This is a genomic window from Zobellella aerophila, assembly GCF_039539325.1.
Taxonomy (GTDB): domain Bacteria; phylum Pseudomonadota; class Gammaproteobacteria; order Enterobacterales; family Aeromonadaceae; genus Oceanimonas; species Oceanimonas aerophila.
The window spans coordinates 1-104,544 of sequence record NZ_BAABCX010000009.1 but is presented as its reverse complement, the minus strand read 5'-3'; the positions used below and the strand labels follow the sequence as shown (position 1 = coordinate 104,544).

Below are 104,544 nucleotides of genomic sequence, written 5' to 3'. Positions count from 1 at the left end.
ACCGGCCTGTCACGCCGGGGGTCGCGGGTTCGAGTCCCGTCCGCTCCGCCATCAAACAAAAAGCCCTGACCTGACGGTCAGGGCTTTTTTGTTTACGGCTGCGCCGGACCTCTTGGAAGAAATCGGCGCTGGCTCCTCGACCTTCAAAGGCAATCCTTTGCCACCCGGCCATTATTCCCCGTTAATGAAACTGCTGGGCTTGATCCGCCCAGCCGCTGCCAATGGCGTTGAAGGGGAGCTCCAGGCCCAGCTCCGGCACCTGCCTGGCGACCCAGGCGGGAAAGGTGTTGCTGTTTGGTCCCGGGAAGAGGCGGTACCTGTCTTTCCAGGGATATTTATCGACGACCCGCTCGATCTTGCTGATCAGCATGCCGACGCCTTCGCCACGTTTATCCAGCAATATTCTCGGCTTGGCGCCGTACCAGTAACGATCCGGATGGTCCTGAGTGATCCGTAGGGCCGGCAGACCCCGCTGAGCCCGCCATCCGACGACCTCATATACAGTGTACTGGGAGGCGTTGGCCGGTTTGACGGCAATCCAGGTATGAATGGCAAACCAGCCGCGCCAACCCCAGGCATCGGCGCCATAAACCTGGATGACTGCCTCCGGCGTGTTAGCCGGATCCGGCGCCATGCCTGCCGGGTCGCGGCTGGCATGGCGCCAGCCATCGTCGGAACAACCGTTCAGCAGGACCAGGGTCGTTAATAGGTGGAGTATTATTCGGTGTTTTGCCATGTGGTTGCTTCCCTTGGTAACCGCCCAGGTGAAGTTCTGGATCAGACCGGAGTTTCCGGCGATGCTTTTCCCTGCCGGTGTAGAACAGTTAAGCACAGACAGCCGCCGCTGTCCCCGTACCGGCCCACGAGCAGCCCCGAGACGAGGGGCCGGGAATACCGGTGCGGTTGCCTAATGGGCGGTGAAAAGCCTGCCAGCTGCTGCCATGACGATGACGGATCCCGTACAATATCCGTTTTTTACGGGAGCGATACATGCACAGCAAAGTAGTCAGGCTCATCGCCTGGAACCTGGTGGCGATAGCGATATTGGCAAGCTGGTTCTGGCTGCCGAACCATGGCTTCTGGTTCGATATTGACAGCCGCGTTTTCTACTATTTCAACAACAAGCTGGGCGAGAGCCAGGCCTGGGTCAATGTGATTGGTATCGCCAATAACAGGGCCTTTGATCTGGTCGCCATAGCCGCCATGGGACTGCTTTATTACAGCTATTATCGCAAGGCGACACCGGAACAGAAGCGGCGGTTGCTGCTGCTTGGTCTGCTGATGCTGCTGACGGCGGTGGGCCTGAACCAGCTGGGGCGGGCCATTCCCGTCGACAGGCCCAGCCCGACCCTGACCTTTGAAGGCGTTTATCGCCTCACCGAACTGGCGGGGTTCAAGACCAAGGATTCCTCCGGCGATAGCTTCCCCGGTGATCATGGCCTGATGCTGATGATCTTCACCGCTTTTGTCTGGCGTTATCTGTCCTGGAAGGCGGGCTTGTGGGGCGGCCTGTTCGTGCTGGTTTTCTCCGCTCCCAGGGTGATGGGGGGAGCCCACTGGTTGACCGACATTTATGTCGGCGCCTTCTCTGTTGCCGCCTTCGGTTTAAGCTGGTTGCTGCTGACCGGGGTTATGGACAGCTTGCTTGGCTGGCTGGATCAATACCTGCCTAAACGCAGGCGAGTATAATGGGCATGAATGACAGTATGATGAAGCCAGGATTGACACGTCAGCTCGCCTTCCTGCTGGAAGTCGATAAATTAAAAAATGTTATCCGTCGGAATTTTAACGCCGATGACAGCCGCAGGGAAAACACCGCCGAGCACAGTTGGCAGATAGTGCTGTTTGCTCAGATAGCCTTCGAGCATGCGGATCATCGGGAACAGCTGGATTTGCTGCATATCATCCGGATGCTGAGTATCCATGATCTGGTCGAGATCTACGCCGGTGATACCTTCCTGTTCGACGAGCAGGCCAACCAGGGTAAATATGAGCGGGAGCTGGCCGCCGCCAAAAAGATCTTCGGCCTGTTGCCGGCAGAGCAGGCGGCTGAATACCTGGATTACTGGCTGGAGTATGAAACGGCAGAAACGGCCAATGCGGTCTTCGCCAACGCGGTAGACAGGATATTGCCCTTTATCCTCAACTCCCATACCCAGGGTAAAAGCTGGACCGAGGCGGGTGTTACCAAGACCCAGGTGCAGGACAAGCTGGCGATCATCGAGCAGGCCTCCCAGCCATTGTGGCAGCTGTTTAATCACTTGCTGGACAGATCGCTGGAAAAGGGCCTGCTGATCGACCTTTAGGGCACAGCCCGTTATTGTTCATCCATTGTGCGGCACAGCCTGATCGTTTTGTTCCAGGAACAGGGCCGGAAGCTGGCGGATAAGCCAGCTCTTGGCCTTGCCCATGGAGTCCCGGCGCCAGGCCAGCACCACGTTCGTGGTTTCCCGGCAGCTGGGTGACACTTCCTTCAGCTCGCCGGTTTCCAGCATGTCTCCCAGCCACCCCAAGGGGATGGAAGAGATCCCCAGGCCCGCTTTCATCGCACTGATCTTGTCCTGCATGGTACTGACCGTCAGTCGCGACTGCTTGTCGAACAGCCGGAAGGTCAGCGGTGGCTTGAAACGGGCGGTATCGGCCACGGCGATAGCCCGGTAGCGCGACAATACTTCCTCGGTCAGTGGGCCGTTTTCCTGATGGATCGGATGATCGGGATGGGCCACATAGACAAAGGTTTCACGATATAGGAACTGGGTCTTGATCCCGGGGCTGGTCACCGTATCTTTCCGCAACGGCGTAATGGCCAGGTCGGCACGACCGGTTTCCAGTGCTTCCCAGGTGCCAGCCAGCACCTCATGGGCCAGCCGGATGTCGGTGTCGGTCTGTTTCGACAGGGCATCCAGCACGGGAAATATCCGGCTGCTCGGCATGATGCCGTCTATGGCCAGGGTGAGTTGGGTCTCCCAGCCGCGCTCCAGTGCCCTGGCGTCAGCCACCAGCTGGCTGGCGGCATGTAGCAACTGCCGGCCGCGTTCCAGCATCAGGCGGCCGACGGGGGTGAACTGGGTCTTGTGGCCGGAGCGGTCGAACAACGCCAGATCCAGTTCATCTTCCAGTTTCTGTATGGTGTAGCTGAGGGCGGAAGGCACCTTGCCCAGTTCATCGGCGGCGGCGGCAAAGCTGCCCCTGCGTTCTATGGCATCCAGCACGCGCAGCGCTTCCAGGGTCAGTGATTTATCTCGGGACATATTCAAAAGAGTTGAAGTATCAGGGTGTGATAGCTAGACGATAGCGCAGCACATCGCAAAAAATAAGCGGTTCGCTTAAAACCATCGGTGTTTTTCCTTGTTCAGGGCGGTACCGGGGGCCAGGCGCCCGGCCTGTGGGCAAGCGGCAAGTACGAAGCCCACATTGCTTCCCCGCCGTTATTGTTTAACAATTCTCTCTTCGTTCGGCAGCTGGCGCAGCATATGTTTACTCTTTACCATTCCAATCGGCTGGATGTTCTCAAAGAGCTGATGGTGTCTTTGATTCGGATGGAGCCGCTGGCACACCCCTTCGACGCCGAAGTGATACTGGTGCAAAACCCGGGCATGGCCCAGTGGCTCAAGTTGGAGCTGGCGAGCACCTTCGGCATCGCCGCCAATATCGAATTTCCGCTACCGGCCAGTTTTATCTGGAAGATGTTTGTCCAGACCCTGGAAGGGGTACCGGAACAGAGCGCCTTCAATAAAGAGGCCATGGTCTGGAAGCTGATGAGCCTGTTGCCTGGCCAGCTGAAGGAGGAGGCTTTCCTGCCGTTGCGCCATTACCTTGCCGACGATCAGTTTGGTCGCCGGCTTTACCAGCTGTGCGGCAATATCGCCGATATCTTCGATCAGTATTTGGTCTACCGGCCCGAATGGATACAGGACTGGGAGCAGGGGGGTGGCCTGCGGGCCGAGGCCCACCCCTGGCAGCCGGTGCTGTGGCGCGCCTTGGTATCGCGTACCCGGGAGCTGGATCAGTCGCTTTGCCACAGGGCCAACCTGTTCCAGTCTTTTATCGATACCCTGGCCGCTGGCGAGCTCCGGCATTCGCTACCCAAACGGCTGTTTATCTTCGGTATTTCCGCCTTGCCGCCGAAATACCTGGAAGCCCTCAACGCCCTCGGCCGGCATACGGATGTACACCTGCTGCTGACCAACCCCTGCCGTTATTACTGGGGCGATATCCAGGATAACAGGCGGCAGGTTCGGCGGCAGCTGCTGCAGCGGGTGGCGGAACAGCGGCGCCGTCCTTGGGGAGAGCCGGTGGCGGACATCGGCCTGTTGCCGGCGGGGGCCGAGCTGGAACACTGGTTTGACGAGGACGGAGAGCCCAGCCAGGGGAACCCCCTGCTGGCTTCCATGGGCAAGCAGGGCCGGGATCATCTGTGGCTGCTGGCGGAGCTGGGCCCCAATGAAATAGACGCCTTCGTCGAGCCCCTCGGCGATACTCTGCTGCACCGGTTGCAACAGGATATCCTGGAGTTGCGCAACAGCGCCGAGCCGGTGCTGGATAAAGAGCGGCTGGCGAGCAGCCATCATAAGACGATCATTATCCCGGAAGATGACTCGCTGGTGATCCACAGCTGCCATAGCCCGATCCGCGAGCTGGAAGTATTGCACGACGAGCTGCTCAAGGCTTTTGAAGCCGATCCCGGGCTTGCGCCCAAGGATGTGGTAGTGATGGTGCCGGACATCAATGCCTACAGTCCCTATATCCAGGCGGTATTCGGCGCCGCCAGCGGCGAACGTTTTATCCCGTTTTCCCTGTCGGACCGCTCGGCCCAGCAGGAAAGCCCGGTGCTGCTCAGTTTCCTGGCCGTGCTGCGGCTAGCCCACGCCCGCTGTACCCTGTCGGAGTTGCTGGAAATACTGGAAGTCCCTGCGGTACTGGCCCGTTTCGAACTGAGTCCGGAGCAGTTTGAACGGCTCAAGGCTTGGGCGGAGGAGAGCGGCATCCGCTGGGGCCTGAATGACGCGGATGCCGAGCGCTTCGAGCTCAGTCAGATGCCGCAGAATACCTGGCTGTTCGGCCTCAGGCGCATGCTGCTGGGTTATGCCATGGCCGAGGACCGGCTGTTTGGCGAGGTACTGCCCTATACCGAGATCGAGGGCATGGACGCCGAGCTGCTGGGCAAGCTGGCGGCCTTTGTCGACGTGCTGTCCGAGTTTATCCAGCAGGCGCGTCAGGACCATACCATAGTGGCTTGGCAGGCGCTGCTCGGCGCCTTGCTGGAGCGGCTCTACCTGCCCGATGAGCAGGCGGAGCCCCTGCTGGCGCTGATTTATCAGCAGATAGAAAGGCTCAGGGTGCAAGCTGATCAGGCCGGCTTCGGGGGGGAGCTCAGTCAGGCGGTGGTCGCCGACCATTTCTCGCAAGCCCTCAATAACCAGCGCTCGGGTCAGCGCTTCCTGGCCGGGCAGGTCAACTTCTGCACCCTGATGCCAATGCGTTCGATTCCGTTCGCCATGGTGTGCCTGCTGGGCATGAACGACGGTGTCTATCCCCGCAGCCTGGCGCCCATGGGGTTCGACCTGATGGCGGAGGACAACCGCAAGGGGGATAGATCCCGCCGGGACGATGACAGATACCTGTTCCTCGAGGCGCTGCTGTCGGCGCAGCAACGGCTGTATATCTCCTATGTGGGCATGAGCCAGCAGGACAACAGCCCCAAGGTGCCGTCCGTGCTGTTGACCGAGCTGCTTGACTACATCGGCCAGGGTTTCGTGCCCGAGGGCCACCAGCAGGAAGACGGGGATACCAGCTACCGGAGTACGCTGGCCCGCCTGACCCGGGCACACCCGCTCACCCCCTACAGCCATCGCTATTTCGGTGCCGAACCGCCCGGCTCCTATGCCCGGGAGTGGCTGCCGGCCCTGCAGGAAGCCGTGGCACCCGTCGCCGAAGCGGTCGTACTGGATTTGCCCGAGGAGTGGCAGGCGGAGCAGGAGCTGGAACTGGCCGAGCTGCAGCGTTTTTTCCGGCTGCCTTGCAGCTATTTTTTCCAGCGCCGGCTGAAGGTCTGGTTCGAGCTGGATTCTCTCAAACCTGCCATAGACGAGCCGTTCAGCCTGGATAATCTGGACGGCTACCGGCTGCGGGATGTGCTGCTCGATGCCTGCCTGCGGCAGTTGCCGGTGAAAGAGCAGGCGGCGCGTCTGCTGGCTTCCGGCAGCCTGCCCAGCGGTGTCTTCGGTGAACTGGTGCTGGAGGAAAATCAGAGCAGTATCAATCAGCTGGCGGCCCGGCTCGAGCCCTGGCTGGCCCGGGCCGATGAGGATGTGGAGGTCCGCCTGGGCTTTGATCGGCGGCTGTTGACCGGTTGGCTCAAGGGGCGTTATCAGGGGAGGCTGATCCGCTACCGGCCGGGCAGCCTCAATGCCGGCTTCCTGCTGCGCCAATGGCTGGAACACCTGTGCCTGTGCGCGGTTGAGCCCGCCGAGAGCTGGCTGTTCGGCCTGGACGACGGCAGGAAGTTTCTGCCCCTGGAGCCGGACCATGCCAGGCTGCTGCTGGCCGATCTGCTGGCGCTGATGGAGGAGGGCATGCGCGCCCCCTTGCCCTTCTTCCCCAAGACGGCCCTGGCTTGGGCCGAGTTCGCCCTCGATGAACAGGGCAGGTTGCAAGACGATATGCGGGACAAGGCGATGAGCCAGGCCCGCAAGGTCTTCGAAGGCGATTATCTGTTTTCGGGGGAAGCGGAAAACGCCTATATCGCCCGCAGCTTCCCCGAATTCGAGCTTACCCGGGAAGACTGGCAATTACTGGCCCGGCGGATTTTCGGGCCCCTGCTGAGCCATATGGAGATGCTTGATCATGAGTAAGCTGCTGGAGCCCATGCGTTTTCCCCTGTCCGGTAACCGGCTGATCGAGGCCTCGGCCGGCACAGGCAAGACCTATACCATCGCCAGCCTGTATCTGCGGCTGCTGCTCGGCCATGGCCCGGACAACTGCGGTTACAGCCGGGCCCTGGGGGTGGATGAAATCCTGGTGGTGACCTTCACCCAGGCAGCCACCGAAGAGCTGCGCGATCGCATCCGCTTGCGTATCCATCAGGCCCGGCTGGCCTTTATCCGTGGCGAAGACCAGGATCCCCTGCTGCAGCAACTGCTGGATGAGGTGGCGGATCACCGGCTGGCCGCCCGGCTGCTACTGGCCGCGGAGCGGCAGATGGATGAGGCGGCGGTGTTTACCATCCACGGTTTTTGTCAGCGCATGCTGAAGCAGAATGCGTTTGAATCCGGCACCCTGTTCGAGGCCGAGTTTGTTACCGACGAGCAGCGGCTGCGTTTCGAGGCGGCGGCCGACTTCTGGCGCGCCCATTTCTATCGGCTGGAGCCCTCCCTGGCACGCATGGTGCGGGCCAGCTTCAAGGACCCCCAGGCCTTGCTGGCGGCGGTACAGCCCTATCTGCCCAACGGCGAGCTGAAGATCAAGACCGGGCCCGAGCAGAGCCTGAGCGAGCGCCACCAGAACATTATCGATGCCATAGAGCAGCTCAAGCAGGCCTGGCGGCGGCAGGCGGAGGAGGTGGCCGGCCAGCTTGAAGGCCATGTCAAAGGCTACACGGGTAAGAACTTTGCCGGCTGGCTCAACAAGATAGGCGGGTGGGCTCAGGCCCCGACCCGGGATTACGAGGTGCCCGGGGAGCTGGCGCGCTTTGGCCTCGGCGTGCTGCTGGACAAGCTGAGCAAGAACGGTCGCCCACCCACCCTGCCGTTGTTCGGCCAGATCGAGGATTTTATGGCGATGCACCGGGATATCCGCGATCTGGTGCTGGCCCATGCCATCCGGGTTTTGCGCACGCGTATCAAGCGGGCCAAGGGTATCAGCGGCCAGCTGACCTTTGACGATCTGCTGGCCAACCTGGACGAGGCCTTGGCTGCGGACGCCGGCCCGGTGCTTGCCGAGCGTATCCGCCAGCAGTTCCCGGTGGCGATGATCGACGAATTTCAGGATACGGACCCGCTGCAGTACCGCATCTTCCGGCGCCTGTACGGCGATGAGCCAAGGCTCGGGCTGTTTATGATCGGCGACCCGAAACAGGCGATCTACGGTTTCCGTGGCGCCGATATCTTCACCTATATCCAGGCCAGGCGCGAAGTGGAGGACCACTACACCCTGGGCACCAACTGGCGCTCGACCGCCGAGATGGTGGCGGCCACCAATGCCCTGTTTGCCCGGGCCGACGCCGAGGTGGGTGCCTTTATCTATCGGGAGGATATCAGCTTCGAGCCGGTCAGGGCGGCCCGCAGCAAGCCGGGGCTGCTGTTCAGGGGGCAACGCCAGCCAGCGCTGGGCTTCTGGCTCTATCGGGAAGCCGACCAGCAGGTGGTGAATGCCGGGCGCTATCAGCAACAGCAGGCGCTGTGGACGGCCCAGGAGATCCATGCCTTGCTGGAGGCGGGCGAACGGGGCGAGGCGCTGCTTGAACAGCGGCCGGTCAGTGCCGGGGACATCGCCATCCTGGTGCGTACCGGCCGGGAGGCCGCCCTGGTGCGCCGGGCCCTGCGTGAGCGGGGGATCCGCTCCGTCTACCTGTCGGGCCGGGATTCGGTGTTTGCTACCCGGGAAGCCTGTGAGCTGCTGTTGCTGCTGCATGCCTGCCTGCAGCCGGGCAACGATCGCCGGCTGAGGGCGGCGCTGGCCACCGGCATAGTGGGTCTGACCCTGGTCGAGCTGGACCAGCTCAATCAGGATGAAGACGCCTGGGAACGGCTGGTGCAGGAGTTCACCGACTACCGGCGCCGGTGGCAGCGACAGGGGGTGCTACCCATGCTGCGTACCCTGCTGTTCAGGCGGGATATTCCGCCCCGGCTGCTGGCCTTCAACGAGGGTGAGCGGCGGCTGACCGATGTGCTGCATTTGGGCGAGCTGTTGCAGCAGGCGGCCCAGCAGCTGGACGGTGAGCACGCCCTAGTGCGCTGGCTGGGCGAGCAGATAGACAGCCCCAATGGCGAGGCCGCCGAACAGCAGCTGCGGCTGGAGTCGGAGCAGGATCTGGTGCGGGTAGTCACCATTCACAAGTCCAAGGGACTGGAATATCCCCTGGTGTATCTGCCCTTTATCTGCCAGTTCAAACCCGCCGGCGCCCCGCTTTATCATCAGGACGGCCGGACCATACTGGATCTGCTGGATGAGCAGGCCGGCAGGGAAAAGGCCGATCGGGAACGGCTGGCGGAAGATCTGCGGCTGCTTTATGTGGGCCTGACCCGGGCAGTGTACGGCACCCGTATCGGAGTCGCGCCAATCAAGCGCGGCAACGGCAAGAAGGCGCCGACCGATCTGCATCACAGCGGCCTGGGCTACCTGCTGCAACTGGGACGTGAAGGGGGGGGAGAGGCGCTTGACCAGGCCCTGTCCGCGCTGAGCTGCGAGCATACCGCCCTGCTGCAGCCGCTGGAGCCCGTTGCGGCCAGTTACCAGCCGGCAGCCGAGGCGGGCGCTGCGCCGACGGCCCTGGAGTTTGACGGCCGGATAGACAGGGACTGGTGGCTGACTTCCTACTCGGCCCTGTCCCGTCACCAGGGCGGAGCCGGCAGCCGGCTCGAATACTTGCAACTGGATCTGGAAGTGGCCGGAGAGCGTAGCGAAGGGCCGTCCGCTGGCTTTGATATCTTCCGGTTTCCCCGCGGCGCCCGGGCCGGTACCTTCCTGCACTCGGTATTTGAGCGCCTGGATTTCCCCGAGGCGGTCGGCGATGGCCTACACCAGCTGCTGGCCGAGAGCCTGGGTGGCAACGGTTACGAAACCCACTGGCTGCCGGCGCTGGAACAGCTGGTTGCCGATGTGCTGGATACCGAGCTGGCAACCGGCCTGCAGTTGCGGCGGCTGGGCCAGGGGCAGAAAAAGGTGGAGTTGGAGTTCTTCCTGCCCCTGGCCGGGCTGGACGCACCGCAGCTGAACCGGCTGTTGCAGGCGCACGATCCCCTGGCGATGGTCGCCGGCCCCCTCGGTTTCGAGCGGGTCAAAGGGATGCTCAAGGGCTTTATCGATCTGGTGTTCGAGCATCAGGGCCGCTACTACCTGCTGGATTACAAGTCCAACCATCTGGGGGACAGCCCGGCGGACTATGGCCAACAGGCCCTGCAGCAGGCGATGATCGAGCACAGGTACGATCTGCAGTACCTGATCTATACCCTGGCCCTGCACCGTTTGCTGCGGCTGCGGATCGCCGATTATGACTACGAGCGCTACTTCGGCGGCGTTTTCTACCTGTTCTTGCGAGGAATGAAAGTGGGCGCCAATACCGGCATTTTCCATACCCGTCCCGAGGCTGCCTTGATCAACGGGCTGGATGCCTTGTTTGCCGGGGAGCCGAGCCATGCGTAAACGACTCGCGGAGCTGGTCACCGACCGGGAACTCAGGCCGATAGACGCCCAGTTTGCCCTGTTTATCGGCAGCTATGATGCCAATCCGGCGGTGGTGCTGGCGGCGGCCCTGGTCAGCCGGGCGCTGGGGCACGGCCACGTGTGCCTGCCACTGGACAGGCTGGCGCAGATGACCCGGGACGCCCCCGGCCTGACGGCCTGGCTGGGTGAGCTGCCCTCCTTGACCGGCAGCCTTGTATCGAGCCCCGTGGTCGGGCCCGGGGCGCCCCTGCGGCTGGAGCTCGGCCGCCTTTACCTGGCCCGTTACTGGCAGTATGAACAGACGGTGGCCGGCTGGCTGCTGCAACCGAATTCGGCGCCACGGCCCGAGGTCGGCGAGCCGCTGAATTCGCTCTTTGCCCGCGACTATCGGGGGCTGTTTCAGCGGCTGGCTCAAGTGCGGGGGCCCGGCTTTGACGGCCGGAGCTGGCTTGCCGATCAGCTGGACATCGTCAGGTCCGCGTCGCTGGACTGGCCTGCTATCCTGACGTTGTTACTGGCGGCGGACAACGACCAGGTCCTGCACGAGCTGGATCGGCTGGTGCCCGAGTCGGCCTGTCTGAACTGGCAGAAACAGGCGGTGGCCACGGCGCTGGCGGGACGCTTCGCGGTGATCTCCGGCGGTCCGGGCACCGGCAAGACCACCACAGTGACTCGCTTGTTGGGGCTGCTGGTCAGCACGGCCGACAGGCCGCCGTTGATCCGGCTGGTGGCGCCCACCGGCAAGGCCGCGGCCCGGCTGAGCGAGAGCATAGGCGCGGCCCGCCACAGCCTGGATCTGCCCCCGGAGGTGATCGCGGCGATACCTGATCAGGCGGGTACCCTGCATCGTTTGCTGGGGGTGATCCCGGGCCGTCGCCGGTTCCGTCATCATAGGGACAACCCCCTGCATCTGGATGTGCTGGTGGTGGACGAGGCATCCATGGTCGACCTGCCGTTGATGGCGTGCCTGCTGGATGCCCTGCCGCCCCATGCCCGGCTGATCCTGCTGGGTGATCGGGATCAGCTGGCCTCGGTGGAGGCGGGGGCCGTGCTGGGGGACATCTGTGCCTTCGCCGAACAGGGCATCAGCCCGAAGCACGGCTGGTGGCTGCAGCGGGTAACCGGGCAGGATCTGTCGGCCTGGATGACTGCCGAGGGCAGTCCGTTGCGGGACCAGCTGTGCCTGCTGCGCAAGAGCTACCGCTTCGATGCCGGATCCGGCATCGGCCGGCTGGCGGCGGCGGTCAACGGCGGGCAGGTGGCGGTCCTGCGCCAGACACTGGCGATGGATTTTCAGGATATTGCCCAGCACGGGCTGGCGGGTGAGGGTTACGGTCAGCTGCTGCACTTGTGTCTGCAGGGTTATCGGCCCTATCTTGAGGCCATCAGGGCGGGCCGGCCGCCGGTCGAAGTGCTGAAACTGTTTGGCCGGTTTCAGCTGCTGGTGGCCCTGCGTGAAGGGCCGTTGGGCGTGGCGGGATTGAATGAAGCCATAGTTGCCGGGCTGGTCAAACAGGGGCTTATCGGCCGCCAGGAGTGGTTTGCCGGCCGGCCGGTGATGGTGATGGAAAACGATCATGCCCAGGGACTGTATAACGGCGACATCGGCATAGTGCTGGCGGATGCGGCCGGCGAGTTGAGGGTTTGGTTTCAGCTGCCCGACGGTGCGCTCAAGGGTTTTCGGCCCAGCCGGCTGCCGGCCCATGAAACCGTGTATGCGATGACCATCCATAAGTCTCAGGGCTCGGAATTCGCCCATACGGTGCTGGTCCTGCCTACCGAACTGAACCCTATCCTGACCCGGGAGCTGGTCTATACCGGCATCACCCGAGCCAAGTCCCGGCTCGACCTGTTTGTCGAGCCGGGCATACTTGAGCGGGCGATTGTCAGGCGGATCGAGCGGGCCAGTGGCTTGCAGGCGAGGCTGGCCCTTCCACGGTAACGACATGGCGGTGTGTCCCTGCCCTGACGTGGCAGGGTATCGGCGTCATTGATGGACAATAGCCTGACACACCCTAATCGAGGCCGACAAATTCCAGGCCAATGCCATTTGCTTCTATCCGCACCACTTTCATGGTGAGCGATGGCAGGGTTTGGTCCCAGTCTGAGTCCAGGATCACGGCTTCAAGCCGCATGCCGACCGAGAAATCTGAGGTGGTGACGGCTTCTACAAAGACGCCTCCTTCGGACATGTCCTTGATATTGCCCTTGATCGGCCCGAAGTGTTCGTTACTCAGGCGTATTTTGCAGGTTGTTTTACGGCGCGGGTGTCTGCGGCGATCTTCCATTGCCCTTCCCCCCTATGTGTTAGGGTTTATGCTGTTTCGTTGGGCCTAGTCATAGGGCCGCAACGGCTCCCTGAGGATTCAAGTATAGGCTGGGCGGCGGGCGTTGGAAGACAATATCTGTAAAGGTGCAAAAATGTATTGTTTCGGGGGTAATAGCGGTCCGATTAAGCATTTGGTCTGCAGAGTCTGCTTCCCCACGAATCCGGGAGGTGGAAGGTCAGTATCTGACTGCTTAAAACCAGCCCAAGCCCTTGAGCAGGGTGGCACCCAGGCTGGCGGTGAGCAGGGAACCCAGGGTGGTGACCGCAATGATATTGGCGGCCAGCACGGCGTTGCCGCCCATGGCGCGCACCATCACATAGCTGGCGGCGGCTGTGGGGGAGGCGTTGATCAGAAATAGCATGACCAGCTCGGCGCCCCGGAAGCCGATGATAAAACCGCCGGTGGTGATCAGCGCCGGTATCGCCAGCAGCCGCAGCAGGGCGACCGGCATCAGCAGGCCGGTTTCTTCGCTGCCCCGTTTCAGGCTGAGGGTGGCGCCGGTGCATAACAGCGCCACCGGCAATGTCATCTGGGCCAGGTATTGAGCCGTCTTCATCAGCACATCGGGTAGCGGGGTGCCGGTGGCGGCGAAGGGCAGGGCGGCAAGGATGCCGATAATCAGCGGGTTCTTGACGATACCAGAGAGGATCTTGCCCAACTGCAGGCCCTGGTCCCGGCTCAGGCTGCGGTTCAGGGTGACCACCGCCAGGATATTGAAGAGGATGGTCAGGCAGGCCACATACATGGCGATGGCTGCCACCCCCTGGGTGCCGTAGGCATTATTTACATAGGCCAGGCCGACTATCCCCATATTGGCCCGAAAGGCACCCTGTACCAGTATGCCCCGCAGCGGTTTTTGCGGCGTCAGGCGGGTGGCCAGGATTTCCAGCAGCAGGTAGACGGCCAGCGTCGCCAGTACCCCGTACAAAATCAACGATGGGCTGGCCATCTGGCTGAAGTCGGTATTGACGATACTGGTAAACAGCAGCATGGGCAGGGCGATGTTAAACACCAGCTTGCTGGCGCCGTCGATGAAAGCGTCGCTCATCATCTGGGTGCGGCGGAGGCCTATCCCCAGCAGCAGCAATAGACAGATAGGGCCGGTAATGGTGATGGAAAAGGCCAAGCTGGCCAGCAGGTTATTCATCGGATACAGGTGGTCAGGCAAGGAAACCCCAAGCATGCCTTGCGGTTGTCATTTGAGCAACAGTTCCGGCCGGCAGTTCATTAAATGACGAGGCAGTGAACAATAAAAAGGGCGCATTATTTGCGCCCTTTTTATTGTTCACTGATGATCGCCCGCCCGCTCCGGCTGATAGCCGACGGCGGTAATGGTCACGGCCAGGGTCTTGCCCTGGGGGCCGGGCCACTCGATGCTCTGGCCTACCGCGAGTCCCAACAGGGCGCTGCCGATGGGCGCGAGCACCGAAATCTTGTCTTTGGCGCCGTCCATATCCCGGGGGTAGCAGAGGGTCTTGGTAAAGATGTCCTTGTTGTGCGCCATGGTAAAGCTGATGGTCGAGTTCATGGTGACTATGTCCGCAGGCATGTCGGCCGGTTCCACCACGGTGGCGCGATCCAGCTCGTCTTCCAGCCGATGTATTGCTTCCGAATCCGGCTGGTGTTCAAGCAGGGCCTCGAGTCGGGCCAGATCCAGGGTTGAAATGGTAATAGGGGGCAGCTGAGCCATATAAACCTCCATAAAAAAGCAGGCAACGCCAAAAGCGCTGCCTGAACTCAACACCTAAGATATACCCCAAGCTCGATATTTAAACCAGTCCCCTCATTGATTATTTACCTGACATCGCCCACTTTTCCCCAGCGCTGTTTTCTGTTCCTGACTTGCTTTAAATCAACATGTCTCTGTTTCCGCTGAGGCGGACTTGGCGGCACGTTTTTAGCGTATTTAAGAACAGCAAAGGACAGAGCATTGAAAAAATTTTCCCTCTTGGTTGCAGCGGCATTATTGTCCCCCGTGGCACAGGCCCATCAGGCCGGTGATATTCTGGTACGGGCCGGTAGCGCTACCCTCACCCCCGATACCAGCTCTGCCAGTGTCCTGGGAAGCGGGAAACTGGAAGCGGATACCAATACTCAATTGGGTTGACTCTGTCTTATATGGTGACGGATAACTGGGGGCTGTAATTACTTGCCGCGACACCCTTTACGCATTCCGTGAGCACCGCGGGTTTGGGTGAGGTTGCCAAAATCCAGCATTTGCCGCCGACCCTGATGAGGCAATATTATTTTGGTAACGCCCAGAGCCAGCTGCGTCCTTATATTGGTGCCGGCATAAACTATACGACTTTCTTTGATGAAGAAGGCCGTGGCGCGCTGAGCAACACCGATGTAGAACTTGATGATTCCTGGGGCTGGTGGCTCAAATAGGAATTGATATGGCGATTAACGACAATTTATTGGCCAACGCCTCTGCCTGGTATATCGATATCGAGACCGAGGTTAATACCGCGGTTGGCAGCATTGATACCAGTATCGATCCGGTCGTGTTTATGGTTGGGCTGGGCTACAGGTTTTAACGGTTTTGCAAGGTGGATTAAGGGGATAAAGCTCGGCAGTGTTTGGGCAGACCGGGTCTGCCCTTTTTTTAAGCGACGACCGCCGGTTGTTCAACCTGGGCCCTGACCTTATCGACAATATAGGCGCCGATGGGGATGGCCGAGGTAGCCGCGGGTGACGGGGCGTTGCATACATTGATGGTGCGCTTGGTGTTGACGAACAGGAAGTCATCGACCAGCTTGCCGTCTTTCGACACCGCCTGGGCACGAATACCCGCCGGGTAAGGCGTCATATCGTCCACATTCAGGCTGGGACAATATTTGCGCACCAGTTCCAGGTAGCCTGCCTTATTGATGGAGTTTTTCATTTCCACCAGGCCCGGCTTGAGGTTCTTCATCAGCACCTTGAGGATGCCCGGATAGGTCAGCATTTCCAGGGTATCTTTCAGGGAGATGTCACACTTGTCGTAACCTTCCCGCTTGAAGGCCAGCACGGCGTTGGGGCCGACGGTTACCGTGCCGTCTATCATGCGGGTCAGGTGCACGCCCAGAAACGGCATATTGGGATCCGGGATCGGGTAGATAAGGTGATTGACTATCTGGTTGTGCTCGGGCTTGAGCAGATAGTATTCGCCTCTGAAGGGGCAGATCTTGAAGTCGGGTTTCAGTCCCAGCATGCGGACTACCCGATCGGCCATCAGCCCGGAACAGGACACCAGATATTTGCCCTGCACATCGCCCTGGGTGGTCTGTACCACCACCTGACTGGCTTCTTCCTTCAAGCCGGTGACTTCGGTGCTGTAACGGATCTCGCCGCCCAGGCGCTCAAACTCCTTGCCCATGGCGGCGGTGACCTGCTTGTAGTTCACTATACCGCTGGAAGGTACGAAGATACCGCCGACGCCGGTGATATTGGGCTCCCGCTCCTTGAGCTCCTCGGCATTGAGCCAGTAGCGCTCCAGGCCGTTGGCCTCGCTCCTGTCCCACAGCGCCTTCATGCGCTCCATTTCCAGCTCATTGGTCGCGACCAGCAGCTTGCCGCATTCATCGAAGGGAATCTCATGCTCGCGGCAGAAGGCCTTGGTGGCGATATTGCCTTCCAGGCAGAATTTGGCCTTGAGGCTGCCGGGGGTGTAGTAGACCCCCGCGTGGATCACGCCGCTGTTGTGGCCGGTCTGGTGATGGGCCGGGCCGGACTCCTTTTCCAGCAACAGCATCTTGCTGTCGGGATAGGTTTTTTTCAGTTGCCAGGCGGTCGACATACCGACGATGCCGCCACCGATAATGATGAAATCAAACACTGCTCTGTTCACCTTTGGTTAAAGGGGCAAAAGCCGGGGTCTGGCCCCGGCGTCTGTTGTGCTCATTGTTATCCTGGAACGCCTGCGTGACGGGTCACGAGGGCATTATACCTGCTGCGGGTTTTTCAGGGTCTTGGCATGGGTAAAGTAACCGCGCTGACGCATCAGCTCCCGGCGCAAGCCTTCGTGGGCCACGAACTTGTCCCGGCCGTGCAGCCAGAAATGGTTGTTGATCACCAGGAAGGAGCCCATGGGCACGGGGACTGATACTTTTTTGGCGCTGGTTTCCAGGGCCTCGGAAAGATCCGCCAGCCAGACACCCTCGTCATAATCCTTGGGCTGCACGAACTGGTCGATGTACGACATGATGGGCTGGCCGCCGCGATCGGTATCGAACACCGCGTGATACACGTCCTTGGTGGTGTTTTTGCTCGGCGGCGCGGCCCAGCGCATCACCCGGCGGGCCATGGGGTCGGCGTAGAACTGTTCCAGGTGTTCCCAGTCGTCCAGGTGCAGCAGCAGGGAATTGCCGCCTTCCATGTTCTTTTCGTCGATCTTCAGCATCAATACATAGTCGGTGTCCTGCTCGACGAAGGTACCGTCGTTATGCAGTTCCATCACCCGATGTGCCTGGCGCAGATAGCTGTCGGAAGTGTCCTGGTTCTGGACCACGAAGCGGGCGTAGTACTGGCCGCTCATGGCATCGAAGTTGGAACGACCGAACAGATGGGCCACGGCGGTGGTGAATTTGACCATGTCTTCGGCCTGTTCAACCTGGTTCAACCCTTCGGGCGTGATCAGCAGGCCGCCGGTGTTGCGGTCGACCAGGGTATTGATCAGCAGGGGCTGCAGTGCCTGGCCACAGAGATCGTTGAGGATCTGGCCGACGCGGAAGCGCAGGAAGGACTTGTATTCCAGGGCCTGGACCGGCCATTCGGCGCACGCCGCCAGAAAATCGCTGACAACTTTCTCATCGAAGCGCAGCTCCAGCAGGCGCTTCGATTGGGCAGAGGGAGCCAGGCTGAACCCTTGGTATTTGTGGTTGGTGAAATCGGCGGTGGCGACGTTGGACATGGGACACTCCTGTATCTGTAAGTATGACAACACAATGTCGTCGTATATATAAAATGTCGACATTTTTTGTTATTGTCAATGAATGATCTCCGTTTTATGATCTCATCAGCAATTTCGATATAATCTCTTCATTGTCTATTTCAGGAAGACGGCATGAGCAATCTTGAATCCCCGCGGGAAAATCTGGCGAAGGCCGCCTATCAGGGGCTGAAGCAGGACATTATCCAGAGTCATTTCGAACCGGGTGAGAAGCTGCTGATGAGCACCCTTAAAACCCGCTATGGCCTGGGGGTCAGTCCCTTGCGGGAAGCCCTGTCGCAACTGGTGGTGGAGCGGCTGGTGACCGCCGAAAGCCAGCGGGGCTTCAGGGTCAGCCCCATGTCGCTGGCGGAACTAAAGGATATCTATGATGCCCGGGCCCAGCTGGAAGGCCTGATCGTGGAGCTGGCACTGGCGCGCGGCGACGACATGTGGGAGGCGGGGGTGGTGGCGGCGCATCACGCCCTGGCCAAGGTGACCCAGCTGGACTCGGTTGAAGATCAGCTGACTCATTGGGATGTGCGCCACCAGGCCTTTCACCGGGCGGTGGCCGCCGGCTGCTGTTCTCCCCAGCTGCTGGTGGTGCGCCAGACCCTGATGGATCAGGCGGCCCGTTACCGTTATTTATGGTTACGGCAGACGGTCTTCAGTGAACAGGCGCTGGCGGTCAAGCAGCAGGAGCACCAGGCTCTGTTCGACGCCATCCTGGCCCGCGACCCGCAAGCCGGCGCCATGATGCGCGACCACCTGCTCAGCCCGGTGGCGCTGATCACCGGGATCCTGACCGAAAAGGGCGTGCGCTAGCCCTAATGCCGTTCAGTTAAGGGGAGTCCTCATCTACCAAGCCGACCGTTGGCGTCCTGGCCGGAAAGTGCTCCTGCCGTTCCGGCATTCCCGCCATCCATGGCGGTCAGTGACGCCGCCGAGTCCCCAGGGACGGGATTTCGGCGAGTCGGCGGGTGGAGGAGGACTCCCCTTTTCGTCTTAAGTGAACGGCATTGTGCGTTAGCCCAGTCCTTTACTGCGGGTGCCCCGCCCGCAGCCAATCCCCAACTTCACATACCTGGGCGCAGGCTCCGGCTCCTGGCTCCCAGCCATTAATTCCGGCCAAGCTGACCCTTTTGTTCTTATATGCTATCTACTTTTAAAAAATCAGTTCTTATCACTTTATTAAAAGAAGTCCTTGCCTCCAGAAGTTTAGCCGTGCAAATATACAGCCATTCGGACGTCTAAACGTCCTTCTGGCCGGAGAGAACACGGGGATAAAAATAATGGCTTTGCCGCCCAGAAAATCCAGGAGGTGATCACCCTGGCGCTGGGCGACGAAGTGGCGGCTCTGGAAACCGCCGGCATGGGTATCATCCAGATCGACGAGCCGGCCTACCGCGAGCTGATGCCGCTGCGCGACAGCAAGCAGGCGGCCTACCTGGGCTGGGCGGAAAAAGCGTTCCGGTTAAGTGCTGCCATAGTGAGCGATGCTACCCAGATCCACACCCGTATGTGTTATTCTGAGTTCAACGAAATCATCGAATCCATCGCCCGCCTGGGTGCGGGTGTGATCACCATAGAAACTTCCCGCTCCGATATGGAACTGCTGGATATGTTCCGGGATTTCGCCTATCTCAACGAGATAGGCCCGGGCGTGTATGATATTCACTCGCCTCGTATTCCCACGGTGGCGGAAATGGTTACACTGATCGAAAAGGCCGTTGAACGTCCGCCGAAAGAGCGTATCTGGGTCAACCCCGACTGTGGTCTCAAGACCCGCAACTGGGAAGAAACCCGTGAAGCCCTGGCCAACATGGTGTCCGCCACGCAGGTATTGCGCAGGGCCTATGCCGAGTCCAGGGTGTAAGGAATAGATTTTTATTTAAGTTGTAGGAGACAGACATGGGATTTCATAGCGCGCGTCATGTAGAAGCGCTGAACCAATCCTTGGCCGATTTAAACGGCGATATCAATGTATCTTTTGAATTCTTCCCGCCTAACAGCGAGCAGATGGAACAGACCTTGTGGCACTCGGTTGAGCGGCTCAAGGAACTGGCCCCCAAGTTTGTCTCCGTCACCTATGGTGCCAATTCCGGCACCCGGGATCGGACCCACAAGGTGATCAAGGATATCCAGGACAAGACCGGCCTGATTGCCGCGCCGCACCTGACCTGTATCGATGCCAGCCGCGATGAATTGCGCGGCATCGCCCGTGATTACTGGAACAACGGCATTCGCCAGATCGTCGCCCTGCGCGGCGACCTGCCCCAGGGCCTGGAGAAGCCGGATATGTATGCCGCCGATCTGGTGTCCCTGCTGAAGGAAGAGGCGGATTTCGATATTTCGGTGGCCGCCTACCCCGAGGTACATCCGGAAGCGAAGAGTGCCCAGGCCGACCTGCTCAACCTGAAGCGCAAGGTGGATGCCGGTGCCAACCGGGCCATTACCCAGTTCTTCTTCGATGTGGAGTCCTACCTGCGTTTTCGTGACCGCTGCGTCACCATCGGCATCGATGTGGAGATAGTGCCGGGTATACTGCCTGTGTCCAACTACCAGACGCTGCTGAAGTTTGCCGGTTTCTCCAACGTCAAGATCCCGGGCTGGATGCACCAGCGTTATCAGGGGCTGGAGAATGACCAGCATACCCGCAACCTGGTGGGCGCCAGTATCGCCATCGATCAGGTACGGGTGCTGAGCCGGGAAGGGGTGAAGGATTTCCACTTCTACACCCTCAACCGCTCCGAGCTGACTTATGCAATCTGCCATACCCTGGGCGTGCGGCCGCCGGTCGTCGCCAAATAATCCTCGGCGCCTCGCATGCGCAGACAAAAGCCCCCGCAAGCCTTGGCTTGCGGGGGCTTTTCATTTGAGGCGTGGAGCGCGTATGGCCGGGGCTTCCCGTCGGATGGAAGCCCCGCCCCAAACGAGGTCAGCCGATGCCGTCGCGGATGTTGCCGAAGTAGGCCTCGGTGCCGACCTGGCCGCCCTTGAGCGCGACCTCGAGGCCGTCGAAGGCGGGGTTGTCGCTGTGGGCCGTGCACAGCGGCGATCCCGGGGATTCGGCGAGCGGCAGGCGCGTGGTCAGGGCGTAGACGCCGAGCTGCTGCAGCGCGTGGCTCGAGGTATCGCCGCCGGCGATCACGACGCGACGCAGCGACTCGAGCTCGGTGAGCCGTTTCAGGATCTCGCCCAGCGAGGCGCCGATGCGGTGGCGGAAGGCCTAGCTGCGCTCCTCGGGGGCCACCAGGTTCGACTCCGGGCCGCGCGCGGTGTAGAAGACGACGCTCTTGCCCTGGTGCAGCACCTCGCAGCCCCGCTCGACGGCGGCCTGCTTGGCACGGTCGCTCTGCTGCGGATCGGCAATGTCGCGGGCATCCAGCGCGATGGCGACGAAGCCGTTGCGTTCCGCCCAGGCGATCTGACCGGCGGTGATTTCGGAACAGCTGCCGGACACCACGGCGATACGCTCGGCCGCGCCCGGGCTCGCGTACTCGGCTGTGCCCGGGATCATGCCGCTCTCGGTCCAGGCCTGGATCAGCGCGTATTCGATGCCCGAGGAGCCGACCATGAACTGGCCGCCCGGCCGGCGGGTGCGCCAGAGCTGGTGGCCGACCTGCCGCTGTACCTCCGGGTCCGGCACGTCGTACAGCAGCACCTCGGCGTTGCCGTCGAGCAGCCGGTCGATCTGGGCGTCGACGTCGTCGCGGCACAGTGTGACCATATCGGCCAGCGCGATTGTCTTGCCGGTCTGTTTGCCCAGGTGCAGGCAGAGGTCGCTTTCGTCCATCGGCGTCACCGGATGACGACTCATCACCGGATGGCGGTCGATGCGGTGTACCGCCCCCCCGGCCGACGCGGCACTGGCCGAGATGAACCGACTGGCGGGCCAGCCCCGTCCGCTCACCGCGGCCTGCTGGCTGGACAACCGCCTTTATCTGCGCCTGGCCGGCGCCGCCAGCGCGGTAGACAGCACCGCCCGTCAATGGCCGGGAGAAATCCTGGAGGAGGGCGATGCCTTCTGGCGGGATCTGCGCGAACAGCGGCTCGCCTTCTTTGCCGGGGACGCGCCCCTGTGGCGCTTTTCGGTCGGCTCCACCGCCAGCCATGCGTTGCCCCGCTCCCCCTGGCTGCTCGACTGGGGTGGCAGTCAGCGCTGGCTGCGCGGCACCTTTGACAAGGCCGAGCTTGAGGCGTTGGCCGAGGCGGCGGGCGGCCAGGTGGCGCTGTTCCGCGGCGGCGACCGCCATGGTGAAGTGTTGCATACCCAGCCGGCGCCACTCCGCCAGCTCCAGCGGCGGATCAAGGCCGCCCTGGACCCGGACGGTATCTTCAACCCGGGCCGGCTCTACGGCTGGTTGTAAAGGACGATATCATGCGTACAGACATCCATGTGAAATACCTGGATCACCCCGAGATCCAGGAAGCCGAAGCCATACTGCGCAGTTGTGTGCATTGCGGTTTCTGCACCGCCACCTGTCCGACCTATCAGGAGCTGGGCGATGAGCGGGACGGCCCGCGCGGGCGTATCTATCTCATCAAGCAGATGCTGGAAAGCGGCGAGGTCAGCGAGAAATCCCAGACCCACCTGGATCGCTGCCTGACGTGCCGCAGCTGCGAAACCACCTGCCCCTCGGGGGTCAGATACGGCCGCCTGGCCGACATCGGCCGCGGCATCATGGAGCAGCAGTTGCCCCGGCCCGGCGGCCAGCGCCTGCTGCGCTGGGTGCTGCGTAAGGTGTTGCCCTATCCGTCCCGGTTCGGCCCCCTGCTGGCGCTGGGCCGGCTCGGCAAGCCCCTGTTGCCGGCGGCCTTGGCGGCCAAGGTCCCCCCAGCCCAGCAGGCCGGCACCTGGCCCGCCACCCGCCACCCCCGGTTCATGCTGGCGCTGGGCGGCTGTGCCCAGTCGACGGCCACCCCCAACACCAATGCGGCGGCGGCCCGGGTGCTCGACCGGCTCGGCATTCGCCTGCAGCAGGCGCCCGATGCGGGATGTTGCGGCGCGGTCAGCTACCACCTGTCGGCCCATGAGGAAGGGCTCGGCTTTATGCGCCGCAATATCGACGCCTGGTGGCCGCTCATCGAAGCCGGGGCCGAAGCCATCGTCATCAGCGCTTCCGGCTGTGGTGCCATGGTCAAGGAATACGGCGACAAGCTCAGGGAAGACCCTGCCTATGCGGACAAGGCGCGCCGGGTGAGTGAACTGGCCCGGGACCTGAGCGAGGTGCTGGCGGACGAGGACCTGAGCCGGCTGGGCCTGGCCGGCCAGGGCCGCAAGACGGCGGTACACTGCCCCTGTACCCTGCAGCACGCGCTCGGGCTGGGCGGCCAGGTGGAGGCCATACTGCGCAAGGCCGGGGTGGAGTTGACTCCGGTCAAGGACGGGCATCTCTGCTGCGGCTCGGCGGGCACCTATTCGGTGCTGCAGCCTACACTCAGCCAGCAGCTGCTGACCAACAAGCTGGCGGCGCTTACCGCAGGCGACCCCGAGCAGATCGTCACCGCCAACGTCGGCTGCCAGTTGCACCTGGCCAGCAAGGCCCAGGTGCCGGTCAAGCACTGGATAGAGCTGCTCGATCCCCGGGACTGAGCCGCAACGCAAGGTGATGCTCCCTGGCCGCCAGGGCCGACGGTGTTGCCAACAACCCTGAACAGGAGCCTGCCGGCTCCTGTTTGCGGTTGACTTTGCAATCCCCTTCATTCCACTATGGCGGACCGTCGTGTCGCCGCCCGTTCGGCTGGTGTTTTGTTCTACCCTGCCACGATTGGCTCTTCCTGTTCCCCGGCATCCTGGCCGGGCTGTCGCTGCTGCTGCCGGTGTGGTGGCTGGCCAGGCGCCATGGCTGGGAAGACCCGCAAAAAGGCGAGCGCCCGCCCCCTGAAGGAGAGCTTTGACCGGGCCCTGTCGGCACTGTTTGCCCCGGTGCTGATCCTCGGTGGCCTGCGTTCCGGCCTGTTTACCCCGACCGAAGCGGCGGTGGTGGCGGTGACCTACGGCCTGCTGGTGGGAATCGTCGTTTACCGCCAGCTGAGTCTCAGGGATGTATGGCATCTGCTGGGTGAGGCGGGGATGATTTCGGGGGTGGTGATGATCATTATCTCCCTGGCTGGCATCTTCGCCTGGGCCGGCACCACCCTCGGTACCTTCACCCATCTGGCCAACGGCTGGGTGCTGATGATGTTGATCATGGTGCTGGTGCTGCTGGCGGGCATGTTGCTGGATGCCATTTCCATTTATCTGATCATCACCCCCATACTGATCCCCTTGATGCAGCATTTCGGCTGGAACCCGATCTGGTTCGGTATCCTGCTGGCGATGGACATCGCCATCGGCCAGTTCACCCCGCCGGTGGCCATCAACCTGATGGCCACCACCCAGATTGCCGGCATCCGGCTGGAAAAAACCTGCGGTTGGGCATTGTTCTTTATGCTGACCATGCTCTCGGCGCTGGTGATGCTGTTCCCCGGCATCGCCCTGTGGCTGCCGGAGCGGCTGGGCTTTGTGGTCGGTGCCTGGTAAGGCGTGCGCGCGCAACATACAGACGAAAGCCCCCGCATCGCGGGGGCTTTTTTTATTTTCCGTCGTTTCGGAACCTCAGCAACCGCAGGGCATTGAGGGTGACCAGGGCGGTGGCGCCGGTATCGGCCAGCACCGCCAGCCACAGGCCGGTGATGCCGGTCAGGCTGGTGACCAGGAAGATGGCCTTGAGTCCCAGCGCCAGGGTGACGTTCTGGCGGATATTGGCATGGGTCGCACGGGATAGACGCACGGCGTCCGCTAAGCCGGTGAGCCGGCTGTGGGTGAGCGCGGCGTCGGCGGTGTCCAGCGCCACATCCGTGCCCTGGCCCATGGCGATGCCGACGCTGGCCTGCCTGAGGGCGGGGGCATCGTTGATGCCGTCCCCCACCATGGCCAGCGGCTGTTTCCCATTCAGCCGGGCAACGGCCTCCTGTTTGTCCCGGGGCTTGAGTCCGGCCCGGTATTCGATGCCCAGGTGTTCCGCCATCCGGGAGGCGACGGCCGGATTGTCGCCGGTCAGCATCAGGCAGCGGATATCCAGTTGCTGCAAGGCGCTGATCCCGGCCTGGGCATCGGCTCGCAGGCTGTCCCGGAAGGCGAACAGGGCGGCAACCTGTTTATCCAGGGTCAACACCACCAGGGTGCAGGCCTCGAGCTGCAGTGCCGACACCCGGGCCCGCTGTGGCGCGCTCAAGGCCTGCTCGGGCAAGTGGTCTGGGTTGCACAGCAGCAGCCGCTGTCCTTGCCATTTACCTTCGATACCGGCGCCGGGCAGGGTGCGCCTGTCGTCCATATGCCGGGGGACTATGCCTTCCCGGGCGGCGGCCTGCACCAGTGCCTTCGCCAGCGGATGATGGGAGCCGGACTCCAGGTTGGCGCTGAGCTGTAAGACCTGTTCACGCTTAAAGGGGGCGTAAACCTGCAGCTCCACCAGCTCCGGCCGGCCCGTGGTCAGGGTGCCGGTCTTGTCGAACGCCATGGTGCGGATCCTGCCCATCTGCTCGAGCGCCGCCCCGCCCTTGATCAGCACCCCCATGCGGGTGGCGGCGGCCAGCGCCGAGGTGACCGCCGCCGGGGTGGAAATCACCAGGGCACAGGGGCAGCCGATTAACAGCAACGCCAGGCCGCGATAGACCCAGGTTTCCCAGGCGGCGGCGAAGGCCAGCGGCGGCACCAGCATCACCAGCAGCGCCGCTAGCATCATGGCTGGGGTATACCAGCGGCTGAAGCGTTCGATAAAACGGGCGATGGGCGCCCGGTTGGCCTCGGCCTGCTCGATCAGGTGCAAAATCCGGTCGATGGCGTTGTGACCGGGTTGGGACTCGACCCGCACCCGCACCGCCATGTCCACCACCAGGCTGCCGGCGGCAAGATTATCGCCTTCCCGCTTGTCGATCGGCATCGACTCGCCGGTGAGGGCGCTGTCATCGAAGGCGGCGAGGGGGGAAAGCAGGGTACCGTCCACCGGTAGCCGGGCGCCGGGGTGGATTTCTATGGTATCGCCGGGCCTGAGCCGGTGAGCGTCGACCTGCTCGGTGCCGATGGCGGTGACCCGCAGGGCGGTGTCGGGCACCAATGTCATCAGCGATTTGACGCCGCGACGGGCCCGCTCGGCGGCCAGCCGTTCCAGTTTTCCGCCCACCATGAACAGCAGTAGCACCATGGCGGCCTCGGCGGTTTCGCCCAGCACCAGGGCGCCGAGGGCGGCGGCGGTCATCAGGGTTTCGATGGAAAAGGGGGAGCCGGTGCGGGCCAAGCGGCAGGCCCGCACGGCGACCGGCCAGAGCCCCCAGAGGGTGGCTAGGCTGAACAACAAGCCGCCGGCCGGCTCATAGCGGGTACTGACCAGGGCCGCCACTATCATCAGCAGCAACAGCAGGACGATATCCCAGTAGTCCCTGACATGGTCGGTCAGATGGCGTTTAGGTACCGCCGTTGATATAGCGGCACTGGCCGTGAAGCCGAAGCCGGCGATGTGGATGGTTCTTTCTATATCGGCCCTGGTCGTGGGGGCCTGCCAGCACACCTCCAGCCGCTCGGTGGCAAAGCGGATCTCGGCGCTCTGCACCCCGGGCAGCCGGCGCAGGGCGGTCTCTATCTTGGCGGCGCAGCTTGGGCAGTCCATGCCCTGGATTTGCCAGCGATGGCGCCCGGGGGCCGTGTCGCTTTCCTCATCGGGAGGGGAGTCGGACGAGGCGGTGGTGGCCGAAGGAATGTCGGCCTGTGGACCGCAGGTCACGCCTGGCTCGGTACGAGGTGCACAGCCGGCGGTATGCCGATGCCCGGCTGCCTTGTGCTTGGGTGATGAATGATGACAGCAAGATCCCATGGCGATTCTCCTTGTTGGTTATAGGAGGAGTTTAGACCCTGGAGGTATCTCCAGAGTCAAGGGGGGGGCAGAAACTGCCGGGCATGGTCGATCAGGCGCCGGGACAGATCCTTGTGAATGCCCCGCTCCAGCAGCCAACGGTGCCAGTACAGGGTCTGGATCAGCGGCTCCTGGGGATAAAGCTCCACCAGCCGGCCCCGGGCCAGATCGTCGGCAATCATCAGCCGGGGGTTCAGGCAATAGGCGGCGCCGGCGCGGGCGATGGCGACGAAGGCTTCGGATGAGCGCACCGTATGGCAGGGATAGTCGCCGGCGGCCAGGCCAAAATGCTGCTCGATATAGCGGGCATGCATGTCGTCCCGTTGATCGAAGGCCACCGCCGGCGCACGCAGCAGGGCGTCGATCCCCAGGCCATCGGCAAAGTAGCGGGCCTTGAACTCGGGGGTCGCCACCAGGATATAGTCCATCTGGCCCAGGCGGTCACAACGGCAGCCCGGCAGGGGTTTGGCGGACAGGCTGATGGCGCCGAAGGCCTCGCCGCTCTTCAGCTTGTCCAGGGTGCGGGATTCGTCCTCGACCAGCAGGTTCAGCTCGATGGGATGGGAATGCAGCAGGGGCGTCAGCGCCGGGATCAGCCAGGTGGCCAGGCTGTCGGCATTGACCGCTATGGTGACCCCCAGCGGTTTTTGCGGTGCGTCGGGCAGCAGCTCGGCCATCAGCGCGTTTTCCAGCTGGCTCACCTGCCGGTAATGGGCCAGCAGCTGCCGGCCGGCCTCGGTCGGCAGCGGCGGCTGGCTCCGCACCAGCAGGGGCTGGGCCAGGCGCAGTTCCAGCTGTTTGATGCGCTGGGACACCGCCGACTGGGTCAGGTGCAGCAGGCGGGCGGCGCCTTCGAAGCTTTGCTCGCTCACTACCTTGTCCAGGGCTTCCAGCAGCTTGTAGTCCAGTTCGCTCATTAATGCTTCCCGTTATTAATTATTCTTATGATGATGAAATTTTATTAGTTTTACTAAACTTTAGCCTTTCTCTAGTCTGGCTTCCATTGTTTAAGTCGCCCATGAATAGCAAGCCGATAACGGCAGGTATCGGGGGCCTTCAGGCAATCAAGTTGCTGCAATAACGAGGACAAGGCTATGCCGGGAATGGTTGAGTTGGATGAATTATTGACATCCATGTCACCCGAGATTCAAGAGGGTGAATATGTATTCTGTACGGTCGAGGGTGATTATTCGGACTATGTACAGTTGAATCCGCTGGCTTGTTTCAGGGAAGCAGAAGGTTTGACCTTGATAGTGTTGGCCGAAACGGCACAACAGGCCGAGCTGACATTTGACGCCAGATTCAGGCAAATCACGTTAACGGTGCATTCGAGCCTGGAGGCGGTAGGTCTGACGGCGGCAGTAGCGGAAAAGTTGGCATCGTATGGCATCAGTGCAAATGTGGTCGCCGCCTATTATCACGATCATGTGTTTGTGCAATCGGAAAAAGCAGAAGCCGCCTTGTCGGCCTTGAAAGAGTTTGCCCAAGGTATGAGCTGAATAGCCAGTCTGGTATTGAAGGGGGCGGAACAACCGTCCCCCTCGCGTGATTTAACAGGAGTGCGGCGTTATGTATTGGTTTCCCTGGATACAGGGGTTTACGCTGGGGGCGGGGCTGATTATTCCCATCGGGGCGCAGAATGCTTTCGTGCTCAATCAGGGGATGCGGCGGCAATACCACATTTTGGTGGCGTCCATCTGCAGCTTGTTCGATGTGCTGTTGATAAGCCTGGGGGTGTTCGGTGGTGGTGCCGCCCTGCAGTCTCATGGCGTGCTCTATTGGGGCATCAGCCTGGCGGGCATGGTGTTTTTGCTGTTGTACGGGGCGCACTGCTGGCGCCGGGTGTTCCAGCAAGGGCAGTCGGTGGCGCTGAACGGGCGTGAACGGGGGCTGAAGGCGGTGATCATCGGGGTGCTGGCGGTGACCCTGCTTAATCCACAGGTCTATATTGAAACCGTGATGATAATGGGCTCGGTCGGCGGTGGTTTTGCCGAACGGGACAAATGGGCCTTCGCCCTAGGTTGTTTCAGCGCCTCGCTGCTGTGGTTCTTCACCCTGGCGCTGGCGGCGGCCCGGATGAGCGCCTGGCTCAGCCGGCCCTGGGTACAGAAAACCATGGATGGCGCCATCGGCACCCTAATGTGGCTGCTGGCCGCCAAGCTGGCCCTGGGACTGGGCGAGAGCCTGCTATAACAGCTCGGTCAGCCTGCTCTGCTGTGTTAACCGTTGCCGGTGCACGGCCAGGGTGGTGACGTCGACCAGTTCGTCTACCCGCTCCGGGGCCATAAAGCGCGCGCTGAAGCCGGGGCTGACGGGATCGATATGCAGGCGTGTGGCCAGGATAATATGGGCGATCAGCTCCCGTACCCGCTCTATGCCCATGGCCACCCTGATGCCGGTCCGGCTGATGCCGGCGGCGGCCAGGGCGGCATCGTCCAGTTCGGAATGGGACGTCAGCGCCGGGCAGAGCACCAGGGTATTGGTCTGGCCCAGGCTGACCATATGGCTGAAGGCCGGCTCCAGGGCATCGAAGAAGCGCACGAAGGCTTCCCGGGGCAGCTTGGCCGGCTCCAGATCAAAGGTGAACAGCGGGCTGGGCAGGCCGAGCTCGAGCAGCTGTCGGCGCAAGCCGGCGTTGGGGTGATCCTCCAGGGCGTGGGAGTTCACCCGGATCTGCGGATGGGAATCCAGGAAGCGGGTAAACACCAGGGTATTGATGCACTTGGCCAGCATGCGCAGCTCCAGGGTCTTCAGCCCCGTCATCACCTCATAGGCCTTGTCGCCGTCGAGAAAGGCTCCCTTGATGTAATATACCTGCCAGAACAGGGTTTGCTCCCAGCCAGGTTCGCCCTTGGGCAGGAACATGCGTGGTTGTTCACCGATGACCACCCCGGCGGTGGTACTGCCGGTGCCGCTCAGATCCTTGGTATAGGAGTGGATGACGAAGTCCGGCCGTTCGTTCTTGTCCGGTCTTTGCAGGGGGCGAAACAGCACGGGGGTGGCCAGGGTGGCGTCGAGCATCACCAGGGCGCCGGCCCGGTGGCTGTGCCGGCAGATGGCGGGCACATCCAGCATCAGGCCATGGGGGTTGCAGGGTGACTCCAGATAGATCCGCAGCCGGGCGCCCCGGTCCAGAGCCTCCCGGTGGTCGGCGAGCAGCCGTTGCAGGGCCTGCTGGAATTCATCGCCGGTGGTGCCGTCGAACCAGGCCAGGGTAACCCCCAGCTTCTGTGGACGGGCATAATAATCCTGCAGCAGCTGATGCACGCCTCCATAGACATTGCGGCTGACCAGCAGTATGTCGTGACGTTCCAGCACCGTGCCCAGCAGGGCGTCGATGGCGGCCATCCCGGAATTGAAGTTCCAAGCCAGATAGTCGGCGCTGTGGTGGCCGGCCTCTAGCTCGACCATGGTATTGGCCAGCGCCAGGGAGGTGGGGTTGAGCAGCCGGGTGTAGATGGGATGGCTGGATTCCCTCCCCTGGAAGGCATCGTCTATCCATTCGGTACAGGCATAGACATAGGTGGCGGTGCGCACTATCACCGGGTTGGCGGAAAATAGCGCCGGCACTCGATCGAACAGCGGATAGGGGCCCTTGGCCAGGCGAGAACCCAGCTCCATGTTCAATCCGCGCCATTGCTGGCGGAAGGGGGTCTGCAGGTTTTCCAGCACCTTGGCCAGCTGAAAGGCGAGAAACTTCTTGGCGTTGAAACGGCTGACCTGCTGCTCGGGGGGGAGGCTGTCGAGGGTGTCCCGGGTCAGCTGCCAGAGCGCGTGAATATCCTGGTTGGTGCGGTTGAGGTTGAGCACCGCCTGGCCCAGGCGCTGGCCGTAGGGGCTGTCGGGCTCTATGCCGAAATGCTGCAGTTGTTCTGTGACCAGGGCCTGCTCATCCTGGGCCAGGCTGGAATGACGACGGGGCGATAACTCCGGATTAACGGACATGACTGGCTCCTGTTCGGGCATATCCTCAAGCATGGCCGAGGATGGTTGAAAGGGCCAGAGATAACCCCTGTTGTCCCTGGGTGACAAACAGGGTGCGTAGAAGCCGGCAGGTGGTGAAAGGGAGGATTCGCTCAGCCGGCCATCCGCATCAGGGATAATGCGGCTGAGCGTACAGGGAGGTATTCACAGCGAGCCGGGGGAGCGAACCCTTTTGCCGCCCAGAATCAGGCCCTGTTTTTACCGCATCCAGGTTCCCATGCTTTGCGTGGGAACGCAGATGTTCAGGCCTCCAGCGCCTGACTCAGGTCGGCGATGATATCGTCACTGTGCTCGATACCGATGGACAGGCGGATCATCTCGGGCTTGACCCCGGCCTGGGCCTGCTCGGCCTCGCTCATCTGGCGATGGGTGGTGGACGCCGGGTGGCAGGCCAGGGACTTGGCGTCACCTATGTTCACCAGTCGCTTGATAAGCTGGAGCGCATCGTAGAAACGCACCCCGGCGCCATAACCGCCCTTCAGGCCGAACGACAGTATGGCCGACGGCTTGCCGTCCATAAAGCGCTGGGCCCGCTCAAAATCCGGGTGTTCCTTTAGTCCCGCATAGTTGACCCAGGCCACCTGTGGGTGGTTTTGCAGGAACTCGGCCACCTTGAAGGTGTTTTCCACATGGCGTTCCATGCGCAGCGGCAGGGTTTCCAGGCCCTGCAGCAGCAGGAAGGCGTTGAGCGGTGCCAGGGCGCTGCCGGTATTGCGCAGCGGCACGGTACGGGCCCGGGCGATAAAGGCGGCGGGGCCGAAGGTGTCGGTATAGACCACCCCGTGGTAGGCCGGCTCGGGCTCGTTGAACAGTGGGAAGCGGGTCTTGTGTTCCGCCCAGGGGAACTTGCCGCTGTCGACGATGATGCCGCCCAGGGAGTTGCCGTGGCCGCCGATGTACTTGGTGAGCGAGTGGACCACAATGTCGGCACCGAACGAGATCGGCTTGCACAGCATGGGGGTGGCCACCGTGTTGTCGACGATCAGCGGCACGCCTCGGGCGTGGGCGGCGTCGGCAAGGCCCTGGATATCGGCGACATTGCCCGCCGGGTTGCCGATACTTTCGCAGTATACCGCCTTGGTGTTGTCGTCGATCAGGCGGGCGACGGCTTCCGGGCTGGCATCATCGGCGAAGCGCACCTCTATCCCCAGGCTGGGCAGCATATGGGCGAACAGGGTGTAGGTGCCGCCGTACAGTTGGGGGGTGGTGATGATGTTGTCGCCGCTCCGGGCCAGGGTGAGGATGGCGTAGTGGATGGCGGCGCTGCCCGCCGAGACCACCAGGCCGGCGATGCCCCCTTCGAGGGCGGCGACCCGCTGTTCCAGCACGTCGTTGGTGGGGTTCATGATGCGGGTATAGATGTTGCCCGGTACTTCCAGGTTGAACAGGTCGGCACCATGCTGGGCGCTGTCAAATTCATAGGCCACCGTCTGGTAGATGGGGGTGGCCACGGATTTGGTGGTGGGATCCGTGGTGTAGCCGTGATGAACAGCCAGGGTTGCGTCTTTCATGGGGCCTTTCCTTGTGCCTGATCGCCGGAGTATCCGGGTGTCATTTGACCCAAGACTGTAGGAATTTTCCCCCTGGCTGTAAAGCGCTCTCGCTTAACCCATTATCTGAAGAATGGCCTGTTCGGCGATGGCCTTGTCCTGTTCGGCATTGGCTCCGGAGATGCCGATAGCGCCCAGCAGCCGGCCATCGATATGCAACGGCAGGCCGCCGGCAAAGGCGACCAGGCCGCCGTTGGTGTGTTCCATGCCGGTCAGCTCGGCATGACGGATGATCTCGCCGAACTGTTCGGCGGGCATGGGAAACAGCACGGCGGTGCGGGCTTTCTTGAGTGCGACCTCGATGGAGCCGAGCATGGCGCCGTCCATCCGGTTGAAGGCGAGCAGGTGGGCTCCGCCATCGACGATGGCGATATTGACCCTGACGCCGAGCTGGACGGCATGTTCCCGGGCGGCCTTCAGCATGGCCTGGGCTTGTTCTTCCTTGAGCATGAAATGACCTTTTTTGAGCGTTCACTTATTTGATACTGGCGCCCAGTATTGGTTTTTATTCCATGACAATCAAGTACTTGTTAACGGGGCAGTACCACAGTGGCCAGCAGCCCGCCCCGGGTGTGGTTGGCGAGTTCCAGGCTGCCACCATGCTGGTGGATCAGGGTGCGGGCGATGGCCAGGCCCAGGCCGACGCTGCCGTCTTCCAGGTTGCGGGCGCTGTCCAGGCGGATAAAGGGCTTGAACACCTCCTCCAGCTGTTGCTCCGGAATACCGGGGCCATGGTCGTGCACCAGGATACGCACCGACTCCTTGCCGGCCAGCAGCCGTACCTCGACCTTGCCGCCGTATTTCACGCCGTTGTCGAGCAGGTTCTGCAGGGCTCGGCGCAAGGCGGTGGGGCGGCCGCGATAGATGATGGGCGCCTGCTCGACTAGGGAGACATCATGGCCGTTGTCCTGCAGATCGTCGCACAGGCTTTCCAGCAGGCTGGGCAGGTCTAGATCCCGTACCGGCTCGGCCAAGCCATCTTCCCGGGCAAACTGCAGGGTGGCGTTGAGCATCTGTTCCATTTGTTTCAGTCCCGCCTGCAGTTTGTGCTTGTCTTCGCCGTCGGGCAGGAACTCGGTGCGCAGCCGCAGGCTGGTGATGGGGGTGCGCAGGTCGTGGGAGATCGCCGCCAGCATGCGGGTGCGATCGGACACGAACCTGTCCAGCCGGTCCTGCATGCGGTTGAAGGCCGCCAGGGTTTCACAAATTTCTCGCGGCCCGCTCTCGGGGACGGGCTCGGCCTTGTCGCCCCGGCCCAGGCGTTCGGCCTGCCGGGCCAGCTCCTTGAGCGGGCGGGTGGTCCGCTGCAGCAGCCAGATCATCAGCCCGGTCAGCAGGCCGGCGAGCAGCACCAGCGACAGCACGGCCTTAACCGACCAACCCGGGGTTTCCCGGTCCGTCAGCGAGGTGAAATGCAGCCACTGGCCATTGGCCAGCTCGATGGCGCCATAGAGGCGGATATCCGGCAGCGGTGGTCGCCGGCCGAGGTGGCGATGGTGATGAGGGTGGGGCGGCAGCTCGAGCACCCCGTTGCGGGTTTCGGCGCTGATGATCACGGCCCTCCCGGGAGGATAGTCCAGCTTGGCCCGCACTATATGTTCGAGTTTGGCGTTGCGCGCGGCCGGCTCGGGGCGGGAGGCATCGATGGTCAGCAGCAGGGTTTCGCTGCGGCTGGCCTTCAGGATCTCTGATCTCAGCTCACCGGGTACCTCGTTGAGCAGGCGGGTGGCGGCGGTCAGCCGTTGCAGGGTAAAACGGCTGTTGACCAGCCCCAGCGCCTCTTCCCGCTCCAGGCGATAGATTTGTACGCTGATCAGCTGGATCAGCAGCAGGGCAAACAGCGCCACCAGGACGATTTGTCCGGCCAGGCTGCCGGCCCAATAACCGAGGCGATTAATCCACATGGCTGATGTCGGCGACCAGCATATAGCCCCCGCCCCAGATGGTTTTGATCAGTGTCGGATTCTTGGAGTCCGGCTCCAGCTTGCGCCGCAGCCGGCTGACCAGGGTGTCGATGGCGCGGTCGAAGGCCTGGGCTTCCCGGCCCCGGGCCAGATCCAGCAGCTGGTCCCGACTCAGCACCCGGTTGGGATGCTGGATAAACACCCTGAGCAGATCAAACTCGGCGGTGCTTAGGCTGATGGTCACGCCTTTATCATCCAGCAGCTCGCGACGGGCCATATCCAGGGTCCACTGGTTAAAGCGGATCTGCCGCTGCTCTTTTGATGCCTGGCTCAGGCCCGGTTCGGGATTGCGCCTGAGTACCGCCTTGATCCTGGCCAGCAGCTCCCGGGGATTGAAGGGTTTGGGCAGGTAGTCGTCGGCGCCCATTTCCAGGCCGACGATGCGGTCGGTATCTTCGCCCATGGCGGTGAGCATGATGATGGGCACCTCGCTGGTGGCCCTGAGTTCCCGGCACAGGCTCAGGCCGTCTTCGCCGGGCAGCATCAGGTCCAGGATGATCAGATCGACCGGCTGGCGGGCCAGCTGCTGGCGCATCTCCCTGCCGTCCCGGGCGCCGGAGACCAGATAGCCGTGCTGCTCCAGGAAGCGTTTTAGCAAATCGCGTATTTCGCTGTGATCGTCCACCACCAGCAGGTGCCTGCCTTTGTTCATCTCTGTCCCCGATTGGTCTATAGGGCCAGTATAAGGTGGTTTTGGCGGCAATTAATGTCAAAGTGTGTCAGCCGACAAAGGCGTCACACTTTGCTACAAAAAAGGGCGAGCCAGACACAGTTTGCTGACAGCCGGCTGTTTTACTTAGCCTCGAACCCACACGAGAGGTAGAGACCATGAACACCAAAAAAACCGTATTGCTGCTTGCCGCCACCCTGCTTGCCGCCCCCGTGCTGGTCAGCGCCGTCGAATCCAGCGGTGCCGAACCAACGGGCACGAAATGGTCCCATGGTGAGCGCAAAGGGCAGGGTGACGGTGGACAGCGGATGGGCGAAACAGGCCATCATGGCGGTGAGGGCCGTCATGGCATGGGCCATCACCGCATGAAAATGGATCCGCAGAAGTTCGAGCAGCGGCTCGTCAAACGGCTGGAGCAGATGGACAGCCCGGCGCTGAAGAAACAGTACCTGGCCAGCCAGAGCGCCCGCCTGGAAGCTATGGAACAGCAAATGATCCTGCACCGTATGCTGGCGGAGAGCCGGGCCGACAAGATGGAAGACGCCGAGCTCAAGCAGGCCACCCTGGAGAAGATAGCGGCCGACAGCCGGTTGAAACAGCAGCAGTTGCAGCTGATGAAGGAAGCGCTCGGCAAGCTGCAATGATCCTGTTAAACCGTAACGTCCAGCGGTAAAGGCAAAAGGACAAGCTCCGGCGACCCACCGCGTCAGGGTCGAAAAATGCTCCTGCATTTTCGACATTTCCGCCATCCATGGCGGTCAGATGACGCGGTGGAGCGTACAGGGATGTCTTCACAGCGTGTCGGCAGAGTGGGCCTTTTGGCGTTTTTCACACGATGGCTGACTTTGTCAGGAAACAAGCTCCGCAAGGAGCCCTGTTATTGAAAATACCGCCTCTGGTCCGCCAAGAAAACCGCAACTGGCCCTTTTAAAAAACGGCTTATCTTTGTTTACAAAGGGTTAAAAAAAGTTTATGTGAATTGCATGCGGCGGCTTTGCTTTTTCCGGCGGGCTCTGGTTATACTGGCCGCACATCTTGTCGGAGTGCCCCTTGGGCTGAGACCGCATACGCGGGATCCGTTGAACCTGATCAGGCTAATACCTGCGAAGGGAAGCAAGTGAGAATCGGGCCCTAACATCCAACCCTCCCGGTTCTTCTTCAACACTCCTGGCAAGCATTCTTAACATACCTAATGGACGCAAAGGTGAGATTGCTATGTCAAAAATAAACAGACGTGAAATACGCAGCCAGGCTCAGGAATATATTCACTCCCTCAAGGGCGAGCCCTTCCCCAATTCCGGCCGTATTTATGTCGAAGGCTCACGTCCCGATCTGCTGGTCGGCATGCGGGAAATCCGCCTAGCCGACAGCTTTAAGGGCGGCACCCAGGAAAATCCCATCCTCGAGCCCAATGCGCCTATCCCCGTCTATGACACCGCCGGCCCCTATGGCGATCCCGAGTCCGAACTGGATGTCCGCAAGGGCCTGCCTCAGCTGCGCCGCCAGTGGATCCTCGAGCGTAACGATACCGAGGAGCTGGAAGGCGTGACCTCTCAGTTTACCCAGCAGCGCATGGCCGACGACGGCCTGGATCACCTGCGCTTCGAACACATGCCCAAGCCGCGCAAGGCCAAGGTGGGCGCCTGTGTTACCCAGATGCACTATGCCCGCAAAGGCATCATCACCCCCGAGATGGAATATATCGCCATCCGTGAAAACATGGGCCGCGAGCGGGTGCGGGACGAAATGCTGCTCAAGCAGCACCCGGGTCAGAACTTCGGTGCCAACCTGCCGGAAAACATCACCCCCGAATTTGTGCGCAAGGAAGTAGCCGAAGGTCGCGCCATCATCCCCGCCAACATTAACCATGCCGAATCCGAGCCGATGATCATTGGCCGCAACTTCCTGGTGAAGATCAACGCCAACATCGGCAACTCGGCGGTGACTTCCAGCATAGAGGAAGAAGTCGAGAAGCTGGTGTGGTCCACCCGCTGGGGTGCGGACACCGTGATGGATCTGTCCACCGGCCGTTACATCCACGAGACCCGTGAATGGATCCTGCGCAACAGCCCCGTGCCCATCGGCACAGTGCCCATCTATCAGGCGCTGGAAAAGGTCAACGGCGTGGCCGAAGACCTGACCTGGGAAGTGTTCCGCGACACCCTGATCGAACAGGCCGAGCAGGGCGTGGACTATTTCACCATCCACGCCGGCGTGCTGCTTCGCTATGTGCCCATGACCGCCAAGCGGGTCACCGGCATCGTTTCCCGCGGTGGTTCCATCATGGCCAAGTGGTGCCTGTCGCACCACAAGGAAAGTTTCCTGTACGAGCACTTCCGTGAAATCTGTGAAATCTGTGCCGCCTACGACGTGTCCCTGTCCCTGGGTGACGGCATGCGTCCCGGCTCCATCGCCGACGCCAACGACGAAGCCCAGTTCTCCGAACTCTATACCCTGGGCGAGCTGACCAAGGTCGCCTGGGAATACGACGTGCAGGTGATGATCGAAGGCCCCGGCCACGTGCCCATGCATATGATCAAGCGCAACATGGAAGAACAGCTGGAGCATTGCCACGAGGCGCCCTTCTATACCCTGGGCCCGCTGACCACCGACATCGCTCCTGGCTACGACCACTTCACCTCCGGCATCGGCGCCGCCATGATCGGCTGGTTCGGTTGCGCCATGTTGTGCTACGTGACCCCCAAGGAGCACCTGGGCCTGCCCAACAAGGAAGATGTCAAGGAAGGCCTGATCACCTACAAGATCGCCGCCCATGCCGCCGACCTGGCCAAGGGCCATCCGGGCGCTCAAATTCGCGACAATGCCATGTCCAAGGCCCGCTTCGAGTTCCGCTGGGAAGACCAGTTCAACCTGGCCCTGGATCCGCAGACCGCCCGTGACTACCACGACGAAACCCTGCCCCAGGAATCCGGCAAGGTGGCCCACTTCTGTTCCATGTGCGGACCCAAGTTCTGCTCCATGAAGATCACCCAGGAAGTGCGTGACTACGCCGCCGCCCAGGAAGCCATAGCGGTACAGCTGGTGGACATGGACGGCAACAACGAAACCGTGGTCGCCGGCATGGCGCAGATGTCCGAAGAGTTCAAGAAGCGCGGCGGTGAGCTGTATCACCAGGCCGACAAGCTGGAGCAGGAAAAGGCATGAACCGACCCATTGTCTGGACCATAGCCGGCTCAGACTCGGGCGGCGGGGCCGGCATCCAGGCCGACCTGCACACCATCAAGGCGTTTGGCGGCCACGGCTGTTCGGTGATCTCCTCGATCACCGCGCAGAACTCGGTCACCGTATCCATGGTCGAGCCGGTGCTGATGCAGGTATTTACCAGCCAGCTGGCGGCACTGGAGAGCGACATGCAGGCCGGTGCCATCAAGATTGGCCTGCTGCCCACCGGGCTGCACGCCGAGGTGCTGGCCAAACACCTGCAGGAATATCGCAGGCAATGGCCGGTCAAGCCCTATGTGGTGCTGGATCCTGTAGCGGTGGCCAGTTCCGGGCGGGCGATGGCCGATGCCAACCTGCTGCCGGCGCTGCAACGGCAGTTGTTGCAGCAGGTGGATCTGGTGACCCCCAACGCCCTTGAGCTGGAAGCGCTGTCGGGCATCGTGCCCGACTCGCCCGAGGGGCTCAGGGCCGGTGCCGCCGCCCTGCTGGCGGCGGGTGCCGGGGCCGTGCTGGTTAAGGGCGGCCATCTGACCTGGCCGGCCGAGCAGGCGGTGGATTATTACACCGATGGCGAGCGCGAGATCTGGCTGGCCAGCCCGCGGCTGGAAACGGCTCATGGGCACGGTACCGGCTGTACCCTGGCGTCGGCCATCGCCACCGCCATTGCCCAGGATTATCCGATTGAGGACGCCCTGGTGCTGGCCAAGGCCTATATCAACCAAGGGCTGCAAGGTGCCGACTTTGTCGGCCGGGGCGCGGGTCCGGTCGCTCATCTGGGCTGGCCGGAAAACCCGGCGGATTTCCCGACCGTGGTGATGCCGGGCTCCGAGTTGGGCGACCGGCTGGGGCTGACCGGCAAGTTGCCGCAAGGCCGGTTCGCGGCCATGGATACCTTGAACCTGGGGCTTTACCCTGTGGTGGATACCGTGGCTTGGCTGGAGCGGCTGCTGACCCTGGGCGTGCGCACCTTGCAGCTGCGTATCAAGGACAAGGCAGACGCCGAGGTCGAGGCCGATATCCAGGCGGCGGTGGCGCTGGGCCGGCGCTTTAATGCCCGATTGTTCATCAACGACTACTGGCGGTTGGCCATCAAGCACGGCGCTTACGGCGTGCACCTGGGCCAGGAAGATATCGAAGTGGCGGATCTGGAGGCCATTCGCGCCGCCGGTCTCAAGCTGGGTCTTTCCACCCACGGCTATTACGAGATGTTGCGGGCCCGGGAGCTTAAGCCTTCTTATCTGGCGCTGGGCCATATCTTCCCGACCAGGACCAAGGACATGCCGTCCCGGCCCCAGGGGCTGGAGCGGCTTGACCGCTACGTGGCGCTGATGGCGGCGGAGTTTCCGCTGGTGGCGATCGGCGGCATCAGCCGCGAACGGGTGCCGCTGGTGGCTGCCACCGGGGTCGGCAGCATCGCCCTGGTGACCGCCATTACCGAGGCACAGGATCCGGACGCCACCACCCTTGAGCTGTTGGCACTGGTGGAGGGGGACAATGCTCAGCGACAATGAGTTTTTACGCTACAGCCGGCACCTGTTGCTGGAGGACGTGGGCGAAGCGGGCCAGCTTAGGCTGAAAAATGCCGCCGTGCTGATCGTCGGCCTGGGCGGCCTAGGTTCGCCCGCCGCCCAGTACCTGGCGGCGGCCGGGGTCGGCACCCTGTGGCTGGCGGATCATGATCTGGTGGACGTCAGCAACCTGCAACGCCAGACCCTGTACGACATCGGCAGCCTGCAGCACAGCAAGGCGGAAACGGCGCGGGAGAAGCTGTTGCAGCTGAACCCGGAGATCGAAATGATTGCCATCAACCAGCGCCTGGATGCAGACACCCTCGGTGATTTTGTCGCCGAAGTGGATCTGGTGCTGGACTGCACCGACAACATGGCCACCCGCCAGGCGATCAATGCTGCCTGCTATGCCTGGGGCAAGCCGCTGATCATCGGCGCGGCCATCCGTTTCGAAGGCCAGTTGCTGGCGCTGGACCCGGCAGCCGGGCACGGTTGCTACCGCTGCCTCTATGGCCCGGACATCAGCGAACGGCTCAATTGCAGCAACTCCGGGGTGATCGGCCCAGTGGTGGGCACCATAGGCCTGCTGCAGGCACTGGAAGCCATCAAGTGGCTGACCGGCACCGGCACAGTGCCGCTGGGGCAGCTCAAGCTGTTCGATGCCAAGGCGCACAGCTGGCAGACCCTGCGGGTACCCAAGGATCCTGGCTGCCCCGTGTGTGGAGAAAAAAATGCAAGTCACAGTCAATGAAGAATCCCTGCAACTGACCCCCGGCACCAGCCTGCAAGGCATGCTGGCCCAGTTGCAGCAAGACAAGCCCGGGGTGGCGGTGGCCCTGAACCAGCAGGTGGTGGCCCGCTCGCAATGGTCACAGATCACCCTTAACGGGGGTGATCAGATCACCCTGTTCCACGCCATAGCCGGAGGCTGACATGAGCCTGATCATCGCCGATAAAACCTTCAACTCCCGGCTGTTTACCGGCACGGGCAAGTTCAGCGACAGCGCCACCATGCAGGCGGCCTTTACCGCCACCGGCACCGAGCTGGTGACCATGGCGCTGAAACGGGTCGACCTGAAAAACCACAGCGACGACATCTTGCCGCCGCTGCTGGAATTAGGCGTCAATCTGCTGCCCAACACCTCGGGCGCCAGGGACGCCGACGAGGCGCTGTTCGCCGCCCGGCTGGCGCGGGAAGCCCTGGGCACCAACTGGCTCAAGCTTGAGATACACCCGGATCCTAAGTATCTGCTGCCCGATCCCATCGAGACCCTGAAGGCCGCCGAGCGGCTGGTCAAGGACGGCTTTATCGTGCTGCCTTACTGCGGCGCCGATCCCGTGTTGTGCAAGCGGCTGGAAGAGGTGGGCTGCGCGGCGGTGATGCCGCTGGGCGCGCCGATCGGCTCCAATAAGGGTCTGGTGACCCACGATTTCCTGGAAATCATCATCGAGCAGGCCAATGTGCCCGTGGTGGTGGACGCCGGCATCGGCGCACCCAGTCACGCGGCTTATGCCATGGAGCTGGGCGCCGATGCGGTGCTGGTCAATACCGCCATCGCGGTGGCCGGCGATCCGATAGCCATGGGCGAGGCCTTCAGGCTGGCGGTGAGCGCCGGGCGCATGGCCTATGAGGCAGGGCTGGCCGGACAGAGTCGCCATGCCCAGGCGTCCAGCCCGCTGACCGCCTTCCTGGAGACCCTATGAGCTTCTTCGATGTCTGGTCATCCATGGACTGGGATGACATCAAGATGAGTATCTACGGCAAGCAGGCGCGGGACGTGGAGCGGGCGCTGGCCAAGCCGAAGCGGGATTTGCAGGACTTTATGGCGCTGATTTCACCGGCGGCCGAGCCCTACCTGGAGCGGATGGCCCAGCAGTCTTATCAACTGACCCGCCAGCGCTTCGGCAACACGGTGGGCTTCTATATCCCCCTGTATCTGTCGAACCTGTGCGCCAACGACTGCACCTATTGCGGCTTTTCCATGAGCAACCGGCTCAAGCGCAAAACCCTGAGCGAGGCGGAAATCGAGCAGGAATGCCTGGCGATCAAGGCCATGGGCTTCGATACCGTGCTGCTGGTGACCGGCGAGCACGAGGGTAAGGTGGGGCTGGCCTACTTCAAGCAGATGCTGCCGATCATCAAGCGTCACTTCAGCTATGTGATGATGGAGGTGCAGCCGCTGTCCGAGGCCGAATACGCCGAGCTTCGCCAGTACGGCCTTGACAGCGTCATGGTCTATCAGGAGACCTACCAGCACCTGACCTATGATCAGCACCATATCCGCGGCAAGAAGAAGGACTTCCGCTGGCGGCTGGAAACCCCGGACCGCCTGGGCCGGGCCGGCATCGACAAAATCGGCCTGGGCGCCCTGTTCGGCCTGGAGGACTGGCGGGCCGACAGTTTCTACGTGGCGGCGCACCTGCGCTACCTGCAGAAGCATTACTGGAAAACCCGCTACTCGGTGTCGTTCCCGCGCCTTAGGCCCTGTACCGGCGGCCTGGAGCCCAAGTCGATCATGACCGACCGTCAGCTGGTGCAGTTGATCTGCGCCTACCGGCTGTTCGACGGCGAGCTGGAGTTGAGCCTGTCTACCCGCGAGGCCCGGGAATTCCGCGACAAGGTGATCCCGCTGGGGGTAACCAGCATCAGTGCCGGCTCCAAGACCCAGCCCGGCGGCTACGTGGCCGACGACGAGGCAGAGTTGGAGCAGTTTGAGATCGACGACGATCGCAGCCCGGCCGAGGTGGCCAGGGCGATCGCCGCCACCGGCCTGCAACCGGTATGGAAGGACTGGGACAACAGCTATTCCGCCAGCCGCTAATCGCAAAAGGCCCGTGAATGCGGGTCTCTTGCGTTGTCAGGGCCTGACTTGCAATGAGGCCCCAATGGCCTCATTGCACCCGGCCTGGGCTCATACCTATCGCATTAAACATTCGATCTTTTTGACTGTCATACCAATCCCGGACAAAGGGCCCACTCCGCCGACTAGCTCAAGCACATCCTTGTGATGCTCAGCACATGACATCTGACCGCCAGGGATGGCGGGAATGCCGGAACGGCAGGCGCATTTTTCGGTCCTGCCATGTGATGGTCGGTGGAGCAGCTCCTTTGTCCCCTTGATGCTCCGGCGTCACCTGTTAGTACTGCCAGCGGATAACTCGGTGTAGCAGAAGAGGCGTTCTCTATTGCCTCTAGGGTACAGACCAAAAGTCTGATCAGATGCTTAAGGTAATTGGTATCATGCCATTACAGCCCCTGTTACCTAATCGGCCGCCAGGCGCAGGGCCAGCTCCCCGGCGGTGATGGCGGCTCGTTTTTCTCCTTGCACATGGGCCTGCACTATGGCCCCCTCCTTCAACAGGCCCAGGGTCTGCGCCAGCCGGCTGGTGGCCGGTGCCGCCGTACCCGTCCGTCGCAGGTAATCCGCGAGCATGTTCACCACGGCCGCTTTGTGCCGGGCACACAGCCGGTGTATCTCGTGCCCGGGCTCACCGTATTCCCCGCAGGTATTGATAAAGAAGCAGCCGTGAAAGGTGGTCAGCTGTTCGACCCGATCATTGAACCAGTCATCCAGCGCCATAAACAGGGTATGGATCAACCCCGTTACCGTTTGCTCCCCCTCTGCCAACCGGGCGTTTAGCCACTCCAGATAGGCGGCGTCCCGGTAGGCCACCACGGCGGCAACCAGCGCCTCTTTGCTGGAAAAGTGGTGATACAGAGTTTTCTTGGCGACGCCCGAGACCTGCAGGATCTGGTTGATGCCCACGGCGTGGATGCCGTGCCGGTAAAACAGGTCGAAGGCGGTCACCACGAGCTGCTGTCGTTTATCCATGAGTTTCTCCCGTGTGTGCATGCATATTGACAGGGGTATACCAATCTGTCTACTCTTGCTCTGTGTGTAGACAGATCGGTCTGCTTCTTGACGGGGGAGGATTTATTATGAGCGGCGAGAACGGCGTTTTCCGCCTGGCGGCACGCTATCCGGCCTTAGTGGCGGGCCTGGGCGCCATGCTGTGTATTACCACCCTGGCCGAGCTGGACGGCCTGAATGCTTCCAGCCTGTGGCTGATGGCACCTTTCGGCGCCACCATGGTGATTCTGTTTGGCCTGCCGGAGAGTCCGCTGGCCCAGCCCTGGAATATCTTTTTTGGTCATCTGCTGACGACCTTGGTGGGCCTGGTGATTTTAACGCTCTTTGGGGTGCAACCCTGGTCGCTGGGTTTGGCGGTGGGGCTGGCGGTGAGCCTGATGCTGCTGACCGATACCACCCACCCGCCGGCCGGGGCCAACCCGCTGATCGTGATGCTGGCTGGCCAGGACTGGGGCTTTTTGTGGTCGCCGGTGGCCCTGGGGGCGGGGCTGATTATCATTGGCGGCCTGGTATTTCACCGCAGTACCGGCCGACGTTATCCTGTGCGCTGGCGATAGGCGTGATCTTTGAGTTCTGGCGTTAATCTGCCGAGTTACCCATGAACAGTAGACACCTTCTATAGTTAGGTTTACGCCTGACGGGGAGGTTTAAGATGGCCAGGAAAAAATATCAGCACTATACCGAGGAGTTAAGGCGTGAAGCGGTCAAACGTTAGAAGTCGCACAGTAGCAGAGCGTTGTGGTTAAAAATATGAGGCGACACTAATCAATGCACGACGGTTACCGTCGGGGCAGCTAGAAAACACAGTCGCTTACTAGAAAGCCAAATTGTAACAAGGCGTTCAAATAGACCTAAAACGCTAGGTATTCTTGGTTTAAATTAGCTTATGTGTTTACGGTGTTCAATTTAGGTTAGGGGGAATTCGTTTTTCGCCCCTTACATCTTAATGCAAAGTTATTCGCTTCTGGAGGATTTATGGTCGAACGGTCATTGATGTACGGTATATCAATAAAGTCATGAAGCATGTGGCTAAATACCAATAGGCCATGGGGTAAACCCTGTGGCCTATTGAAAGAAAAAGGCTTTTTCGGTCCAGTTTACAGGCCCTCAAGGTGGGCGGCAGAGACAAAGAGCTTCTTGGCGTATTCGTCGACAACCCAGGTAACGCGAGTGCCTTTTGGTACCACAAAGGAATCTCCCTTATTGTACACATGGGTCACACCCGTATCTTCCTCAATTATTTTGACGCTGCCCTCGACGATATAGCAGAACTCGAGCTTGGGATGGTTATGCTCCCAGCTGCCGGCAGTGCAATCCCAGGTTCCGGCCTTGAAGTTGCCTGAGCTATGATCAAAATAGGTCACGTTGTTGGTAAAGGGCTCTCCGGATTTCGGATTTGCCTTTGGCGCGGATGTACGTGATACGGGCTCGGATTTTTCAAGGGTTACGACTTTTTCGTCAGACATTATTTTTCTCCAAGATGATTATAAGAATAATATTTTATGCCGCGTCCTCACAGTGAACTGATGGCAGTCAGTGGCTGGCATATCGGATTGGGCGTAATCGGTTTACCGCACGCGGACGGTCGATGATGAAGGCTGTGATCCTTTGCTCCTGAGACGGAGGCTTGGACAGGATGAAGTTGTTACCCACGCCCATCGGGAATCCACCCATGACGATAGTGTGTCAAGTGGGGGGGCAAAGCAAGCCCGACGGCGTTGAGGATATGGTTAACCAATGACGAACGGGGCAGTCATCGGCATTGTATCGATCCACGGCGACACCTGGCAGATAAGATATTCGTCTATTAAACGTCGGGATCCCGCGCTGAAAACCCGGATCAAACGGCTTGCTCGTAAAACCATCTGCTATCCCCATTCCGGAGCAATCCATGAAAAAGTCATTGATGCTGTTCTGGAACGAAAGCGCTACAACGCTTTGAATACATTCACCCCCCGTGCTGCCTGATCTTCTCCTTTTCGGGAATTGTGCCGGACGCTTTTAGATGGATAATGGTCTCCGATTTAATATCTATCTACAAACACAGTTGAGGAGGTCACGCATGGGTTATCTGAAGCAGCACCCGGACAAGGACGGTTATTTCGGCGAATTCGGTGGCGCCTTTCTGCCCCCTCAGCTGGAGTCGCAATTTGCCGATATTAACAGGGCCTATCTGACCCTAGGGCGTTCCGCCGATTTTCTCAATGAACTGCGCTATATCCGCAAGCACTACCAGGGCCGCCCGACGCCGGTTTACTACGCCCACAACCTGAGCCGCGAGGCCGGTGCCCATATCTATCTCAAGCGCGAAGATCTCAACCATACCGGCGCCCACAAACTGAACCATTGCATGGCCGAAGCGCTGCTCGCCAAGCACATGGGCAAAACCAAGCTGATCGCCGAAACCGGTGCGGGTCAGCACGGGGTGGCGCTGGCCACCGCGGCGGCCTACTTCGGTATGGCGTGCGAGATCCACATGGGCGAAATCGACATCGCCAAGGAATCGCCCAATGTTACCCGCATGAAGCTGCTCGGCGCCGAGGTGGTGCCGGTGAGCTTCGGCGGGCGCAGCCTCAAGGAAGCGGTCGACTCGGCCTTCGAGTCTTACCTCGGCCAGGCCGATACCGCGTTGTTTGCCATCGGCTCCGTGGTCGGCCCCCATCCCTTCCCGCTGATGGTGCGCGATTTCCAGTCGGTGATCGGCACCGAGGCCAGGGAGCAGTTTATTGAAATGGTGGGCGAGCTGCCGGATCAGGTGGGTGCCTGTGTGGGCGGCGGCTCCAACGCCATGGGTCTGTTCAGTGCCTTCCTCGACGACGAGGGCGTGGGCCTGAACGGGATTGAGCCCCTGGGACGGGGCACCGCGCTGGGCGAGCACTCGGCCACCATGACCTTCGGCAAGCCGGGCATGATCCACGGCTTTAAGTGCCTGTTGCTGTCCGATGACGACGGCAATCCGGCGCCGGTGCACTCCATTGCCTCCGGGCTGGATTATCCGGGGGTGGGGCCCGAGCATTCCTTCCTCAAGACCGAGGGCAAGGTCAGCTACCATGCGATCAGCGATGACGAGACCCTGGCGGCTTTCTACAAGCTGTCGCGCCTGGAAGGCATCATCCCGGCCCTGGAAAGCGCCCACGCGGTGGCCTGGGCCATCAAGCACGGCCAGGCAAATCCGGGCCAGACCATCTTGATCAACCTGTCCGGTCGCGGCGACAAGGACATCGATTACGTCACCGAAACCTTCGGTTTTGAAGCCAAGGCCTGAGTCCAGCGGGGCGGGGGCGGCCGCAGGCCGTTCTCGCCCCGGGCCAGCTCCCGTTCGGTTCGCTGTCACATTATTTTTATTTGCCAAAAGCGGCGTTGTGATTATGATGTGTGCTCATTTTAACCAAGAGGTCCGGCTAAAACCGGTAAACCATATGGACTGTTCGCGAAGTTGCTTGAAACGCATCTTTAGTTCTGCCGCACACCCTGTTTTTTCTGCGCTGTTGTCTTTCCCGCTGTTCCCGACTCCTGCTTTCTCTTCCGGACTTGATTGCTGCCGTTATCCGACCATGCGTGTCGTTCTGGCCTGATCACAGGCTAATCTGTTTTTATCAAAATTGAATGTAAGAGGTAAGTCATGGAATTCCTGATGGATCCATCCATATGGGTCGGGTTGCTGACGCTGGTGATCCTGGAGATCGTGCTGGGTATCGACAACCTGGTGTTTATCGCCATCCTGGTAAAGAAGCTGCCGCCCCATCAGCGGGACAGGGCGCGGATCATCGGCCTGTCGCTGGCGCTGCTGATGCGCCTGGGGCTGCTGGGTGTGGTGTCCTGGCTGGTGACGCTGACCACGCCGTTGTTTTCGGTGGGCGCGCTGTCGTTCTCGGGCCGGGATCTGATCCTGATGGCCGGCGGCCTGTTCCTGCTGTTCAAGGCCACCATGGAGCTGCACGAGCGGTTGGAAGGCAAGACCCACGAGGCCGATGCCAATGTGGCCTATGCCGGCTTCGGGGTGGTGGTCGCGCAGATCCTGGTGCTGGATGCCGTGTTCTCGCTCGACTCCATCATTACCGCCGTGGGCATGGTGGATAACCTGGCGGTGATGATGACGGCGGTGATCGTGGCCATGGTGGTGATGCTGGCGGCGTCCAAGTCGTTGACCGACTTTGTCAACGCGCACCCGACCGTGGTGGTGCTGTGCCTGAGCTTCCTGCTGATGATCGGCTTCAGCCTGGTGGCCGAGGGCTTTGGCTTCCATATTCCCAAAGGTTACCTGTATGCGGCCATCGGTTTCTCGATTCTGATTGAGTCTTTCAACCAGCTGGCCCGGCGCAACTTTATCCGCCAGGAGGCGCATATCCCCCTGCGTGAGCGCACTACCGCCGCCATCTTCAAGCTGATGGGCGCCCGTAATCAGCAGGAAGCCGAGCCCGAGAACCAGCCCCGACAAGACGAGGGTCACGGTTTTGTGGAAGAAGAGCGGCATATGATCAGCGGCGTGCTGTCCCTGGCGGAACGCTCGATCCGCACCATAATGACGCCGCGGGCGGATATCGTCTGGCTGGATGTACAGGACAATGCCGACGAAGTGATGGCACAGCTGCTGGATGTACCCCACAGCCTGTTCCCCATCTGTGACGGCGAGCTGGACAACATGCTGGGGGTGGTGCGCGCCAAGGAACTGGTGGCGGGCCTGAAAGAAGGCAAGACCCTGGCCGAGTTGGCCCGGCACCACGATCCCGTGATTGTGCCCGAGAGTATCAACGTCATCCGATTGATGGATGTGCTGCGCGAAGCGCGCGGCACCATGGTGCTGATCACCGACGAATTCGGCACCATCCAGGGTTTGGTAACGCCCCACGACCTGCTGGAGGCGATAGTGGGTGAGTTTCTCGACGAACACGAGACCCCAGAAGTGCTGCCCCAGGATGATGGCTGGCTGGTCAAGGGCAGCACCGATCTGCACTACCTGGAGCAGGTGCTGGACCGCAAGGGGCTGGTCGATCCGGACGATGAATACGCCACCCTGGCCGGCATGCTGCTGGCATGGAGTGGCCGGCTGCCGGAGAACGGTACCGTGATGGAGCGGGATGATCTGCGCTTTGAAGTGGTGGAAGTGGCCGACTTCCGCATCGCCCAGGTGAAGATCACGCCCATCGTCGCCTGAGCCCAGGCCAGGACATAAAAAATCCGGGCCTACTGACACCTGCTGACAGCGGGTGTGGGTGGGCCCTTTTGGGCATTGAAGGCGCCGATGCGCCATGCAGCGGAGCAGATAAGCAGAACCAGGGCCGGGGTAGAGGGGGCCAGGCCGAAACCAGAGGGAGCTGCTAGACTCCATAAGCATCATCGGCAAGGAGATAATCCCCATGAAAAAACGTACCCCGGCCCTGGTTCTGCTTTCTCTGCTCACCCTGTCGTTGCTTGGTGGCTGCAACACCATGCGTGGCGCCGGGCAGGACATAGAAGCGGGCGGCGAGGCCATCCAGCGTTCCACCTATTGAGCCTCACTGCATTTCCAGGCCGGAGCGGGAGTTTCCCTCCGGCCTTGTTATGCCCGGCCATTAACCGGCTGGGTATCCAAGCGGCAGACTTTTCCCCTATCCCCAAGCTGCACGCAAGTCGGGCTTCACTCCGCATCCGAACACGCACCCTGCCGAACAACGGCACCGGCTGAGTCGCACAGGGCGCCTTAGCCATTGCCTTTTCCAGCCCGGAAGACAAAAATGGTCCCAAACGAGGAAGCAGGGGATACGCTTACCACCGGATGTTTCCTTTTTCCATTCAACACAACAAAAAACATCTTTATCAATGAGTTAAAACAAGCTCTGCGTGTACCTGCCCCGGGCATTATAAATTCAGGAGAGCACTACTTTGAATATAGGGATTTACATATATGAAAATGCCGAGGTCCTGGATTTTTCGGGACCCTTTGAGGTGTTTTCAACGGCCGACAGATTGGCCGCTCAAGAAGGTCTTTTCAACACCTTCCTTATCGCCGAGGAGAAGGCACCGGTGAGGGCTCGGGCCGGCTATAGCGTGAATCCGCACTATGGTTTTCAGGATCATCCGAAAATAGACATCCTCATCGTGGTCGGCGGCGTGCACGGAGAGGAATTAAATAAAGCGGCCGTCATAAACTGGATTTCTCATGTGGCGAAAGGCGCACAGCTCGTCGCGTCGGTTTGCACAGGTGCTTTTTTGCTCGCCGAAGCAGGGCTGTTGGCTGGCCTGAGGGTGACGACGCACTGGGAGGATATCGCCGATCTGAAACGGTCATATCCGGATCTGACCGTGCTCAGTTCCCAGAGATGGGTTGACGAGGGCAGCTTTGTCACATCAGGAGGGATCTCCGCAGGCATAGATATGAGCCTGCATTTGGTCTCCAGGCTGGCCGGCCAAGCGCTTGCCGAAAAGACGGCCGTGCAGATGGAATTCGAGTGGCGAAAAAACCCGTAACGGGTCAAGCAACTGCCTAACCTCTTTTGCGAGCCGCCGACGGCCCGTTCGTGGTCTATTGCGCCGGGACCATTGCGATCCCCGTGTTCGCCCGATACAGGCTCAAACCGGCTACCCGCTCGAGGGGACTCGAATCAATAGGCCACGGCTTATGGGATCCGGGTTAGCCACAACTTCAACTTCAGCCACAGGATCAAGATGCGCTGATGCCCGCAGAGGCACTGGTTTTTTGGCATGCCGCCCGGCCATGCCCCACTCGTGGCAATAGGCACTCGCTCACCGGCGGGTATGATGGTGTATTACACCCGACTTAGCCGTATAGTGAAAAGTCAGGTCGCGGCGCTGGGCAAACCCTTGCTGGATCCACTTCAGGATTTTGCTGCGCCCGGCTGCTTACCGGAACATGACATTACCCATAAGGATCCCCGGATGACAGCTCTCTCCGCCTTCCCCATCGTCCGCAAGTGGCCGGCGCGCCATCCCGAGCGCCTGCAGCTATACTCCCTGCCCACGCCCAACGGGGTGAAGGTGTCGATCATGCTGGAAGAAACAGGCTTGCCTTACGAAGCGCATCGCGTCAATTTCGACAGCGACGACCAGCTGTCGCCGGAGTTCCTTTCGTTAAACCCCAACAACAAGATCCCGGCCATCATCGATCCCCATGGTCCCGGGGGCAAACCGCTGCCCCTGTTCGAATCGGGGGCGATATTGATCTACCTCGCCGACAAGAGCGGGCGGCTCCTGCCCGGGGATGAACATGAACGCTATCAGGCGATACAGTGGCTGATGTTCCAGATGGGCGGCATTGGCCCCATGTTTGGCCAGGTCGGTTTTTTCAACAAGTTTGCCGGCAAGGATTTTGAAGACAAGCGCCCCCGGGATCGTTACGTGGCGGAAGCGCGCCGCCTGCTCGGGGTATTGAACCGGCGCCTGGCGGATAACGCCTGGTTGCTGGGCGATGACTACTCGATCGTGGATATCGCCACCTTTCCCTGGATACGCAACCTGACAGGCTTCTACGAAGCGGGTGAGCTGGTGGGCATGGGCGATTTTGCCCATGTCACCCGTGCCTTGGATGCGTTCTTGCAGCGGCCGGCGGTGCAGCGGGGCCTGACCATCCCGGCCTAGATATAACGGAGCCTGGTTGCATGGGCCCTTATCGGCAACCCCGGGAGCGGCCATCATCACCGGGTCGCGCCCCACAGCGCACCAGCTGTTAATAGCCCCCGGTCGGTGAGCGGGGTGGGTCGGCTTAGCCGTTAGTCAGCCGCCAGCGGCGTCGATGGCGTGGCGCAACATGCCCCGGTTTTGCGCCAGCAGCGCGGCGGCGGCGTCCGCGGGCAGGGCCGTCATCACTATCATAATGGCCAGCTTCACTTCCTGGCCGGCTTTCAGCAAGGCGTCTTCCGCCTGCTCGCGGCTGCAATCGGTGGCCTGCATCACGATGCGGATGGAACGGGCAATTAGCTTTTCGTTGCTGGCTCGCAGGTCCACCATCAAGTTCTGGTAGCTCTTCCCGAGGCGGATCATGCTGGCGGTGGTGAGCATATTGAGCACCATTTTCTGCGCCGTGCCCGATTTCATCCGGGTCGAGCCGGTCAAGGCCTCCGGACCGACCACGGGAGAGATAGCGATATCGGCGATGGCGGCGATGGCGGAGGCGGGATTGCATGAGACCGCCACAGTGGTGCAGCCGAGGTCGTTGGCGTAGTTTAACCCGCCGATGACATAGGGCGTGCGGCCACTGGCGGCAATGCCGACCACCACATCATCGGCCCGCAGCTTGATCGCCTTCAGGTCGTCTTCCCCTGCCTGAAGGTTATCTTCAGCCCCTTCCTGGGCCCGGAAAATGGCCTCCTGGCCGCCGGCGATCAGGGCGACCACCTGCTCCTCGCCGACCCCGAAGGTGGGCGGACATTCGGAGGCATCGAGCACTCCCAAGCGTCCGCTGGTGCCGGCTCCCATGTAGATCAGGCGGGCGCCCTTGCGGAATGCCGCGGTGATCCGTTCGACGGCCTGCGCTACCTGGGGCAGGGTGGTTTCCACCGCGTCCGCCACCCCTTTATCTTGCTGATTGATTTTCCGCACGATATCGAGTGATGACAGGGTGTCGATATCCAGGGTGTCGGGGTTACGCCCCTCAGAAATAAGCTGGGCTAAATCGGAGATTAAATCGTTATTGGCCATGATGATCCTTTATATTCCGCAACAGTGGTTATTCCGCGGGGTAAATCGCCCCCAGGCTGGTCTGCCGCGAGGCGCCTGTGACTTCGGGCAGGTTGCCGGGCTGCCGGTGTATCGTTTGCCGAGCCAGCCAGGCAAACGCCATGGCCTCCATATAGTCGGGATCCACACCGCGCCGCGCCGTGCTGGCGACGGACCAGGCGGGCAGCAACCGGGCCAAGTCCGCCATCAGCAGCGGATTGTGGACGCCGCCGCCACACACCAGCAGTTCGCCGGCGGTAAACTTGTCGACTTCCATGGCAATGGAGCGGGCCGTCAGGGCGGCCAGGGTCGCCTGCACATCCGCGGCTGATACCCTGAACCCGGCTAATTGTTCGTCCAGCCAGGGCAGGTTGAACAGCTCGCGGCCGGTGCTCTTGGGGGCGGGCCTGGCAAAGTAGGGATCGGCCAGCATGGCGGTCAGCAACGCCTCATTAACCGTGCCTGAGCCGGCCCAGGCCGCGTCTTTATCATAACTCTGCTGGTGATGGCGCAGTATCCAGCCGTCCATCAGCATATTGCCGGGGCCGGTATCATAGCCTAACACGGGGCGACCCGGCGCCAGCACCGAGATATTGGCGATACCCCCAATATTGAGCACTATAGTGGTGCGCTCCCCACCACCGAACAGATGCTGGTGGAAGGCGGGCACCAGCGGGGCTCCCTGGCCGCCATGGGCCATGTCCTTACGGCGAAAATCGGCCACGGTGGTGACCCCGGTCCTGGCCGCTATGATGTTCGCGTCGCCGATTTGCATGGTGAACGGATAGCGGTGCCCGGGGGCATGAAAGACGGTCTGCCCATGGCAGCCGATGGCCACCACCTCTGCCGCCTGTACCCCGGCCTTATGCATCAGCTGGATCACCGCATCGGCGAACAGATGGCCCAGGCGGTGGTCCAGTTCACCGATCATGGCCAGGGTGGTAGGCTGTCCCAGGCAGATTTCCAGCAGCGCCGCTTTCAGCGCCTCGGCCATGGGGTAGCAATCCTGTGCCAGCAGGGTGACGCCTGATTCGTTGACGTCGACCAGCACGGTATCGACGCCGTCCATGCTGGTGCCGGACATCACGCCAATATAGCGGCCTTGGGTCCGGGGATGGAGTAATTCCTTGCTATTGCCTTCGGCCATGGGGACCTCGCTCCAGTTCTTTTTTCGCCAGTAAGACGCCGCCGCTGAGCGCGGAGCCTTGCGTCGGGATGATCCGCTGGCGATGCTGTTGAGACAAATACGGATAGATAACCTGCGCCATGCCGCCGAGCAGCACTATGGGCAGGATGTTGTCCCTGCCCATTTTGTCGATCAAGGCGTCCACGGCCTGCGCCGCTTTCAGCATTAACTCATGGGCCAGGGTACAGCGCTCGCTGTGTTGCGCGACTATATGGCTTAGCGCCGCATAGTCTTTCGCCTTGGCTTGCCGCACCCAGGCCAGGATATCGCAACGGGTGGTGCCAATCTTGTCCTGCAATGCCAGGAGACAGGGGGACTGCGCTATGTCGCCGGCATCATAGGCGTCGATGAGTGCCTGTACGGCACTGAACCCCAGTTGCGCACCGCCGCCATGATCGGCGATGGGAAAACCCCAGCCACCGAGCTGGCGAGTATCGCCCGTTGCGGTGAGCTGCATCGCCACCGAGCCCGTCCCTAAGGTGATCACATTGACCGGACGACCCAGGTTGGCCCCGTACAGTGCGAGCTGGGCATCTGTGGTGATCAGCAGATGTGGGTAGGCGTTTAACCCTGCTGCCAATGCCTGCCTCTGCACCGGGTTACCGGCACCGGCAACACCGACGACTATGCTGCAGTCCGGCGCCTCGGTACGGGTTTGCAACAACAGTTGTTCGATAACAGCCGCGATCGTGGCACACCCGCCCTCAAGCTCCTGGGTCAGCGACGATGGGCCGGCCATCACGCTGGCCAGCTCATCACCCCGGACATCATACAGGGAGGCTGCGGTTTTGGTACCGCCGCCATCCACTACCAATATATGACCGATCATCCTGTGTTACACCGCTTGGGTTGAAGGCTGCGCATTTTCCTCCGGCCGACCGGCAGCGCAGATGGAGAACGAGACCAGGGTACCGATGCAAAGCTGCCAGGGGAAGGCAAGCTGTGCCCCTTGCCATGACGGGTTCAGCGAGCCCATCACCGTATCCCAGACATAGGGCTGCAGCAGCAAGGTGATCAAAAAACCGGCGATCAAGGCATGAATCACGGAAGCCGAGTTACCACGGCTGGTAAACAGGGCGGTAAAGTAGACGCCCAGCAGGCCGGTGTAGGCGAACACCATGACGCTCAAGGCGAAAGACAACAGCGGAGTGTCGCTATATTGCTGCCAGTAGAAGCATAGGGCGCCCATGGCTCCCAGCGCCAAGGCGGCAAGCGCCATGCCCAAACGGCCGGCCGAAACGAAATGCTGTTCATCCTTCACTATCTTGCGTGATGTGAGCCAGGGACGGTACAGATCCTGTACCGCTACCGACGACATGGAGTTGAGCCCGGAGTTCAGGGTCGACAGCGTAGCGGCGACCACACCGACAGTGACCAGGCCACGCAGGCCGGCCGGCATCTCGTTGAGGACATAGGTCATGAAGATGGTCAGGTTCTCGCCATTGAAGCTTTGTACCACTTCTTTGCCATCGGCCAGCCCCATCAGGTCCGGGCGCTGGTAAAAGATGTAGAGCAACAGCCCGATCGCCATAAACAACAGCACCACGGGGATGGAGATGACGATGGATGAAATCATCGCCTTGGCGCCCTCTTTTTCATCCTTGCAGGTGAGCACGCGCTGGGTCATATCCTGATCCATGCCGTAGGCGGCAATATTGAGGAGCAGGAAGCCGGTGATGCATGCCCAGACGCTGAAGGTGCCGGCGGGGGAGAAATCAAGCGAGAAATCGAGCACCGTCAGCTTGGAGGCGTCGCCGTCTAGCGGGTTGTTGAGGGCATCGACTATCTGGCCGATGTCGGCCGGGACTATGGTCAGCAGGTAGATGATCACGGCGATGGCGGCCCCGACGTAAACGATGAGCTGGATCAAGTCGCTCCAGATCACCGCCCGGATCCCACCCATATAGGTATAGGCCAAGCCGACCGTGGTGAGGATGACCAAGGAGGTCATGACGCTGGATGCCGCTATGTTATTAAACAAAATCATGGCAACGGCGAGCGCGGCCATATAAAGCCTCGCGCCCGACGCGAAGATACGTCCCGCGAGGTACATGGAGCCCGCCTGCTTCTTTGCTTTTTCTCCGAAGCGGACCTCCAGCAGCTCGTAAACCGTCGACACCTTGTATTTGTAATAACGGGGCACCAGTATCCAGGCGACAAAGCAGGCCGCAAAAATAGCGCCTATGTTTGTCGCCAGGTAGGTGAGATTGCCGCGATAGCCCTGCTCTGGACCACCCAGAAATGTCGCGGCAGATTGGGAGGTGGCGAGTACCGAAATCGCCACCACCCACATCGGCATCTTGTTGCCGCCGAGGAAGTAGTCTTTGGTACTGGTCACTTTGTTTTTGCTGAAGTGCCAGCCGGTGTAGGCAATGACGGCGAAGTACATTGCGAATACCAGCCAGTCAATCAACGTAAATTGTGTGTTCATCGTCCTTTCCCTACGTTTGATGGTCGGATCTGTCCATTGATGAAGTGCTCATCTTGCTTTGAATATTATATTCCAAGTTATCTTTGCATTGTGAATAAAATAATCATAAAGCTGTGATCAGGGTCATGGAATGTTGAATAAATAATTCCTGTTTGGTGTAATGTCAGGAATAGGTTGGCTGGCAACTCAGGGTGCCGTTAGCCGGCCAAGACAATAAATTGAGAGTTCTTGCCATGACTAGCTTGTTAAAAATCGCCGCGATGCAGCCTCAGCTGTCTCCTACCGAGCAGAAAATCGCCGGCTATGCGTTAGCGCAGCCGGAATTGCTGGTGCAGCAATCCTCGTCCGAACTGGCCGCCTCGATCGGTGTGAGTCAGTCGAGCATTGTTAAATTCAGTCAGAAGCTGGGGTTTAAGGGTTACGCCGACCTTCGTCTCTCGCTGAGCGGCGCCATCGGGCGGCAGCGAGACAAGGAACGAGACGTCATCCATGGCGACATCGAGCTGGGCGACAGCCATCACGTGGTCATGAACAAGCTGCTGCAGAGCAAGGCCGGGGCCATGCAAAAGACGCTGGATGCCAATAACGATGATAATCTGGATCTCGCCCTGGATCTGGTTCAGCGGGCCACACGGATCCAGATAGCGGGGGTAGGAGCATCATCGTTAGTGGCGAAAGACCTGGGCTTCAAGCTGATGAAACTGGGCAGGGCGGTGTTGGTCGAAAGCGACAGCCATATTCAGCTCGCCAACGCCTCCACGCTGACCTCGGACGATTTGCTTATTGCTCTCTCTTATTCCGGGGCGAGTGCGGATATTGTCAACATCGCCCGGGTTGCCAAATCATGTGGTGCGGCGACCCTGGCGATCACCGGTATGATGGACAACCCGTTGAGCAAAGAGGCGGATGTCGTGCTGCACACGGTCGCCGATGAAGATCAGGCCAGGAGTTCCTCTATCTCCGCGCGCGACGCGCAATTTATGGTGACGGATCTGCTCTTTATCCTGCTGACACAGGTTCAGCCGGATGCGGCGGAGCATATCGCCAACAGTTACAAGGCGGTTGAGGCAATGAAAATACGTTAGGGAGTGTCCCGTTACTGGGCATAAATGACGCTGAGGCTGTGCCGCTCCGGGCAAGACGCGCATCACGCAGTTTGGTTGGCCCAAAATCAGTGGTAAGCAAGGCGGTCACGAAAGCATGAACAAGTATCGGGACACACCCTGGGGTCAGGAAAATGCCGTGCCCGTTCCAAATGTAACGGTATTTGTCACTGCTATTTAGTGGCTATGATGGGGTCAGTATCTCTTCCCGTTTTTTATTCTTCAGCAGGTTGCCTTATGAGACATGGTTCCTATCATCCGGAGGCGGATGAGACCCAGTTCCAACTGCAGACACTCGGGACGCTGTTCCCCTATCTGCTCGAGTATCGCGGGCGGATTCTGCTCGCGTTGGGCTGCATGGTGGCGGCCAAGCTCGCCAGCGTCGGCCTGCCTTTTATCCTCAAATATATCGTCGATGCCATGGATGCCGGTGAAAACCGGGTGCTGGCGCTGCCGCTGGGGCTGTTGCTGGCCTACGGCACGGTGCGCTTTGCCAATGTGCTGTTCGGCGAGATCCGCGATACCCTGTTCGGCCGGGTCACCGAGCGGGCCATGCGCCGCATCGGGCTGGCGGTGTTCAATCATCTGCACACCCTGGAGCTGGATTTTCACCTAAACCGCAGCACCGGCGGCCTGTCGCGGGATATCGAGCGGGGCGTGTCCGGGGTCAGTTTCCTGATGCGTTTCATGGTATTCAATATAGTGCCTACCCTGTTCGAGATCGCCCTGGTGGTCGGCGTGCTGCTGATCAACTATTCGGCTTGGTTTGCGCTGATCACCCTGGCGGCGGTGCTGGTGTACGTGGCCTGGTCGGTGCTGGCCACCGACTGGCGCACCGGCTATGTACGGGCCGCCAACAAGGCTGATTCCCAGAGTAACGCGCGCGCGGTCGACAGCCTGCTCAACTATGAAACGGTGAAGTATTTCACCAACGAGCGCTACGAGGCCGAGCGTTACGACGAGGATCTGGCCCAATGGGAAGTGGCCCGGCGCCGGAACCGACTGACGCTGTTTGCGCTCAACGGCGGCCAGGCGCTGATCATCGGGGTGGCGATGACCGCCATGATGGTGCTGGCCGGGCGCAATGTGGTGGCCGGCACCATGACCCTGGGTGACTTTGTGCTGATCAATGCCTTTATGATGCAGCTGTTTATGCCGCTCAACTTCCTGGGCTTCGTATACCGGGAGATGAAGGGCTCCATGGCCAATATCGAGCGCATGTTCGGGCTGCTGCGCCGGGTGCCGGCCATTAACGATGCTCCCGATGCGCCGCCACTCGCCGTCAGCCGGGGCGAGATCGAGTTTCGCGAGGTGAGCTTCGGCTATGGTCCCGAGCGGCAGATCCTCGATCGGGTCAGCCTGCGGGTGCGTCCCCGGCAAAAGGTGGCGGTGGTGGGCGCCAGCGGCGCCGGCAAGTCGACCCTGGTGAAGTTGCTGTTCCGTTTCTACGAGGTGGGCAGCGGGGCCGTATTGATCGACGGCCAGGATATCCGTGAGGTGAGTCAGGCGTCTTTGCGACGGGCCATCGGCATAGTGCCCCAGGATACGGTGCTGTTTAATGCCTCCATCTACGACAACATCCGTTACGGCCGTATCGATGCCAGCGAGGACGAGGTAAGGGAAGCGATCCGTCTGGCGCACCTCGATGACTTTATTGCCCGGTTGCCGGACGGGCACCACACTCTGGTGGGCGAGCGCGGGCTCAAGCTCAGCGGCGGCGAGAAGCAGCGGGTGGCCATCGCCCGTACCATCCTCAAGCGGCCGCCGATCCTGGTGTTCGACGAGGCCACTTCATCCCTCGACAGCCGTTCGGAGCGCAGCATACTGCAGGCGATCCGCGAGGTGTCCCGCGGCCAGACCAGCCTGGTGATCGCCCACCGGTTGTCGACCATAGTGGATGCGGACCATATCCTGGTGATGCAGGATGGTCACATCGTTGAGCAGGGCAGCCATCAGCAATTGCTCGAGCAGGACGGCAGCTATGCCCATATGTGGTGGCTGCAGCAGCGGCAACGGGTGCAGGAACAAGAGGCATGATCCGGGTCTATGTGGGGCTGGCGCTATGGTACCTGGTGCTCAGTTTGATCACCTTTGGGGTGTACTGGTGGGACAAGCGGGCCGCCATTCACGGCCGCTGGCGGGTACGCGAGCGTAGCCTGCATTTGCTGGCCGCGCTCGGCGGCTGGCCGGGAGGCTGGCTGGCCCGGCATCTGCTGCGCCACAAGTCGCGCAAGCCGTCGTTCCGGCTGGTATTCTGGCTTACCGTGCTGGCCAACCTGACACTGCCGGCCGCCTTGTGGTGGGGGCGCTGGGGCTAGGGTGTGTTCCGGTACCGGCCGAACCCTGCCGCCGCGGCGGCCTTCATAAAGCCAATCTGGTTGAGATTATCCCTCGGTGTTATTGCGGTTTATCCAGAGACTGCCATATATCATAAGCGGCAAGTATTGTTTCCATTTGAGCGTTATGGGCATCAATAAATGCCTCGCCCTTGATCGTTTCATCCGGATACTCGGTGATCAGCATCAAGGGAGTCAGTTGGTGATCGTCTTCTGTTATCAAGCAGGGAAAGCCATTGATCATGGGAAACTCAAGCTTGCCCGCATGAATCTCGAACAGCTGAATTTGAGCACGATTGAACTCGACAAGCCCGGGTACCCTGGCAAGTCGAAGGGTGAGTTCTTCCAGTAATTTCCTTCCTGTCACAGCCCATGAACCGTGGTGCCGCAGGATCAGGAAAAATCCCTTTGGGATGGTCCACATCTCAAAGCCGCGTGGTACATATCCGGTCAGGGGACGGGTCCATTCATGCGCGGGATAACCATGCAGGTTTATATGTAGCTGAGCCCCGCTGATGGCTTCGGCCTGTTCCCGGATGGCATGTTCGTAATGACCCCCCTTGGACTGATTCTGTAAGTCGTTACCGAACGCAGTATAGCGAGCAGCATGGTGCATATGGCTGGGTTGCGTCGCAACCAATCTCCCCTGTAATGCATATCCATCCGGATTCTCCAATGGAGAAAGGACAAAGTGGCTGTTGCCTCGTTGCTGTAATGTGCGGGCGGCGCGGAGTGCGCCTACGATACCGGAGGTTTCATTGGCATGTTGAGCCGCGCTGATGATCACGGCGGCATCATCCCCGGCATGGTGCACGGCGATAACGGGGCGGCCAGCCCTGGAGTGTGCCTTCAGCCTTGTTCCCGGGAATTGATCCAGATATTCCGTTATCTGGCGGCTGTCCGGCGCATGAGGTGCGAGATCCAGCGAGACCCTGGGGCGCACTGGCTCCTCGGTATTGAGCGGACGCAGGCTGATTTCCAGCCGGGGGTTGCCGGCGGCACAGATGATCTCTGGCACTATCTGCCCCGGTTTCAGGGTGCGATCGCCTACCGGCAGGCCGGCACGTTGCTGGAAAAACTCCAGGCAGGAAAAATACAGGTCTTCATGGAGTGCTTCATGCAGGCTGATGGCTTCATGGCCATAAGCCAGGGGCTGATCGGCAACAGGCAGGGTGACGGAAAAGTTAAGCTCTTCAAAGCACGGCTGCTGATCACCCCAGGGATGCTCGCTCAGGCACGTCATGGCGGCGTCGAACAGGGCCTCATAGTCGGTCAGCAGGGCGGCTTCAGTGACATCGCCCGCCGGTGATATCAACCTGAGCAAACCACAGGGCGATACTTGTGGAGTGTCAATATGATCCCGGTATCGTCGGCTGGGCGCCTCCACCTTGAGGGTATGCTGTTGGCCGGTATGCTCCGTCACGATAAGTTCATAGCAAAGCACTGGTGTGTCGAACGCTTCCCAGTCAAGGCGAGCATCACCGACCAGGGCCGCCAGGGGGTAGGCTTCCAGCAAAAAGCGTTGCGGCAGCTCCGGTAGCCGAGGATACCTGATATGGATTGAAGCCACGCCCTCCAGTGAGATTTCCTCCTGAAAGGCATGCACCAGGGGTTTGTAAGCACTGCGAAGACGCGCCTTTACTCCGAATTTGGCCAGGCGGCTTTCGGCTGCCCGGCGGCTGGCCTCGTCTTCAAACAGCCAGGCTTCTAAACGATAGCCCCGATATTTTTCGCAGCCATAGCGCTGAACCAGCTGCTCGAGGGTACGATCAAACTGTTGTTGCAGAAGTATCCGGCTCATACCGATGTCTTCCCGGTAGGATCCAGGGTATCGCGTAACCAGTCACCCAACAGGTTCAGCCCCAGCACGGTGAGCAGGATGGCTAATCCAGGAAAAACGCTGACCCACCAGGCCGTTTGCAGGTAGGTACGTCCTTCGGCCAGCATCCCTCCCCAACTGGGAATGGTCGGGTCGACCCCAAGGCCCAGGAAGGTTAGGCTGCTTTCCAGCAGTATGTTGTTGGCGACATTCAAGGTCACCAATACGATCACGGGGCCTATCAGGTTGGGCAACAGGTGTTGAAACAGGATGCGGATATCCTTAACGCCAATGGCCTTGGCCGAGAGAATAAACTCCCTGTCCTTGAGGGCCAGTACAGAGCCACGTACCAATCTTGCGTACTGAACCCACTGTGATATGACCAACAGAATAATCATGTTGGTCAGGCCACCCCCGATCACCGCAATAAAGGTGATCGCCAGCAAGATAAAGGGCAAGGCCAGTTGGACATCGGCGAAGCGCATGACCAGCGCATCGATAAAGCCACCGTAATAGCCGGAAATTAATCCCATTATGATACCGACGGCTACCGCACCCAAGGATGAGTAGATACCCACTTTAAGGGATATTTCACTGCCGATAATGACTCTTGCCAGGATGTCACGACCAAGAGGGTCTGTGCCCAAAGGATAAGCCAGCTCGGTCATGGGGGCTGTCAGGCGCATTGCCAGGTTGATTTGGGTGCCGCCGTCAGGGAACAGCCAACTGGAGAACAGCACAGCCAAACTAATGCTGCCTAATAGCAAGGCACCAAGAATGAACTCCAGGTTCTTGAATTTTTGAAACTGGTTATTCCCGGATAGAGATTGAGTTGTCATGTGCTACCCCTTACGCATTCTAGGGTCGACAAGTCCGTAAGCAATATCGACGATAAGGTTGATCGAAATGATGAGCAGAGAAAGTACAGTGATCACACCCTGCAACACGGGATAGTCTCGAGCGGCTACGGCATCAAAGGCCAGGGTACCCAGGCCGGGCCAGTTGAAGACGCGTTCAATGACCACAATACCACCCAGTAGTCCGCCAAACTGGAGGCCAAAGTAGGTGATTAATGGGATAGAGCAATTACGTAATGCATGTTTGTAGAGTACGACGTTTTCCGAAAGCCCTTTGGCTCGGGCGACCATGACGAACTGGGCGTTGAGCGTTTCCAGCATAGTGGTGCGGACCAGACGCACATTGGTGGCGGTCAGGATGATGCCCATGGTGGCGGCCGGCATGATGAAACTTTCAAAGCCTTCCATACCGCTGGGGGGGAGCCAGGACATGGTAATGGAAAACAATAACACCAGCATGATGGCCAACCAGAAGTTGGGGAATGACAGTCCCACCAGAGATAGGATACGGATGACCTGGTCCGGCCAGCGGCCACGGGAAGTGGCAGCCTTGATGCCGAGTGGTATAGAAATAACGATAGAGACGATTAATGAGGTAAATGCCAAGGCCAGCGTGGCTGGCAGGGCTCTTGCCACCAACTCGGTAACAGAGATCCCACCCATGAAGCTCTTGCCCAAATCACCGACCAGCAGTCCCTTGAGAAAATCCATATATTGAGCCAGGAAAGGCTGATTAAGTCCCAGGGCCTCACGAATGTTAGCCAGGTCTTCTTCTGTCACACTACCGGCACCTTGAGACAGCATTAGAGCCGGATCACCGGTGAGTCGTATGGCGAAAGAGACGATAAGGGTTACGGCGATAATGACAAAAAATGCCTGAAAGATACGGTAGAGTAAGAATCGTGCCACAAGATAGCTCCTTTCAAATGATTTCCGTCACCTGCATACCCATACAGGTGACGGAGCTTTTATCATTCTGCGATATACACTTCATTAAGACGCAGGCGATTATCGGGAGCGGCTTGGAAGTTCTGAACGCGATTATTGACACCGTAAAGGGCATTCACGTTGTAGAGGGGAATTTCCAGTACCCGGTCTTGCGTGTATCGGGCTATGAACTGCAACAGCTGTTCACGTTTAGCCTGATCGGTCAGGCTGCGTTGCTCTTCCAGCATTTTATCCAGCTTGGGATCGCTGTCATACGGGTTCCAGCGTTCCCCGGTGTGGTACATCAGATAGGCGGTATTATCATAATCGAAGGTCCAGCCTCCCCATTTTTGCTGGAACATGTCACCGGTACGTCCGGCAGGGATAATATCGTTGAGCAGGACGTTGGTCTCATAAGGACGGATGCTGACATTGAGCCCAACCATTTGCAGGTATGATGCGATCACTTGCGCGACCTCGCCAAAGGTCGAGTCATTACCACGCACATCAATCTGTAACTGGGTTCCTGGCTTGATACCGGCTTCTTTCAGCAATGATTTTGCCTGCTGCGGATCATAGGGAAGGGGTTTCAGCTCGGGGTCATAGCCGAATGACAAGGCGCCCTGGAAGCTGGCAATGCTCTGTGCCTCACCCGCAAGGATGGAGTCAATGATGGCATCACGATCAACCGCCATGATGATGGCCTTGCGGACGCGCTCATCGGCGGTAATACCCGATTTTGTATTAAACCGCAGCGCTTCTACTGTCGGGCTGGCTACGCTGACGATGCTCAGGGATGGATTGTTTTTAATCGTGTCTATCATGCCGATCGGAATCGTGGGCGGAATGACGATATCGACCCGACCTGCCTGTAGCTCGGCCACCGCAGTCGCCGGCTCGGAGATAAAACGATAATTAACCTGGCTGAGTTTGGGAGCGCCAGCCCAGTGGTCCTCATAGGCGTCCAGGCGTACGCTTTCTCTGGGAGTATAGTCGGCCAGTTTAAATGGTCCGGTACCAATGGGATTACGGTTGAAGTGTTCATCGCCATGCTCGGTGATGTATTGAGGCGGCACTATCATGGCACCATACCCGGCCAGCTTGGTCAGGAGCACGGGGTCAGGCTGAGCGAGGCGGAAGTCAACGGTATAGTCGTCAATGACGTTGACTTCACTGATTGCACTGTAGTTGGAGGCTTGTGGTCCACGTGCGCCTTCTTCACCCAACAATCTGTCGAAAGTGAACTTGACCGCCTGCGCATTGAAGGGCTCACCATTGTGAAAGGTCACGCCTTCACGGAGAGTGAAGCGGATGCGAGAGCCTTTGTCTAATTCTTCCCATGCGGTCGCAAGGCCTGGCACCAGTTTTAAATCCGGGCCGCGATAGGTCAAGCCATCAAAAATATTGGTGGCGACGGAGGACCAATTGACCAGAAAGGTGTCAATTGGATCCCAACTGCCGGGATCCTGAGGCGAGGATACGGTTAAGGTACTGGCGTAGGCTGTTACTGAGCCGAGCATTAAGGCACTAGCGAGCAGGCTATGGGTAAACACTCTGGTTTTTCTCACTTGCATAACTCCTTTTGGAAGACCTGTATAGGTTCAGGCTGAAGATCCTTTTCAGGCTCTTAGGCCGTTCTTGTATTGTTGGTTGTTAGATACAAAATGGCCCGGTGTCTGTTCTTTGAGGGTCAGAATCGCAGGTTCATCTCCCACTTTACGAATTGGGCTGGGTATTTCCCCTTCCAGCAAGGGGCGGTGCTTGCGTATTCCCGGTTCTGCTACCGGAACGGCAGACAACAGGCGTTGTGTATAGGAATGGCTTGGGGTATCAAAAACGGCCTGGCGTGGCCCCATTTCAACGATTTGCCCCAGGTGCAAGACGGCTACCCGATGGCTCATTTTTTCCACTACGGCCATATCGTGACTGATAAAGAGATAGGACAGCCCCTGTTCTTGCTGCAGTTCCATAAACAGGTTGATGATCTGGGCCTGAATGGATACATCCAGGGCCGATAACGCTTCGTCTGCGATAATCAGTCGAGGATTGGATGCCAGGGCGCGTGCAATACAAATACGTTGGCGCTGGCCGCCTGAAAACTCATGAGGGTAACGATCGGCATGAGCTTCGGTCAGGCCAACCCGCTCCAGCAGTTCATGAACACGTCGGGTGACAGCCTTGCGATCCAGGATGAGGCCGTGAGTGTGAATGGGCTCTGCAATGGAAAAGCCGACGGTTTTACGGGGGTCCAGCGAGGCAAATGGGTCCTGGAAGATATACTGAATCTGCTGGCGCAGTCGCATCTGCTCGAGCCGGTTCATGCTCGCAATGGATTTACCTTCAAAACGTATATCACCGCTGGTGGCTTGCTGCAGCTGCTGTATGGTGCGGCCAATCGTCGATTTGCCTGATCCTGATTCTCCCACCAGTGCCAGCGTCTCGCCCGGATAGATGTTAAAGCTGACCTGCTCAACGGCATGCACCCTGTGACTGACACCGCCCAGAAAACCTTTGCGGATATCAAAGCGGGTGACCAGGTTGCTGACTTCGATCAGCGGTGGGGCGTTGAATTGGGCGGTATCCTGAACCTTACTCGTGCCTATGGTGCGTATGGTGTCGCCGTTAAGCACCTTGAGCGGGTCGATGCGTGGCAGGGCTTCACCCTTCATACAACCCAGTTTTGGTACCGCTGAGAGCAACGCCTGGGTGTAAGGATGCTGTGGACTGCTGAATATGGCTTCAACAGAAGCTTCTTCTACCTTGTTGCCATGGCGCATGACGACAACATCATCCGCCATTTCGGCAACGACACCCATGTCGTGGGTAATAAAAATGACAGCCATGCCGAGTTCACGCTGCAGTTCCCGAATAATGGCCAGGATCTGCGCCTGAATGGTCACGTCCAGCGCGGTGGTAGGTTCATCGGCAATCAGCAATTTTGGCTTACAGGCCAGAGCCATGGCAATCATGACCCTTTGCCGCATTCCCCCAGACAGTTGGTGAGGGTAGCGAGTTATCAAATCGTCTGCATCTGCCAAGCGCACCAACTTGAGCAGGCGGATTGCTTCATCCCGGGCCGATGCTTTGCTGTGTTGTTCGTGCAGCATCAGCACTTCTGTTATCTGGTCACCTATGGTGTAAACCGGATTAAGAGAGGTCATTGGCTCCTGGAAGATCATGGCAATATCCTTGCCTCGTATCTTGCGCATGGCCTTGTCTGATAGCTGGGTCAGATCATGGCTATATTGGCCGTCGTTGAACATCACCGAGCCGCTGGTAATGGTAGCGTTGGTATGGTCAATCAAGCGCATGATTGACATGGAGGTGACCGATTTTCCCGAACCCGACTCACCGACAATGGCCAGGGTTTTACCAGGATAGATGCTAAAAGAAAGATCGTTGACTACACAGTTAGAACCAAAATTAACACTCAGTGATTCGACGGACAATAACGGCGCTTTGGTCTTCATCTTATTCAACTTCCTTGTGTTCCATTCGATTTAAACAGGGCATTTCTTGCGCTGTGTCCTGGCGTATGAGCCCTTTTCCATCAGTTGGATACCTAGCACTGTCTGGTTTGAAAGGAGTACTGGGCTCATGGCTAGCCATATGGTTTTAAACAGTCTATCAGTACATTATTCGTAAAACCACATCATTTTATCTACATTTCACCGATGTTTTAATTGTTTTTTGTGTTGGTAACTGTTCCGACTCGTAGATCATTCAGGACAGCAATTGGGTATTGCCAGGCAGACCCTCTGTGTCAGGGCAGGAAAATGCTCCAGCCATTTCGGCATTTCCGCCATCCATGGCGGTCCGTGACGCAGCTGGGCGCTTAAGGACGAGAGCATGGCATGTCTGCGTGCGCTACCCGATCGATGTTGTGGTATTAGGAACCGTGATTTATCGATGGGTAACCGCATAGTGTGATAACCAGGAGATTCAGCCCGTGTTCCGGCCATCGTCGCTGAAATTGGATCGGAACCGGCGATACTGATTCTGGGCCGCCTCGATGGCGGTGGCCTTCAGCCAGACTGGGTGCCCGGCCGGGCACTGGGCCAGGCGGGCGCAGGCCAGGGGCGTGAGTGTGCCCAGCCGCGGATAGCCGCCGATGGTCTGCCGGTCGTTGAGCAGGGCGATGGGCTGGCCGTCGGGGGGCACCTGTACCGCGCCCAGGGCGATGCCTTCCGAGATCATCGAGTCAAGGGAGCTGTGCAGGGCCGGACCCAGCAGGCGCACGCCCATGCGATCGGCCCGGGTATCCACCGCCCAGGGTGAGTTGAAGGCCTTAAACAGGCTGTCACCGGTAAAGGTGGCGACCTGGGCACCGGGGATCAGCGCCAGGTTGGCGGGGGCGCGGTAATCCGGCCGCTCGGCTTCCGGCACCTTTCTTGTTGTCAGCCCCCCGCCATGGGCTGTAAAGGCCAGCCGCTCATCGGTGGCCAGCTTGCGGCCGTCGCCTTGGTGGCCGCCGAGCCCGTCACGGGTGACGCAGGCCACGCTGCCCAGCACCGGCTCGGCAATAAATCCCCCCTTCACCGCCAGGTAGGCGCGTACCCCGGACACCGGCATGGCAAAGCGCAGGTGCTGACCCTGGCGCAGGCGGAATTGTTGCCAGCAGCTGACCAGCTCGCCGTCCAGGGTGGCGCCCAGATCGGCACCGCACAGCGCCAGGGTGCAGTCCTGTTCGGCCTTCAACTCCAGGCCGCCGAGGGTGATCTCCAGCGCCGGTGTGCCCCAGGGGTTGCCCAGCAGCCAGTTGGCCCAGGCCCAGGCATGGAGATCGGCGGGGCCGCCCTGGGTAATGCCCAGTCGGCGCACCCCGAAGCGGCCGGCATCCTGCAGCGTGGTCAGCGGACCGGGCTTGATCACTTTCAGGTAACCGTGATGGGTGTCTTGTGTCATAACAGCATTTCCGTAGGCGTGGTATCGCCGCCGAGGCGAATAAATTCATCTTTATCGACCGGCACAAAGCGCACCCTATCGCCTACCTGGAGCAGGCTGAGTTCCCGGCTGTCGGGATCAAATAGCCGGGCCGGGGTGCGGCCGATCAGGTTCCAGCCGCCGGGGGAGGCTTGCGGGTAGGCGGAGGTCTGCCGTCCGGCGAGCGCCACGCTGCCGGCCGGCACCCGCTTGCGGGGCGTGCTCAGCCGGGGCAGCTCCAGCTCAGCGGGCAGCGAGCCCATAAAGGCAAAGCCGGGGGCAAAGCCCAGGGCGAATACCCGGTACCGGTGTTCACTGTGCAGCCGGATGATGTGCTGCAGGTCGAAACCTGTGTGCTGTTGCAGTAGTGCCAGCTCGGGCCCGACGCTGGGGTCATACCAGACCGGCAGTTCCTTGACGGCGGCGGTGGCCTCCATGTCTTTGGTGGTGAGCCCGGCCAGCAGCGACCTCAGCAGATCGGCGGCCTGCTGCGAATCCAGTTGGAGCGGGTCATAGTGCACCAGTACAGTGGTATAGGAGGGCACTATGTCGATCAGGTTGTCGCCCAGGGCCTGCTCGCAGGCCTCGACCAGGGCGGTAATCCAGGGCATGTTGGCTTCGTCTATGGCGTCGAACAGCCGGATCAGCCAGGCATCAATGCCGGCATTTTCCAGGCACGGCAGCCCGCTGTCTTGACGGTACTTCATGCGGCTGACTCCAGCGCCTGACGGATGGCGCGGATGGCGGCAATCGACTCGGGGTTGTCGCCATGCACGCACAGGGTATCGGCCTGCAGCCGCAGCTCGCTACCATCGATGGCGGTCAGCGGCTGGCCGAGGGCGATACGTCTGGCCTGCTCGACGATCAGTTCGGAGTCATGGTGTACGGCGCCCGGCAGCCGGCGGGATACCAGGAAACCGGCGGCGTCGTAGGCCCGGTCGGCAAAGGCTTCAAGCAACAAGTTGACGCCGACCTGTCCGGCCAGTTTCCGTGCCGGGGCTGGATTGGCGGTGGCCATCACCATCAGCGGCAGCCGGGGATCGAAGGCGGCGACCGCACGCATCACCGCCAGCAGCTTGTCGTGGTCCTGCATCATGTCGTTATAGAGGGCGCCATGGGGTTTTACATAGGCAAGCCGGGTGCCCTCGGCCCGGCAGATGGCGGCAAGCGCACCTACCTGATAGAGCACCAGGTTTTCTATTTCCCGGGGCGAGCAGGCCAGGGATCGGCGGCCGAAGCCGACCAGATCCGGGTAGGCCGGATGGGCGCCGACCCTGACGCCGTGCTCACAGGCTAGGCGCACCGTGCTGCGCATGATATCGGGATCCGAGGCATGGAAGCCGCAGGCCACGTTGGCCAGGTCCACATGAGGCATGACGTCCTTGTCCAGTCCCATGACCCAGGGGCCAAAGCTTTCCCCCATATCGGCATTGAGCAATAGTTTGGGCATGCAGGTAGCTCCATCTAAGTTATCCAATTAGGTTATTAATCTAATAATTTATCAATAAAATGCAAACATAATATTAGTGATATTGCGGCAAGGTGTTGACTTGTGGTTGGGTTGTTTCTAATCTTTCCCCTAGGTTAGCCTGCCCCGCACCAGGCAATTACAGCGGCACAAGCCGGTTCTGTAAGGAGCGGAATGGAGGCCTCTTCGGTGGATATCTGAAGGCTTATGGAATTTTTTTACCTACCTAAAAACACGATTTATCTGTAAGCATGGATGTTCAGCACCAACAATGAGGACTGTTAAATGACTGGTAAATCTTTCCTGAAGGTTGCGCTGGCAAGCGCTTCTACCCTGGGAGTAGCGGCAACCGCGACGGCGGCCACCGAATGGGACATGCCGACGCCCTATGGCGACCGTACCTTCCACACGGTCAATATCCGTGAATTTGCCGACGATGTGGCCCAGCGGACCCAGGGTGAGCTGAAGATCAACGTACACTCCAACGGCGCCCTGATTGGCCATCCCGAGATCAAGAACTCTGTGCGCCGGGGCATAGTGCCGATGGGCGAGCTGATCATGTCTCGTCTGGCCAATGAAAATCCCATCTATGATGTCGATTCGGTCCCCTACCTGGCCGCCAGCTATGATGAAGCCTGGGCCTTGTGGCAGGCTTCCAAAGACGTTATTTCCGAAGAGCTGGCCAAGCAGCGTCTGCGCCTGCTGTTTGCCGTGCCCTGGCCACCGCAAGGTCTGTATACTCAGAAGAGCATCGATGGTGTTGACGATCTGCGAAATCTGAAAATGCGTGCCTATAACACCGCCAGTGAGCGGCTGGCCCGTCTGACCGATGCCGTGCCCACCCAAGTGGAAGTACCGGACATCCCTACTGCCTTCAGTACCGGTCGGGTAGAGGCCATGATCACGTCTCCGGCCACCGGTGCTGATACCAAGGCCTGGGATTACCTCAGCAATTTCAACCATGTGCAGCTATGGCTGCCGAAAAACATGGTGATTGTGAATGAGAAAGCGTTTTCCCGTCTGGATGCTGACACCCAGCAGGCAATACTGGATGCTGCTGCCGCGGCAGAAGTGCGCGGCTGGGAAATGAGCAAGAATGAAACCAGACAGGCGCTGGCAACCCTGGCCGAAAACGGCATTGAGGTCTCCGAGCCAAGCGCAGAGCTGAAAGCCGAACTGCAACAAATCGGCCAGACCATGACCCAGGAGTGGGCCGAGGTTGCCGGCGAGCCAGGCCAGCAGATCCTGGAGAAATACCAGCAACTGAAACCCTAAGTCATCTCCCCCCGGCTGCGTGCGGCCGGGGACCCCTTCTATTGCAAGCAGTGGTGAAGAGCTATGCAATTTCGATTGAATCCCATTTATAAACTTGGTGCCTACGGCTCGGTTCTGTGTCTGTGCCTGATCTGCGGCTTGATCACGTTACAGGTCGTCGGCCGGTTAATCGACAAGCTGTTGCTGTCGCTGGGCCATGACAGCCTGGGGCTGGAAATTCCGGGTTTGTCCGAAGCCTCAGGCTTCCTCTTGGTTGGTGTCAGCTTCCTCGGGCTGGCCTATACCTTTGTCAACGGTGGCCATATCCGTGTCACCCTGCTGATTGGTCGTCTGGGCCCCAAGGCGCGGGCCTTTGTCGAGCTCGGCTGCCTGAGTATCGCCCTTGCCCTGTGCAGCTACCTGGCCTGGAACAGTTTCTGGCTGGTGGAAGACAGCCTGGCCTTCGATGAAGTGTCCTACGGCATTTTGCGAGTCCCGCTGTGGATCCCTCAAGCCGCCATGCTGAGCGGCATAGTGCTGTTTTGCCTGTCCCTGCTGGAAGCCTGGCTGGATGTGCTGGTTACCGCATTGCTGCGGCCGTCCACCTTTCAAGCCAACGACACTGGCCACGAATAATTCCGGAGTTTGACTATGTTGTTGATGATGATGGTGCTGCTGCTGGCCCTGTTCCTGATGCTGGGCAGCGGTGTCTGGGTTGCCTTTACCCTGCTGGGTCTGGGCTGGCTTGGCATCAGCCAGTTTACCTCAATACCGGTAGGCGACGTGATGGCCTCGGATGTGTGGAGCGCCAGCTACAGCTGGGAGCTGACCGCCTTGCCGATGTTTATCTGGATGGGGGAAATCCTGTTCCGTTCCCGCCTGGCGGAAGACATGTTTACCGGCCTGTCGCCCTGGATGCAGCGCATTCCCGGCCGGCTGTTGCATACCAATGTGGTGGGCTGCGGACTGTTTGCCGCCGTGTCGGGCTCTTCCGCTGCCACCTGCGCCACCATGGGCAAGATGACCATCCCCGAGCTGACCCGCCGGGGTTACGATCAGCACCTTATTCTGGGCACCCTGGCCGGCTCGGCCACCCTGGGGCTGCTGATCCCGCCGTCCATTATCCTGATTGTATTTGCGGTGGCCACCGATCAGTCCATTGCCCGGCTGTTCATGGCGGGGGTCTTCCCCGGCCTGATGCTGATCAGCCTGTTCGCCGCCTACCTGATGTTCTGGTCGTGGCGCAATCCGAGCCGGGTCCCCCCCGCAGATGAACGCACCACCCTGGGTGAAAAAATCCGCCGCTCCCGCAAGCTGATCCCCATGATGGGACTGATTGTGGGGGTGATCGGCTCCATCTATGCAGGCTTGGCTTCACCAACCGAAGCGGCGGCGGTGGGCGTGGTACTGTCGTTGGTTCTGGCGCGTTTCAATGGCGCCCTGAACTGGTCAAGCTTTATGGCCGCGGCCATGGGCACGGTCAGAACCTCCTGCATGATTTCCTTTATCCTGGCGGGGGCCTCTTTCCTGACGGCGGCGATGGGCTTTACCCGTCTGCCCGGTGAGCTGGCCAGCTGGATTGGCACCATGGACCTGTCTCCGGTGATGCTGCTGGCGGCGCTGACCCTGTTCTTTATTATTCTGGGTTGTTTCCTGGACGGTATTTCAGTGGTGGTATTGACCACGGCCATCATGTTACCCATGGTGGAAGCCGCCGGTATCGATCTGATCTGGTTTGGCATCTACCTGGTGATAGTGGTGGAAATGTCGCAGATAACCCCGCCGGTCGGTTTCAACCTGTTCGTGTTGCAGGGCATTACCGGAAAAAATATCTTGCAGATTGCTCGTGCGGCCTTACCCTTCTTCTTTTTGATGCTGCTGGGTGTTGTGCTGATCAGCCTGTTCCCGCAGATCGTGACCTATCTGCCAGATGCCATGAGTAATCGTTGATGAGTAAGGAAAATAACAGCATACGCGCCGGTGATCCCCGAGGCCCCATCGTATCTTCCGAGCACCTTTCGCACAGAGCCAAGGAACTCTCGGAATTCGAGTTCGGGCTGATAATCGCAGGCCATGCTTTTAATCGCTGGATGGTTCGCTGCATGACCGCGACGGGCCTTCCCGAGCTAGGCTCCCTGGATATTCTGGTGCTGCACAGCATCAACCACAGGGAGCGGGCCAAGAAACTGGCGGACATCTGCCTGGTGCTGAATGTCGAAGACAGCCATACGGTCAGCTACTCCCTGAAAAAGCTGGCCAAGCTGGAGCTTATCTCGGGTGAAAAGCATGGCAAGGAAACCTTCTTCAAGACTACCGAAGAAGGTCGTTCAACCTGCACCCACTATGCCGAAATCCGCGAAGCTTGCCTGGTGGAATCGCTGTCTTCCTTGGGTATCGCTCGGGAAGACATGCACCAGATTGCCGGTGCCCTGCGCGCCATGTCCGGGCTGTATGACCAGGCAGCACGTTCGGCGGCATCCCTGTAGCGCATTGCCGGCGACCTCGGTAAACACCCGTAACCGCTCCGCGATCAGGGTCCAGTTCAGGTACACGCCGATAATGGTCCAGCAGGCAATCCAGGCCTGTCCCAGGCCCTGGGAGAAGGTGGCGCCGGGCAGGCCCATCAGCGCCCAGCCGCTCAGATCCGAGGCGCCGGCGCTCAAGGCGGCCACACTTGGCGGCAGGTTCCTGCCCCCGAGGATGTAGTCGGACAGATTTTTGGTGGCACGGTAAAAATACAGACCGATGCCCAGCATCAGCAGCAGGTACAAGCCGAACGAAACCAGCACAGCATTATCCATTTAAAACCTCGTTGAATTTTTCCCTGTAGCATTGTTGTGCGGTGCTGCCTGTGATCGCTGCATGAGTCACCCGGCAGGCTATGACCATGAGCCTGAAAGGCTAAATGTGTTTTTGTTTGTGAGAATTGATATAAATTCGTGGTTAATGTGAATTTATGTCAAGTGAGATATGAGCCAGCCGACCCTGTCAGCCCTGAAAACCTTTGATGCCATCGTCCAGACCGGCAGCCTCAAGGGCGCGGCCCAGGAACTGCATATCACCCAGTCTGCGGTGAGTCATCAACTGCGCCGTCTGGAAGAAACCCTGGAACGGACACTGGTGGTCCGCAGCGGTCGCGGCGTGGTGCCGACGGCCGAAGGCAGGTGGTTGGCGGAAGGGCTCAGGGAGGGGTTCCAGCGCCTGGAGCGGGCCGTCAACGAGCTGACGGCGGGAAACACCATGAGTCGCCTGCGGATCAGTTGCCTGCCTTCCATCGCCGTGTGCTGGCTGATCCCGCGTTTAAACGGGTTCAGGGAGCTGTACCCTGAGATTGCCATCAGTATTCAGTATGCCAGTACCCTGCAGGACTCCATCACCGCCGATGCCGATGTACTGATCACCTGGCGCTATGAGGCGTCGGCGCCCGACAGGGATGCCCTGCGGTTGTTTTCGGGAGCGACCTATCCGGTGGCCAGCCCGCTTTATCTGGATCGGGCTGGTCCCTGCCGCACGCCGGGGCTGATTGAAACGGAGTTGAGCCAGGGGACCTTGCGTACCCTGTTCGACATTCCGGTGAGTGAGCGGCGGATCTACTGGTTATTTCACCACCCTCAACCGTCTTCGGCGGTGACCACGTTTTGCGAGTGGATTAAAGGCGAGGTGGCGGCGTCATAACCTAAGCTTGATGGAGCCATGACCAACCCAAGGGGGCATAGGGAGTGCACAAACTGTTATTACATGGCTTGCTGCTCTTGCTGGCTGCCAATGCCCACGCCGATGTGCGCTTTTCACCCGAGGCCATGCTGGCTTGGAAGCCGGAAAGCTTTGCCGGCAAGACCGATTACAGCCTGGTTTTCGACCGGCAGCTGCAGCGGCAGGTGCTGAGGGCAGACAGCACCGGATCGGCATCGGGCCTGTTTTTCGAGAAGAAAATAGACCTGGACCGCACGCCCTGGCTGAGCTGGATGTGGCGGGTCGAGCAGTTTCCGAGTGTGACCAACGAACAAGACAAGGCCGGTGATGATTTTGCCGTGCGGGTCTATATAGTAGTGCGCGACGGCTGGACCTTCCTCAGTACCCGGGCGGTCAGCTATGTGTGGTCGCAGCAGGCCATGGCCAGCCAGAGCTGGCCCAACCCGTTTACCGGCGACAAGGCGATGATGCTGGCGCTGCGCAAGCGGACCGCCGACAGTGGCTGGATGAGTGAAAAACGCAATCTCAAGGCCGATCTCAAGCAATTGTTTGGCAAGGATTTCCGCTATATTGATGCGGTGGCCATCATGACCGACGCGGATAACAGCAACAGCCGCGCAGTCGGTTATTATGCGGATATTGCCTTTACCAGAGAATAACATCCGTCCCCTGCCATGAGGTTTGCCCGTCGATGAAAAAATGGTTTATTGCCCTGTTGTTGGTGCTGGGCTTTGTCGGCACCCTGGCCCAGAATCCGCGGCTGGTGCCTTTTGTTTCGGTCGAACAGGCCGCCCCCGATCCCCTGATGGCGGCATACCGCAACCGGCAGAGCGATCTGCAGGTGGAGGGCAGCGGTCGGGTTGTGCGTCTTCTGGCGGATGACAATAAGGGCTCCCGCCATCAACGCTTTCTGCTGGCGTTGCCCAGTGGCCAGACGCTGCTGATTGCCCACAACATCGATCTGGCCCCGCGGATAAACGGCCTGAAGGTAGGGGATACGGTGGCGTTCTACGGCGAGTACGAATGGAACGACAAGGGGGGCGTGGTGCACTGGACCCACCACGATCCCCGTGGCCGCCACCCGGGAGGCTGGCTAAAACACAATGACCGGGTTTATCAATAAACACCGCAACCCCTTGCCCCAATATGGCTGACTTTACCAGGTGGTCAGCGACATATGGCAGCCATAACCCGAGGGCGGTCGAGCATCGGCATTGATCTGCCCCTGTCTGGCTGCCGAAAATATAAGAGAAACTTACCATGTCAGAACAACAGCAACAGATCGAGCAGACGGCAAACTGGGTCAAACAGGTCGTCGTGAAATATAATATCTGCCCCTTTGCCAGGCGCGAGGTCGAGCGCGGCAGCGTACGTTATGTGGTGGCCGAAGAGCACAAGCCGAAAACTGTATTGAAAAAACTGGTCGCCGAATGCGAGTTTTTGGATCAAAACCCACAGGTTGAAACGACACTCTTTATCATCCCTCGTGGTTTTGAGGGTTTTTATCCTTATCTGGACCTGGTCGACGCGGCCAATGATTTACTGATTGAGCAAGGTTACGAGGGGCAATATCAGCTGGCCAGTTTTCATCCCGATTATTGCTTCGAGGGCGAGCCCCAGGATGATGCGGCCAATTATACCAACCGCTCTCCCTATCCCACCCTGCACATCCTGCGCGAAGCCAGCATGGAGCAGGCCTTGGCGAATTATGACGATCCCGAATCCATTCCCGAGCACAATATCAAGTTTACCCGCCGCAAGGGCGGTGATTTTTTTGCTAAGTTACTGGCCCAGTGTATCAAGTCTTAATCAACCAGGGAGAACACATGTTAATTGCAAACAATACCCACAATAAGGTGATCGGTTATATTCTGTGGATTTTTGGCTTTATGGGGGCGCACCGGTTTTACTATGGTCGCCCCGTCTCCGGCACCATTTATTTCTTTACCCTTGGGCTGTTTTTTATCGGCTGGATCGTGGATCTGTTTCTTATTCCGGGTATGGACAGGGCGGCCGACCGGCGCTATGTTTCCGGCGGCAAGGATTATAACGTCACCTGGATCCTGCTCACCTTCCTGGGTATTTTTGGTCTCCACCGCCTGTATCTCGGCAAATGGCTGACCGCGCTGATCTGGTTTCTTACCGGTGGCCTCTTTCTGATCGGCTATCTTTATGACTACTGGACACTGAACGAGCAGATCGACGAGGTCAACCGCAACCGATTCCGATAGGCGGGAGCCGTTAATGGCGGCCTGCTAACGCACCACCAGCACGGAGGCATCGGAATGGGCGGCAAAATAGCCGGCGTTGGAGGCGAACAGATGCTCGGCCAGGCCGGGCACATGGGAAGCCATCACCACCAGGTCGGCCCCGCTCTCCTTGGCCGCCTTCAGCAGGGTCTTGTCCAGATCCACCGCCGGGTCGTGGCTGATATAGGCGGTGCTGCTGACCTGTTCGAGGCCGTACTTCTCTGCCTGTTCCTTGCCGAATTTCTGCATTTTGGCGGTGAACTCGGCGGGATTATGGGCCACGGCACTGGGAGCGCTGGCCGACACGCCGATATAACAGACCGGTATGCCATAGAGCTTGGCCAGATCCGCGCCGGTTTGCAGGGCCTTTTCGAGGCGCTCGATATGGGTCAGATCGACAGGAATCATGATTTGTTTGTACATCCGGGTCGCTCCTTGTGGGTGGAAGGCAGTTCTCTCTTATAAGAACGTTTGTTTCTGACAGTATTGCAGATGTTTGCTGAGTCCGTGGCCCGCCGCCGGGAGCTGAGTATGTCGGGCCTGAGATCACCTTGACGGATCGGCGGGGCCGGCTCTGCACCGATACAACACGGAGTAAAGTGCTATGCAATCAAGGATCAGCATGATTACCCTGGGGGTGCGCGATCTGGCGCGCTCGGTCGAGTTTTATCAACAGGGGCTGGGTTTTCCCCGGCTGGCGTCGCCGCCGTCGGTGGCGTTTTTCACCCTGAGTGGCAGTTGGTTGGGACTCTATGGCCGGGATGCGCTGGCGGAGGATGCGGGGGTGCCGGCCGAAGGCAGCGGCTTTGCTGGTTTCAGCCTGGCCCACAATGTGGCCTCGCCGGAGCAGGTGGACGAGCTGCTCGAACAGGCGGTGGCGGCGGGCGGCAAGCTGGTCAAGCCTGGCCAGAAGGTGTTCTGGGGCGGATATTCAGGGTATTTCGCCGATCCCGACGGCTACCTGTGGGAAGTGGCCCACAACCCCTTTATGTGGGTGGGGCCGGCGGATGACGAGCCCTAAGCGCCGCGCTTACCCCCTGGGGAACGGCGGAATGGGCCTCCATATCCTGGCCAAAAAATCCCGGCACTAGGCCGGGATTGTTGTTTTCACCGGGTTAGTTAGCCCACTCTATCTTCCTGAAGTCGATGCGGTTTTCCGCAGGCGAGCTGTCAATGCTGCGCACCTGCTCGAATTTTTTCACCAGGATATAGCCGAAGCAGGCGAAGAACAGGCCGATCACCAGGGCGCCGACCCACTGGATCTGCAGGGAACCGAACTGGAACAGCAGGGTTAGTACGCACATGGCGGTCAGGTTGCCGAGCAGGTAGCGGACCTTGCCCAGGCGTGGCACCGTCAGGTTGAGGTTGTCGGTATACAGGCGGATCAGCGAGTCGAGCGAGTTGATCACCATGGTGATGCCCACCACCACCATGGCCCAGTTATAGAAACCGGCGGTTTCCAGGCCGTTGCCGTGATAGTAGTAAAGCACACTGAACCAGGTGGCGATGGCTACCGAGGGGAAGCTCAGCATGGCCGCCAGCAACTGCCAGGTGCGTAGGCCGCCGACAAAGCGGGCGGTGAACTGACCAATCATGATGCTCCAGGAGAACCACCAGTACAGGTAGAACTCGTGGTAGTCATTGAGTGGCAGCACGAACCGGTGGATATTGCCGAAGTAGTCGCCGACCAGGGCGAAGGTCGCCACAAACTCGCCGATACCCGCGCCATCCGTCAGGAAGGCGCCGCCCAACATCAGGGCGATCAGGCCGATAAACAGCCAGCTGGTACCAAGGCTCAGGATGCGTACATAACGCAGGCTGGTGCTGGAATATACGGAGACGGCGATCACCGCGAACACGATCAGGTAGAAACCGGCCACCAGGCTTTCCCCGTCGCCCAGCTCCGGCAGGTACCAGGGCAGATTGCTCAACAGCAGGTAGGCGGTAAAGGCGCAGGTGCCGATGATCACTATGTTGTTAACCAGCTTGACCAGGGGCTGCTCGAAGAAGCCGACCCTGGGCTCGATCACGCAGAAGTAAAAACAGGTGAGGAAGTAGAAGCCCCAGATCAGGAAGCCCCAGAAGCCGAACTCGATGGCCAGCGGGTTGGTAAAGGCGTATTCGGCGCTGGTTGCCAGATCCGCATAGCCGGCAAACTCGGTGAGCGGGAACATGATCAGCCCCACGTCCAGGCCGGAGGTGAACAGGATGGCGATAAAGGTGAAGGTACGCACCGGGGTGACGCCGATGCAGCGGACATTGCCCCACTTGTACAACACCAGGGCGATGGCGGCGAAGGTAAACAGGATGCCGGCTGATAACAGGGCGGTCATTGGCCACCCCCGTTGCTTTCCATATTGATAAAAGACACTGGTTGTTCTCCTGCTGTTGTGTAAACAAAGGAGCATTCCACCCACTCTCAGCTTTCAGGCAGTTCAGTTATTCACCGGGGCGATAGAAGGATACAGCTAAGCCGACCGTCGGCGGCAGGGATGCCGCCGTCGAGCGTACATGGGGCAGCTTGCTGCCTGCACCAAGCCAGGTGACGGACCGAACATCCGGTGAATGTTCGCAGCCGTCATCCTGCGAAGGTGGCCTTAGATCACCGCGTGTCGGTGTGCTGTGCCTTCTGCCGTCCGATTGTCGGCTTTAATACAGCCGTTCATCTCCACTGTCGAGTGAGTCAGGCCTTAAGTATCGCGCGGTCAGCGGGCTTGCCTGCCCGGCAGGCAAGCCCGCTGATTGCGATAGTTAAACCCTGAAGGGATGCTCAAAAATAATGTGTTAAGTCAGTTCGCGTGCCGGTTTGCTCGCCCGCTGACGTTGTTGCCACTGGTCGTCCATGCCCACATAGGCATCGCTTGGCGCCAGCGGCTCCCGGCCACGGATCAAGTCCGCCGCCCGTTCGGCGACCATGATGGTCGGCGAATTCAGGTTGCCGTTGGGGATGGTGGGGAAGATGGACGAGTCCACCACCCGCAGGCCTTCCATGCCCCGAACCCGGGTGTACGGATCCACCACCGCCAGCTCGTCTGTACCCATCTTGCAGGTACAGGAGGGGTGATAGGCGCTTTCCACCGCCTGGCGCACGAAGGCGTCGATCTCTTCGTCGGAGCTGACCTGCTCACCCGGCTGGATTTCGGCGCCGCGATAGGCATCCATTGCCGGTTGGTTGATGATTTCGCGGGTCAGGCGGACACAGGCCCGGAAGCCCTCCCGGTCATCCTCATGTTCCAGGTAGTTGAAGAGGATCTGGGGCGCCGTTTGCGGATCTTTTGATACCACCCGTACATGGCCCCGGCTTTTCGGCTTGTTATGGCCGATATGCACCTGGAAACCATGACCGTCGAAGGCTTCCTTACCGTCGTAACGCATGGCGGCCGGCAGGAAGTGGTATTGCAGATCCGGCCATTCCACCCCGGCTTTGGAGCGGATAAAACCACAGGACTCAAAGTGGTTGGTGGCACCCAGGCCATCCTTGTTCAGCAACCAGCGGCTGCCTATCTTGAACTTGTTCCACCAGTCCAGCTTGCCATTGAGCGAGATCGGCTGCTTGCAGCGGAACTGGAAATAAAACTCCAGGTGGTCCTGCAGGTTTTCGCCCACCCCCGGCAGTTCATGCTTGAGCTCGATGCCTGCCTTGGCCAGCACTTCTTTCGCACCTATGCCGGACAGCTGCAGGATATGAGGGGAGCCGATGGAGCCGGCGGAGAGGATAACCTCTTTACTGACCCTGGCCTGCTTCTCTGCTCCCTGGTACTGGTAGCTGACGCCGACCGCTTTCTTGCCTTCCAGCAGCACCTTGTTGACCAGGGCATGGGTGACCACGGTCAGATTCGGACGTTGCATGGCCGGACGCAGATAGGCATTGGCGGTGGACCAGCGACGACCGTTTTTCACCGTCATGTGCATGGGGCCAAATCCTTCCTGCTGGCGGCCGTTGTAATCGCCGGTGTGGAAGTAGCCGGCCTCGACGCCCGCGTCCACGAATGCCTGGTACAGCGGATTCTGCATCCGGTTGCCGTTGTTGACGCCCAGCGGGCCTTCGCCGCCCCGGTACTGGTCGCCACCGAAGGCCCAGGTCTCAGCCTTCTTGAAGTAGGGCAGGCAGTGGGCATAATCCCAGTCGCCGGCGCCATGGTCCCGCCACTCGTCGAAGTCCCGGGCGTGGCCGCGCACGTACACCATTCCGTTGATGGAGGAAGAACCTCCCAGTACCTTGCCGCGCGGGCAATGCATGCGGCGATTGTCCAGATAAGGCTCCGGCTCGGTCTCGAACTGCCAGGCGTACTTTTTGGTGTTCATCGGGATCGACAGCGCCGTCGGCATCTGGATAAAGATGCTCTTGTCACTGCCGCCGGTTTCCAGCAGCAGCACCCGGCTCTGGCCGTCTTCGGTCAGGCGGTTGGCCAGCACGCAGCCGGCGGAGCCGGCGCCCACTATGATGTAGTCAAAATTCTGGTTACTCATTTCCTGCCTCGAACTTGTTTTGTTTCTGGCTTTGCGGTGCCCATCTGCAGCAGGGCTGCTCCGCCGACATGCCGTAAACCTATCCTTGGTGCGGTGGGTCGGTGAAGCCATGTCCTGTTGCTGGCTACTCGACCCGGAACAAAAGCGCTTAAAACGGGCTTTCCAGCGGCTGCATGCCCACATACACCGCCTTGATCTGGGTGTAGTGGTTGAGGGTCGCCATGCCGTTTTCACGGCCGATCCCCGACAGCTTGTAGCCGCCCACCGGCATTTCCGCCGGCGAGGCGCCATAGCTGTTGATCCAGCAGATGCCGGCCTGCAACCGGTGGATGATCCTGTGGGCGCGGGTGATGTCGCGGGTAAACAGGCCGGCGGCCAGGCCGGTGTCTATGTTGTTGGCCCGGCGCACCACTTCCTCTTCGTCGCTGAAGGTCAGCACCGACATCACGGGGCCGAAGATCTCTTCGCGGCAGATGGTCATCTCATCATGACAATCGGTGAAGATGGTCGGTGCCACAAAGTAACCCTTGGGTGCCGAGGCCGGTTCTAGCGCATGGCCGCCGTGGGCGAGGGTGGCGCCTTCGGCGATGCCCCGCTGGATATAACCCAGCACCTTTTCATAATGGCCACGGGAGATCAGGGCGCCGAAGTTGGTGGCCGGATCCATGGGATCGCCGGCCACTATGTTGTTGCGGGTGCGTTCCAGCAGTTTTTCCATAAAGGCCGGATAAACGTCCTGGTGCACGAACACCCGGGTGCCGTTGGTACAGATCTCGCCCTGGGTGTAGAAGTTGCCCAGCATGGCGGCGGATACCGCATTGTCCAGATCCGCATCATCGAAGATGATCAGCGGCGACTTGCCGCCCAGTTCCATGGTGACTTCCTTGAGGGTAGTGGCGGCCCCAGCCATGACCTTCTTGCCGGTGCCGACTTCGCCGGTGAACGACACCTTGGCGATATCCGGGTGGTGGCTCAGCCAGGCGCCGACGGCACCGTCACCCTGCACCACGTTGAAAACCCCGGCGGGCATGCCGGCCTCGATGAAGATTTCCGCCAGTTTGAGGGCGCCGAGCGGGGTTTCTTCCGACGGCTTGAAGATCATGCTGTTACCGCAGGCCAGGGCCGGGGCGGATTTCCAGCAGGCGATCTGCAGCGGATAGTTCCAGGCGCCGATACCGGCGCAGATGCCCAGCGGTTCGCGGCGGGTATAGTAAAAATCGGCGCCGAGCTGTTGCTGGTTGCCCTCGATGGAAGGAGCCAGTCCGGCAAAAAATTCGATGGAGTCGGCACCGGTGACCACGTCGACCACCGAGGCTTCCTGCCAGGGCTTGCCGGTGTCACGCACCTCGATCTCGGCCAGCAGGTCATTGCGTTCCCGCAGCAGGGCGACGGCACGCAGCAGGATGCGGCTGCGTTCCATGCCGGTCATGGCGGACCAGGCGGTGAAACCGGTACGGGCGCTGTTGATGGCCAGCCGCTTGATTTTGTCGTCGGCGACTTCGACCTGATAAATCACCTCGCCGGTGGCGGGGTTGATAACGTCGAAGGCCTCACCGCTGTCGTTGGCCTGGTAGCGGCCGTCGACAAAATTCTGATAACGCATCAATGACATGAATTCACTCCATTCTGCCTCAGCAGGTCGTCAATAAACTGTTTACACAGGGCCTCTGCGGCCTGGAAGTCGGTTTCGGGCTGGCTGCTCAGGGCACTGCGCAACCAGAAGCCATCGATCATGGCCGCGGTTTGCCGGGCCGCCGCGCCGGCCGCCTCGTCACTCAGCAACTGGCGAAAGGAATAACGCAGGTTGCTGATCAGCCGGCGGTTGTTGATGTGCTGCAGGCGGGCCAGGGCCGGATCGTGCATGGCCTGGGCCCAGAAGCTGAGCCAGGATTTGGTCGCCGGCCGGGAACGTTGAAACTCGGTAAAGTTGGCTTCCACTATCATCATCAGCCGTTGCTGCGGCGGGATGTCGCCCGTTCCGGCGCGTTCCAGCAGCGCCTGTTTCAGTTCGTCCAGCAACTGTTTCACCGCCGCCTCGATCAGGCCCTGCTTACCGCCGAAGTAGTGGCTGATTATGCCGGATGACATGCCGGCCAGGCGGCTGATGCTGTTGATGGTGGTGTTCTGCAGACCAAACTCCGCCACCGATTCCAGGGTGGCGTTGATCAGCTGTTGTCTGCGTGTTGCTTTGATTCCGACGATAGGCATATTTTTGTTGATTGATTGTTCAATTAAAATCAGCCTAATCGTTAGGGAAGGAATGATCAAGCCCTTTGGCTTTCTTTTCTCGATGTTAAATTTTAAGAATATGGGGCTATTGTCTATAAACGACAGCAAAATGTCGCTAATGTGCAAGATGGGGAGGGGATATAAATATTATGGCTCTAACTAAATGAGGCGCGGGGGCGGGGAGGTAGCGGGACAGTCGATCCAGGGTGGCAGATAATTGGCCCGGCAGTAGCGCCCATGCACGCATGGGCGCCCCGTTCAGCTCAGGTGCCGGCCGGTTCGGGGATCACTGCTCCGCGGATTTGCGCACTTCTGCCAGCGCCTGTTCCAACCCCTGCCGGTACTGGCTGCGGGTCAGGGCGTCGATTTCGGCCCATTTGTCCTTGGGCGCGAAGTTGACCTTGGTTTCGGTCAGGATGTCTTTACCCGTCAGGGCAATCCAGCGCGGATCATAGTTGCGGGATTGCTTGCTGTCCCACTCCAGAGACTGATTGACGATGGCGGCCAGCCTGTCCGGGTTGCTGGTGGCGTAGGGGATGATGCGCCTTCCGAATTGCTGGTTGAGCTGGTTGATCGCGTTGTGGGTGGTTTTATCCATTGCCTTGTTGGCGTCGCTGCGGGCCCTCAGCTGGGCGGTATAAAACCAGAACACCGCCTGATCCTGGTAGTCATTGTCGAACATGATGGCAGAGACCAGATACAGCACCGGCGGGGCATAGTCGTTGGGCTGTTGCAGCACAGTGTTAATGGACTCCGTGTTGCCCTCGGTAATCTGATCCATCACCGCTTGGGAGCGTTTGACATCAATCTGGGTAAATTCCCCTTTCGGCACGGGCTGTTGAGCGGTTTGCTGGGAGGTGGATGTCTGGTTGTCCCGGGTCGTGGCGGGCGTTTTGCCGTCTGCATTGGCGGTGTCTTTGCCGGCGCAGGCGGCCAGCAGGGTACAAAGCAGCAGGGGGGTGAGTTTCATCACAATATCTCTCCAACAGGGGGTACTTGGTTCAGCAAAGCGTTAAACGACAACGGGGTCAAGGGAAACCGCAGCCAAAATTCCGTTTGCCTCAGCCGGCCGGTTCTTTCCCCCGACAGACAAGACATGTTCTGACCGAAGCTACAGCGCCTGTAGCTGCTGCTGCCAGAATTGCCGTATCTCCCGCCGGTAGGCGATGGGAATGCTACGCGAACAATTGAGACTGATGGACGCCCCTTTCTTGATGCCGCGGATGGTGCCCTTGAGGGTCCGGGAGTCCTGCAGCAGCTGCTGGCAGTGGCTGAGCAAGGCCTGGGGCGGTCTGCCCCGTTCCACGTGGATCTGGATACCTTCCAGCACGATGCAGAAGCTCTCCTGCCGCCGCCGCAGCAAGTAGAGCAGGCTGAATAATGCCAAAGACGTAAAAAGTAGTATGGTAAACATTATTTTCATCCTTGAAAAAGATGCGTGAGTCCACCGATGATGACAGTTTGAGCGCTAAAGGCAAGCCTGCTATTGAACCCCTTGCACCGAATTCGTATCGCCAGCTTTAACTTGGCCCTGGACCGGGCCGCACCAGGAGTGCTGGCCGCGGAGTTGTCCGCCGGTGGTAACCGGCAAATCCGCCAGCTGGTCGAGATCCTGCAGCGGGTCAGGCCGGATATTGTGTTGCTGAGCGAGTTTGATCATGACGGCGATGGCCGGGATGACGGCCACCTGCGGTTGTTCTGCGATGGCTTCCTGGCCCGGGGCGGCGAAGATGTGCCCGGCCTCGATTATCCGTACCGCTGGTTGGTACCGACCAATACCGGCAAGTTGGCGCCGGTATCTTTAACTGGGCAAGCGCTGCCCCGCCTGCCACAAGACGGTCTGGGTTTTGGTCATTTTCATGGTCAGTATGGTCTGGCGGTGCTGTCGCGCTGGCCGTTGCTGTTGGATGATCTGCGCAGTTTTCAGCATTTCCTGTGGCAAGACATGCCCGGTGCCCGGCTGCCCGTGGGCCCTGAAGGGCCTTGGTTCACCGGTGAAGCCTTGCGTTTTCTGCCGCTGTCATCCAAAAACCATGTCGATCTGCCGGTGCGCTTGCCCAATGGCCGCAAGCTGCATTTGCTGGCCTGTCATCCGGCGCCGCCGATTGACGAAGGTCCCGAGCGCCGCAACAGCTGCCGTAATCATGATGAGCTGCGGCTTTTTCAGGACTATATCCATCCCGACAGGGGGGCTTATCTGGTGGATGACCGGGGGCTGGCGGGAGGACTGGCGGCCGATGCGGATTTTGTGCTGCTGGGTGATCTGAACGCCGATCCCAATGACGGCGACGGGTTTCGCGCGGCTATCGGGAACTTGTTGGCGAGCCCGGCGTTAAATTACCAGGTCGCCAGGGGCAGCCGGATCCCGGCTTCTCTCGGCGGCTATGGGCTGAAAGGGGTGACTGGGCGGCAGGGATCCCCGGCCTACTGGACCCACAGCCAGGGACTCAGGCTTGACTATGTGTTGCCCAGCCGGCGCTTAAGGGCCCTGGCCAGTGGTGTGTACTGGTATCCGCCCGCTCACCCGCTGGGCTATTTATTCTGGGATAAATGGGGCTGGCCGGATCGCCGTGCCAGCTCCGATCACCGGCTGGTATGGGTCGATGTGGCGGTAGATACGTGAGTGGCTTCACGGTTTTCGCAGTCAAAACGGCAATAACGGGAGCGATATCAAACAATGAACAATCAATGCTGGGGTTTTATGGTTTTTAGAGATTAAATGTCGCCCGAGACCCTAGATTGCTTTCGAAGTACAGTTATTCGGGTTGGTGACTCGAATAATCAGCTGGAATTCTTCATCCGGGCAAGCCCTTATCGGCTTGCCCTTTTTCTTTTGGTGCGCATTCTCCAACGGCGAATTGCTTCATACGGATCTTGTTCCGTTCCCATGTCCGCTTATGCTCCCACGGCGTCCTTCTGCATCTTTATTTTGCTATTCCATTCAACGGCTTGGCCGGTAAAAACCGCTCTTTTAGAACAGGTCTGCAATATCTAGTTATTACCGCATTAATAGAAAAAACAATAAAAAATAAAAAAATATTCTCGTATTATGGGAATTCATGTTTACTTTTCATCCAGGGTGCGACATTTTTTAGCACCTGCAAAATGCAGGAACCATGATGCACAAGAAAATCGGATCGCAAGACAAGGTCTTCGCGTTGTTATCGGCCCTGGCGGCGGTCGGCGCGCCGATCACGGCTCGGGAGTTGGCAGAGCTGACCGGCCTGCCGTTGTCCAGCACCTATAGATACCTGTCTATCCTCACGCGCTGGGCCTTGGTGCAGGAACGGGAGGTCGGCAGGTATGCGCCCGGGCCCATGGCAGTCCAGCTGGCGGTGGGCTTCGAGCAGCGCAACAGCCTGCTGACCTGGGCCCGGCCGCTGCTGGAGCAACTGGCGGAGCGCAGTGGTGAAAGCGCGGCTTTGATGATGGCCACCGGCGACCGGGTGTTATGTGTGGAGATGATCGACAGCTCACAGCCGTTGCGCTGCTGCTACCAAAAAGGCCAGTCCCAGCCTTTGCTGCAGGGCGCCAGCGCCAAGGTATTGCTGGCGTTTATGGCCGACGATGAACGGGACCACGCGCTGGCGGACCTGGCGCAGGCCGAACGGGCAGTGCTGTTCGGCACCCTGGCGACCATCCGCGAGCAGGGTTATGCCGTCAGCGAAGGGGAAATAGACCCTGGGGTATGGGGCGTCAGCGCCCCTGTCTTCGGCTCCCGGGACAATCTGCTGGGTGCCATCAGCCTGATGGCGCCGGCCGAACGGGCCGACAGCGGGGCCGCACAATGGCTGCGGTGGACCTGTGAAACCGCGGCCCGTTTGGGATCCATGTTGCACTAAAGAAATAATGGTAGGAAGTGAGGAGATGAAAGCAAAAACCGGCTACAACCCGGCCGATATGAGCCTGTGGCAGGGTCGTATCGATAGTGAGGAAGGAAGTGCTGCCCGTCGCTGGCATCAGCAGATCCTGCCGGTGTCGGCACCACAGGCGCCCGGGGTGGTATTGCTCGGGCTGGCCTGTGATGCTGGGGTAAAGCGCAACCTGGGCCGGAGCGGCGCGGCCGGTGGGCCGGCAGCCCTGCGGGCGGCCGCTGCCAACCTGGCTTGGCACCTGACCGATCCGTTATACGATGGCGGTGATGTGAGTTGCCGTGACGATGAACTGGAAATCGCCCAGCAGTTATACGCTGAGCAGGTGGCCGCCCGGTTAGGCGAAGGGCACAGGGTGATCGGCCTGGGCGGTGGTCATGAAATTGCCTACGGCAGCTTCAGGGGACTGGTCGACCATCTTGGTCGGCACAACGACAAACCCCGTATCGGCATCGTCAATTTCGATGCGCACCTGGATCTGCGCCAGTCTGCAAGGGCCAGTTCGGGCACGCCCTTTAATCAGTGTGCCTCGCTCTGCGAGGAAATGGGGATCCCGTTTCAATACACCTGTATCGGGGTCAGCCGGAATAACAACACCCGGGCGTTGTTCGATCGGGCCCGCCAGTTGGATACAGAGGTTGTGCTGGATGAGCAGCTGAACGGCTGGGACCTGTCCCCCCTGATCGTGGCGCTCGACAAGGCGGCGGCCGGGGCGGACTACCTGTATGTCACCCTCTGCCTGGACGTGCTGCCCGGCCAGGTGGCACCCGGTGTCAGTGCACCGGCCGGCAGGGGCATGGAGTTGTCCCTGCTGGAATACGCCATCGACCGGCTGAAGCGCAGCAACAAGGTACTGATGGCGGATATCGCCGAACTAAACCCCGACTGTGATCAACATAGCCAGACCGCCCGCGTTGCGGCGCGTCTACTGGAACGTCTCGCCCGCTGAACGGTGCGGACCGAATGGATACTGATAGGAAGATAGAATGACTGTAGTGACCCTCGACGTGATGACCACCACCATGCTGGCCTCGCTGTTGCTGATGCTGGGCATCGGCCTGCAACGCATGGTGCCCTTGTTCAACCAGCTGTGTGTGCCGGCCCCGGTGCTGGGCGGCTTCGGCTTCGCCCTGTTCGCCTTGGGTGCGCGCAGCTTTGCCGGCGTGGAGTTCAAGTTTGACATGGCGTTGCAGACGCCGCTGATGATCGCCTTTTTCGCCACCGTCGGCCTGGGCGGCAGCCTGGCGCTGCTGAAAAAGGGCGGCAAGGCGTTGGGTGTCTACCTGGTGGCCTGTTGGGGCCTGGCCTTGTTGCAAAATGGCCTGGGCATCAGCGTTGCAACCCTCCTGGGTGAGCATCCCCTGCTGGGACTGATGGCCGGCGCGGTATCGCTGGAAGGGGGCTTTGGCGCGGCGGCGGCCTTCGGTCCCGAGGCCGAAGCCCTGGGCGTGATCGGAGCTACCACGGCGGCCCTGGCGGCGGCAACCTTCGGCATGGTGGCCGGAGGCCTGCTGGGCGCGCCGGTTGCCCGCTTGCTGATCTCCCGCCATAAGATAGAGATTCATGCGGAGCAGGTTCATGAGCTGGAAGTGCTGCAACAGTCGGAAAGGCCGACCCACGCGACCATCACCGGCGCCTTGCTGTTAAAGGTGGTGTCTGTGGTGTTGTGCACCATGGTGGCCGGCCTGTGGTTGAGCGCCAACATGCGGGAACACCTGGATATCATTTTGCCTTCTTATGTCGGTGCCATGTTTATCGCCATTATCCTGCGTAATATTAACGAGCAGTTTTCATTGGTGACGATCCCGGACAATGCCATCAATGTGATCAGCGACCTTTGCCTGGGGATCTTCCTGACCATGGCGATGATGGGCCTGCAATTGTGGCAGCTGGCCGATCTGGGCTGGTCCTTGCTGATCATCCTGGTACTGCAGACCGTCGCCATCGTATTGCTGGCGATCTTCGTGATGTTCCGGCTGCTGGGGCATAACTATGACGCCGCCGTACTCTGTGCCGGTTTTGTCGGCCATGGTCTGGGCGCGACGCCCAATGCGGTGGCCAACATGGGTGCGGTGTGTGACCGCTATAAGGTGTTTTCCCATAAGGCCTTCATCGTGGCGCCTCTGTGCGGTGCCGTGCTGATCGACATAGTGGCGATCCCGGCCATCACCTGGTGCCTGAATGTGTTTGGCTAAGCCGGACACAAGACGGGTAGCCGAGGGGCGCTGAGCCCGGGTGCCGGATCAGCAAAAAGGGCAAGTCGTTACCGGCTTGCCCTTTTCGTTTAGTGACGCTGTCGCAGGAAGGCGGGAATATCCAGCCCCTGGGGGCTCTGCTCGGGCTCTGTGGGCGACGCCTCGGCCTGGGTCCTGGTCGGGGCGACCAGTTCCTGTGGCGGCTGGATACCGGTGGCGATCAGGGTCACCTGCAGGCTGTCGGTGAGTGCGGGATCCAGGCTGATGCCGGATACCACAGTGGTGTCTTCGCCGACAAAGTCGGCCACCCGATCGCCGATCTTCTGGAAATCATCCAGGCCGATATCGGGTGAGGCCACCACATTGAGCAGCACGCCTTTGGCACGTGCCAGCTCAACCTTTTCCAGCAAGGGGTTGTTCAGCGCCTGTAGGGTCGCCTCTTCCACCTTGTTGTCGCCATGGCCCAGGCCGATGCCCATCACCGCCTTGCCTTGCTGGCGCATGATGGTGCGCACATCGGCAAAGTCGATATTGATGAGCCCGGTCTGGCCGATGATATCGGCGAGCCCTTTGACCGCATTCTGGATGACCCTGCTGCTTTCGCTGAAAGCGGCCAGTAGAGGGGTGTTGGCGCCCAGGACCTTTAACAGATAGTCGTTGGGCAGCACCAGCAGGGCGTCGGTGTGTTCACTGAGCTCATTCAGCCCCAGTTCGGCGACGCGGGCACGTTTTTTGCCCTCGAAGCCGAATGGACGGGTGACGATGGCCACCGTCATGATGCCTTGCTCGCGGGCGGCTTTGGCCACCACGGGGGCGGCGCCGGTGCCGGTGCCGCCGCCCATGCCGGCGGTAATAAAGCATAAATCCGCGCCTTTGAGCTGGTCGCGGATCTCGGTCAGGCTCTCTTCCGCCGCCTGGCGGCCTATGTCGGCCTCGGCCCCGGCACCCAGGCCCCGGGTCAACACCTTGCCCAGCTGCATGATGCCTACCTGGCTTTGTTGCAGGGCTTTGGCATCGGTATTCATGGCGATGATATCCACATGCTCGGGCAGGGCGCTGTCGGCCAGCAGGTTGACGGTATTGCCACCACAGCCACCCACACCCACTACCTTGATGTGGATAGCGTCAATTTCCGGTTCTACCGGAGTAAAAATGAAATCGTTCATCCCGTGCTCCGCACTTAAAAAAACAGGGGCTGAACCAGTCAGCCCCTGAGGGTCACGCCTATAAGGTAATATATTAAGAGTCTTTAAGGGACTCCGGCGCCAGAATTTCTACTTTGCCGGCCATATCCGTTAACCAACGGCGAAACTCGGGTGAATCTTTCACATCGGTTTCGACCATCACGCTCTGTTTGTCGTAGCGGGTCAGCCGCGGATTGTGGCCCGGAATGGAGTCTTCCAGTACCGCCCGGCTCTGATGGGTGATGCGGCCGACAAAGTGGATGGTTTCGGCCTCTTCCTCGTACCCTTTCTCGCGGATCAGCTTGCTGACGCTGAACTCCCTCGGCTGGGTCACGGGACGGCTGGTCAGCTCCACTTCCTTGATATGCTCGAAGGGGATGCCGTAAATCTTGGGATCCATGTCTGATACGGTGCACAGCAGCATGGGGCCGTCTTTGCGGCTGACGATGCCGAGCGGGTTCACCTGTTCGTAGCGCAACCAGACGGTACGACCCTTGATCACCCGCTTGATCTCGGCACTGAACTTGCGTCCGCGCCACATGGCGTCGCGTATGCTGGTGGATCTGCGTATCTCCGGGTTGCCGGGGAACGGCTTGGACAGCTGGACCACGTTTTCCATCCAGCGGCTGGCCAGTTCGCTCTGGCTGTCTTTGATCACCTGCGACGCTTTATCAATGATCGGGTTCAGTTCCGCCAGTACGCTGGCGGGCAACAACTCGGCCGCCTGGTCGTTCCAGGTTTTCAGCGCCATGGCCAGCGACAGCGGCATGAAGTTGGCGAAGTCATTCAAACCATTACGTTCGAAGCACCAGCCGTGAGGTTTGCTGCGATCATCGGAGGTCAGGTCAAATAAACCCATACCTGACATTTCTTCCAGATCCCGCTGTACGGTGCGCAGACTTACCTGGATGCCTTCTTCTTCCAGTTTTTCTTGCAGCTGGCGAGCCGTCAGCTTGTAAGGACGATAAGGAACACAGCGTGCCAGGGTCAGTTGTCTCAGCAGTTTCTTACTCATGGTTATGCCCTCTCGTTCGGGATGATTGTATCCTAGGCTCAGGTTGTGACAAGTTTTGTCGCAAGTTTTTGGCCGGTGACTGTCGCCATTTTTCTACATGCTTCCGTTTATGGTCTGATCCTGACGCACGAATCCTGTTGCGCGACTCCCTGCTTTGGGACTATAAGTATCTGAATTACAACCAGCTTATCGGAAAATCATGAAGGTACTACTGAGTCTGTTAGTGTTCTGCGCCAGCCTGGCCTGGGCTGGACCGGTTCCCCCGAGCCCCTTTGAGAAATCTGCGCAGCAAGCCTTGCCCAGCAGCCAGGAAATCGGCGCCTACCTGGCGGTGTTGGACGAGCTGTCGCCCCGGGCACGGTTGGTCGAGCTGGGTAAATCCGCCGGTGGCCGGCCCATTGAGGCGCTGCTGATGTCGAATTCGGATGACTTCCTGACCGGCTTTGCTCCGCAACAGGGCAAGCCGACCGTGATGTTACTGGGTTCCCAGCACGGCAATGAGCCGTCCAGTGCCGAGGCGATACAGCTGCTGGCGCGACAGCTGGTGATGGGAGAACACCATGAGTTGCTGGATAAACTCAATCTGGTGCTGGTGGCCATGGCCAACCCGGACGGTCGGGATCTTTCTTCCCGTTACAACGCCACCATGGATAACACCAATATCGACTATGTGGCGTTGAACGCCGGTGAGACCCGGCTGCTGGTGGATGCCCTGCATACTTTCCAGCCGGACGTGGTGTACGACGCGCACGAGTCCGGAATTTGGAAACGGATACTGACCAAGGAACAGGGTTATCTGACCGATGTCGATGCCCAGTTTGACATGGGCAACAACCCGAATATCGACGGCGAGCTGCGTACCTATACCGAGCAGTATCTGTTGCCTGCCCTGCTGGAAAGGGTGTCGACCGCGGGATTGCCGGCGGTGCGCTACCGGGGCGAGATCACCGACATCAAGCAATCGGTGGCCCGGGGCGGGCTGGGTATTACCAACCTGCGTAACTACGCGGCCATGCAGGGACGGATCTCCATCCTGGTCGAGAATCGTCTGGATAATAAGCAGGGCAGTTATGATTCGCCGCGCAATATCGTAGAGCGGGTGCGCAAACAGCTGCTCAGCATGGAGCAGATGCTCAGGCTGATCGCCGACGAGGCGGACCGGGTGACCCGATTGTCACGCCAGGCCAGGCAGCGGTGGCGCTCCGCGGCCGACGACGGCCAGATCCTGTGGATGGGAGTGGGTTTCGAAGTGAATAAGCACGAACCCGTGGTGTCCCTGCCCCTGGTGCGGATGGAAGATGGCAAGCGAAAAATGCACAGCTTCTCCAATCACGATGCCATTGCCGCCGAGGAGCCGGTCAAACTGGCGGCGGCCTACGGCATTACCCGGGAGCAGGCGCGGATGGCCGACTGGCTCAGGCGTCACCATATCACCTTTGAGGTGCTCGAAGCGCCGCGGCGGGTGACCATAGAACGGCTGGTCATCGAACGCTTGGCCGTTCAGCCCAAGGCCAGACCGGGGGTGCGTGAAAAGCTGCAGGCGGTGGTGCGGACCAGCCCCCAAAGCGCCGAGCTGAAAGCGGGCGATCTGCTGGTGCCGACGGACCAGCCGATGGGGCCGCTTGCGGCGCTGATGCTGGATCCGAGATCCGCCAACTCCCTGTATCAGGAAAGCGAGTGGAACTGGCTGGCAGAGGGTGAATTTCCGGTGTTTCCGGTGATCACCCCCTGATGTAGTGCACGGCGGGCTTCGGGCCCGCCATTCTGTTTACAGTGCCAGCCAGGACAGGGGGGATTTGCTGATGGCAGCCCCATAGATATAGGCAAACAGTCCGATCGCTGTCAGGGCGGCGGCGAGGCGCTGGGCCCGGGTCTTGCCCCGTTTAATGGCGATGGTGCCCACCACGATATAGAGCAGCAGGCCGATGACCTTGGCGGTCAGCCAGGGGCTGTTGCCAAAGGGAACCTGGTGGATTTGTATCGCCAGCCAGATACCGCACCCTATCAGCAGAGTATCATTGATATGCGGTACTATTTTCAGGACCTTGTGCTGGCTCCGGGCGGGAGAGGGCACCGCCAGCCAGGCCCTGAGCATAAAGAGGGTGAGACTGAGCATGACAAACAGCATATGGGCGTGTTTGACGGCGAGGTAGGACATAGGCAGGCTCCGGTGAATATGTGAGTTTACATGCATGATAGCGTTGAAGTCGTGCCAGCATAACCTGTTGCCACTGGCCTGAATACTGAGGCAGGTCAATTCCCGGTTCTGGAAATGTGTTAGCTTATCGAGGATGGTTATTTTACCGGTATGGTTGTGCCGAGGAGGAGCAGATGAAATTAACAGCATGGGGTGTATTGGGTTGGAGCCTGCTGGCTGGGCCCGTGTTGGCGGCGCAGATGACGGTCTATAAATCCGAGTCCTGCGGCTGCTGCCAGGCATGGGTCGAGCATATGACCACCGCAGGCTTTGAGCTGGAGGTGATCAACAGTGATAATCTGGCACCGGTCAAGGCCGAGGCGGGCTTGAAGCAGGGGCTGGCTTCCTGCCATACCGCGCTGATCGACGGCTATGTGATCGAAGGCCATGTGCCCGCCGCCGATGTGCGCCGCTTGCTGGAGCAAAGGCCGGCGGTGCAGGGGCTGACCATACCAGGGATGCCGCAAAGCGCACCCGGCATGGATATACCGGGGACCCCCTACGAGGTGCTGAGTTTTAGCGAGGATGGCCAGACCGCGGTATTCAGTCGTTATCCAGGATAACGTCGTCGGATTCGAAGGCAATAAAACGGCTGCCCTGTATGACCAGTACGCCGGTATTGCCTTCGTGCATTTGCTCGAATAAATGCTCGCTTACCCTGAAGGCCTGTTCGGTGCCCCCGTCCAGGGGACTGAAACTGACGTAATAATCACATTTTTTCGGTACCGCACCGGTCTGCTCGTTGCTCCGTCGCGGTCGGTATTGCCGCTTGTGTTTACCGGCGATACGCACCCTCAGGCTGTGATGGGATTGCCTATTATTGTGAAAATAGACATACAGCCGCCGGCCGAGCACGATGACGGCAAAGGCAATGATGCCCCATAACACGAATTGGTCCATGCTCCGGTCTCCTCTATTTTCTCATTTAATTATTGCAGCCGGCGGGGCAGCTGATTTGAGCATGGTAACAATTGACGCCAAATCATGCATTTTTTGGTGGGGTGAAGGGTGACGATGAATATAAGGTGCTGGTTTGCGCCGTTACTGCTGCTGGTGAGCAGCTGGGCGAAGGCGCTGCCACCGGCGCCGGATTGGCTATGGGCCCAGCTTGAGCTGCAGACCAGCCGGGTGCCGGCCTGTCCCCGGGAAGGAGCCGATGGGGTGCGGCTGACCCTGGTCGATGGGCGGCTCCAGGGGCATGCCGACAGCCTGAGCTTTGATCTGACCTGTGCCCGCAGCGGCGGTGTCGGTAGCGAGGGCGAGCAAGAGGTCCTGTCCCTGCTGATGACCCTGCCACCCATCGATTTCCAGGTCGATATGCTGACCCTGCACCTGCCCCAAGGCAGGGTGCAGGGGGCGGCCAAACTGCGCCACCTGGCACAACGTATCGAGCTGGAGTGGCTGACCGGGCCGGGTGAGTTACGCCTGCTGCTGGAGCCCTGGGGAGACGGCTGGCGCTGGAGCGGCGATGTGCCCGCCGGTGCCCTGCATCCGTTGTTACCCAAGGTGGTGGCGGTGTCTGGCGAATGGTTACCCGGCCAGCCCTTGGCGCTGCGTGCCAGTGGCGGCCTGCCGTCTCCGGTGGAGGGCGACTGGCAGCTGGCGGTGCAGGCCGTATCTGGTCCACAAGGCTGGCAGATATTACCCGGGTCCAGCCTGACGGTGCCGCGGCTGCGCTGGCAGGATGCGGATATCCGGGAGCTGCGTATTACCCCGCGGCGGGCCCTGTCGACCCGGGAAGCGCTGGAGTTGCAGTTGGACTGGGCCCAGGCGAGCTGGAAGCAAACCCGACTGCCGGTGCAGGCTGTCCTGCTGGATATGGCTGGGCTAGACGATCACCAGGGGCAGATCCGCGCCCGCCTGGGGCATGAGCTGTCGCTGCTCGGCCACTGGCGCTACCGCCCCCAGGGACTGGCGTTGACGGTGGCGGAGCAGACCTTGTCCCTGCCGGAGGCTTGGGCATGGTTGGCCGGCTGGCTGGCGGTGCCGGCCGGCTTCGAGCTGGAGACGGGTGAGCTGACCTTTTCCCTCAATGCCGCCGACTTGCTTAACCCCAAGTTACCGATACGACTGTCGATGTCGGTTGCCGATAGCGATTTTAGTTATCGGGGGGTCATGGCCGAGGGGGCGTCCGGCCATTTGGATCTCAGCTGGAGCCAAACGGGCTGGCGTAGCCAGGGTACTAACAGCTTGTCGATAGCTCGTATCCATCCCGGTGTCGAGGTGTCGGATATCTATGCGGCCTTCCGCCTTGAGCGGGGCCAGCCCTGGTTATCCGGATTAACCGCCCGCTTGTTGGGGGGCCAGCTGGCGGTGTCGCCGATGGCGCTGGGCAGCGAGTTCAGCGGGGAGTTGCATCTCAGCGACATATCCCTGGCACTGGTGCTGACCCAGGTGGCGGTCACCGGCCTGTCGGGAGACGGCCGCCTGCATGGCCGGTTGCCCTTCAGCTATCGGCAGGGGATATCGGTCAGCAATGGTCGTATGTACAGCCGGGACGGTTGGTTGTCTTACCAGGCCGAGGCGGAGCTGTTGGTCTCGGCAGAAGACAACCTGTCGCTGGCGCTGACCCTGGGCATGCTCAAGGATCTGCGCTACGAGCGGCTGGATGCCAGTATCAGCATGATGCCCACCGGCGAGGCGGTGATCGACAGCCGTCTGGTGGGGCATGCGCCCGTGATGGGGCAAGACCACCCGGTGAACTTGAATTATCACCATGAGGAAAACCTGTTACAGTTGTTGACGAGCCTGAGATTCGCACACGATATCAGTGAAAGCTTGCCGTCCCGGTTACAGGGGGAGAAGAAGTGACCATGAAGATGCTGCTCTTGATGAGCCTGGTTGGGCTGACGGCCTGCACCCCCAGGGTTGAGGTGGTGGTGCCGGATAAGCCGATTACGGTAAACCTGAATGTGAAGGTGGACCACGAGATCCGCATCAAGGTCGACCGCGAGCTGGAACAATTGTTTAGCGAAGAAGAAGAGCTGTTCTAAGGAGGGCCTATGCGTTGGTTTGTACTGTTATTGGTGACTACCCTGAGCTGGTCGGTATGGGCGCTGGACTTACAGCAGGCCAAGCAGCAGGGGCTGATTGGTGAGCAGTTGAATGGCCTGGTCGGCGCCGTCACCGCGACCTCAGAGGTCAATGCCATAGTGGAGGATATCAACAGGAAGCGGCTGGCCAGCTATCAGGACATCGCCAGGCGTAATAATACCAGCCTGGCCGTGGTACAGAGCCGTGCCGGCCAACTGAATATAGAGCGTACCCCCCAGGGGCAGTATATCCAGCTGGCCAACGGCAGCTGGCGGCGTAAATAGCCGCGGTGATGGCTGCAGAAGCGGTGTCCCCGTTGCGGATATTATCCTTAATAGCCCCGAGCGGGGCTCTCGCAAAAACGGTGCTTGTTTACTAAAAGAAAAGAGCCTGCCGGCTCTTTTCTTGCTTTAACCTTTGCGGGTCAGGTAAACGCCCGCTTCCATATGATGGGTATAGGGGAACTGGTCGAACAGGGCGAAGCGGCTGATGTTGTGGCTCTGGGACAGCGTCTCCAGGTTCTGTTGCAGGGTCTCCGGGTTGCAGGAAATATAGAGGATATTGTCGTATTCCTGCACCAGCTTGACGGTGTCCTCGTCCAATCCGGCCCGGGGCGGATCCACCAGTATGGTGTTGCACTCATAGCTGTTCAGATCGATGCCCTGCAAACGGCGGAACTCACGCACACCGCGCATCGCCTGGGTGAATTCCTCGGCTGACATCCGCAAGATGGTGACGTTGTCGATGCCGTTGGCGGCGATATTGTATTGCGCCGACTTGACCGAGGAGCTGGCGATTTCGGTGGCCAGCACCCGGCGGAAGTTGGCCGCCAGCGCCAGCGAAAAGTTACCGTTGCCGCAATACAGCTCCAGCAAATCGCCCTGGGCACCTCGGGTGATGTCGAGCGCCCAGCCCAGCATCTGTTCGTTCATCTTGCCGTTGGGCTGGGTAAAGCTGTTTTCCACCTGTTGGTAGACGAGTTCGCGGCCGTTGACCTGCAGCCGTTCGACCACATAGTCCTGGCCGACCACCCATTTCTGCTTCTTGGCCCGGCCGATGATATCCACCTTGAACCCCTGCTCCCGCAATTGCCGGCGTACCTCTTGGACGGCGCTGTGCCAGGCCTCGTCCAGCTGGCGGTGATAGAGCAGGCTGACCACCAGCTCGCCGCTCAGGGAGGACAGGAAATCCACCTGGAACAGCTTGCGGCGCAGCACCGGGTCGGGCCTGAGCGCTGCCAGCAGCAGGGGCATCACCTGGTTGATCAGGCTGGAGGCGGCGGGAAAGGCATCGACCCGGTATTTTTGCCTGGTGGCCTGATCGAACATGATGTAGTAGAGGTCATCGCCCTGATGCCAGACCCTGAACTCGGCACGCATCCGGTAATGTTCGGGCTCGGAGGCAAACACGTCCAGCATCGGCGGGGTGAAGGGGGCGAACCAGTTCCGGAGCCGCTCGGCCTTTTCATCCAACTGTGCCTGGTAAGTTTGCGGGTTGACCTCTGTGCTCATGACTAGCCTCTCTTTAAAACGGAGCGCAAATTCTAAGGCCTGCGGCGAATTTGTCCAGTTTATGGCCAGCCCGGAAATAACTGGCTCCGGGCGACACCTTTTGCCAGACTGGCGCTTTACCGGAAAGGCGAGAAAATGATGCGGCGTAAAAAACCAGAGGATCTGCGTGAGTGGTGTTATCCCTTTATCTTCGAGACCCGGCTCACCTGTGATTATGAAATCCTTACCGACGAACTGTGCTGCCATATCGGCGTGGTCTTGTCGCTGCTGCCGGCAGGCTTTGACGAGATCAGGGCCGATCTGGAACGGTTGCAGCCACTGATCTATCACCTCAATGGTTCGGTGCGGGGCAAGAATGGTATCTTCGAACAGGATATCGTCTGGCTGAAGGACAGGTACAGCCATTATCAGCAGGCGACGAGCGGGCGGGTGAACGGTTTTGTGCTGCCCAGGGGGCCGGCGCCGGTGCCCCAATTGCACCTGTGCCGCTGTACCGGCAAGAAGATAGTGCGCATGCTGGTGCGGCTGGAGGAGGAGGGCAGGCGTTTCGATGAAACCCTGCCCCGTTTTGCCAATGTGCTGGCCAACTTCTTTTTTGTACTGACCGTTTTTATCAAGGCTCGGCTGGGCACCGAGGAAGTGCCCTATATCAGCATCAACTACTGAGTCTGCGCCGGCTGACGATAGGGGTTTTCCGGCAGCTGATCGGCCCGCAGTGGCGGGCGGCGGGCGTCAGCCTTGGGGCCGTATTCGCTGCTCAGATAATCCAGGATGGTCTGTTCGGTATTGGCGTCGAACTGCCACAGGCCTTGCTTATCCTGCATCCAGCGGATCAGCGACAGCCAGTGTTCCCGGCTACCGCTGTTTTGGGTTACCAGCTGGGAGGAGTGGCAGGCGGTGCAGTTATTGCGCACGGTTTCCCAACCCGGTGCTATCTTGAATCCGGTCTGGGGATCCAGTTCCGCGGCCAGGGCTGACGTCGAGGTCAGCCCCAGCAGTAACAAACCTAAGGCGGCAGGGTGTGCCATCACGACCTCCTAGACAATTTGCACCGCGATGCGGTGACAGGCGTTGTTGAGGTAGCCCTTGGGGTTCCAGCCCGGTACCACCATGGGCTGAGCTTGCCCCTCATCGTCGACGGCCTTGGCCCAGATCTCATAGTAACCGGGTTCCGGAAATTCCAGCTCGGCTTGCCAATGCTGCCAGGCTAGGCGATTGACGGGGGCTTTCAGCTTCGCCTTCTGCCAGCTGGCACCGAAGTCGATGGACACAAACAGTTCTTTCACCTCCAGATCCCCGGCCCAGGCATGGCCGCGTACCTGCAGGGGCTCACCCAATTTGTGGCTGATACCGGATTTGGGGAAGGTGACCAGGGATTTCACCGGCATGGATTCGATGATTTCCATATCTTCATTCGGCACCTGAGTGCCGGGCGCCACCGGGTATTTGGGAACCATATAGGAGGGGGACGCCATCTTGTTGCCGTCATGCACTTTGTTGCGAATGACGATTTTCTTCAGCCACTTGCCCGAGGTGGAAGCGGGCCAGCCACCACAGACCAGGCGCAGGGGATGCCCGTTCAGGTAGGGAATGTCTTCGTCGTTCATGGCCCAGGCGATCAGGGTCTCGTCCTCCAGTGCCTTGGACATGGGTACGCCACGGGAGATGGCCTCCTTGCTGGGATCACCGCTGGGATGCAGATCGCCGCCATAGTAGCCGATATAGACCGCATCTTTTTTAATGCCGCAGGCTTCCAGCACATCACGCAGCCGGACCCCGGTAAAGGTGGGGCTGGCGACGGCGCCTGTGGTCCACTGGTTGCCGCTGGCAGCCGGTACAAATTCACTACGGCCATTGCCGCCGCATTCCACCGTCAGCTGGTAAGTATGGTGTTTGAAGCGGGATTTCAGTTCGGCAATGGTAAAAGTGGTGGGGGTTTCGCAGGACTCGCCGGCGATTTCCAGGGTCCAGCCGGCCGGGTCCAGGTCTTTCATATTGGGCAGCAGGCCATTGTTGCGGACAAACATATGCTTTGCCGGGGTGATTTCGTCGTCCAGCAGATGGGGCGGGGTTTCGGCGTTGATGGGTCTGTCGTTGAGTATGGTCAGGCCTTCCTTGCCCGGCAGGCTAAAGGGCTCGTCTGACTGGGCGAAGGCGGCGGGAATGAGGCCGGCCGGCATATTGTTGGCGAAGGGGATGCTGGCGCCCAGGGCGGTGGCCATGGCGAGCAGGCCGCTGCGCTTCAGGAAGCCGCGGCGGCTGTCTGGATCTGTCTCACGGTTCCATACCAGTTCATCAGCCTTGATCGGGTCTTCTCCATACAACTCGTGCAGGCCTCGGCTGGGCTGCTTGCTATCGTTGGACATCTTGTCTCTTCTCCATGTGGGGTTTTGTTTTTATTTATAGCCTGATCCACGTGGAGCCAGCCTAGCAATGGGGATTTTTTGTAGATATATAAACTTCACTTAATTGAGATCTTCGTCATATTTATTTTTATGATGAATTGTGTTTTTTTGTGCGGTGCCAATGCATATACAGTCAGGTCGGCTTTCCCTATAATGCCCCCGCTTTGGTGCCGACAGGCGTAAACGGGAATCCGGTGAGAATCCGGAGCTGGCGCGCAGCGGTGTGGAGGAACGAAGGCGACAAGGGGAACCCAGGCACTGCCGTAAGGTGGGAAGCCGTCGTCATAGGTGGGCTCAGGCCCGAGCCTCCAAGCCCGAATACCTGCCAAAGAGCCAACAGGAAGGGCCTGCTGGCGTGACTACGCGTTCTAGGGAAGCATTCAATGTCAAAAAAATGGCTGGCAGCAGGCTTGCTGCCGTGGGCGGTCTTTGCCCAAAACTCCTCCGATTCCACCGATATCACCGTCTACAACAGGGTCAAGCAACCCAAGGCCACAGTACTGGCGCCGGTCGAGGTGATCACCAAGGCCGAGATCGAACGGCGACAGCCCAAGTCTGTGGTCGAGCTGCTAAGCGCATTGCCGGGGATCCAGTTCGGAACTCAGACCGGTGGCTTGGGGCACCAAACCAGCTTGTTTACCCGGGGTACCGAGTCGGATCATACCCTGGTACTGATCAACGGGCGACCCATTGCCCAGTCCGTTTCCGGCAGTGTCGATTGGAGTCAGTTTCCGGTCAGCGGCATCCAACGGGTTGAGTATATCCGTGGACCCAGGGCGGCCATCTATGGCGCCAACGCCATCGGCGGGGTGATCAACCTGGTAACTACCTCCGATGCCGACGAAGTGGCTGTCAGCGCAACGGCCGGCAGCCATGACTATTACGACGGTAACCTTTCCGCCAACCAGTGGCTCGGTGAAGACACCCACCTGCAACTGGCCGGTGGCTACCGGGAAACCCGGGGCTACGATATCAGGCCGGCAGAGATGCAGCCGGACAGAGATGGGTTCGAGCAGTTTAATGGCCAGTTGGGATTGACCCATAACATCGATGATAACTGGACTGCCGATGCTTCATTGATGGGTTGGAACAACAAATCAGAGTTTGATTTCACCAATGCCTTTGATTTTGGTACTTCCGCTAATGAGAGCGAAAGGCAAACCTACCAGACGGATGGAGCCCTTAGCTATTCCGATGAACAGCTTTATGTCCGCTTTGATGCCGGCTATGGCGAAACCGAGCTGAGAAGCTGGCGGGATACCATGGGTAAGTCCACCGCCGCTAATATTTCCACTGCTATAACGCGGCTAGGGGGCTTGGGCCAGTTCCAGTATTCTCAAAACGGCTACTTATTGTCCGGCGTGGACTGGCAGCAAGAACGCCTGTTAAGCAAGTCACGCACTTCTTTTGGACAAACCTTCGCTGCCTCCAATCGGGATAATACCGGCGTTTATGCCTCGATCTTCCATACCTGGTCCCCAGTCTCTGTTGAACTGACCGGTCGGGTCGATGACAACGAACAGTTCGGTACTCACGGCACCTGGCAGAGTGCTGTTTCATTGGCTCTGCCCTACGCGCACAAGTCTACCTTAAGCTATGGTACGGCCTATCGCGCACCCAGTTTTAATGATCTCTATTTTCCAGGTTTCAGTAATCCTGACTTGAAACCTGAAGAGTCCGAAAACTGGGAGTTGGGCGTTTCCGGTGACTATGATTTGTTCGGTTGGGAGCTGAATCTCTATCGGAATGAGATCGATAACCTGATTATATTTGATGGCGGTGTCGTTAATTCGTCAAGAAATACCGACACCTTGATTAAAGGCGCTGAGTTTGTCGTTAAGGCTGAAACGGGTCTGGTACATCATAAGGTGGTGCTGGAATATACCGATGCGCAGGATCGTAACAATAACGATGAGCAGTTGTTACGTCGTGCCAAGCGTAAGTTCAGCTGGACCGGTGATGTTGATGTTGCCAATACCAACCTGTTTGTTCAGACCCTGTATGTGGGAGAGCGCCCCGATGTTGGCAATGTAATGCTGCCATCCTATACCATCTGGAATATCGGTGCCCGTTACCCGCTGACCCAGCAGCTGACGTTGAATAGCAAGATCAACAACCTGTTCGACAAGCACTATCAGGTAGTCAACAGCTACGATGCGCCCGATATGGAGCTTTATATCGGCGCCGATTATCGCTTCTGAGTTTGTGGCGGAACTTTGAGTTCTAACACTGCGGGATATGAAGAAGGACAAGGTGTTCTCTAAGCCAACCGTCGATGGCATGGATGCCATCGACGAGCATACATGGATGTACTTGCTGTGTGTTGGTGTGGGATACCTTGTCCTGATGTTTACCTGATTGATACAAGCCGGTCTCTGCGCTCAATGTCGTTCACTGAAGATGAAAAGGGGAGTCCTCCTCCACACGCCGACTTGCCGAAATCCCGTCCCTGGGGGCTCGGCGGCGTCATCCATGACGCCAACGGTCGACTTGGTAGATGAAGGCTCCCCTTAACTGAACAGCATTAGGCCTCTGCGCCGGCTTTTTTGATCCGCCCGATTGGCGTTATCATAGCGGCTGATTTTTCGAGGGCAGCCAGTGGCAACCATTCTTATCTTCGATTCCGGTATGGGCGGTCTGTCCATCTATCGCGAAGTTCGCAAGGCCTTACCCGGCCATCGGTATCTGTATCTGTTCGATAACGCCTGTTTCCCCTACGGCGAGCTGAGCGAGCAGCAGCTGGTTGCTCGGGTCGTGGAGTTGCTCGAGTCCTTTACCCGGCAGCACAGGGTCGATCTGGTGGTGATTGCCTGCAATACCGCCAGCACCCATGTGTTGCCCGCCCTGAGGGAGCTACTCTCCATCCCTGTGGTGGGTGTGGTGCCGGCGATCAAGCCGGCGGCCGAGCACAGCCGCCGGCAGGGAAAGGGCCGGATCGGGCTGCTGGCCACCCCGGGTACCGTGGCCCGTCGTTATACCGCCGAGCTGATCCAAAACTTTGCCGCCGATCTCGACGTCAGCCTGCTGGGTACCACCGAGCTGGTCAAGATGGCAGAAGATAAACTGGCGGGAGAGCCGGTCGTGCTGGCGCGTTTAGCCCGCATACTGGCACCCTGGCAAGGGGAGGGCGGGCCCGACACCCTGGTGTTGGGTTGTACCCACTTCCCATTGTTGTCAGAGGAAATTCAGCAGCTGTTGCCTGATGTAACCTTGGTGGACTCCGGTCAGGCCATTGCCCGCAGGGTCAGCAATCTGCTGGATGGTTGTCTTCAAAGCCAGGCAATGGCGGCGGGGCAAATCTTTTGCACCGCCGCCACCGAAAAAGCCCGGACACAAGCCCGGGCCTTTAATGTGGAAGGATTTGGTGAGTTGCAGCTGTTTACACCTTGAGAGCCAATCGTCGGTATTATTGCTGCTTTTCTTCATCCCCCTCTTCTTCTTTACGTTCGTTGGCTTCTCTGACTTTCAGGGTCCGTTGCTGGAACTCTGAGTCGTTTAGCGCCGCCTGTGCCGCCCGGGCGGCGTCTGCCGGCATTTCGACAAAGCCGAAGCCACGGCGCTTGCCGGTTTGTTTGTCTTTCATCAAACGCACCGACAACACCTGACCAAAGGTTTCGAAGAGAGCCCGCACCGAAGCCTCGTTGGCACGGTAGGGCAAATTACCTACATAAAGGGTTGTGGTGGGAATTTCCTCTGCTTGAGGGGGGCGGATCACCAGGGGAATCAAGAAGCCGCCGAGCAGCAACCCTAAGGCAAACAGTAATGAGGCATCGAGTGCAGGGTTAACCATGGAAATCAGTACATAGCCGATCAAGGCAAGTACCAGGGCGGCGGCGGTCGACTGAATATAAACGGGAAATCGGGATAGCTTCATTGGCAATCTAATCTCATAGGAAATGGATATCAGCTGTGCCATAACCCTGTTGAATAACGACTTCATCAAAGAAATCTACGACTTACAGCACTGTATCAAAGTTAGCATAGCCTCATATGGCAAGCTTACGAGCAGAAATAAGCAAAAAATGTGATCATTGGATTATTGCATTGAACAAACTGGGTGAAATATGACCAAAAAATAAGCGGTCTCACTTTGATCTTGTGTGTAACCCTGTGGCTAAGCTGTGCTTTTGCTTGGAGTATGAGCAAACGCAGTCCAAAGTGCTGTTTTTCACAAAAAAGCCCTTGCGCAAAAATCGCGGCTCCCTATAATGCGCATCCACTGACACGGGGCAAGCCGCTCACGGTCACAAGCAGAAAAAGAACATCATTCACTGCTTGACGAACACAA

At 59.7% G+C, this 104,544-nt stretch carries 94 protein-coding genes, 4 pseudogenes and 2 riboswitches; of the genes and pseudogenes, 53 read left to right on the top strand and 45 right to left on the bottom strand.

The window, feature by feature from the left end; all coding sequences use genetic code 11:
- Positions 1 to 181: 181 nt before the first annotated feature.
- Entirely contained in the window at positions 182 to 736 is a 555-nt protein-coding gene (locus ABD806_RS17900) for a DUF3750 domain-containing protein (protein ID WP_344960189.1), read from the bottom strand.
- Positions 737 to 990: 254 nt separating this feature from the next.
- Here ABD806_RS17900 and ABD806_RS17895 point away from each other — a divergent pair, with 254 nt between their 5' ends.
- Both ABD806_RS17895 and ABD806_RS17890 read left to right on the top strand, forming a co-directional pair.
- Positions 991 to 1,689: a phosphatase PAP2 family protein gene (locus ABD806_RS17895; protein WP_344960188.1), complete on the top strand. Its 699-nt coding sequence runs from the start codon at positions 991 to 993 to the stop codon at positions 1,687 to 1,689.
- A gap of 5 nt (positions 1,690 to 1,694) precedes the next feature.
- Positions 1,695 to 2,306, top strand: a complete 612-nt coding sequence (locus ABD806_RS17890; protein WP_344960187.1) for an HD domain-containing protein — start codon at positions 1,695 to 1,697, stop codon at positions 2,304 to 2,306.
- 18 nt (positions 2,307 to 2,324) lie between these two features.
- On the opposite strand, the gene ABD806_RS17885 is transcribed toward ABD806_RS17890, so the two are convergent.
- Complete coding sequence (locus tag ABD806_RS17885) at positions 2,325 to 3,251, bottom strand: LysR family transcriptional regulator (RefSeq protein WP_344960186.1); 927 nt, start codon at positions 3,249 to 3,251, stop codon at positions 2,325 to 2,327.
- 222 nt (positions 3,252 to 3,473) lie between these two features.
- On the opposite strand from ABD806_RS17885, the gene recC reads away from it, so the two are divergent.
- From recC to recD, 3 genes are read left to right on the top strand one after another with little or no spacing between them, the layout of a single operon-like run.
- Positions 3,474 to 6,854, top strand: coding sequence for an exodeoxyribonuclease V subunit gamma (gene recC / locus ABD806_RS17880; RefSeq protein ID WP_344960185.1), 3,381 nt, complete (start codon positions 3,474 to 3,476; stop codon positions 6,852 to 6,854).
- Complete coding sequence (recB, locus tag ABD806_RS17875) at positions 6,847 to 10,362, top strand: exodeoxyribonuclease V subunit beta (protein ID WP_344960184.1); 3,516 nt, start codon at positions 6,847 to 6,849, stop codon at positions 10,360 to 10,362. Before recC ends, recB begins: the two co-directional genes overlap by 8 nt.
- A complete protein-coding gene (gene recD / locus ABD806_RS17870) occupies positions 10,355 to 12,325 on the top strand; it encodes an exodeoxyribonuclease V subunit alpha (RefSeq protein ID WP_344960183.1) in 1,971 nt (656 codons plus the stop codon). The genes recB and recD overlap by 8 nt, the downstream gene beginning before the upstream one ends.
- 73 nt (positions 12,326 to 12,398) lie before the next feature.
- On the opposite strand, the gene ABD806_RS17865 is transcribed toward recD, so the two are convergent.
- From ABD806_RS17865 to rnk, 3 genes are all read right to left on the bottom strand, one after another.
- Positions 12,399 to 12,671 carry a PilZ domain-containing protein gene (locus ABD806_RS17865; protein WP_344960182.1) on the bottom strand — a complete coding sequence of 91 codons (273 nt, stop codon included), beginning with the start codon at positions 12,669 to 12,671 and terminating at the stop codon, positions 12,399 to 12,401.
- Positions 12,672 to 12,903: 232 nt separating this feature from the next.
- Positions 12,904 to 13,860, bottom strand: coding sequence for an AEC family transporter (locus ABD806_RS17860; protein WP_344960195.1), 957 nt, complete (start codon positions 13,858 to 13,860; stop codon positions 12,904 to 12,906).
- A gap of 138 nt (positions 13,861 to 13,998) precedes the next feature.
- The gene (gene rnk / locus ABD806_RS17855) at positions 13,999 to 14,403 is read right to left on the bottom strand and encodes a nucleoside diphosphate kinase regulator (RefSeq protein ID WP_344960181.1); all 405 of its coding nucleotides are present in this window, start codon (positions 14,401 to 14,403) and stop codon (positions 13,999 to 14,001) included.
- A 240-nt stretch (positions 14,404 to 14,643) separates the two neighbouring features.
- Here rnk and ABD806_RS17850 point away from each other — a divergent pair.
- Positions 14,644 to 15,250, top strand: a pseudogene (locus ABD806_RS17850) (OmpW family outer membrane protein).
- 68 nt (positions 15,251 to 15,318) lie between these two features.
- Here the strand turns inward: ABD806_RS17850 and lhgO are convergent.
- Positions 15,319 to 16,530 (bottom strand): L-2-hydroxyglutarate oxidase, encoded by a 1,212-nt coding sequence (gene lhgO / locus ABD806_RS17845; protein WP_344960180.1) that lies wholly within the window; start codon positions 16,528 to 16,530, stop codon positions 15,319 to 15,321.
- A gap of 105 nt (positions 16,531 to 16,635) precedes the next feature.
- The gene (gene glaH / locus ABD806_RS17840; RefSeq protein ID WP_344960179.1) at positions 16,636 to 17,604 is read right to left on the bottom strand and encodes a glutarate dioxygenase GlaH; all 969 of its coding nucleotides are present in this window, start codon (positions 17,602 to 17,604) and stop codon (positions 16,636 to 16,638) included.
- Positions 17,605 to 17,757: 153 nt separating this feature from the next.
- Here glaH and csiR point away from each other — a divergent pair, with 153 nt between their 5' ends.
- The 3 genes and pseudogenes from csiR (at position 17,758) to metF (ending at position 20,433) form a co-directional block, all read left to right on the top strand.
- The gene (gene csiR / locus ABD806_RS17835; RefSeq protein WP_344960178.1) at positions 17,758 to 18,447 is read left to right on the top strand and encodes a DNA-binding transcriptional regulator CsiR; all 690 of its coding nucleotides are present in this window, start codon (positions 17,758 to 17,760) and stop codon (positions 18,445 to 18,447) included.
- Positions 18,448 to 18,946: 499 nt separating this feature from the next.
- Positions 18,947 to 19,498, top strand: a pseudogene (locus ABD806_RS17830) (5-methyltetrahydropteroyltriglutamate--homocysteine S-methyltransferase); the annotation flags it as partial.
- 35 nt (positions 19,499 to 19,533) lie between these two features.
- Positions 19,534 to 20,433, top strand: coding sequence for a methylenetetrahydrofolate reductase (gene metF, locus ABD806_RS17825; protein WP_344960177.1), 900 nt, complete (start codon positions 19,534 to 19,536; stop codon positions 20,431 to 20,433).
- A 127-nt stretch (positions 20,434 to 20,560) separates the two neighbouring features.
- Here metF and ABD806_RS17820 read toward each other — a convergent pair.
- A pseudogene (locus ABD806_RS17820) lies at positions 20,561 to 21,418 on the bottom strand (four-carbon acid sugar kinase family protein).
- A 40-nt stretch (positions 21,419 to 21,458) separates the two neighbouring features.
- Here ABD806_RS17820 and ABD806_RS17815 point away from each other — a divergent pair.
- The 3 genes from ABD806_RS17815 to ABD806_RS17805 all read left to right on the top strand — a co-directional run bounded on the left by ABD806_RS17815 (position 21,459) and on the right by ABD806_RS17805 (position 24,148).
- The gene (locus ABD806_RS17815) at positions 21,459 to 21,992 is read left to right on the top strand and encodes an FAD-linked oxidase C-terminal domain-containing protein (protein WP_344960176.1); all 534 of its coding nucleotides are present in this window, start codon (positions 21,459 to 21,461) and stop codon (positions 21,990 to 21,992) included.
- An 11-nt stretch (positions 21,993 to 22,003) separates the two neighbouring features.
- Positions 22,004 to 23,218, top strand: coding sequence for a glycolate oxidase subunit GlcF (glcF, locus tag ABD806_RS17810; protein ID WP_344960175.1), 1,215 nt, complete (start codon positions 22,004 to 22,006; stop codon positions 23,216 to 23,218).
- 249 nt (positions 23,219 to 23,467) lie between these two features.
- Positions 23,468 to 24,148, top strand: coding sequence for a TRAP transporter large permease subunit (locus ABD806_RS17805; protein ID WP_344960174.1), 681 nt, complete (start codon positions 23,468 to 23,470; stop codon positions 24,146 to 24,148).
- A 52-nt stretch (positions 24,149 to 24,200) separates the two neighbouring features.
- On the opposite strand, the gene ABD806_RS17800 is transcribed toward ABD806_RS17805, so the two are convergent.
- Both ABD806_RS17800 and ABD806_RS17795 read right to left on the bottom strand, forming a co-directional pair.
- Positions 24,201 to 26,477 carry a heavy metal translocating P-type ATPase gene (locus ABD806_RS17800; RefSeq protein ID WP_425583179.1) on the bottom strand — a complete coding sequence of 759 codons (2,277 nt, stop codon included), beginning with the start codon at positions 26,475 to 26,477 and terminating at the stop codon, positions 24,201 to 24,203.
- A 56-nt stretch (positions 26,478 to 26,533) separates the two neighbouring features.
- Positions 26,534 to 27,433: a LysR family transcriptional regulator ArgP gene (locus ABD806_RS17795; RefSeq protein WP_344960172.1), complete on the bottom strand. Its 900-nt coding sequence runs from the start codon at positions 27,431 to 27,433 to the stop codon at positions 26,534 to 26,536.
- Between the two features lie 177 nt (positions 27,434 to 27,610).
- Between ABD806_RS17795 and ABD806_RS17790 the strand changes: the two genes are divergently transcribed.
- Both ABD806_RS17790 and ABD806_RS17785 read left to right on the top strand, forming a co-directional pair.
- Entirely contained in the window at positions 27,611 to 28,015 is a 405-nt protein-coding gene (locus tag ABD806_RS17790) for an ACT domain-containing protein (protein WP_344960170.1), read from the top strand.
- A gap of 70 nt (positions 28,016 to 28,085) precedes the next feature.
- Positions 28,086 to 28,709, top strand: coding sequence for a LysE/ArgO family amino acid transporter (locus ABD806_RS17785; protein ID WP_344960169.1), 624 nt, complete (start codon positions 28,086 to 28,088; stop codon positions 28,707 to 28,709).
- On the opposite strand, the gene ABD806_RS17780 is transcribed toward ABD806_RS17785, so the two are convergent.
- The 5 genes from ABD806_RS17780 to ABD806_RS17760 form a co-directional block, all read right to left on the bottom strand.
- The gene (locus ABD806_RS17780; RefSeq protein ID WP_344960168.1) at positions 28,704 to 30,461 is read right to left on the bottom strand and encodes a trans-sulfuration enzyme family protein; all 1,758 of its coding nucleotides are present in this window, start codon (positions 30,459 to 30,461) and stop codon (positions 28,704 to 28,706) included. The two genes, ABD806_RS17785 and ABD806_RS17780, sit on opposite strands and share 6 nt — an antisense overlap.
- Positions 30,462 to 30,742: 281 nt before the next feature.
- On the bottom strand, positions 30,743 to 32,011 hold the full coding sequence (locus tag ABD806_RS17775; RefSeq protein ID WP_344960167.1) for an O-acetylhomoserine aminocarboxypropyltransferase/cysteine synthase family protein: 1,269 nt from the start codon (positions 32,009 to 32,011) through the stop codon (positions 30,743 to 30,745).
- Between the two features lie 93 nt (positions 32,012 to 32,104).
- Complete coding sequence (locus ABD806_RS17770; protein ID WP_344960166.1) at positions 32,105 to 32,500, bottom strand: GlcG/HbpS family heme-binding protein; 396 nt, start codon at positions 32,498 to 32,500, stop codon at positions 32,105 to 32,107.
- Between the two features lie 80 nt (positions 32,501 to 32,580).
- A complete protein-coding gene (locus ABD806_RS17765) occupies positions 32,581 to 33,954 on the bottom strand; it encodes an ATP-binding protein (protein WP_344960165.1) in 1,374 nt (457 codons plus the stop codon).
- Positions 33,944 to 34,666 (bottom strand): response regulator, encoded by a 723-nt coding sequence (locus tag ABD806_RS17760; RefSeq protein WP_344960164.1) that lies wholly within the window; start codon positions 34,664 to 34,666, stop codon positions 33,944 to 33,946. The genes ABD806_RS17765 and ABD806_RS17760 overlap by 11 nt, the downstream gene beginning before the upstream one ends.
- 176 nt (positions 34,667 to 34,842) lie before the next feature.
- On the opposite strand from ABD806_RS17760, the gene ABD806_RS17755 reads away from it, so the two are divergent.
- From ABD806_RS17755 to thiH, 7 genes are all read left to right on the top strand, one after another.
- A complete protein-coding gene (locus ABD806_RS17755; protein ID WP_344960163.1) occupies positions 34,843 to 35,328 on the top strand; it encodes a hypothetical protein in 486 nt (161 codons plus the stop codon).
- A gap of 385 nt (positions 35,329 to 35,713) precedes the next feature.
- A riboswitch (TPP riboswitch) is annotated at positions 35,714 to 35,814 on the top strand.
- Positions 35,815 to 35,899: 85 nt separating this feature from the next.
- Entirely contained in the window at positions 35,900 to 37,849 is a 1,950-nt protein-coding gene (thiC, locus tag ABD806_RS17750) for a phosphomethylpyrimidine synthase ThiC (RefSeq protein ID WP_344960162.1), read from the top strand.
- Complete coding sequence (thiE, locus tag ABD806_RS17745) at positions 37,846 to 39,378, top strand: thiamine phosphate synthase (protein ID WP_344960161.1); 1,533 nt, start codon at positions 37,846 to 37,848, stop codon at positions 39,376 to 39,378. The genes thiC and thiE overlap by 4 nt, the downstream gene beginning before the upstream one ends.
- Complete coding sequence (locus tag ABD806_RS17740) at positions 39,362 to 40,126, top strand: HesA/MoeB/ThiF family protein (protein WP_344960160.1); 765 nt, start codon at positions 39,362 to 39,364, stop codon at positions 40,124 to 40,126. The genes thiE and ABD806_RS17740 overlap by 17 nt, the downstream gene beginning before the upstream one ends.
- Positions 40,107 to 40,307 (top strand): sulfur carrier protein ThiS, encoded by a 201-nt coding sequence (gene thiS / locus ABD806_RS17735; RefSeq protein WP_344960159.1) that lies wholly within the window; start codon positions 40,107 to 40,109, stop codon positions 40,305 to 40,307. Before ABD806_RS17740 ends, thiS begins: the two co-directional genes overlap by 20 nt.
- A gap of 1 nt (position 40,308) precedes the next feature.
- Positions 40,309 to 41,079 (top strand): thiazole synthase, encoded by a 771-nt coding sequence (locus tag ABD806_RS17730; RefSeq protein WP_344960158.1) that lies wholly within the window; start codon positions 40,309 to 40,311, stop codon positions 41,077 to 41,079.
- Positions 41,076 to 42,197, top strand: coding sequence for a 2-iminoacetate synthase ThiH (gene thiH, locus ABD806_RS17725; protein WP_344960157.1), 1,122 nt, complete (start codon positions 41,076 to 41,078; stop codon positions 42,195 to 42,197). The genes ABD806_RS17730 and thiH overlap by 4 nt, the downstream gene beginning before the upstream one ends.
- Positions 42,198 to 42,638: 441 nt before the next feature.
- Here thiH and ABD806_RS17720 read toward each other — a convergent pair whose 3' ends face one another.
- Entirely contained in the window at positions 42,639 to 43,208 is a 570-nt protein-coding gene (locus tag ABD806_RS17720) for a TetR/AcrR family transcriptional regulator (RefSeq protein ID WP_344960156.1), read from the bottom strand.
- A gap of 107 nt (positions 43,209 to 43,315) precedes the next feature.
- Between ABD806_RS17720 and ABD806_RS17715 the strand changes: the two genes are divergently transcribed.
- A complete protein-coding gene (locus ABD806_RS17715) occupies positions 43,316 to 43,804 on the top strand; it encodes an HPP family protein (RefSeq protein ID WP_425583178.1) in 489 nt (162 codons plus the stop codon).
- A gap of 540 nt (positions 43,805 to 44,344) precedes the next feature.
- Here the strand turns inward: ABD806_RS17715 and ABD806_RS17710 are convergent.
- Positions 44,345 to 44,713, bottom strand: coding sequence for a cupin domain-containing protein (locus ABD806_RS17710; protein ID WP_344960155.1), 369 nt, complete (start codon positions 44,711 to 44,713; stop codon positions 44,345 to 44,347).
- Between the two features lie 271 nt (positions 44,714 to 44,984).
- Here ABD806_RS17710 and ABD806_RS17705 point away from each other — a divergent pair, with 271 nt between their 5' ends.
- The 6 genes from ABD806_RS17705 to ABD806_RS17680 all read left to right on the top strand — a co-directional run bounded on the left by ABD806_RS17705 (position 44,985) and on the right by ABD806_RS17680 (position 50,822).
- Positions 44,985 to 45,215 (top strand): IS1 family transposase, encoded by a 231-nt coding sequence (locus ABD806_RS17705; protein WP_344960154.1) that lies wholly within the window; start codon positions 44,985 to 44,987, stop codon positions 45,213 to 45,215.
- A gap of 94 nt (positions 45,216 to 45,309) precedes the next feature.
- On the top strand, positions 45,310 to 46,512 hold the full coding sequence (gene trpB / locus ABD806_RS17700) for a tryptophan synthase subunit beta (protein WP_344960153.1): 1,203 nt from the start codon (positions 45,310 to 45,312) through the stop codon (positions 46,510 to 46,512).
- 357 nt (positions 46,513 to 46,869) lie between these two features.
- Positions 46,870 to 48,402 carry a TerC family protein gene (locus tag ABD806_RS17695; protein ID WP_344960152.1) on the top strand — a complete coding sequence of 511 codons (1,533 nt, stop codon included), beginning with the start codon at positions 46,870 to 46,872 and terminating at the stop codon, positions 48,400 to 48,402.
- Positions 48,403 to 48,604: 202 nt separating this feature from the next.
- The gene (locus ABD806_RS17690) at positions 48,605 to 48,739 is read left to right on the top strand and encodes an entericidin A/B family lipoprotein (protein ID WP_344960151.1); all 135 of its coding nucleotides are present in this window, start codon (positions 48,605 to 48,607) and stop codon (positions 48,737 to 48,739) included.
- 370 nt (positions 48,740 to 49,109) lie between these two features.
- Positions 49,110 to 49,694 (top strand): DJ-1/PfpI family protein, encoded by a 585-nt coding sequence (locus tag ABD806_RS17685; RefSeq protein ID WP_344960149.1) that lies wholly within the window; start codon positions 49,110 to 49,112, stop codon positions 49,692 to 49,694.
- A 429-nt stretch (positions 49,695 to 50,123) separates the two neighbouring features.
- Complete coding sequence (locus ABD806_RS17680; RefSeq protein ID WP_344960148.1) at positions 50,124 to 50,822, top strand: glutathione S-transferase N-terminal domain-containing protein; 699 nt, start codon at positions 50,124 to 50,126, stop codon at positions 50,820 to 50,822.
- A 135-nt stretch (positions 50,823 to 50,957) separates the two neighbouring features.
- On the opposite strand, the gene murQ is transcribed toward ABD806_RS17680, so the two are convergent.
- Genes murQ through ABD806_RS17660 form a run of 4 tightly spaced genes read right to left on the bottom strand, consistent with a single transcriptional unit; the run spans position 50,958 to position 55,516 of the window.
- Entirely contained in the window at positions 50,958 to 51,881 is a 924-nt protein-coding gene (gene murQ / locus ABD806_RS17675) for an N-acetylmuramic acid 6-phosphate etherase (RefSeq protein WP_344960147.1), read from the bottom strand.
- Positions 51,882 to 51,909: 28 nt separating this feature from the next.
- Positions 51,910 to 53,046, bottom strand: coding sequence for an anhydro-N-acetylmuramic acid kinase (locus ABD806_RS17670; protein ID WP_344960146.1), 1,137 nt, complete (start codon positions 53,044 to 53,046; stop codon positions 51,910 to 51,912).
- The gene (locus ABD806_RS17665) at positions 53,030 to 53,914 is read right to left on the bottom strand and encodes a glucosamine kinase nucleotide-binding domain-containing protein (protein WP_344960145.1); all 885 of its coding nucleotides are present in this window, start codon (positions 53,912 to 53,914) and stop codon (positions 53,030 to 53,032) included. The genes ABD806_RS17670 and ABD806_RS17665 overlap by 17 nt, the downstream gene beginning before the upstream one ends.
- 6 nt (positions 53,915 to 53,920) lie before the next feature.
- The gene (locus ABD806_RS17660; protein WP_344960144.1) at positions 53,921 to 55,516 is read right to left on the bottom strand and encodes a sodium:solute symporter; all 1,596 of its coding nucleotides are present in this window, start codon (positions 55,514 to 55,516) and stop codon (positions 53,921 to 53,923) included.
- A 233-nt stretch (positions 55,517 to 55,749) separates the two neighbouring features.
- Between ABD806_RS17660 and ABD806_RS17655 the strand changes: the two genes are divergently transcribed.
- The 3 genes from ABD806_RS17655 (at position 55,750) to ABD806_RS17645 (ending at position 58,937) form a co-directional block, all read left to right on the top strand.
- Entirely contained in the window at positions 55,750 to 56,601 is an 852-nt protein-coding gene (locus ABD806_RS17655; protein ID WP_344960143.1) for a MurR/RpiR family transcriptional regulator, read from the top strand.
- Positions 56,602 to 56,856: 255 nt separating this feature from the next.
- Complete coding sequence (locus ABD806_RS17650; RefSeq protein ID WP_344960142.1) at positions 56,857 to 58,656, top strand: ABCB family ABC transporter ATP-binding protein/permease; 1,800 nt, start codon at positions 56,857 to 56,859, stop codon at positions 58,654 to 58,656.
- Positions 58,653 to 58,937 carry a DUF1294 domain-containing protein gene (locus ABD806_RS17645; protein WP_344960140.1) on the top strand — a complete coding sequence of 95 codons (285 nt, stop codon included), beginning with the start codon at positions 58,653 to 58,655 and terminating at the stop codon, positions 58,935 to 58,937. The genes ABD806_RS17650 and ABD806_RS17645 overlap by 4 nt, the downstream gene beginning before the upstream one ends.
- A 79-nt stretch (positions 58,938 to 59,016) precedes the next feature.
- Here ABD806_RS17645 and ABD806_RS17640 read toward each other — a convergent pair whose 3' ends face one another.
- From ABD806_RS17640 to ABD806_RS17605, 8 genes are all read right to left on the bottom strand, one after another.
- Positions 59,017 to 60,756, bottom strand: a complete 1,740-nt coding sequence (locus ABD806_RS17640) for a M14 family metallopeptidase (protein ID WP_344960139.1) — start codon at positions 60,754 to 60,756, stop codon at positions 59,017 to 59,019.
- The gene (locus ABD806_RS17635) at positions 60,753 to 61,613 is read right to left on the bottom strand and encodes an ABC transporter permease (protein WP_344960138.1); all 861 of its coding nucleotides are present in this window, start codon (positions 61,611 to 61,613) and stop codon (positions 60,753 to 60,755) included. The genes ABD806_RS17640 and ABD806_RS17635 overlap by 4 nt, the downstream gene beginning before the upstream one ends.
- Positions 61,614 to 61,616: 3 nt before the next feature.
- Positions 61,617 to 62,540 carry an ABC transporter permease gene (locus ABD806_RS17630; protein ID WP_344960137.1) on the bottom strand — a complete coding sequence of 308 codons (924 nt, stop codon included), beginning with the start codon at positions 62,538 to 62,540 and terminating at the stop codon, positions 61,617 to 61,619.
- A 62-nt stretch (positions 62,541 to 62,602) separates the two neighbouring features.
- Positions 62,603 to 64,126, bottom strand: coding sequence for an ABC transporter substrate-binding protein (locus ABD806_RS17625; RefSeq protein WP_344960136.1), 1,524 nt, complete (start codon positions 64,124 to 64,126; stop codon positions 62,603 to 62,605).
- A gap of 51 nt (positions 64,127 to 64,177) precedes the next feature.
- On the bottom strand, positions 64,178 to 66,028 hold the full coding sequence (locus tag ABD806_RS17620) for an ABC transporter ATP-binding protein (RefSeq protein WP_344960135.1): 1,851 nt from the start codon (positions 66,026 to 66,028) through the stop codon (positions 64,178 to 64,180).
- A 472-nt stretch (positions 66,029 to 66,500) separates the two neighbouring features.
- Positions 66,501 to 67,463, bottom strand: coding sequence for a 5-oxoprolinase subunit C family protein (locus ABD806_RS17615; RefSeq protein ID WP_344960134.1), 963 nt, complete (start codon positions 67,461 to 67,463; stop codon positions 66,501 to 66,503).
- Complete coding sequence (pxpB, locus tag ABD806_RS17610; protein ID WP_344960133.1) at positions 67,460 to 68,188, bottom strand: 5-oxoprolinase subunit PxpB; 729 nt, start codon at positions 68,186 to 68,188, stop codon at positions 67,460 to 67,462. Before pxpB ends, ABD806_RS17615 begins: the two co-directional genes overlap by 4 nt.
- Positions 68,185 to 68,931: a 5-oxoprolinase subunit PxpA gene (locus tag ABD806_RS17605; RefSeq protein ID WP_344960132.1), complete on the bottom strand. Its 747-nt coding sequence runs from the start codon at positions 68,929 to 68,931 to the stop codon at positions 68,185 to 68,187. The genes pxpB and ABD806_RS17605 overlap by 4 nt, the downstream gene beginning before the upstream one ends.
- Before the next feature lie 303 nt (positions 68,932 to 69,234).
- Here ABD806_RS17605 and ABD806_RS17600 point away from each other — a divergent pair, with 303 nt between their 5' ends.
- From ABD806_RS17600 to ABD806_RS17585, 4 genes are all read left to right on the top strand, one after another.
- Entirely contained in the window at positions 69,235 to 70,224 is a 990-nt protein-coding gene (locus tag ABD806_RS17600) for a TRAP transporter substrate-binding protein (RefSeq protein ID WP_344960131.1), read from the top strand.
- A 63-nt stretch (positions 70,225 to 70,287) separates the two neighbouring features.
- The gene (locus ABD806_RS17595; protein ID WP_344960130.1) at positions 70,288 to 70,839 is read left to right on the top strand and encodes a TRAP transporter small permease; all 552 of its coding nucleotides are present in this window, start codon (positions 70,288 to 70,290) and stop codon (positions 70,837 to 70,839) included.
- A 15-nt stretch (positions 70,840 to 70,854) separates the two neighbouring features.
- The gene (locus ABD806_RS17590) at positions 70,855 to 72,153 is read left to right on the top strand and encodes a TRAP transporter large permease (RefSeq protein ID WP_344960129.1); all 1,299 of its coding nucleotides are present in this window, start codon (positions 70,855 to 70,857) and stop codon (positions 72,151 to 72,153) included.
- Positions 72,153 to 72,689 (top strand): winged helix DNA-binding protein, encoded by a 537-nt coding sequence (locus ABD806_RS17585; protein WP_344960128.1) that lies wholly within the window; start codon positions 72,153 to 72,155, stop codon positions 72,687 to 72,689. The genes ABD806_RS17590 and ABD806_RS17585 overlap by 1 nt, the downstream gene beginning before the upstream one ends.
- 39 nt (positions 72,690 to 72,728) lie before the next feature.
- Here the strand turns inward: ABD806_RS17585 and ABD806_RS17580 are convergent.
- Positions 72,729 to 72,959: pseudogene (locus tag ABD806_RS17580) on the bottom strand (sodium:solute symporter family transporter); the annotation flags it as partial.
- A gap of 214 nt (positions 72,960 to 73,173) precedes the next feature.
- On the opposite strand from ABD806_RS17580, the gene ABD806_RS17575 reads away from it, so the two are divergent.
- The 5 genes from ABD806_RS17575 (at position 73,174) to ABD806_RS17555 (ending at position 76,127) form a co-directional block, all read left to right on the top strand.
- The gene (locus ABD806_RS17575) at positions 73,174 to 73,878 is read left to right on the top strand and encodes a LysR family transcriptional regulator (protein ID WP_344960127.1); all 705 of its coding nucleotides are present in this window, start codon (positions 73,174 to 73,176) and stop codon (positions 73,876 to 73,878) included.
- A gap of 44 nt (positions 73,879 to 73,922) precedes the next feature.
- The gene (locus ABD806_RS17570; protein WP_344960126.1) at positions 73,923 to 74,555 is read left to right on the top strand and encodes a DUF3047 domain-containing protein; all 633 of its coding nucleotides are present in this window, start codon (positions 73,923 to 73,925) and stop codon (positions 74,553 to 74,555) included.
- 32 nt (positions 74,556 to 74,587) lie between these two features.
- On the top strand, positions 74,588 to 75,019 hold the full coding sequence (locus tag ABD806_RS17565; protein WP_344960124.1) for a DUF3465 domain-containing protein: 432 nt from the start codon (positions 74,588 to 74,590) through the stop codon (positions 75,017 to 75,019).
- Between the two features lie 137 nt (positions 75,020 to 75,156).
- Positions 75,157 to 75,705, top strand: coding sequence for a DUF1415 domain-containing protein (locus ABD806_RS17560; RefSeq protein WP_344960122.1), 549 nt, complete (start codon positions 75,157 to 75,159; stop codon positions 75,703 to 75,705).
- Positions 75,706 to 75,722: 17 nt separating this feature from the next.
- Entirely contained in the window at positions 75,723 to 76,127 is a 405-nt protein-coding gene (locus ABD806_RS17555; RefSeq protein ID WP_344960120.1) for an NINE protein, read from the top strand.
- A 24-nt stretch (positions 76,128 to 76,151) separates the two neighbouring features.
- On the opposite strand, the gene ABD806_RS17550 is transcribed toward ABD806_RS17555, so the two are convergent.
- Entirely contained in the window at positions 76,152 to 76,568 is a 417-nt protein-coding gene (locus ABD806_RS17550) for a universal stress protein (RefSeq protein WP_344960118.1), read from the bottom strand.
- A 181-nt stretch (positions 76,569 to 76,749) separates the two neighbouring features.
- Here ABD806_RS17550 and ABD806_RS17545 point away from each other — a divergent pair, with 181 nt between their 5' ends.
- On the top strand, positions 76,750 to 77,166 hold the full coding sequence (locus tag ABD806_RS17545) for a VOC family protein (RefSeq protein ID WP_344960117.1): 417 nt from the start codon (positions 76,750 to 76,752) through the stop codon (positions 77,164 to 77,166).
- Positions 77,167 to 77,260: 94 nt separating this feature from the next.
- Here the strand turns inward: ABD806_RS17545 and ABD806_RS17540 are convergent, their stop codons facing one another.
- The 6 genes from ABD806_RS17540 to ABD806_RS17515 all read right to left on the bottom strand — a co-directional run bounded on the left by ABD806_RS17540 (position 77,261) and on the right by ABD806_RS17515 (position 84,258).
- Complete coding sequence (locus ABD806_RS17540) at positions 77,261 to 78,478, bottom strand: BCCT family transporter (RefSeq protein ID WP_344960116.1); 1,218 nt, start codon at positions 78,476 to 78,478, stop codon at positions 77,261 to 77,263.
- A 451-nt stretch (positions 78,479 to 78,929) separates the two neighbouring features.
- Positions 78,930 to 80,615 carry a choline dehydrogenase gene (betA, locus tag ABD806_RS17535; protein WP_344960115.1) on the bottom strand — a complete coding sequence of 562 codons (1,686 nt, stop codon included), beginning with the start codon at positions 80,613 to 80,615 and terminating at the stop codon, positions 78,930 to 78,932.
- 148 nt (positions 80,616 to 80,763) lie between these two features.
- Positions 80,764 to 82,227: a betaine-aldehyde dehydrogenase gene (betB, locus tag ABD806_RS17530; protein WP_344960114.1), complete on the bottom strand. Its 1,464-nt coding sequence runs from the start codon at positions 82,225 to 82,227 to the stop codon at positions 80,764 to 80,766.
- Complete coding sequence (gene betI, locus ABD806_RS17525) at positions 82,218 to 82,823, bottom strand: transcriptional regulator BetI (protein ID WP_344960113.1); 606 nt, start codon at positions 82,821 to 82,823, stop codon at positions 82,218 to 82,220. The genes betB and betI overlap by 10 nt, the downstream gene beginning before the upstream one ends.
- 307 nt (positions 82,824 to 83,130) lie before the next feature.
- Entirely contained in the window at positions 83,131 to 83,814 is a 684-nt protein-coding gene (locus ABD806_RS17520; protein WP_344960192.1) for a hypothetical protein, read from the bottom strand.
- Between the two features lie 141 nt (positions 83,815 to 83,955).
- Positions 83,956 to 84,258: a DUF3634 family protein gene (locus ABD806_RS17515; protein ID WP_344960112.1), complete on the bottom strand. Its 303-nt coding sequence runs from the start codon at positions 84,256 to 84,258 to the stop codon at positions 83,956 to 83,958.
- Positions 84,259 to 84,330: 72 nt separating this feature from the next.
- On the opposite strand from ABD806_RS17515, the gene ABD806_RS17510 reads away from it, so the two are divergent.
- The 4 genes from ABD806_RS17510 to gltS all read left to right on the top strand — a co-directional run bounded on the left by ABD806_RS17510 (position 84,331) and on the right by gltS (position 88,911).
- The gene (locus tag ABD806_RS17510) at positions 84,331 to 85,467 is read left to right on the top strand and encodes an endonuclease/exonuclease/phosphatase family protein (RefSeq protein WP_344960111.1); all 1,137 of its coding nucleotides are present in this window, start codon (positions 84,331 to 84,333) and stop codon (positions 85,465 to 85,467) included.
- Between the two features lie 496 nt (positions 85,468 to 85,963).
- Positions 85,964 to 86,686: an IclR family transcriptional regulator gene (locus ABD806_RS17505; protein ID WP_344960110.1), complete on the top strand. Its 723-nt coding sequence runs from the start codon at positions 85,964 to 85,966 to the stop codon at positions 86,684 to 86,686.
- Positions 86,687 to 86,711: 25 nt separating this feature from the next.
- On the top strand, positions 86,712 to 87,665 hold the full coding sequence (hutG, locus tag ABD806_RS17500) for a formimidoylglutamase (RefSeq protein WP_344960109.1): 954 nt from the start codon (positions 86,712 to 86,714) through the stop codon (positions 87,663 to 87,665).
- A 37-nt stretch (positions 87,666 to 87,702) separates the two neighbouring features.
- Positions 87,703 to 88,911, top strand: a complete 1,209-nt coding sequence (gene gltS, locus ABD806_RS17495) for a sodium/glutamate symporter (RefSeq protein WP_344960108.1) — start codon at positions 87,703 to 87,705, stop codon at positions 88,909 to 88,911.
- A gap of 89 nt (positions 88,912 to 89,000) precedes the next feature.
- Here the strand turns inward: gltS and ftsZ are convergent, their stop codons facing one another.
- Positions 89,001 to 90,077 (bottom strand): cell division protein FtsZ, encoded by a 1,077-nt coding sequence (gene ftsZ, locus ABD806_RS17490; protein WP_344960107.1) that lies wholly within the window; start codon positions 90,075 to 90,077, stop codon positions 89,001 to 89,003.
- 73 nt (positions 90,078 to 90,150) lie between these two features.
- The gene (locus tag ABD806_RS17485; protein WP_344960106.1) at positions 90,151 to 91,110 is read right to left on the bottom strand and encodes a helix-turn-helix transcriptional regulator; all 960 of its coding nucleotides are present in this window, start codon (positions 91,108 to 91,110) and stop codon (positions 90,151 to 90,153) included.
- A 199-nt stretch (positions 91,111 to 91,309) separates the two neighbouring features.
- Here ABD806_RS17485 and ABD806_RS17480 point away from each other — a divergent pair, with 199 nt between their 5' ends.
- Positions 91,310 to 92,842, top strand: a complete 1,533-nt coding sequence (locus tag ABD806_RS17480) for a M14 family zinc carboxypeptidase (protein ID WP_344960105.1) — start codon at positions 91,310 to 91,312, stop codon at positions 92,840 to 92,842.
- A gap of 36 nt (positions 92,843 to 92,878) precedes the next feature.
- On the opposite strand, the gene ABD806_RS17475 is transcribed toward ABD806_RS17480, so the two are convergent.
- Entirely contained in the window at positions 92,879 to 93,268 is a 390-nt protein-coding gene (locus ABD806_RS17475) for a SirB2 family protein (RefSeq protein WP_344960104.1), read from the bottom strand.
- Positions 93,269 to 93,441: 173 nt separating this feature from the next.
- On the opposite strand from ABD806_RS17475, the gene ABD806_RS17470 reads away from it, so the two are divergent.
- Positions 93,442 to 93,870, top strand: a complete 429-nt coding sequence (locus ABD806_RS17470) for a DUF411 domain-containing protein (RefSeq protein WP_344960102.1) — start codon at positions 93,442 to 93,444, stop codon at positions 93,868 to 93,870.
- Here the strand turns inward: ABD806_RS17470 and ABD806_RS17465 are convergent.
- Entirely contained in the window at positions 93,851 to 94,207 is a 357-nt protein-coding gene (locus tag ABD806_RS17465; protein WP_344960101.1) for a DUF2500 domain-containing protein, read from the bottom strand. The two genes, ABD806_RS17470 and ABD806_RS17465, sit on opposite strands and share 20 nt — an antisense overlap.
- Before the next feature lie 114 nt (positions 94,208 to 94,321).
- Here ABD806_RS17465 and ABD806_RS17460 point away from each other — a divergent pair, with 114 nt between their 5' ends.
- The 3 genes from ABD806_RS17460 to ABD806_RS17450 are packed head-to-tail and all read left to right on the top strand — an operon-like array spanning position 94,322 to position 96,624.
- Entirely contained in the window at positions 94,322 to 96,118 is a 1,797-nt protein-coding gene (locus ABD806_RS17460; protein ID WP_344960100.1) for an intermembrane phospholipid transport YdbH family protein, read from the top strand.
- A gap of 2 nt (positions 96,119 to 96,120) precedes the next feature.
- Positions 96,121 to 96,300: a YnbE family lipoprotein gene (locus tag ABD806_RS17455; RefSeq protein WP_344960099.1), complete on the top strand. Its 180-nt coding sequence runs from the start codon at positions 96,121 to 96,123 to the stop codon at positions 96,298 to 96,300.
- A gap of 9 nt (positions 96,301 to 96,309) precedes the next feature.
- Positions 96,310 to 96,624, top strand: a complete 315-nt coding sequence (locus ABD806_RS17450) for a YdbL family probable chaperone protein (protein ID WP_344960097.1) — start codon at positions 96,310 to 96,312, stop codon at positions 96,622 to 96,624.
- Positions 96,625 to 96,750: 126 nt separating this feature from the next.
- Here the strand turns inward: ABD806_RS17450 and trmA are convergent, their stop codons facing one another.
- A complete protein-coding gene (gene trmA, locus ABD806_RS17445) occupies positions 96,751 to 97,851 on the bottom strand; it encodes a tRNA (uridine(54)-C5)-methyltransferase TrmA (RefSeq protein WP_344960096.1) in 1,101 nt (366 codons plus the stop codon).
- Positions 97,852 to 97,989: 138 nt separating this feature from the next.
- Between trmA and ABD806_RS17440 the strand changes: the two genes are divergently transcribed.
- On the top strand, positions 97,990 to 98,517 hold the full coding sequence (locus ABD806_RS17440) for an ATP--cob(I)alamin adenosyltransferase (RefSeq protein ID WP_344960191.1): 528 nt from the start codon (positions 97,990 to 97,992) through the stop codon (positions 98,515 to 98,517).
- Here the strand turns inward: ABD806_RS17440 and ABD806_RS17435 are convergent.
- Both ABD806_RS17435 and ABD806_RS17430 read right to left on the bottom strand, forming a co-directional pair.
- The gene (locus ABD806_RS17435; protein WP_344960095.1) at positions 98,511 to 98,879 is read right to left on the bottom strand and encodes a hypothetical protein; all 369 of its coding nucleotides are present in this window, start codon (positions 98,877 to 98,879) and stop codon (positions 98,511 to 98,513) included. The two genes, ABD806_RS17440 and ABD806_RS17435, sit on opposite strands and share 7 nt — an antisense overlap.
- Before the next feature lie 9 nt (positions 98,880 to 98,888).
- Positions 98,889 to 100,217, bottom strand: a complete 1,329-nt coding sequence (locus ABD806_RS17430) for a sulfite oxidase (RefSeq protein WP_344960094.1) — start codon at positions 100,215 to 100,217, stop codon at positions 98,889 to 98,891.
- A gap of 187 nt (positions 100,218 to 100,404) precedes the next feature.
- A riboswitch (cobalamin riboswitch) is annotated at positions 100,405 to 100,600 on the top strand.
- A gap of 39 nt (positions 100,601 to 100,639) precedes the next feature.
- Here ABD806_RS17430 and ABD806_RS17425 point away from each other — a divergent pair.
- Together ABD806_RS17425 and murI are read left to right on the top strand one after the other, a co-directional pair.
- On the top strand, positions 100,640 to 102,457 hold the full coding sequence (locus ABD806_RS17425; protein WP_344960092.1) for a TonB-dependent receptor domain-containing protein: 1,818 nt from the start codon (positions 100,640 to 100,642) through the stop codon (positions 102,455 to 102,457).
- A gap of 397 nt (positions 102,458 to 102,854) precedes the next feature.
- On the top strand, positions 102,855 to 103,646 hold the full coding sequence (murI, locus tag ABD806_RS17420) for a glutamate racemase (protein ID WP_344960091.1): 792 nt from the start codon (positions 102,855 to 102,857) through the stop codon (positions 103,644 to 103,646).
- A gap of 16 nt (positions 103,647 to 103,662) precedes the next feature.
- On the opposite strand, the gene ABD806_RS17415 is transcribed toward murI, so the two are convergent.
- A complete protein-coding gene (locus ABD806_RS17415) occupies positions 103,663 to 104,130 on the bottom strand; it encodes an RNA recognition motif domain-containing protein (RefSeq protein ID WP_344960190.1) in 468 nt (155 codons plus the stop codon).
- Positions 104,131 to 104,544 lie beyond the last annotated feature (414 nt).

Coding starts and splice junctions, on each gene's coding strand:
- ABD806_RS17900 (WP_344960189.1), bottom strand. CDS start 736: ATGGCAAAACACCGAATAATACTCCACCTATTAACGACCCTGGTCCTG.
- ABD806_RS17895 (WP_344960188.1), top strand. CDS start 991: ATGCACAGCAAAGTAGTCAGGCTCATCGCCTGGAACCTGGTGGCGATA.
- ABD806_RS17890 (WP_344960187.1), top strand. CDS start 1,695: ATGAATGACAGTATGATGAAGCCAGGATTGACACGTCAGCTCGCCTTC.
- ABD806_RS17885 (WP_344960186.1), bottom strand. CDS start 3,251: ATGTCCCGAGATAAATCACTGACCCTGGAAGCGCTGCGCGTGCTGGAT.
- recC (WP_344960185.1), top strand. CDS start 3,474: ATGTTTACTCTTTACCATTCCAATCGGCTGGATGTTCTCAAAGAGCTG.
- recB (WP_344960184.1), top strand. CDS start 6,847: ATGAGTAAGCTGCTGGAGCCCATGCGTTTTCCCCTGTCCGGTAACCGG.
- recD (WP_344960183.1), top strand. CDS start 10,355: ATGCGTAAACGACTCGCGGAGCTGGTCACCGACCGGGAACTCAGGCCG.
- ABD806_RS17865 (WP_344960182.1), bottom strand. CDS start 12,671: ATGGAAGATCGCCGCAGACACCCGCGCCGTAAAACAACCTGCAAAATA.
- ABD806_RS17860 (WP_344960195.1), bottom strand. CDS start 13,860: ATGAATAACCTGCTGGCCAGCTTGGCCTTTTCCATCACCATTACCGGC.
- rnk (WP_344960181.1), bottom strand. CDS start 14,403: ATGGCTCAGCTGCCCCCTATTACCATTTCAACCCTGGATCTGGCCCGA.
- glaH (WP_344960179.1), bottom strand. CDS start 17,604: ATGTCCAACGTCGCCACCGCCGATTTCACCAACCACAAATACCAAGGG.
- csiR (WP_344960178.1), top strand. CDS start 17,758: ATGAGCAATCTTGAATCCCCGCGGGAAAATCTGGCGAAGGCCGCCTAT.
- metF (WP_344960177.1), top strand. CDS start 19,534: ATGGGATTTCATAGCGCGCGTCATGTAGAAGCGCTGAACCAATCCTTG.
- ABD806_RS17815 (WP_344960176.1), top strand. CDS start 21,459: ATGCGGTGTACCGCCCCCCCGGCCGACGCGGCACTGGCCGAGATGAAC.
- glcF (WP_344960175.1), top strand. CDS start 22,004: ATGCGTACAGACATCCATGTGAAATACCTGGATCACCCCGAGATCCAG.
- ABD806_RS17805 (WP_344960174.1), top strand. CDS start 23,468: ATGGCTGGGAAGACCCGCAAAAAGGCGAGCGCCCGCCCCCTGAAGGAG.
- ABD806_RS17800 (WP_425583179.1), bottom strand. CDS start 26,477: ATGGGATCTTGCTGTCATCATTCATCACCCAAGCACAAGGCAGCCGGG.
- ABD806_RS17795 (WP_344960172.1), bottom strand. CDS start 27,433: ATGAGCGAACTGGACTACAAGCTGCTGGAAGCCCTGGACAAGGTAGTG.
- ABD806_RS17790 (WP_344960170.1), top strand. CDS start 27,611: ATGCCGGGAATGGTTGAGTTGGATGAATTATTGACATCCATGTCACCC.
- ABD806_RS17785 (WP_344960169.1), top strand. CDS start 28,086: ATGTATTGGTTTCCCTGGATACAGGGGTTTACGCTGGGGGCGGGGCTG.
- ABD806_RS17780 (WP_344960168.1), bottom strand. CDS start 30,461: ATGTCCGTTAATCCGGAGTTATCGCCCCGTCGTCATTCCAGCCTGGCC.
- ABD806_RS17775 (WP_344960167.1), bottom strand. CDS start 32,011: ATGAAAGACGCAACCCTGGCTGTTCATCACGGCTACACCACGGATCCC.
- ABD806_RS17770 (WP_344960166.1), bottom strand. CDS start 32,500: ATGCTCAAGGAAGAACAAGCCCAGGCCATGCTGAAGGCCGCCCGGGAA.
- ABD806_RS17765 (WP_344960165.1), bottom strand. CDS start 33,954: ATGTGGATTAATCGCCTCGGTTATTGGGCCGGCAGCCTGGCCGGACAA.
- ABD806_RS17760 (WP_344960164.1), bottom strand. CDS start 34,666: ATGAACAAAGGCAGGCACCTGCTGGTGGTGGACGATCACAGCGAAATA.
- ABD806_RS17755 (WP_344960163.1), top strand. CDS start 34,843: ATGAACACCAAAAAAACCGTATTGCTGCTTGCCGCCACCCTGCTTGCC.
- thiC (WP_344960162.1), top strand. CDS start 35,900: ATGTCAAAAATAAACAGACGTGAAATACGCAGCCAGGCTCAGGAATAT.
- thiE (WP_344960161.1), top strand. CDS start 37,846: ATGAACCGACCCATTGTCTGGACCATAGCCGGCTCAGACTCGGGCGGC.
- ABD806_RS17740 (WP_344960160.1), top strand. CDS start 39,362: ATGCTCAGCGACAATGAGTTTTTACGCTACAGCCGGCACCTGTTGCTG.
- thiS (WP_344960159.1), top strand. CDS start 40,107: ATGCAAGTCACAGTCAATGAAGAATCCCTGCAACTGACCCCCGGCACC.
- ABD806_RS17730 (WP_344960158.1), top strand. CDS start 40,309: ATGAGCCTGATCATCGCCGATAAAACCTTCAACTCCCGGCTGTTTACC.
- thiH (WP_344960157.1), top strand. CDS start 41,076: ATGAGCTTCTTCGATGTCTGGTCATCCATGGACTGGGATGACATCAAG.
- ABD806_RS17720 (WP_344960156.1), bottom strand. CDS start 43,208: ATGGATAAACGACAGCAGCTCGTGGTGACCGCCTTCGACCTGTTTTAC.
- ABD806_RS17715 (WP_425583178.1), top strand. CDS start 43,316: ATGAGCGGCGAGAACGGCGTTTTCCGCCTGGCGGCACGCTATCCGGCC.
- ABD806_RS17710 (WP_344960155.1), bottom strand. CDS start 44,713: ATGTCTGACGAAAAAGTCGTAACCCTTGAAAAATCCGAGCCCGTATCA.
- ABD806_RS17705 (WP_344960154.1), top strand. CDS start 44,985: ATGACGAACGGGGCAGTCATCGGCATTGTATCGATCCACGGCGACACC.
- trpB (WP_344960153.1), top strand. CDS start 45,310: ATGGGTTATCTGAAGCAGCACCCGGACAAGGACGGTTATTTCGGCGAA.
- ABD806_RS17695 (WP_344960152.1), top strand. CDS start 46,870: ATGGAATTCCTGATGGATCCATCCATATGGGTCGGGTTGCTGACGCTG.
- ABD806_RS17690 (WP_344960151.1), top strand. CDS start 48,605: ATGAAAAAACGTACCCCGGCCCTGGTTCTGCTTTCTCTGCTCACCCTG.
- ABD806_RS17680 (WP_344960148.1), top strand. CDS start 50,124: ATGACAGCTCTCTCCGCCTTCCCCATCGTCCGCAAGTGGCCGGCGCGC.
- murQ (WP_344960147.1), bottom strand. CDS start 51,881: ATGGCCAATAACGATTTAATCTCCGATTTAGCCCAGCTTATTTCTGAG.
- ABD806_RS17670 (WP_344960146.1), bottom strand. CDS start 53,046: ATGGCCGAAGGCAATAGCAAGGAATTACTCCATCCCCGGACCCAAGGC.
- ABD806_RS17665 (WP_344960145.1), bottom strand. CDS start 53,914: ATGATCGGTCATATATTGGTAGTGGATGGCGGCGGTACCAAAACCGCA.
- ABD806_RS17660 (WP_344960144.1), bottom strand. CDS start 55,516: ATGAACACACAATTTACGTTGATTGACTGGCTGGTATTCGCAATGTAC.
- ABD806_RS17655 (WP_344960143.1), top strand. CDS start 55,750: ATGACTAGCTTGTTAAAAATCGCCGCGATGCAGCCTCAGCTGTCTCCT.
- ABD806_RS17650 (WP_344960142.1), top strand. CDS start 56,857: ATGAGACATGGTTCCTATCATCCGGAGGCGGATGAGACCCAGTTCCAA.
- ABD806_RS17645 (WP_344960140.1), top strand. CDS start 58,653: ATGATCCGGGTCTATGTGGGGCTGGCGCTATGGTACCTGGTGCTCAGT.
- ABD806_RS17640 (WP_344960139.1), bottom strand. CDS start 60,756: ATGAGCCGGATACTTCTGCAACAACAGTTTGATCGTACCCTCGAGCAG.
- ABD806_RS17635 (WP_344960138.1), bottom strand. CDS start 61,613: ATGACAACTCAATCTCTATCCGGGAATAACCAGTTTCAAAAATTCAAG.
- ABD806_RS17620 (WP_344960135.1), bottom strand. CDS start 66,028: ATGAAGACCAAAGCGCCGTTATTGTCCGTCGAATCACTGAGTGTTAAT.
- ABD806_RS17615 (WP_344960134.1), bottom strand. CDS start 67,463: ATGACACAAGACACCCATCACGGTTACCTGAAAGTGATCAAGCCCGGT.
- pxpB (WP_344960133.1), bottom strand. CDS start 68,188: ATGAAGTACCGTCAAGACAGCGGGCTGCCGTGCCTGGAAAATGCCGGC.
- ABD806_RS17605 (WP_344960132.1), bottom strand. CDS start 68,931: ATGCCCAAACTATTGCTCAATGCCGATATGGGGGAAAGCTTTGGCCCC.
- ABD806_RS17600 (WP_344960131.1), top strand. CDS start 69,235: ATGACTGGTAAATCTTTCCTGAAGGTTGCGCTGGCAAGCGCTTCTACC.
- ABD806_RS17595 (WP_344960130.1), top strand. CDS start 70,288: ATGCAATTTCGATTGAATCCCATTTATAAACTTGGTGCCTACGGCTCG.
- ABD806_RS17590 (WP_344960129.1), top strand. CDS start 70,855: ATGTTGTTGATGATGATGGTGCTGCTGCTGGCCCTGTTCCTGATGCTG.
- ABD806_RS17585 (WP_344960128.1), top strand. CDS start 72,153: ATGAGTAAGGAAAATAACAGCATACGCGCCGGTGATCCCCGAGGCCCC.
- ABD806_RS17575 (WP_344960127.1), top strand. CDS start 73,174: ATGAGCCAGCCGACCCTGTCAGCCCTGAAAACCTTTGATGCCATCGTC.
- ABD806_RS17565 (WP_344960124.1), top strand. CDS start 74,588: ATGAAAAAATGGTTTATTGCCCTGTTGTTGGTGCTGGGCTTTGTCGGC.
- ABD806_RS17560 (WP_344960122.1), top strand. CDS start 75,157: ATGTCAGAACAACAGCAACAGATCGAGCAGACGGCAAACTGGGTCAAA.
- ABD806_RS17555 (WP_344960120.1), top strand. CDS start 75,723: ATGTTAATTGCAAACAATACCCACAATAAGGTGATCGGTTATATTCTG.
- ABD806_RS17550 (WP_344960118.1), bottom strand. CDS start 76,568: ATGTACAAACAAATCATGATTCCTGTCGATCTGACCCATATCGAGCGC.
- ABD806_RS17545 (WP_344960117.1), top strand. CDS start 76,750: ATGCAATCAAGGATCAGCATGATTACCCTGGGGGTGCGCGATCTGGCG.
- ABD806_RS17540 (WP_344960116.1), bottom strand. CDS start 78,478: ATGACCGCCCTGTTATCAGCCGGCATCCTGTTTACCTTCGCCGCCATC.
- betA (WP_344960115.1), bottom strand. CDS start 80,615: ATGAGTAACCAGAATTTTGACTACATCATAGTGGGCGCCGGCTCCGCC.
- betB (WP_344960114.1), bottom strand. CDS start 82,227: ATGTCATTGATGCGTTATCAGAATTTTGTCGACGGCCGCTACCAGGCC.
- betI (WP_344960113.1), bottom strand. CDS start 82,823: ATGCCTATCGTCGGAATCAAAGCAACACGCAGACAACAGCTGATCAAC.
- ABD806_RS17520 (WP_344960192.1), bottom strand. CDS start 83,814: ATGAAACTCACCCCCCTGCTGCTTTGTACCCTGCTGGCCGCCTGCGCC.
- ABD806_RS17515 (WP_344960112.1), bottom strand. CDS start 84,258: ATGTTTACCATACTACTTTTTACGTCTTTGGCATTATTCAGCCTGCTC.
- ABD806_RS17505 (WP_344960110.1), top strand. CDS start 85,964: ATGCACAAGAAAATCGGATCGCAAGACAAGGTCTTCGCGTTGTTATCG.
- hutG (WP_344960109.1), top strand. CDS start 86,712: ATGAAAGCAAAAACCGGCTACAACCCGGCCGATATGAGCCTGTGGCAG.
- gltS (WP_344960108.1), top strand. CDS start 87,703: ATGACTGTAGTGACCCTCGACGTGATGACCACCACCATGCTGGCCTCG.
- ftsZ (WP_344960107.1), bottom strand. CDS start 90,077: ATGAACGATTTCATTTTTACTCCGGTAGAACCGGAAATTGACGCTATC.
- ABD806_RS17485 (WP_344960106.1), bottom strand. CDS start 91,110: ATGAGTAAGAAACTGCTGAGACAACTGACCCTGGCACGCTGTGTTCCT.
- ABD806_RS17480 (WP_344960105.1), top strand. CDS start 91,310: ATGAAGGTACTACTGAGTCTGTTAGTGTTCTGCGCCAGCCTGGCCTGG.
- ABD806_RS17475 (WP_344960104.1), bottom strand. CDS start 93,268: ATGTCCTACCTCGCCGTCAAACACGCCCATATGCTGTTTGTCATGCTC.
- ABD806_RS17470 (WP_344960102.1), top strand. CDS start 93,442: ATGAAATTAACAGCATGGGGTGTATTGGGTTGGAGCCTGCTGGCTGGG.
- ABD806_RS17465 (WP_344960101.1), bottom strand. CDS start 94,207: ATGGACCAATTCGTGTTATGGGGCATCATTGCCTTTGCCGTCATCGTG.
- ABD806_RS17460 (WP_344960100.1), top strand. CDS start 94,322: ATGAATATAAGGTGCTGGTTTGCGCCGTTACTGCTGCTGGTGAGCAGC.
- ABD806_RS17455 (WP_344960099.1), top strand. CDS start 96,121: ATGAAGATGCTGCTCTTGATGAGCCTGGTTGGGCTGACGGCCTGCACC.
- ABD806_RS17450 (WP_344960097.1), top strand. CDS start 96,310: ATGCGTTGGTTTGTACTGTTATTGGTGACTACCCTGAGCTGGTCGGTA.
- trmA (WP_344960096.1), bottom strand. CDS start 97,851: ATGAGCACAGAGGTCAACCCGCAAACTTACCAGGCACAGTTGGATGAA.
- ABD806_RS17440 (WP_344960191.1), top strand. CDS start 97,990: ATGCGGCGTAAAAAACCAGAGGATCTGCGTGAGTGGTGTTATCCCTTT.
- ABD806_RS17435 (WP_344960095.1), bottom strand. CDS start 98,879: ATGGCACACCCTGCCGCCTTAGGTTTGTTACTGCTGGGGCTGACCTCG.
- ABD806_RS17430 (WP_344960094.1), bottom strand. CDS start 100,217: ATGTCCAACGATAGCAAGCAGCCCAGCCGAGGCCTGCACGAGTTGTAT.
- ABD806_RS17425 (WP_344960092.1), top strand. CDS start 100,640: ATGTCAAAAAAATGGCTGGCAGCAGGCTTGCTGCCGTGGGCGGTCTTT.
- ABD806_RS17415 (WP_344960190.1), bottom strand. CDS start 104,130: ATGAAGCTATCCCGATTTCCCGTTTATATTCAGTCGACCGCCGCCGCC.